79 protein-coding genes, 1 pseudogene and 1 riboswitch are annotated in these 83,806 nt (G+C 71.1%); of the genes and pseudogenes, 40 read left to right on the forward strand and 40 right to left on the reverse strand.

From position 1 onward, the window contains the following. Positions 1 to 15: 15 nt before the first annotated feature. Positions 16 to 1,254, reverse strand: coding sequence for a vanadium-dependent haloperoxidase (locus AB0367_RS17145; protein WP_366227268.1), 1,239 nt, complete (start codon positions 1,252 to 1,254; stop codon positions 16 to 18). Positions 1,255 to 1,442: 188 nt separating this feature from the next. Here AB0367_RS17145 and AB0367_RS17150 point away from each other — a divergent pair, with 188 nt between their 5' ends. Then, positions 1,443 to 2,027: an HD domain-containing protein gene (locus AB0367_RS17150; RefSeq protein WP_366227269.1), complete on the forward strand. Its 585-nt coding sequence runs from the start codon at positions 1,443 to 1,445 to the stop codon at positions 2,025 to 2,027. A 21-nt stretch (positions 2,028 to 2,048) separates the two neighbouring features. Here the strand turns inward: AB0367_RS17150 and AB0367_RS17155 are convergent, their stop codons facing one another. Then, positions 2,049 to 2,429: a nuclear transport factor 2 family protein gene (locus AB0367_RS17155; RefSeq protein ID WP_366227270.1), complete on the reverse strand. Its 381-nt coding sequence runs from the start codon at positions 2,427 to 2,429 to the stop codon at positions 2,049 to 2,051. A gap of 59 nt (positions 2,430 to 2,488) precedes the next feature. On the opposite strand from AB0367_RS17155, the gene AB0367_RS17160 reads away from it, so the two are divergent. The 3 genes from AB0367_RS17160 to AB0367_RS17170 are packed head-to-tail and all read left to right on the forward strand — an operon-like array spanning position 2,489 to position 6,319. Next, positions 2,489 to 3,052: a helix-turn-helix domain-containing protein gene (locus tag AB0367_RS17160; RefSeq protein ID WP_366227271.1), complete on the forward strand. Its 564-nt coding sequence runs from the start codon at positions 2,489 to 2,491 to the stop codon at positions 3,050 to 3,052. Positions 3,053 to 3,102: 50 nt separating this feature from the next. Next, complete coding sequence (locus tag AB0367_RS17165) at positions 3,103 to 3,708, forward strand: DNA starvation/stationary phase protection protein (RefSeq protein WP_366227272.1); 606 nt, start codon at positions 3,103 to 3,105, stop codon at positions 3,706 to 3,708. Between the two features lie 22 nt (positions 3,709 to 3,730). Beyond that, positions 3,731 to 6,319 (forward strand): Hsp70 family protein, encoded by a 2,589-nt coding sequence (locus tag AB0367_RS17170; protein WP_366227273.1) that lies wholly within the window; start codon positions 3,731 to 3,733, stop codon positions 6,317 to 6,319. Between the two features lie 33 nt (positions 6,320 to 6,352). Here the strand turns inward: AB0367_RS17170 and AB0367_RS17175 are convergent, their stop codons facing one another. From AB0367_RS17175 to hisN, 3 genes are all read right to left on the reverse strand, one after another. Beyond that, entirely contained in the window at positions 6,353 to 7,513 is a 1,161-nt protein-coding gene (locus tag AB0367_RS17175; RefSeq protein ID WP_366227274.1) for a thiolase family protein, read from the reverse strand. 703 nt (positions 7,514 to 8,216) lie between these two features. Continuing rightward, positions 8,217 to 9,098 carry a hypothetical protein gene (locus tag AB0367_RS17180; RefSeq protein WP_366227348.1) on the reverse strand — a complete coding sequence of 294 codons (882 nt, stop codon included), beginning with the start codon at positions 9,096 to 9,098 and terminating at the stop codon, positions 8,217 to 8,219. Between the two features lie 84 nt (positions 9,099 to 9,182). Further along, positions 9,183 to 10,010, reverse strand: coding sequence for a histidinol-phosphatase (gene hisN / locus AB0367_RS17185; protein ID WP_366227275.1), 828 nt, complete (start codon positions 10,008 to 10,010; stop codon positions 9,183 to 9,185). Positions 10,011 to 10,062: 52 nt separating this feature from the next. On the opposite strand from hisN, the gene AB0367_RS17190 reads away from it, so the two are divergent. Beyond that, the gene (locus AB0367_RS17190) at positions 10,063 to 10,599 is read left to right on the forward strand and encodes a DUF2087 domain-containing protein (RefSeq protein ID WP_366227276.1); all 537 of its coding nucleotides are present in this window, start codon (positions 10,063 to 10,065) and stop codon (positions 10,597 to 10,599) included. Here the strand turns inward: AB0367_RS17190 and rsgA are convergent. Both rsgA and aroA read right to left on the reverse strand, forming a co-directional pair. Then, the gene (gene rsgA, locus AB0367_RS17195) at positions 10,576 to 11,577 is read right to left on the reverse strand and encodes a ribosome small subunit-dependent GTPase A (protein WP_366227349.1); all 1,002 of its coding nucleotides are present in this window, start codon (positions 11,575 to 11,577) and stop codon (positions 10,576 to 10,578) included. The genes AB0367_RS17190 and rsgA overlap by 24 nt on opposite strands. Before the next feature lie 7 nt (positions 11,578 to 11,584). Continuing rightward, positions 11,585 to 12,910: a 3-phosphoshikimate 1-carboxyvinyltransferase gene (gene aroA, locus AB0367_RS17200; protein ID WP_366227350.1), complete on the reverse strand. Its 1,326-nt coding sequence runs from the start codon at positions 12,908 to 12,910 to the stop codon at positions 11,585 to 11,587. Positions 12,911 to 12,990: 80 nt separating this feature from the next. Between aroA and AB0367_RS17205 the strand changes: the two genes are divergently transcribed. The 7 genes and pseudogenes from AB0367_RS17205 to AB0367_RS17235 all read left to right on the forward strand — a co-directional run bounded on the left by AB0367_RS17205 (position 12,991) and on the right by AB0367_RS17235 (position 17,655). After that, positions 12,991 to 13,719 (forward strand): SOS response-associated peptidase, encoded by a 729-nt coding sequence (locus tag AB0367_RS17205; RefSeq protein ID WP_366227277.1) that lies wholly within the window; start codon positions 12,991 to 12,993, stop codon positions 13,717 to 13,719. A 168-nt stretch (positions 13,720 to 13,887) separates the two neighbouring features. After that, positions 13,888 to 14,196: pseudogene (locus AB0367_RS17210) on the forward strand (WhiB family transcriptional regulator); the annotation flags it as partial. A gap of 719 nt (positions 14,197 to 14,915) precedes the next feature. Further along, positions 14,916 to 15,554, forward strand: coding sequence for an alpha/beta family hydrolase (locus tag AB0367_RS17215; protein ID WP_366227351.1), 639 nt, complete (start codon positions 14,916 to 14,918; stop codon positions 15,552 to 15,554). Positions 15,555 to 15,651: 97 nt separating this feature from the next. After that, entirely contained in the window at positions 15,652 to 16,527 is an 876-nt protein-coding gene (locus AB0367_RS17220) for a sigma-70 family RNA polymerase sigma factor (RefSeq protein WP_366227278.1), read from the forward strand. 6 nt (positions 16,528 to 16,533) lie between these two features. Further along, a complete protein-coding gene (gene rsrA / locus AB0367_RS17225) occupies positions 16,534 to 16,818 on the forward strand; it encodes a mycothiol system anti-sigma-R factor (RefSeq protein ID WP_366227279.1) in 285 nt (94 codons plus the stop codon). A 106-nt stretch (positions 16,819 to 16,924) separates the two neighbouring features. Then, complete coding sequence (locus AB0367_RS17230) at positions 16,925 to 17,146, forward strand: biotin/lipoyl-binding carrier protein (RefSeq protein ID WP_366227352.1); 222 nt, start codon at positions 16,925 to 16,927, stop codon at positions 17,144 to 17,146. Continuing rightward, on the forward strand, positions 17,143 to 17,655 hold the full coding sequence (locus AB0367_RS17235; protein WP_366227280.1) for a GNAT family N-acetyltransferase: 513 nt from the start codon (positions 17,143 to 17,145) through the stop codon (positions 17,653 to 17,655). The genes AB0367_RS17230 and AB0367_RS17235 overlap by 4 nt, the downstream gene beginning before the upstream one ends. Here AB0367_RS17235 and AB0367_RS17240 read toward each other — a convergent pair. Beyond that, positions 17,593 to 18,486 carry a helix-turn-helix domain-containing protein gene (locus AB0367_RS17240; protein ID WP_366227281.1) on the reverse strand — a complete coding sequence of 298 codons (894 nt, stop codon included), beginning with the start codon at positions 18,484 to 18,486 and terminating at the stop codon, positions 17,593 to 17,595. The genes AB0367_RS17235 and AB0367_RS17240 overlap by 63 nt on opposite strands. A gap of 96 nt (positions 18,487 to 18,582) precedes the next feature. On the opposite strand from AB0367_RS17240, the gene AB0367_RS17245 reads away from it, so the two are divergent. Both AB0367_RS17245 and AB0367_RS17250 read left to right on the forward strand, forming a co-directional pair. Then, positions 18,583 to 20,145, forward strand: coding sequence for an MDR family MFS transporter (locus tag AB0367_RS17245; RefSeq protein ID WP_366227282.1), 1,563 nt, complete (start codon positions 18,583 to 18,585; stop codon positions 20,143 to 20,145). A gap of 142 nt (positions 20,146 to 20,287) precedes the next feature. Further along, positions 20,288 to 21,316: an SIS domain-containing protein gene (locus tag AB0367_RS17250; protein WP_366227353.1), complete on the forward strand. Its 1,029-nt coding sequence runs from the start codon at positions 20,288 to 20,290 to the stop codon at positions 21,314 to 21,316. On the opposite strand, the gene AB0367_RS17255 is transcribed toward AB0367_RS17250, so the two are convergent. Then, positions 21,291 to 21,752 carry a hypothetical protein gene (locus AB0367_RS17255; protein ID WP_366227283.1) on the reverse strand — a complete coding sequence of 154 codons (462 nt, stop codon included), beginning with the start codon at positions 21,750 to 21,752 and terminating at the stop codon, positions 21,291 to 21,293. The genes AB0367_RS17250 and AB0367_RS17255 overlap by 26 nt on opposite strands. 23 nt (positions 21,753 to 21,775) lie before the next feature. On the opposite strand from AB0367_RS17255, the gene AB0367_RS17260 reads away from it, so the two are divergent. From AB0367_RS17260 to AB0367_RS17280, 5 genes are all read left to right on the forward strand, one after another. Then, complete coding sequence (locus tag AB0367_RS17260) at positions 21,776 to 23,272, forward strand: histidine kinase N-terminal domain-containing protein (RefSeq protein ID WP_366227284.1); 1,497 nt, start codon at positions 21,776 to 21,778, stop codon at positions 23,270 to 23,272. Positions 23,273 to 23,664: 392 nt separating this feature from the next. Continuing rightward, positions 23,665 to 25,353 (forward strand): nitrite/sulfite reductase, encoded by a 1,689-nt coding sequence (locus AB0367_RS17265; protein ID WP_366227285.1) that lies wholly within the window; start codon positions 23,665 to 23,667, stop codon positions 25,351 to 25,353. A gap of 67 nt (positions 25,354 to 25,420) precedes the next feature. Next, complete coding sequence (locus tag AB0367_RS17270; protein ID WP_366227286.1) at positions 25,421 to 25,582, forward strand: hypothetical protein; 162 nt, start codon at positions 25,421 to 25,423, stop codon at positions 25,580 to 25,582. Beyond that, on the forward strand, positions 25,579 to 26,304 hold the full coding sequence (locus AB0367_RS17275) for a phosphoadenylyl-sulfate reductase (protein ID WP_366227287.1): 726 nt from the start codon (positions 25,579 to 25,581) through the stop codon (positions 26,302 to 26,304). Before AB0367_RS17270 ends, AB0367_RS17275 begins: the two co-directional genes overlap by 4 nt. Next, positions 26,301 to 27,023 carry a CbiX/SirB N-terminal domain-containing protein gene (locus AB0367_RS17280; RefSeq protein WP_366227288.1) on the forward strand — a complete coding sequence of 241 codons (723 nt, stop codon included), beginning with the start codon at positions 26,301 to 26,303 and terminating at the stop codon, positions 27,021 to 27,023. Before AB0367_RS17275 ends, AB0367_RS17280 begins: the two co-directional genes overlap by 4 nt. A gap of 166 nt (positions 27,024 to 27,189) precedes the next feature. Here the strand turns inward: AB0367_RS17280 and AB0367_RS17285 are convergent, their stop codons facing one another. Together AB0367_RS17285 and AB0367_RS17290 are read right to left on the reverse strand one after the other, a co-directional pair. Next, entirely contained in the window at positions 27,190 to 27,447 is a 258-nt protein-coding gene (locus AB0367_RS17285; protein ID WP_190257048.1) for a WhiB family transcriptional regulator, read from the reverse strand. A gap of 385 nt (positions 27,448 to 27,832) precedes the next feature. After that, the gene (locus AB0367_RS17290) at positions 27,833 to 28,771 is read right to left on the reverse strand and encodes a diacylglycerol kinase family protein (RefSeq protein ID WP_366227289.1); all 939 of its coding nucleotides are present in this window, start codon (positions 28,769 to 28,771) and stop codon (positions 27,833 to 27,835) included. Between the two features lie 86 nt (positions 28,772 to 28,857). Between AB0367_RS17290 and AB0367_RS17295 the strand changes: the two genes are divergently transcribed. Together AB0367_RS17295 and AB0367_RS17300 are read left to right on the forward strand one after the other, a co-directional pair. After that, positions 28,858 to 29,265, forward strand: a complete 408-nt coding sequence (locus AB0367_RS17295; RefSeq protein ID WP_366227290.1) for a hypothetical protein — start codon at positions 28,858 to 28,860, stop codon at positions 29,263 to 29,265. 53 nt (positions 29,266 to 29,318) lie between these two features. After that, the gene (locus AB0367_RS17300) at positions 29,319 to 30,014 is read left to right on the forward strand and encodes an FCD domain-containing protein (protein ID WP_366227291.1); all 696 of its coding nucleotides are present in this window, start codon (positions 29,319 to 29,321) and stop codon (positions 30,012 to 30,014) included. Between the two features lie 13 nt (positions 30,015 to 30,027). Here the strand turns inward: AB0367_RS17300 and AB0367_RS17305 are convergent, their stop codons facing one another. The 3 genes from AB0367_RS17305 to sodN form a co-directional block, all read right to left on the reverse strand. Then, positions 30,028 to 30,456 carry an ATP-binding protein gene (locus AB0367_RS17305; protein ID WP_366227292.1) on the reverse strand — a complete coding sequence of 143 codons (429 nt, stop codon included), beginning with the start codon at positions 30,454 to 30,456 and terminating at the stop codon, positions 30,028 to 30,030. A gap of 24 nt (positions 30,457 to 30,480) precedes the next feature. Beyond that, positions 30,481 to 30,921, reverse strand: a complete 441-nt coding sequence (locus tag AB0367_RS17310; RefSeq protein ID WP_366227354.1) for a GNAT family N-acetyltransferase — start codon at positions 30,919 to 30,921, stop codon at positions 30,481 to 30,483. Positions 30,922 to 31,040: 119 nt separating this feature from the next. After that, the gene (gene sodN, locus AB0367_RS17315) at positions 31,041 to 31,445 is read right to left on the reverse strand and encodes a superoxide dismutase, Ni (RefSeq protein ID WP_366227293.1); all 405 of its coding nucleotides are present in this window, start codon (positions 31,443 to 31,445) and stop codon (positions 31,041 to 31,043) included. A 68-nt stretch (positions 31,446 to 31,513) separates the two neighbouring features. Here sodN and AB0367_RS17320 point away from each other — a divergent pair, with 68 nt between their 5' ends. The 3 genes from AB0367_RS17320 (at position 31,514) to AB0367_RS17330 (ending at position 34,082) form a co-directional block, all read left to right on the forward strand. Further along, positions 31,514 to 31,828, forward strand: a complete 315-nt coding sequence (locus AB0367_RS17320; protein ID WP_366227294.1) for a S24 family peptidase — start codon at positions 31,514 to 31,516, stop codon at positions 31,826 to 31,828. Positions 31,829 to 31,935: 107 nt separating this feature from the next. Then, positions 31,936 to 33,117, forward strand: coding sequence for an NADP-dependent malic enzyme (locus AB0367_RS17325; RefSeq protein ID WP_366227295.1), 1,182 nt, complete (start codon positions 31,936 to 31,938; stop codon positions 33,115 to 33,117). A gap of 20 nt (positions 33,118 to 33,137) precedes the next feature. Then, positions 33,138 to 34,082: a zinc-binding dehydrogenase gene (locus AB0367_RS17330; RefSeq protein WP_366227296.1), complete on the forward strand. Its 945-nt coding sequence runs from the start codon at positions 33,138 to 33,140 to the stop codon at positions 34,080 to 34,082. A gap of 62 nt (positions 34,083 to 34,144) precedes the next feature. Here the strand turns inward: AB0367_RS17330 and AB0367_RS17335 are convergent, their stop codons facing one another. The 7 genes from AB0367_RS17335 to AB0367_RS17365 all read right to left on the reverse strand — a co-directional run bounded on the left by AB0367_RS17335 (position 34,145) and on the right by AB0367_RS17365 (position 43,082). Further along, entirely contained in the window at positions 34,145 to 35,044 is a 900-nt protein-coding gene (locus tag AB0367_RS17335; protein WP_366227297.1) for a chlorophyllase, read from the reverse strand. Positions 35,045 to 35,267: 223 nt separating this feature from the next. After that, positions 35,268 to 36,320 (reverse strand): hypothetical protein, encoded by a 1,053-nt coding sequence (locus tag AB0367_RS17340; protein ID WP_366227298.1) that lies wholly within the window; start codon positions 36,318 to 36,320, stop codon positions 35,268 to 35,270. Positions 36,321 to 36,575: 255 nt separating this feature from the next. Then, entirely contained in the window at positions 36,576 to 36,755 is a 180-nt protein-coding gene (locus AB0367_RS17345) for a DUF6104 family protein (RefSeq protein ID WP_350555176.1), read from the reverse strand. 82 nt (positions 36,756 to 36,837) lie between these two features. Then, positions 36,838 to 40,536, reverse strand: coding sequence for a multifunctional oxoglutarate decarboxylase/oxoglutarate dehydrogenase thiamine pyrophosphate-binding subunit/dihydrolipoyllysine-residue succinyltransferase subunit (locus AB0367_RS17350; protein ID WP_366227299.1), 3,699 nt, complete (start codon positions 40,534 to 40,536; stop codon positions 36,838 to 36,840). 216 nt (positions 40,537 to 40,752) lie between these two features. Continuing rightward, on the reverse strand, positions 40,753 to 41,661 hold the full coding sequence (locus AB0367_RS17355; protein WP_366227300.1) for an ABC transporter permease subunit: 909 nt from the start codon (positions 41,659 to 41,661) through the stop codon (positions 40,753 to 40,755). Then, positions 41,658 to 42,593 (reverse strand): ATP-binding cassette domain-containing protein, encoded by a 936-nt coding sequence (locus AB0367_RS17360; RefSeq protein WP_366227301.1) that lies wholly within the window; start codon positions 42,591 to 42,593, stop codon positions 41,658 to 41,660. The genes AB0367_RS17355 and AB0367_RS17360 overlap by 4 nt, the downstream gene beginning before the upstream one ends. Positions 42,594 to 42,671: 78 nt before the next feature. Next, positions 42,672 to 43,082 carry a DUF3052 domain-containing protein gene (locus AB0367_RS17365; RefSeq protein ID WP_366227302.1) on the reverse strand — a complete coding sequence of 137 codons (411 nt, stop codon included), beginning with the start codon at positions 43,080 to 43,082 and terminating at the stop codon, positions 42,672 to 42,674. Positions 43,083 to 43,174: 92 nt separating this feature from the next. On the opposite strand from AB0367_RS17365, the gene AB0367_RS17370 reads away from it, so the two are divergent. From AB0367_RS17370 to AB0367_RS17395, 6 genes are all read left to right on the forward strand, one after another. Continuing rightward, a complete protein-coding gene (locus AB0367_RS17370; protein ID WP_366227303.1) occupies positions 43,175 to 43,948 on the forward strand; it encodes a GNAT family N-acyltransferase in 774 nt (257 codons plus the stop codon). A gap of 5 nt (positions 43,949 to 43,953) precedes the next feature. Then, entirely contained in the window at positions 43,954 to 44,760 is an 807-nt protein-coding gene (locus AB0367_RS17375) for a lysophospholipid acyltransferase family protein (RefSeq protein ID WP_366227304.1), read from the forward strand. Positions 44,761 to 44,964: 204 nt separating this feature from the next. Next, positions 44,965 to 45,600 (forward strand): PadR family transcriptional regulator, encoded by a 636-nt coding sequence (locus tag AB0367_RS17380; protein ID WP_366227305.1) that lies wholly within the window; start codon positions 44,965 to 44,967, stop codon positions 45,598 to 45,600. A gap of 124 nt (positions 45,601 to 45,724) precedes the next feature. Continuing rightward, positions 45,725 to 46,414, forward strand: a complete 690-nt coding sequence (locus AB0367_RS17385; protein WP_366227306.1) for a response regulator transcription factor — start codon at positions 45,725 to 45,727, stop codon at positions 46,412 to 46,414. Between the two features lie 14 nt (positions 46,415 to 46,428). Continuing rightward, positions 46,429 to 47,886: a HAMP domain-containing sensor histidine kinase gene (locus AB0367_RS17390; protein ID WP_366227307.1), complete on the forward strand. Its 1,458-nt coding sequence runs from the start codon at positions 46,429 to 46,431 to the stop codon at positions 47,884 to 47,886. Further along, positions 47,883 to 48,824 carry a trypsin-like peptidase domain-containing protein gene (locus AB0367_RS17395; RefSeq protein WP_366227308.1) on the forward strand — a complete coding sequence of 314 codons (942 nt, stop codon included), beginning with the start codon at positions 47,883 to 47,885 and terminating at the stop codon, positions 48,822 to 48,824. The genes AB0367_RS17390 and AB0367_RS17395 overlap by 4 nt, the downstream gene beginning before the upstream one ends. Positions 48,825 to 48,950: 126 nt before the next feature. Here AB0367_RS17395 and glpK read toward each other — a convergent pair whose 3' ends face one another. Further along, complete coding sequence (glpK, locus tag AB0367_RS17400; RefSeq protein WP_366227309.1) at positions 48,951 to 50,426, reverse strand: glycerol kinase GlpK; 1,476 nt, start codon at positions 50,424 to 50,426, stop codon at positions 48,951 to 48,953. A 106-nt stretch (positions 50,427 to 50,532) separates the two neighbouring features. Here glpK and AB0367_RS17405 point away from each other — a divergent pair, with 106 nt between their 5' ends. The 3 genes from AB0367_RS17405 to AB0367_RS17415 all read left to right on the forward strand — a co-directional run bounded on the left by AB0367_RS17405 (position 50,533) and on the right by AB0367_RS17415 (position 55,800). Further along, positions 50,533 to 53,901 (forward strand): cyclic nucleotide-binding protein, encoded by a 3,369-nt coding sequence (locus tag AB0367_RS17405; RefSeq protein WP_366227310.1) that lies wholly within the window; start codon positions 50,533 to 50,535, stop codon positions 53,899 to 53,901. 254 nt (positions 53,902 to 54,155) lie between these two features. Beyond that, positions 54,156 to 55,343, forward strand: coding sequence for a hypothetical protein (locus tag AB0367_RS17410; RefSeq protein ID WP_366227311.1), 1,188 nt, complete (start codon positions 54,156 to 54,158; stop codon positions 55,341 to 55,343). 106 nt (positions 55,344 to 55,449) lie between these two features. Then, a complete protein-coding gene (locus tag AB0367_RS17415) occupies positions 55,450 to 55,800 on the forward strand; it encodes a hypothetical protein (RefSeq protein ID WP_366227312.1) in 351 nt (116 codons plus the stop codon). A gap of 64 nt (positions 55,801 to 55,864) precedes the next feature. Here the strand turns inward: AB0367_RS17415 and AB0367_RS17420 are convergent, their stop codons facing one another. The 3 genes from AB0367_RS17420 to AB0367_RS17430 all read right to left on the reverse strand — a co-directional run bounded on the left by AB0367_RS17420 (position 55,865) and on the right by AB0367_RS17430 (position 60,745). After that, positions 55,865 to 57,976 (reverse strand): EAL domain-containing protein, encoded by a 2,112-nt coding sequence (locus tag AB0367_RS17420; RefSeq protein ID WP_366227313.1) that lies wholly within the window; start codon positions 57,974 to 57,976, stop codon positions 55,865 to 55,867. A 12-nt stretch (positions 57,977 to 57,988) separates the two neighbouring features. Continuing rightward, entirely contained in the window at positions 57,989 to 58,798 is an 810-nt protein-coding gene (locus AB0367_RS17425; protein WP_366227314.1) for an SAM-dependent methyltransferase, read from the reverse strand. Positions 58,799 to 58,897: 99 nt separating this feature from the next. Next, positions 58,898 to 60,745, reverse strand: a complete 1,848-nt coding sequence (locus AB0367_RS17430; RefSeq protein ID WP_366227315.1) for a bifunctional metallophosphatase/5'-nucleotidase — start codon at positions 60,743 to 60,745, stop codon at positions 58,898 to 58,900. A 301-nt stretch (positions 60,746 to 61,046) separates the two neighbouring features. On the opposite strand from AB0367_RS17430, the gene AB0367_RS17435 reads away from it, so the two are divergent. Both AB0367_RS17435 and AB0367_RS17440 read left to right on the forward strand, forming a co-directional pair. Then, complete coding sequence (locus AB0367_RS17435; protein ID WP_366227316.1) at positions 61,047 to 62,039, forward strand: NAD-dependent epimerase/dehydratase family protein; 993 nt, start codon at positions 61,047 to 61,049, stop codon at positions 62,037 to 62,039. 377 nt (positions 62,040 to 62,416) lie between these two features. Next, positions 62,417 to 63,340, forward strand: a complete 924-nt coding sequence (locus tag AB0367_RS17440; RefSeq protein WP_366227355.1) for a sigma-70 family RNA polymerase sigma factor — start codon at positions 62,417 to 62,419, stop codon at positions 63,338 to 63,340. Between the two features lie 67 nt (positions 63,341 to 63,407). Here AB0367_RS17440 and AB0367_RS17445 read toward each other — a convergent pair whose 3' ends face one another. From AB0367_RS17445 to AB0367_RS17455, 3 genes are read right to left on the reverse strand one after another with little or no spacing between them, the layout of a single operon-like run. Then, positions 63,408 to 63,821 (reverse strand): hypothetical protein, encoded by a 414-nt coding sequence (locus tag AB0367_RS17445; protein ID WP_366227317.1) that lies wholly within the window; start codon positions 63,819 to 63,821, stop codon positions 63,408 to 63,410. Positions 63,822 to 63,875: 54 nt separating this feature from the next. Then, positions 63,876 to 64,658 carry a methyltransferase domain-containing protein gene (locus AB0367_RS17450; RefSeq protein WP_366227318.1) on the reverse strand — a complete coding sequence of 261 codons (783 nt, stop codon included), beginning with the start codon at positions 64,656 to 64,658 and terminating at the stop codon, positions 63,876 to 63,878. A 56-nt stretch (positions 64,659 to 64,714) separates the two neighbouring features. Then, entirely contained in the window at positions 64,715 to 65,674 is a 960-nt protein-coding gene (locus AB0367_RS17455) for an NlpC/P60 family protein (RefSeq protein WP_366227319.1), read from the reverse strand. A gap of 38 nt (positions 65,675 to 65,712) precedes the next feature. Further along, positions 65,713 to 65,881: riboswitch (cyclic di-AMP (ydaO/yuaA leader) on the reverse strand. Between the two features lie 324 nt (positions 65,882 to 66,205). On the opposite strand from AB0367_RS17455, the gene AB0367_RS17460 reads away from it, so the two are divergent. Beyond that, on the forward strand, positions 66,206 to 66,379 hold the full coding sequence (locus tag AB0367_RS17460) for a hypothetical protein (RefSeq protein WP_366227320.1): 174 nt from the start codon (positions 66,206 to 66,208) through the stop codon (positions 66,377 to 66,379). A gap of 16 nt (positions 66,380 to 66,395) precedes the next feature. On the opposite strand, the gene AB0367_RS17465 is transcribed toward AB0367_RS17460, so the two are convergent. From AB0367_RS17465 to AB0367_RS17475, 3 genes are all read right to left on the reverse strand, one after another. Further along, a complete protein-coding gene (locus AB0367_RS17465) occupies positions 66,396 to 67,223 on the reverse strand; it encodes a DUF5753 domain-containing protein (protein WP_366227321.1) in 828 nt (275 codons plus the stop codon). A gap of 270 nt (positions 67,224 to 67,493) precedes the next feature. Continuing rightward, on the reverse strand, positions 67,494 to 68,000 hold the full coding sequence (locus tag AB0367_RS17470; protein WP_366227322.1) for a hypothetical protein: 507 nt from the start codon (positions 67,998 to 68,000) through the stop codon (positions 67,494 to 67,496). A 740-nt stretch (positions 68,001 to 68,740) separates the two neighbouring features. Further along, entirely contained in the window at positions 68,741 to 69,382 is a 642-nt protein-coding gene (locus AB0367_RS17475; protein WP_366227323.1) for a hypothetical protein, read from the reverse strand. 101 nt (positions 69,383 to 69,483) lie between these two features. Between AB0367_RS17475 and AB0367_RS17480 the strand changes: the two genes are divergently transcribed. Then, positions 69,484 to 70,542: an LLM class flavin-dependent oxidoreductase gene (locus tag AB0367_RS17480; protein WP_366227324.1), complete on the forward strand. Its 1,059-nt coding sequence runs from the start codon at positions 69,484 to 69,486 to the stop codon at positions 70,540 to 70,542. On the opposite strand, the gene AB0367_RS17485 is transcribed toward AB0367_RS17480, so the two are convergent. Further along, a complete protein-coding gene (locus AB0367_RS17485) occupies positions 70,508 to 71,242 on the reverse strand; it encodes a M50 family metallopeptidase (RefSeq protein WP_366227325.1) in 735 nt (244 codons plus the stop codon). The two genes, AB0367_RS17480 and AB0367_RS17485, sit on opposite strands and share 35 nt — an antisense overlap. A 186-nt stretch (positions 71,243 to 71,428) precedes the next feature. On the opposite strand from AB0367_RS17485, the gene AB0367_RS17490 reads away from it, so the two are divergent. Next, a complete protein-coding gene (locus AB0367_RS17490) occupies positions 71,429 to 73,015 on the forward strand; it encodes a serine/threonine-protein kinase (protein ID WP_366227326.1) in 1,587 nt (528 codons plus the stop codon). 30 nt (positions 73,016 to 73,045) lie between these two features. On the opposite strand, the gene AB0367_RS17495 is transcribed toward AB0367_RS17490, so the two are convergent. The 7 genes from AB0367_RS17495 to AB0367_RS17525 all read right to left on the reverse strand — a co-directional run bounded on the left by AB0367_RS17495 (position 73,046) and on the right by AB0367_RS17525 (position 80,476). Next, entirely contained in the window at positions 73,046 to 73,780 is a 735-nt protein-coding gene (locus AB0367_RS17495) for an FAD:protein FMN transferase (RefSeq protein ID WP_366227356.1), read from the reverse strand. A 126-nt stretch (positions 73,781 to 73,906) separates the two neighbouring features. Further along, positions 73,907 to 74,518, reverse strand: a complete 612-nt coding sequence (locus AB0367_RS17500; RefSeq protein WP_366227327.1) for an FMN-binding protein — start codon at positions 74,516 to 74,518, stop codon at positions 73,907 to 73,909. 28 nt (positions 74,519 to 74,546) lie between these two features. Beyond that, positions 74,547 to 75,926, reverse strand: a complete 1,380-nt coding sequence (locus tag AB0367_RS17505; protein WP_366227328.1) for a ferric reductase-like transmembrane domain-containing protein — start codon at positions 75,924 to 75,926, stop codon at positions 74,547 to 74,549. A gap of 350 nt (positions 75,927 to 76,276) precedes the next feature. Further along, positions 76,277 to 76,753, reverse strand: a complete 477-nt coding sequence (locus tag AB0367_RS17510) for a GNAT family N-acetyltransferase (RefSeq protein ID WP_366227329.1) — start codon at positions 76,751 to 76,753, stop codon at positions 76,277 to 76,279. A 142-nt stretch (positions 76,754 to 76,895) separates the two neighbouring features. Next, on the reverse strand, positions 76,896 to 77,594 hold the full coding sequence (locus tag AB0367_RS17515) for a DsbA family oxidoreductase (RefSeq protein WP_366227330.1): 699 nt from the start codon (positions 77,592 to 77,594) through the stop codon (positions 76,896 to 76,898). Positions 77,595 to 77,720: 126 nt separating this feature from the next. Continuing rightward, positions 77,721 to 78,935 (reverse strand): hypothetical protein, encoded by a 1,215-nt coding sequence (locus AB0367_RS17520; protein WP_366227331.1) that lies wholly within the window; start codon positions 78,933 to 78,935, stop codon positions 77,721 to 77,723. An 11-nt stretch (positions 78,936 to 78,946) separates the two neighbouring features. Continuing rightward, entirely contained in the window at positions 78,947 to 80,476 is a 1,530-nt protein-coding gene (locus AB0367_RS17525) for an alkaline phosphatase D family protein (RefSeq protein WP_366227332.1), read from the reverse strand. Between the two features lie 100 nt (positions 80,477 to 80,576). Here AB0367_RS17525 and AB0367_RS17530 point away from each other — a divergent pair, with 100 nt between their 5' ends. Next, positions 80,577 to 81,866: a hypothetical protein gene (locus AB0367_RS17530; protein ID WP_366227333.1), complete on the forward strand. Its 1,290-nt coding sequence runs from the start codon at positions 80,577 to 80,579 to the stop codon at positions 81,864 to 81,866. Between the two features lie 273 nt (positions 81,867 to 82,139). On the opposite strand, the gene AB0367_RS17535 is transcribed toward AB0367_RS17530, so the two are convergent. Next, entirely contained in the window at positions 82,140 to 82,565 is a 426-nt protein-coding gene (locus tag AB0367_RS17535) for a helix-turn-helix transcriptional regulator (protein WP_366227334.1), read from the reverse strand. A gap of 428 nt (positions 82,566 to 82,993) precedes the next feature. Between AB0367_RS17535 and AB0367_RS17540 the strand changes: the two genes are divergently transcribed. After that, a complete protein-coding gene (locus AB0367_RS17540) occupies positions 82,994 to 83,137 on the forward strand; it encodes a hypothetical protein (protein WP_366227335.1) in 144 nt (47 codons plus the stop codon). Positions 83,138 to 83,806: the final 669 nt, after the last annotated feature.

The raw sequence follows: 83,806 nt of genomic DNA on the forward strand, positions 1-83,806 counted from the left end.
TGACCTCTGGGCTGCCTAGACGGGACGGCCGTGCCAGCGGCCCAGGGCCGCGAGTGCCGCACGGCGGCCGACGGCGGCGCCGATCTCGTCGGTGTGGCGGAAGTGCACGCCCTCCCAGACCCGCGCGTTGATGTTGTCGCGGGTGAGCTCCGACCACGCCGAGTATCGCAGCGTCACGTCGGCGGCGGCCGCGCTCGTCAGCGTGAACGGCGCCCGCGGCGCGCCGGCCAGCGTGTCCAGCACGGCCTGCGCCGCGCCCGCGTAGGTGGTGTGGCCGCTGGGGTACTCCGGATGCGCCGGCGTCGTGATGAGCGGCGTCCAAGCCGGGTCGGGCGCGACCGCGCCGGTGCGGATCGCGGTCACCGGGCGCCAGAACAGGTAACGGTACTTCGCGCGGTACGTCGTGATCTGCGCGTCGATCGTCGCGGCGTGGAACAGCGCGACGAGCCCGATGCGCCGCTCCAGCGGGCGCCGGTCCGCGGCGTGCGACCCGTGCGGCGCGAGCGTCGTGCGCAACGCCCCGGTGAAGCCGTTGAGCGACGTCTGCGACCAGAACCGCGCGACCGCGGTCTGCGCCGGTGTGCGGATGCTACTGCCGGCCGCGCCGACGGCCCGCGACTCGGCCAGGTCTCGCAGGAACACCGCGCTGTTCAGGGCCGGCGGCGGGCCCGGCAGCAGCGGCTCCACGTCGTGCACCAGGAACGGCCGGCCGTCACCCTGGCCGGACTGCACCGGCGCCGCGAACGCGGGCGGCGTCGGCTGCCACACCCCGGGCGCGGCGGGCGGCGGGGTGAACGGCCGGTTCACCGAGGCGAGGTCGAGCCCGTCGCCGGTCCGTTCGGCCAGCACCGCCCGGGCGGCCTCGACGCCTGCGGCGACCGCCCGGCCGGCGTGGCGGCCGCCGGTGCGCGCGACGGCCGCGGCGAGCGCGGCGTCCAGGGTCGGCGCGGCGGCCGGGTACAGGGTCACCAGCGCCTCGTGCACGGCGCCGGCGAGGGCCAGCTCCGAGCGGGTCGCGGTGACCGCCCGCCACGCGGCGATCCAGGCCACCGCCCAGGCCCGGCTGCTGGTGACCTGCTGCGGGCCGGTGATGACGCCGATGGTCGACGCCGTCAGGTCGTACCACTCGAGAACCGGATCAACGCGGGTCGCGGCGGCGCCGGCGACGCCGGACGGGGCGGCGAGGGCCGCGATGGTGCCCGCGCCGCCGGCGGCGAGCACGGTACGGCGAGATATGAGCTTCGATGGCTGCACGCCGCGAACGCTAGTAGATATTCCCGACTGGTTCAATAGGAAAGCCTGGCAGGTCGGCGAAAGCATCGACGTGGCCCGAGCTCCTCGTGAGACGTTCGGCTGCATACGCTGGTGCGGTGACCACGAAGGTGCGGCATCGGTGACGCCTGACGAAGCCACGCACTTCGACCCGCAGGGAGGATTCGCCAATGCCGCGCACGTTTGACGGTTCGGTGGGCTGGGCGGCGCTGCGCGAGCGGTTCGCCGACCGGCTCGACACCGGCACGCTCGCCGCGCTCGACGACGCTGTCGCGTTCGCCGCCGAGCGCCACGGCGACCAGCGGCGTCCGGCCGGGGAGCCATATCTTGAGCACCTGCTCGAGGCCCTGGAGGTGCTCGTCGACGCGACCGGCGAGCGCGACCCCGACACGCTGCGCGCCGCGGTGCTGCACGACGTGGTCGAGGACACCCCGACCACTGTCGGCGAGGTGCGGGAGCGCTTCGGCGACCGGGTCGCGGAGCTGGTCGGCTGGGTCACCAAGTCCGGCGACCGGGACGCCTACCTCGCGCGCCTGCGGGACGCTCCGGACGCCGCGATCGCCGTGAAGCTCGCCGACCGGATCAGCAACGTCCAGCGGCTGCGCACCCACCCGCGCCCGGCCAAGCGCGCGTCGTACTACCACGAGACCGTCGCCACCATCGTGCCGCTGGCCGCCGGACGGCCGTGGTTCGAGGAGTGGTACCGCTCCTGGCAGGCCGAGCACGCCGACCTGGACCTGGACAGGCTGGCATGAGCGGAGTGGCCGCTCGTCGGATCAGCGGCTGACGATGCGGTGCGTGATGCGCCAGCCCGCCGGTAGGCGGCGCACGGTGTCCTCGTACGTCACGCTGCCCACCGAGCCGTCCCGCAGTACACCGAAGCCCTTGGACAGGGCGCGGACCGAGCCGTCCGGAGACTCCGTCAGCACGATGTTCGTGACGTGGTGGGCGACCGGGTTGGCGTTGCCCAGCGCCTCGGCGGCGGCCCGGACACCGGCGAGGCCGTCGAGCACGCCGCCGCCGAGGGCGGTCACGTCGTACGGCACGTCCTCGGTGAACACCGCGTGCAGGCCGTCGAAGTCGCCGCGGTCGGTGAGGTGGCCGTGCAGGTTGATCAGGTCGGTGATGGCGATGCGGTCCTCGATGCTCAGCGTCATGGCTCCCCCTCGCGAGCGAAAACGGGGACATCCCCGTTTTCGCCCACTAGCGTAACGGGATGCCCCCGGTTCACCAGCGCTCCGACGCCTCACGCAACGCTGCCCTGCTGCTGGCCGCAGCCCGCGAGCTGATCGCCGAGGTGGGCAACGACGTCGCACTCGACGAGGTCGCCCGGCGGGCCGGCGTGGGCAATGCGACGCTGTACCGGCACTTCCCGACCCGCGGCGACCTGCTCGTGGCCGTCTACGCCGACGAGGTCGCGGCACTGTGCGAGCGTGGCGAGCGGCTGCGCGGCGACCCCGACCCGATCGGCGCGCTCTTCGCCTGGCTCGCCGAGTTCGTCGAGCACGTGGCGACGAAGCGGCCGCTGGCGCTCGCCGCGACCGAGGGGCCGGCGGGGCGGCGCACGCGCCTGTTCGAGGAGTGGCACGCGACGGTCAACGCCACCGCGGCCGAACTGGTCCGCCGGGCCGCGCCCGCGCTGCGGTCCGGGGTCACTGCCGTCGACCTGCTGAGCCTCGCGGCTGGCGCGGCGATCACCGCCGGCGGGACCGCGCACGCGCGCCACCTGGTGGCGCTGCTGAGGGACGGGGTCACCGCGGCGGCCGGGAGAGCGGTGTAGTCACCGCGCTGGGTGAGGGTCGAGCGGCGCTCGACGGGCAATGGCCGCGCATGCCAGCGAAGAAGAAGGGCAGCCAGCCATGGCTGCATCAGCAGGGCCGGGAGATCCAGCACTTCGGCGCGATCCGGCAGTTTCCCGTCGCGCTGTCGGCCGACGCCCGCATGTACTCCTGCGAGCGGCTCAACCAGGTGCTCGCCGACACTCAGATTCTCTATGCGCTGTACAAGAAGCACCACTGGCTGATGCGCGGCCCGACCTTCTACCAGCTGCACCTGCTGCTCGACAAGCACGCCGGAGAGCAGCTGGAGATCATCGACGCGGTGGCCGAGCGGGTGCAGACGCTGGGCGGCATCGCGGTGGGGGACCCGCGCCACGTCGCCGAGCTGACCCGCGTGCCGCGGCCGCCGGACGGGGCCGAGGAGGTGCCGGCCATGCTCTCCCGCCTGCTGGAGGCCCACGAGATGATCCTGCAGGAATGCCACGACGCCGCCGCCAGGGTGCAGGACAACGGCGACGACGGCACCAACGACCTGCTGGTTTCCGAGGTGATCCGCACCGGCGAACTGGAGGCGTGGTTCCTCGCCGAGCACCTCGTGGACACCCCACTGGTGCGCACCGAGGAGGAGGTGAGGGCAGCCAGCAACGGACGCCGTTGATTGGAGGCGCTACCGTGTCGGCGTGACGAGGCATATCGAGTCGCAGCTGGGCGTGGACCTTGGCACCACCCACACGGTCGCCGCGCTGACCGCCGCCGACGGTCGTAGCCAGCCGCTGCTGTTCGACGCCAGCTTCCTGCTGCCGTCGTCGGTCTACGCCGAGATCGACGGGCACCTGCTCGTCGGCAGGGACGCCGAGCGCAGTGCGCGACTCGATCCGTCCCGCTACGAACCCAACCCGAAGCGCCGCGTCGACGACGGCACGGTGCTGCTGGGCCAGCGCGAGTATGCCGTGTCCGACCTGCTCGCGGCCCTGCTGCGGCGCACCGCCGACGAGGCGTCCCGGGTGCTGGGGATCATGCCGGTGCGCACCGTGCTGACATACCCGGCGAACTGGGCGACCCATCGCCGCTCGGTGCTGGCCGACGCGGCGGCCCGGGCGGGCATGCCGGCGCCGATCCTGGTGCCCGAGCCGATCGCGGCGGCCGCGTACTTCACCACGGTCCTCGGGCGCAACATCGCCCCCGGTGGCGTCCTGGTGGTGTACGACTTCGGTGGGGGCACGTTCGACACGACGATCCTGCGCCGCCGCCCCGACGGCGGCTGGGACGTGCTGGCCAGCGACGGCCTGCCCGATGTCGGCGGCGTCGACCTCGACGCGGCGATCATCGACCACCTCGGGCAGCCGATGTCGGCGAGCGACCCGGAGCGCTGGCGGCAGCTCGTCGAGCCCGCCGACGACGCCGGCCGCCGCCGCAGCAACCTGCTGCGCGAGGACGTGCGCACCGCGAAGGAGCAGCTCTCGCGCAGCTCCAGCGCGAGCGTGCACCTGCCGCTGTTCGAGACCGACGTGCACGTCACCCGCTCGGAGTTCGAGCAGCTGTCCCGCTCCTACCTGGAGCGCACCGTCGACCTGACCGCGACCACGCTGCAGCGCGCGGGCGTGCGGGTCGACCAGATCGGCGGGCTGTTCCTGGTCGGCGGCTCCAGCCGCATCCCGCTCGTGAGCACGCTGCTGCACCAGCGGCTCGGGATCGCGCCGACGCTCATCGAGCAGCCGGAGCTCGTCGTCGCGCTCGGCAGCGTGCTGGCCGCGATGCCGTCCCGCCCGGCGCCGTTCCCGTCCACGCCGCCACCCGCCCCGCCCCGCCCGCCGATGAACGCCGCACGCGGTGGCTTCCCGGCCCCGCCCCTCATGGGCGGCGCGCCGTCGAACGCGCCCATCTCGGCGCCGGTCTCGGGCATGCCGGTCACCGGCGCGGGCATGCCGCCGACCGTGCCCATCCCGGCGCCCGCGCCAGGCTCCACCTCGCCGACCGGGTTCCACTCCGCGGCCACGCCGCAGTCGCCGCCCGGGCACGGTTTCGGGTCGCCGACCGCGTTCCAGTCCGCGGCCACGCCGCAGTCGCCGCCTGCGCCCGGTTTCGGGTCGCCGGCCGGGTTCCGCTCCGCGGCCACGCCGCAGTCGCCGCCCGGGTTCGGCGGCAACGCCCCGAACAGCGCGCCGCCGAGCTCCGGCCCGCCGGACGCCACGGCCGCGTTCGGTGCCGTGCCGCCGGCGCCGATCACGCCGCAGGCCCCGTCGCCCTACGGGCCGCCGGTGCCGCCGCCGCGCCCGGGCGGCTCCGGTGGCAAGCTCGCCGTGCTCGTCGGCGTCGTGGCGGTGCTCGTCCTGCTGCTCGGCGTCGGCGGTGTCGCCGCCTGGAGGGCGGTCAGCGACAAGAAGCCGGGCGACACGCGCACCAACAGCGGCTCCCGCGGCAGCGGGAGCACCCGCGGTTCGGGCGGCGACGCCAGCTCGGGCGCGCTGCCGGCCGACACGAAGAACGCGAAAGCGGGCGCGGACCAGCAGACGGTGCAGGTGGACAAGTCGGTCTGGTACACTCAGTTCAAGATCACCGTGGGCAAGGTGACCTACGACCCGGCGGCCACCTCGAAGAAGCTCAGCGCCGAGCTGGTGATCGAGAACCTCGGCGGCCGCAACGACACGCCGAACATCCCCGCGATCTTCTCGGTCGGCGGCCAGCAGTACAGCGGCTCGTTCCGCGAGAACACGACGGTCGCGGCCGGCCAGAAGAGCAACTACAACCTGGACTTCTCGGTGTACAACCCGCTCAAGGCGGACGTCGGCACCGGCGAGTTCATCTTCGGCGCCGGAGACCGGGAGCAGCCGAAGATCCCGCTCGGCGGCGGCGACGTGGTCGCCTACGAGCCGGTGAACCTCATCAAGGACCAGAAGGTCACCGTCCGCGACATCACGGCCACCTTCACCACGTGCGACCTGCGCGGCGGCTTCTTCGACTACAACGGCCAGGCGAAGAAGGGCTACCGCGCGATCACGTGCAAGGTCGACATCCAGTACACCGGCAGGAGCAGCGCGTACATCGGCAAGGATAACTTCCGGCTCCTCGTCGTCGACGGCAGCGAGCTAGGCCCGCTCACCGGGCCGAACGAGGTGCTGTCCGGCGGGCAGGTCGCCGTCGGCACCGACCTGGCGTTCCAGGTGAAGGCCGACGCGCCGGGCACCTACAAGCTGCGCCTGGTCAACCTCGGCGATCACAAGGAGCGCCAGGCGGGCGACGTCGCCGAGGTCGACCTGGTCCTGAAGTAGCGGTCAGTTCCGGCTGTACGAACCGCATGCTCGTCACCTTTCCACCAGTACCGCTGAACCCTGACCCACTCCCACGCACATGGTCGCGAGGCCGCGCGTGTCCCCGGTGCGCCGCATTCGGTGCAGCAACGTGGTGAGGATCCGCGCGCCCGAGCAGCCCAGCGGGTGCCCGATCGCGATGGCCCCGCCATCCGGGTTGATCATCTCCGGGTCGAGCCCGAGCTGGTCGGCGCAGGCGAGCACCTGCGCGGCGAACGCCTCGTTGAGCTCGGCCTGCCGCACGTCGCCGAGCTTCCACCCGGCGCGATCGAGCGCCTTGCGGGTCGCCGGCACCGGCCCGATGCCCATCACGTCCGGGTGGACGCCCGCCGAGGCGCCGGCGACATACCGTCCGAGCGGCTCCAGGCCGAACTCGCGCAGCGCGCTCTCGCTGACCAGCAGCAGCCCGGCGGCGCCGTCGTTGAGCGGCGAGGAGTTGCCGGCGGTCACCGTGCCGCCCTCGCGGAACACCGGCTTGAGCTTGGCGAGCTTTTCGAGGCTTGTGTCGGCCCGGATGCCCTCGTCCGCGTTCATCCCGTCGACCGGCAGTATCTCGCTGGCGAAGTGCCCGTTCTTCGTCGCCGCGTCGGCGTTGCGGTGGCTGCGCAGCGCGAACGCGTCCTGGCGCTCGCGGGTGATCCCGTGGCGCGCGGCGACCTCCTCGGCCGTCTCGCCCATGCTCAGCAGGCCGTGCAGCTCGCGCATGCGCGGGTTGACCAGCCGCCAGCCGAGCCGAGTGTCGGCGATCGACATCGCGTTGGGCAGCGCGTCGTCGGGGCGGGGCAGCACGAACGGCGCCCGGCTCATCGACTCCGACCCACCCGCGACGACCACGTCGGCCTCGCCCGCGGCGATCGTGCGGGCGGCGACGGTCACCGCCTCCATCCCGGACGCGCACAGCCGGTTGACGGTCGCCCCGGGCACGCTCTGTGGCAGCCCGGCGAGCAGCACCGCCATCCGGGCGACATTTCGGTTGTCCTCGCCGGCCTGGTTGGCCGTGCCCCAGTAGACCTCGTCGACGCGGGCCGGGTCGATTCCGGTGACCAGCTCCCTGACCACGGCCGCCGCGAGGTCGTCGGGCCGCGTGTGGGAGAGCGCGCCGCGCAGCCTCCCGATCGGCGTGCGCCGGGCGGCGGCGAAGTACACGGTTCGCATGGCCTAAAACTAACACTGTAAGTCAGTCACGGAATCGTCCGGTCAGCCACGGGTTTCATGGCGCCGGCCCGGAGCCCTGAACGGCGCGCCAGAGTCAGGCGCCGGACGAGCGACTCGAGAGCGTGCCGGTGATGCGGTACGGGAACGGCTCGACCGCCCCGCGCGGTGTGCTCGGTGCCCGGCAGGGTGTGGACCGTCGCCGAGGTGGCCTGCCAGGTGTACGCCGAGGGCCGCGCGAACAGCCCCGACAGGCGCCCACGAACCATCGGGGCTATCCGAGGCTTCCGGGCTTGCTGGTGAGCAACTCTGTCCGCCTCCCCTCCGCTCGCGATCGGCTCGCGAACCCGGGTTTTCGCACTTGGCACTACGGGCCTGGCAGGAAGGCGCGTCAGCGCCGACCGGTGTCTCGTGGGAAGAACGGCGCGCAAGTTGCACGGACCCGAGCAAAGAGCGACGGTCAATTGGGCGCTTGGCATCGCGAGCCGAGTTCGGGCGGTGCTGGCCGTGCCTGCGATTCGCGTCGGCCAGCCATCATGTTCGCCGTGATCACGGAGTGAACATGCACCGGAAGCGGCGCGTTCACTCCGTGATCACGGCGAACCCCGCGCGCGTTGTGGACGGCAGGCGCATGATCACGGAAACGTTGCTCGCGGGCGGCCGCTACCAGCTAATTGGCAGTTGTGCTGGCCCGGCGGTTGGTGGCCTAGCGGCCGGCGCGCCGTGTGGTGGTGGGACCGCTGAACGCCAGGCCGTGCGGCAGTCGCTCGGCCTCTGGCGCGATCTTGTGGTGGTGTTGCGGCTCGGCGTAGAGGCTCAGCCCGATCACGCCGGCCAGCGTGATCACGAACCCGACCGCCACCAGCCACTCGCGGTTCGGCCACACGCCGTCGCCGAGGAGCAGCAGGCCCACCAGTGCGGCCGGCACGGCGCCGGCGGCGTCCATGGCGGCCACCGCGGCCGTCGTCGAGCCGCGCTGCATCGCCAGGCCCAGCAGGAGCTGGCCGACGAGCGAGTGGGCGATCAGGAGGTACGACAGCGGATCCATGACGAATTGCCCGATCGACTCCGCGGAGGCGAGCGGCCGCGAGGCGACGGCGGCGGCGCCGAACGCGACGCCGGAGAGCGATCCGAGCACGACGGAGCCGGGTGCGCCATGCAGGCGGCTCGCGAAGAAGCCGACCACCGCCAGTGCGATGAGCACGCAGATCAGGCCGACGACGCCGCCGGTGCCGAGCTGGCGTGACGGTGCGGGCTTGGCCGCGACCACGAGCGCGGCGATGCCCACGATCAGGGCCAGCAGGAGCGCGATCTCGGTGCGTGGCAGCTTCCACTTGAGGATCAGCACGCCCAGGATCGTCGTCACGCCGAGGCCGGCGGCCATGGCCGACTGCACGAGGAAGAGCGGAAGGTCACGCCGGGCGAAAAAGGCGAGCATGAACCCCGCGCACTGGCAGGCCACACCCACGAGGTAGGACTTGTGGCGGCCCAGGCGCAGCAGCAGCATCGGCTGGAAGCCATGGTGCAGATCGGTGCGTGCGGCGGCCATGGATTGCAGCAGGTTGGCGACGCCGTAGGCGGCGATCATCGCGCCGAGGAACAGCCAACTCCAAGATGCCACCCGGGCAGGATAGACCGCGCGGGGCCGTCCGCGTCATACGGACGTTAGTATTTATCCCGGCAATCCGGACAATCCGAACAGTCGGGTATTGCTCAAACGGGTGAGTACGTCCTCGTGCAGGTGTCCGTTCGTGGCCACGGCGCTGCCGCCGCCGGGGCCGGGCTGGCCCTGCAGGTCGGTGAACGTGCCGCCGGCCTCCGTGACGATCGGCACCAGCGCCGCCAGGTCCCACAGCGACAGCTCCGGCTCGACCATGATGTCCACGGCGCCCTCGGCCAGCAGCATGTACCCGTAGAAGTCGCCGTACGCCCGCTGTCGCCACGTGCGGCGGCTGATGTCCAGGATCGCGCCCAGCCGCCCGGCCTCCTCCCAGCCGCCCAGCGACGAGTAGCAGAACGACGCGTCGGCGAGCCGCGTCACGCCGGACACGCGGATCGGGGTCGCGGCGGCCGTGTGACGTCCGGCATACGCCCCATGGCCGAGCGCTCCCCACCAGCGCCGCCCGAGCGCGGGCGCCGACACCAGGCCGACGACCGGCTGGTCGCCCTCCATCAGCGCGATGAGCGTGGCCCAGATCGGCACTCCGCGCACGAAGTTCTTCGTCCCGTCGATCGGGTCGATGACCCACTGCCGGCTGCCCGGCCCGGCGGCGGCCTCGGTCGCGCCGTACTCCTCGCCCAGCACGCCGTCGCGCGGCCGCGCGCGCCCGAGCGTGGCCCGCAGCGCCTTCTCCACCGCCGTATCGGCGTCGGTGACCGGCGTCAGGTCGGGCTTCTCGGTGACGCTGAGATCCTGCGCCCGGAACCGCGGCACGGCGATGGCGTCCGCGGTGTCGGCGAGAAGATGAGCGAGGGCCAGGTCGTCCGCGTAGCGAGCCATGCGCGGAAACTTAGCCCACGATCGCCAACTTCTGGCAGTACTGTCGCCGTTTGTGACTCCCACAGCCCTGTGCGGCCTGCTCGCCGAGTCCGACCGCCTCCGCGTCTTCGCCGCCGTGGTGCTCGGCGCGCGGACGCCCAGCGCCGTCGAGGCCACCACCGGACTGCCCGCGCGGCTGGTCGAGCCGGCCATCCGGAGGCTGCAGCAGGGCGGCCTGCTCGCCGTCGCCGACGGCGCCCTGGTCGCCGCGCAGGAGGCGTTCAAGGATGCCGTACGCGCGAGCGCCGCCCCGGCCGCGCTGGCGCCGCAGATGGACCCGGACCGCCAGCGCGACCTCGTCCTGCGCACGTTCATCGCCGACGGGCGGCTGACGCAGATCCCGGCCGCCCATGGCAAGCGCGTCGTCGTGCTGGAGCACATCGCCTCGTCGTTCGAGCCCGGCATCCGATACCCCGAGCGCGAGGTCGACGCGATCCTGCGCGCCTGGCACGACGACCATGCGGCCCTTCGGCGGCACCTCGTGGACGCCGGCCTGCTGGCGCGGGACCGCAACGTCTACTGGCGCTCAGGCGGGCCCGTCGTCGTCTGAGGTGGCGCCCTCCTTCGACGCCAGCAGCCGGCGGAACGACGCGAGCCGGCGCGGGTCGGCGCCGCCCTCGGCGACGAGCTTGTCCAGCCCGCAGTCGCCGCCCGCCCCCGTGTGATCGCAGTTGGGTGGGCAGCGCGTCGAGGCCTCCACGAGGTCGGGGAAGCCGTGCAGCACGCTGTCGGCCGACACGTGCGCCAGCCCGAACGAGCGGATCCCCGGCGTGTCGATGATCCAGCCCGGCTCGTCGCCGGGCAGCCGCAGGGCCAGGGCACTGGTCGACGTGTGCCGGCCCTTGCCGACCGCGCTGACCGCGCCCACCGCCCGGTCGGTGCCCGGCACCAGCCGGTTGACCAGCGTGGACTTGCCCACTCCGGAGTGGCCGATCATGACCGACACCCGGCCGCGCAACTCCGCGACGAGGTCGTCCAGCGGCCGGTCCGGGCGGCACAGCACATACGGCAGGTCGAGCTCCGCGTAGTAGTCCAGGACCGCGTCCGGCGTGGCGAGATCGCCCTTGGTCAGGCACAGCAGCGGGTCGATCTCGGCGTCGTACGCCGCCACCAGGCACCGGTCGATGAACCCGGTCCGCGGCGGCGGGTCCTGCAGCGAGTTGACGATCACCAGCTGCTCGGCGTTGGCCACCACGACCCGCTCGAACCGGCCCTCAGTGCCGCCTTCCTCGTCGTCGGCGGTGCGCATGAGGACCGAGTTGCGCTCGTCGATGCGCACGATCCGGGCCAGGGTGTCCGGGCGGCCGCTGACGTCGCCGACGATCTGGACGTGGTCGCCCACCACCACGCCGTGCCGCCCGAGCTCGCGGGCGCGCATCGCGGTGACCGTGACGCCGGTGTTCTGGCCGGGGACATTGACGTGGCACGTGTATCGCCCGCGGTCGACGGCGACCACGAAGCCCTCGACGGCGTCGCTGTGCTTCGGGCGCTGGCGCGTGCGCGGTCGCGAGGACCGGCCCGGGCGCACCCGCACGTCATCCTCGTCGTATTCGCGCTTCCGCCTCAGCCGAGTCTCCTTCGTAGCCGTACACCATGCTCGACCATAGCCGGGGGAATTCGGGCAGTGTCTTCGCGGTGCATGTCACGTCGTCCAGGCGGACTCCCTCGACCGCCAGCCCGAGCAAGGCGCCGGCGTGCGCGAGGTGGCGGTCGCCGTGGGTGCGCAGCGTGCCGCCGCGCAGCGGGCGCGGCCGGATGCGCAGGCCGTCCGGCTCCAGCGTGACGCCGGCGCCCAGGCCGGTCAGCGCCGCGGCGAGGCGGCCGAGTTCGTCGGCGCCCTCGTGGCCGCGCAGTTGTCCCATCCCGAACAGGTGCGACGGCGAGTCGGCCACCGTGGCCAGCGCCGCGAGGATCGCCGCGTACTCCGAGATGCCGGTGAGGTCGGCGCTCAGCCCGTGTACCGCGCCCGTGCCCCGCATCACCAGCCCCCGCGGGGTCATCGCCGGCCGGCCGCCCATGCGCCCCAGCAGGTCCAGCAGCCGGTGCGCGGGCTGGCTGGTCGTCGGCGGCCAGCCCTGGACGGTCACCGTCCCGCCGGTGACGAGCGCCGCGGCGAGGAAGGGCGCCGCGCTGGACAGGTCGGGCTCGATGCTCCAGGCACGTCCATTGAGCCGGCCGGGCTCCACCGACCACACGTCCGGGCGGCTGTCGTCCACGCCGGCGCCCGCGGCGCGCAGCATGTGCACGGTCAGGTCGAGGTGCGGCCGTGGTACGGGCGGGCCGACGTGCCGCACCACCACCCCCCGATCGAAGCCGGAGGCGGACAGCAGCAGCCCGGTGACGAGCTGGCTGGACGCGGAGGCGTCGAGGGTCACCTCCCCACCGGTGATCCGCCCGGCGCCGTGCACGGTGAACGGGAGCCCGTTCTCGGTGTCGATCCGCGCGCCGAGCGAGCGCAGCGCGCCGATCAGCGGCGCCATCGGGCGGCGCCGGGACCGCGGGTGGCCGTCGAACGACACCACTCCGGTCGCCAGGCTGGCCACCGGGGGCAGGAAGCGCATCACGCTGCCGGCCAGGCCGACGTCGACCCGCGCCGGGCCCTGCAGCGGCCGGGACCGCAGCAGCCACAGGTTGTCGTCGACGGTCGACACGTGGCAGCCCATCGCGCGCAGCCCGGCGGCCATGAGCTCGGTGTCGCGGGCCCGCAGCGGCCCGCGCAGCGTGCTGGAGCCCAGCGAGTTGGCGGCGAGGACGAGGGCCCGCGCGGTCATGGACTTGGAACCGGGCAGCCGTAGCGAGGCGTCGAGGGGGCCGGGGGCGGTCGGCGCGGGCCACGGTAAGTGTGCTTCCACGCCGCACAGTGTGGGGTCAGTTTCGATGCGTAGTGCTGGCCGGGTCGTTCTCCGGGTTTTTTGTCATACCCCGTCGGTACGGTGGCGACATGTGTGGCAGGTACGCGACCTCGCGCAGCAACGCCGACCTGAGCGCCCTGTTCGAGGCGGCGGACGAGAGCGGCGGGCTCGAGCCCGACTACAACGTGGCCCCGACGGACCCGGTGCCGATCGTGCGGGTCTCGCGCTCGGCGGGCGGCCGGGTGCTCTCCACCGCCCGCTGGGGCCTCGTCCCGGCGTGGGCGAAGGACCCGAAGGTCGGCGCGCGAATGATCAACGCGCGGGCGGAGACCGTCACGACGTCGAATGCGTTCGCCCAGTCCTTCGCGAAGCGCCGTTGCCTGGTTCCGGCGGACGGGTGGTTCGAGTGGGTAAGGGGCGCGGAGAAGACCAAACCGACGAAGCAGCCTTACTTCATGACGCTCGGCGACGCCGAGCCGTGCGTATTCGCCGGGCTGTGGACAGTGTGGGGTAAGGACGAGGGTCGGCTCCTTACATGCAGCATCATCACCATGCCGGCCGTCGATGACTTGGCGCTCATCCACGACCGCATGCCGTTACTATTGCCGGTCGAGCGGTGGGACGCCTGGCTCGGCGGCGAGCCGGATCCCGCCCTGCTCGCCCCGACGCCGTCGTCGCACGTCGCACGCCTGGAACTACGCCCCGTAGGCCATCGCGTCGGCGATGTCCGCAACGACGGTCCCGATCTGGTCGCGCAAGTTCCGGCCCCGCCGCTGCGATCGAGCGACGTCAAGCCGATCGATCTGACCCTTTTTTAGGCTGTAAGTCCAGATAAATATCGGCCGGTTTTGCGAATCAGCCGGAAAACTCTTGTATTTGCCGTCGTTTGTGCGATACAACACAGCGCCGGTGGGTTTATGTCGGATGGGGGCATCCCGACGTTCATCCACTCTGCGTTCGTTTGACCCACGGGGGAGGTGGGTGTATTGACCCGGGCGAGGATGCCACGCCCTCACGAAGTTGCAGCCGCGCGGCGAGATCCGCGACTGCTGCGGGCCGTCAAGGAGCAGCAAGGCGACGGGGCCTGGCGCATCCGCGGCGCGTGCCAGACGGTGGACCCAGAGACGTTCTTCCCGGCTCCCAGTGAGCCGGCCGACGCCGCGGTGGCGCTGTGCCGCACGTGCGACGTCCAGGGCGCCTGCCTCGCGTGGGCGCTGGACGTGGGCGATTGTCACGGTGTGTGGGGAGCGACCACTCCACGCGAGCGCCGTGCGATGCTCGTGGCATGGCGCAGCGAGATGCCTGGCCAGGTGATGCCCACCACGGCCGGCGCGACCGAACCGAGGCGCGGCGCGGTGGCGTGCCTGCCGACCCTGCCGCTACAGCGGGTGGGTCGCGCTCAGGACCGCCAGGAGAGCCCAGACCCGGTGGGCGCGGCCGCGACATAGCCCCGGAGCCGGCACCGTGGCCGGCACCCTGGCTGGCGCGAGGACCGCAAACACCGCCCGCGGCGGGCCAACCCGCCGCGGGCCGGTCGGGGGCGTCGTCGGCCAAGTCGGCGCCCGGGAAGGCCGTGGCTGGAGAGGCGAAGGCGGCCTCGGCGGAGGCGGCACCGGCTGGCGCTGCCGGCGAGAAGGTCGCGCCGAGGAAGGCGGCGGCCGGGCCGAGGAAGGCGGCGGCCACGGCGGGGAAGGCGGTGGCCGCGCCCGGGGAGGTAACGGCCGCCCCCGGGGATGCCGCGCCGGTCAAGGCTGCCGCCCGCAAGACTGCGCGGGCGAAAGCTGCCGCGGGGAAGTCCGATTCGGCTGTCGGGTCCGCGAAGCCTGCGGCGACGAGGGCTGCGGGGAAGACCGCACCGGCGAAGGCCGCTGCAAGGAAGGCCGTTCCAGTGGAGGCGGCTGGGTCCGCGAAGGGCGCGGCGGCGAAAGCCGCTGGGGCGAAGACCACGCCGGCGAAGGTCGCGCCCGCGAAAGCTGCCGTGAGGAAGGCCGCCCCGGTGAAGGCGGCCGGGTCCGTGAAGGCCGCTGCGGGGGAGACCGCACCGGCCAAGGTCGCTGCCGCCGGGCGGGAGGTGGCGACGCCGCACGGGGTCGCGCGGTACCAGCTCGACGTTCCCGCCGACCACGGTGGCACGCTGCTCGTCCTCGGCCACGGTGCCGGGGGTGACGTCGAGGCCCCCGACCTGGTCGCCGTGCACGACGCGGCCTTGGCGCGGGGCGTGGCCGTGGCGCTGGTGACGCAGCCGTATCGGGTGGCGGGCCGCCGCGCACCCGCACCGGCGGCGCAGCTGGACGCGGCCTGGCTCGCTGTCATCGCCGAGCTCCGTGGCGCCCTGGACTTCGCCACCCTCGTCGTGGGCGGGCGCTCCAGCGGCGCCCGGGTCGCCTGCCGCACGGCCCGGGAAGCGGGTGCCGCCCGCATCCTGGCGCTGGCGTTCCCGCTCCACCCGCCGGGCAAACCGGAGAAGTCGCGCGCGGAGGAACTGGAGACGGGCGTGCCGACCCTGGTGCTCAACGGTGACCGTGACGCGTTCGGCGTGCCGGGGGAGCGGCCGCACGTCCGCGTCCACGTGCTCCCGGGCGAGACGCACGCCCTGTCCAAGCGCACGGCGACGCTGGCCGCGGCGGCGGTGGACTTCGTCGCGGGTGGCTGAGGGGCACTTCACGACTCCCAGGCCGTTCCTGTTCCGGGGCGGGCCGGGTGGTTTCCCGGATGATCTTGTCAACCAGGCGTAACGCCCGTCACGTGGAATGGGTGCGCGCGGTCGGTTGTTACACCGGGGGTGCGGCGCTGCCGACGGCGCCGTCTGCGGAGGGAAACCCAGCGTGGCAACACTTGAGCGTGACGATCTGCGGATCCGCGAGCTGCTGTTCAGCCCGGCCTGGCCGGCGACGACCGACGCGGAGCCCGATTCGTCCTGGCAGCCGATCGCTCGGGAGCGCTTGACCGGCGCCACAAACTCAGAACTCGCACAGAAACTCGGCGTATCCTCGGCGGGACGGTCGAGGGTGGGAGTCGCACGAGTGGTCAGCAGCGAGAGCGCGGAGCAGCAGCGCATCCGGTTTGAGCATGATGCGTTGCCCTTCATCGATCAGTTGTACGCGGCCGCCTTGCGGATGACGCGCAACCCGTCGGATGCCGAAGACCTGGTGCAGGAGACGTTCCTGAAGGCGTTCGCCGCCTTCCACCAGTTCGAGACGGGCACCAACCTCAAGGCCTGGCTGTATCGCATCCTGACCAACACCTACATCAACTCCTACCGGCGCCGGCAGCGCCAGCCTGTCCAGGCGCCGACGGAGGAGATCACCGACTGGCAGCTCGCCGAGGCGGAGTCGCACACCTCCAGCGGCCTGCGTTCGGCCGAGACCGAGGCCCTGGACCGGCTCCCCGACTCCGACGTCAAGGAGGCGCTGCAGTCGCTTCCCGAGGAGTTCCGCCTGGCCGTCTATCTGGCCGACGTCGAGGGCTTCTCGTACAAGGAGATCGCCGACATCATGAACACGCCGATCGGCACCGTGATGTCACGCCTGCACCGCGGACGGCGCAACCTGCGTCGACAGCTCGAGGCTTATGCTGCCGAGCGAGGGTTCACCCGCACCCAGTCCGCTGAGCCGAGCGAGGTCTGAGATCCGATGAGCTGTGGAGACCCGCACGAGACCGACTGCAGTGACGTCCTTGCCGAGGTCTATCTCTACCTCGACCTGGAGTGCGCAGACGACCGGCGCGAGCTGATCCGGGAGCACCTCGACGAGTGCTCGCCGTGCCTGCGGGAGTTCGGCATCGAGCAGGAGGTCAAGGCCCTCGTGGCCCGTTGCTGCGGCTCCGAGCTGGCACCGGTCGAGCTCAAGGCCCGCCTCCGTGCGAAGCTTTCCGAGTTCGTCGTCAACGCCGACTCGCGAGAGCTGCGCCCGGACTAGTCTGGCCCGTCGCGAGCACCGGGCCCGGACGGAGATCCCGGTCGCTCCCCGCGCGAATGCGTTTCGCACCGATATGCTGCGAGCGCAGGCAGCAGTCGCGAAGGAGATCGGGATGGCCGACGAGGTCCGCGCCGAGATGGTGGCCAACGTCTGGAAGATCATCACCGAGGTCGGCGCCGAGGTCACCGAGGGTGACACTCTCGTGATCCTCGAATCGATGAAGATGGAGATCCCGGTCCTGGCTGAGTCCGACGGCACGATCAGCCAGATCGCCGTCAACGAGGGCGACGTGGTGCAGGAGGGCGACCTCATCGCCGTGATCGGGTGACGGCATCAGGCATCATCGTCCGGCCGATCCAGCCGGGCGACCATGACGACGTCTCGCGGCTGACCATCGAGGCCTACCGCGCCGACGGCCAGCTGGAGACGGCCCCCGAATACGCCACCGTCCTTGCCGACGTGGCTGGCCGGGCCGCGGCGGCCGACGTGCTGGTGGCCAGCGCGGGTGGGGCGGTGCTCGGCGCGGTCGCGTTCGTCCTGCCCGGCGGGGTCTTTGCCCAGATCTCCCGGCCCGGCGAGGCCGAGTTTCGCACGCTGGCGGTCGACCCGGCCGCCCAGCGCCGCGGCGTGGCCCAGGCGCTGGTGCGGGCATGCATCGACCGGGCGGCCGCGCTCGGGTGCCGCGCCCTCGTGATCTGCGCGCGCCGCGACAACGACGCCGCGCTCGCGCTCTACGGCCGGTTCGGCTTTCAGCGCGACCCGGATCTCGACTGGTCACCGGTGCCGGGCGTCGAGCTCCTCGGCCTGCGCCTGATGCTTCCCGTCCTCGCGAAGTAGCGCCTCGCTCAGCTCGTCGACCAGGGCGTCCTCGAGACCGCCAGCCTCGTCCCCGCCGCGGCCGTCCGCCTCGTCCCCGCCGCGCGTCGCATCGCGGTCGTCGACTGCGTCTTCGCCGCGGCGGCCCGTGGTCTCGTCGCGTCGCGTCGCGCCGGGGCTGTCCGCCGTGGTCCCCGGGGCCGCCGGTGAGCCGGCCGGCGCGGAGTCGATCCGGTCCGTGGAGCCCATCAGCTCGACCGCCACCTCCAGCGCCGCCGCCCGCTGCTGTTCCAACGTGCCCGGCCGCTCCCGCAACAGGAACCAGCTCGCGTGGATGGAGAAGATCGCCATCGCGCGCCGCAGCTGCTGGGCCAGCGATTCCTCCGGGTCGGTGAGCAGCTCGAAGACCCGCATCATCTGCTCGCGCAGCCGTTTGCCCGCCGGCAGCGTGTTGATCAGTGTCTGGTTGCGCTCGAAGAACTGGATCACCTTTTCGTGCACGAACTGGTCGTGCAGGGTCGCGTAGCGCCGGATGAACTCCAGCCGCATGCGGGCGTCGCGCGGCTGCGCGGCCGCCCACTCCAGCAACCCGTCGACGGCGTCGATGCGCTCCCCGATGAGGCTGGCGACGATGTCGTCCTTGGTGGGGAAGTGGTAATACAGTGCCGCCTTCGTCACGCCCAGTTTCTCAGCGATCTCGCGCAGCGACGTCTTGTCATACCCATCCTCGATGAACAGGTCGAGCGCCACCCGCTGGATGTGCGCACGCACGTCCTCGCCATCCGATTCGCCCGTGCGGATCCGGTTGCGGCCGCGGACGATCCGGGCGGCGGTTTGATCGGTCTGCTCCATCGCATTGATCCTACTTGACGCTCGGCTAGTCGCCAGCTTACCGTGCGGCTAGTAAGTTCACTAGCCGGTCGACAGGTAAGTTCGGGGGCGGAGAGAATGTCCGAAACAACAGCGCAAAATGCCGACGAGGCGACGCGACGCACGATCAAGGCGGTCCTACCGGGCCTGCTCATGGCCATCCTGCTGGCGATGCTCGACAACGTCATCGTCGGCACCGCGATGCCGCGCATCGTCGGCGACCTCGGCGGTGTCGACCACCTGTCCTGGGTGGTCACCGCGTACGTGCTCGGCACGACCGTCTCGACCCCGCTGTGGGGCAAGCTCGGCGACCTCTACGGCCGCAAGACGGTCTTCATCACCTCGATCGTGCTGTTCCTGATCGGCTCGATGCTGTGCGGCCTCGCCCAGAGCATGCCCGAGCTCATCGGCTTCCGCGCGTTCCAGGGCCTCGGCGCCGGCGGGCTCATCGTCGGCGCGATGTCGGTCATCGGCGACCTGGTCCCGCCGCGCGACCGCGGGAAGTACCAGGGCCAGTTCGCCGCCGTGATGGCGGTCGCGATGGTCGGCGGCCCGCTCATCGGCGGCTTCATCACCGACCACGCGAATTGGCGCTGGTCCTTCTTCGTCAACGTGCCCCTGGGTGGCGCGGCGCTGATCCTGCTCGCGCTGCGGCTGCACCTGCCGAAGCGGCGCACCGAGCACCGCATCGACTGGCTGGGCGCGTCACTGCTGTCCGTCGGCGTGACCGCGCTGGTGCTCATCACGACCTGGGGCGGCAATCAGTACGCCTGGGGCTCGGCGCAGATCCGCGGCCTCGCTGTGCTGGCGGTGCTCACGCTGGTCTCGTTCGTGCTGGTCGAGCGCCGGCACCCGGAGCCGATCGTGCCGCTGAGCATCTTCGCCAACCGCAACTTCACGCTGGTGGCGCTCGTCGGCTTCCTGCTCGGCTTCGCGCTCTTCGGCGCCTTGACCTTCCTGCCGCTGTACCAGCAGATCGTCCAGGGCGCCTCGGCGACCAACTCCGGGCTGCTCCTGCTGCCCATGATGGGCGGCATGCTGGTGACGTCGCTGGCGGTCGGGCGGATGATCAGCCAGACCGGGCGCTACCGCATATTCCCGATCATCGGCGGCGTGGTGCTGGTCGGCGCGATGCTCCTGCTGGCGCAGCTCGACGTGCACACCTCGAAGCTCGTGTCCGGCGTGTTCATGGCCGTGCTCGGCCTGGGCCTGGGCTTCCTGATGCAGACGTCGATGCTCATCGCGCAGAACAGCGTCGAGCTCAAGGACCTCGGCGTGGCCAGCAGCACCGCCACGTTCGCCCGCTCGATCGGCGGCGCGTTCGGTGTTGCCGTGTTCGGCGCGATCTTCAACAGCCGGCTGCACACGCTGCTCGGCGAGCGGCTCGGCACCGCGGCCGCGGACCGCATGGCCAGCGGCGGCGGGGGCGCCCGGATCGACCCGAGGTCGATGTCGCAGCTGCCCGCCCCGGTGCGCACGGCGGTGCTCGACGCGATCGCCGGCGCCACGGCGAACGTGTTCCTGTGGTCCACCGTGGCCGCCGCGCTCATTCCGGTGCTGGCGTTCTTCATCCGCGAGGTCGCACTGCGCGGCGGGTCGGCCGAGCAGCCCGAGCGCACACTGGTTGCGCAGGAGGGCTAGTTTCGCGCAGTACCTGCGCGAAGTTGCCCCTCAATCTGGCGTTCGATGCGCGAAACTGCCAAACTGCGAGCAGTATCGAGCATCGAACGCCAGATTCGCATGAACTGAGGGGTATCCAGTGACCGATCAGCCCGGCGCCGGGATGAAGGCCGACATCGCCGAACAGCCGGAGGTGTTCGCTCGCCTGCTCGACGAGCGCGCCGGCCAGATCGCCGAGGTCGCGGCGAAGATCGCGCAATGGCGCCCGCGCAGCGTCGTCTTCACCGCGCGCGGCACCTCCGACCACGCGGCCCTCTACGCCGCCTATCTCACCGAGATCCGGCTCGGCATCCCCGCCGGTCTGGCCAGCCCGTCCGCGACGACGGTGTACGGCGCCCGCCCCGACCTGCGCGACACGCTCGTCGTGGGGGTCAGCCAGAGCGGCGGCTCGCACGACCTGCACGAGGTGCTGCGGGTCGCGCGCGATCAGGGCGCGCACACCCTGGCCGTCACGAACAACCCGGAATCGCCGCTCGCGCAGGTGGCCGAGCTGCACGTCGATGTCGCCGCCGGGCACGAGGTGGCGGTCGCCGCGACGAAGACGTACACCGCCGAGCTGCTCGCCCTGCTCATGCTCGTGGAGAGCGTGCGCGGCGGGGGAGCCCTGCCCGCCGATGAGCTCGCCGAGCTGCGCAAGCTGCCCGGGCTCGCGCAGCAGCTGCTGGCCGACGACGCCGCCGTCGACCTCGCCGCGCGGTATCGCTTCGCCGCACGCCTGGTCACCACCGGCCGCGGCTACGCCTACCCGACCGCCCGCGAGGCCGCGCTCAAGCTCATGGAGACCTGCTACCTCGCCGGCCTCGCGTTCTCCGGCGCCGACCTGCTGCACGGCCCGCTCGCGATGGCCGACCCGGACGTGCCGGTGCTCGCCGTGGTCGGCAGCGGCCCGGCCGGTGCGTCGATGCGTGACGTGGTGGCCCGCCTCGGCGAGCGCCGCGCCGACACGGTCGTGTTCGGCCCGAGCGCGGTCGAAGGGGCCAAGGGCTGGGTTCGCACTCCCGATGTCGACGAGCGCTACGCCCCGCTGCTGGACATCCTGCCGCTGCAGCGTCTGGCGCTCTCGCTGGCGCTGCTGCGCGGCGAGGACCCGGACGCGCCGCGCGGGCTCAAGAAGGTGACGACGACGCTGTGACCGGCGACACCGGGATCACCGCCGGGCTGCCCTCGCGCAGCTGTTTGGTCTGAAACGTCGCGGCCGGGCGGTCGCCGACCATGACCACGTAGGCCGCCCGGCTGCCGGAGAGGTCGCGCAGCTCGAAGGCGAAGTTGCACCGATACCCGTCAGCCTGTTGCGCCAGCACACCGCCGGCCATCGTGGTGGCCGCGATCAGGTGGCCCTCGGTGTCCGCGACGCGGACCGCGCCGCCCTGCACGATGTCCGGGACCGAGGACGGTGCCCCGCAGGGGGTGCCGGGCACGCCCGCGGCGGCGGGTTCCTTCTGTACGGCCACGCTGACGTAGCCGTGTAGCAGGAACCCGTCGGGCTTGCTCATCTCGTCATGGCGGCCCAGCCAGCCGCAACCGCCGAGCGAGAGCACCAACAGCAGGGGAAGCACCAATCGCCGCACGGGGCAACCTTAGTCTTGTCAGCGTGTCAACCCTGCGAGATCTTGTCGAGGAACACACCAGCCTCGAGCCCGATGACATCGAACACCTGCACCGGCTGGCCGGCGACTGGCAGATCGTCTCCGACCTCAGCTTCGCCGACCTGCTGATGTGGGTCCCCATCGAGGCGCGGGGCGAGTACATCTGCGTCGCCCAGGTGCGCCCGACCACGGCGCCGACGGCCTACCAGGACGACCAGGTCGGGCGGATCGCCGGCGGTCCCGAGGTCGCGCACCTGGCGATCGTGCGCCAGCAGGGCCGGATCTGGCGGGAGGGGGACCCCGTCTGGTACGGCGACATGCCCGCCCGCCACGAGGCGATCCCGGTGCGCCGGCGGGGGCACGACAAGGTCATCGCCGTGCTCGGCCGCGACACCAACCTGAGCACGGCCCGCACCCCGGCACAGCTGGAGCTCAACTACCTGACCACGGCCGACGACCTGGCCCAGATGATCGCCGACGGCAGCTGGCCGCCGCCGCGCCACCCGGGCGAGACCACCAGCGCCCCGCGAATCGGCGACGGGCTGGTGCGCCTGGACGCCACGGGCAAGGTCACCTACGCCAGCCCGAACGCACAGTCGGCGTATCGCAGGCTGGGACTCGCCGCCCACCTCGTGGGCGAGAGCCTGGCGGAGATCACCGGCCGGCTCGTCGACGACCCGCTCGAGGGCGCCGACGCGACGGAACGGATCCAGTCCGCCCTGCACGGCGAGGCGCCGGCCCGCAAGGAGCTGGAGGCCCGTGGCGCCAGCGTGCTCATGCGCGCCCTGCCACTCATCCCGGCCGGCGTGCCGATCGGCGCGCTCGTGCTGGTGCGGGACATCACCGAGGTGCGCCGGCGGGACCGGCAGCTGATGACCAAGGATGCGACGATCCGCGAGATCCACCACCGGGTCAAGAACAACCTGCAGACGGTTGCCGCGCTGCTGCGGCTGCAGGCCCGCCGGGTCGGGGTGCCGGCCGCGCGGCACGCCCTGGAGGAGTCGGTACGCCGCGTGGCGTCCATCGCCCTGGTGCACGAGACGCTGTCCATGTCGTCGGAGTCCTCCGACGAGGCCGTGGAGTTCGACGGCATCGTCGATCGGGTCGCCGCGGCGGCCGTCGAGGTCGCAGCGACCGGCTTCGCCGTCGCGGTGCGCCGCGAGGGCGACTTCGGGGTGCTGCCGGCCGAGATCGCCACGCCGCTGGTCATGGTGCTCAACGAGCTGTTGCAGAACGCCGTCGAGCACGCGTTCGAGCCATCCGCGCCGCGTTCGCCCGAGGTGGTCGTGTCCGTGCACCGGTTCCGCAAGCAGCTGCACGTGACCGTCGCCGACAACGGCCGCGGGCTGCCCGAGGGTTTCGACCTCGACGCGAGCGAGCGGCTGGGCCTGCAGATCGTGCGCACGCTGGCGACGGGGGAGCTGCGCGGCACGATCGAGCTGCTGGCGCGGCCGGACGGCGGCACCGAGGCGGTCATGGTGGTCCCGCTGGCCAAACGATGAAACCGACCGGAGTGTGGGACGGCGGCGCAGACGCGCCCGCCAGCCCGGGCAATTGCGGTCTGTAATCCCTATCGGCTGGATCTTATTTCCGTTACCGCTTGGTGAAATCGCCTTGAGAGAACCCTCACGCTGCCGTGGCGTAAGGACCGCTCTCCGTGGAAGACTGCACACCATGCACGCTGCTTCTCTGCGGCTCGTCAGCCGCCGACACGTCGACTACGGTCGCGTGCGCAGCGCTATCTGTCCGGTCTGCTGAACGCCGCCCGCCGAAATTTTTCCCGGGTGCGCGACTTCGCGCCGGAGCTTTTATGACATCGACGTCATCCGTTATCGGGCTCTCCGACGACGGCCGGCGCTTGGTCGCGTGCTCGCAATCCTGAGAGGACGCCGACATGTCGGTGAACACCGTCCGCGGACGTGGTGCGGCCGGTGGGCGCCCTCGTGGTGAAGGCCAGTGGGCCCTCGGCCACCGCGAGCCGCTCAACCCGAACGAGCGCAGCAAGAAGGACGACAACCCGCTCAACGTCCGTGCCCGCATCGAGAACATCTACGCGCACGGGGGCTTCGACTCCATCGACCCGGCCGACCTGCGCGGGCGGTTCCGGTGGTTCGGGCTGTACACGCAGCGCCGCCCCGGCATCGACGGTGGGCGCACCGCCGTGCTCGAGCCGGAGGAGCTCGACGACCGTTACTTCATGCTGCGCATCCGCAGCGACGGCGGGCAGCTCTCGCTGGCCCAGCTGCGCACGATCGCCTCGATCTCGCAGCGCTTCGGCCGCGACACCGCCGACGTCACCGACCGGCAGAACATCCAGCTGCACTGGATCGAGATCGAGAACGTGCCGACCATCTGGTCGGAGCTCGAGGCGGTCGGCCTGTCCACCACCGAGGCCTGCGGCGACACCCCGCGCGTGATCCTCGGCAGCCCGATCGCCGGCGTCGCGGAGAGCGAGATGCTCGACCCGACCGAGGCGATCACCGAGATCAACCGGCGCTTCGTCGGCGATCCCGAGCTGTCGAACCTGCCGCGCAAGTTCAAGACGTCGATCTCGTGGCTCGCCGACACCCCGTATGAGGCGAACGACGTCTCGTTCGTCGGCGTCATCCACCCGGAGCACGGCCCCGGCTTCGACCTGTGGGTCGGCGGCGGCCTGTCCACCAACCCGATGCTCGCCCAGCGGCTCGGCGCCTGGGTGCCGCTGCACGAGGTGCCGGACGTCTGGCACGGCGTCGTGAAGGTCTTCCGCGACTACGGCTACCGCCGGCTGCGCAGCCGCGCGCGGCTGAAGTTCCTGGTCGCCGACTGGGGCGCGCAGCAGTTCCGGCAGATCCTGGAGAACGAGTACCTCGGCCGCCGCCTCATCGACGGCCCGGCGCCGGAGCTGCCGGAGAAGCCGATCGACCACGTCGGCGTGCACAAGCAGTGGGACGGCAAGTACTTCGTCGGGGCCGCCCCGATCGCCGGGCGCAGCTCGGGCACGCAGCTGACGGGGGTCGCGGACCTGGCCGAGCGCTACGGGTCGGACCGGGTGCGGCTCACGCCGTACCAGAAGATCCTGATCCTCGACATCGACGAGTCGCACACCGAGTCGCTCGTGCGGGACCTGCAGGAGATCGGCCTGGAGCCGCGCCCGTCGACCTGGCGGCGCAGCACGATGGCCTGCACCGGCATCGAGTTCTGCAAGCTCGCGATCGTGGAGACCAAGGCGCGCGCCGCCGAGCTCGTCGAGCACCTTGAGAAGAAGGTCGCCGAGCTCGACGCCGACATCTCGATCCACCTCAACGGCTGCCCGAACGCCTGTGCCCGCACGCAGGTCGCCGACATCGGCCTCAAGGGCATGCTGGTGCGCGACGACACCGGAGAGATGGTCGAGGGCTTCCAGATCCACCTCGGCGGCGGCCTGGGCATGGCCCAGGGGCAGAGCGCCGGCTTCGGCCGGAAGCTGCGTGGCCTCAAGACCACCGCCGCCGACCTGCCCGCCTACGTCGAGCGGGTCGCGAACCACTACCTGGCCGGGCGCGAGTCCGGCGAGTCCTTCGCCCGCTGGGTCCTGCGTGCTCCTGAGGAGCAGTTGCGATGAGCGAGCGAATCATGACTCAGCGCGACTTGGAGCCTCATGCCGCCGGGGAGCGAAGCGAGTCGGCGGCATGAGCGAGCGAATGGCGCCGTTGTACTGCCCGTACTGCGGCGAGGAGGACCTCAGACCACACGAGGACTCGCACGGCGCATGGGAGTGCCGCGGCTGCGCACGGGTCTTCTCACTGAAATTCCTGGGACTGGCGGCGAAGGCGTTGGAGGCCAAGCGATGAGCACAGCCACGGTCGGGAGTGCTGCCCGAAGTACGCAAGAGTCGATCGAACTGGCGAAGGCCGCATCGGCCCGCCTGGAGAACCAGCCGGCCGAGAAGATCGTCGAGTGGGCCGCCGCCCAGTTCGGCGATCGGTTCTGTGTGACGAGCTCGTTCGCCGACGCCGTGCTCGCGCACGTGGTGTCGCGGGTCGTGCCCGGGGTGCCGGTCATCTTTCTCGACACCGGCCTGCACTTCGCCGAGACGCTGCGGGTGCGTGAGATCGTCCAGCGCACGCTGCCCGTGACTGTCCGCTCGATCCGTCCCCGCCAGACGGTCGCGGAGCAGGACGCCGAGCACGGCCGGCGGCTGTACGCGCGGGACCCCGACGAGTGCTGCTTCCTGCGCAAGATCGAGCCGCTGGAGCGGGCGCTGGAGGACTACGACGCGTGGGCCGCCGGCCTGCGCCGCGACGAGTCGCCGAGCCGCGCGAACACGCCGATCGTGAGCTTCGAGCAGGCCCGTGGCAAGTTCAAGGTCTCCCCGCTGGTGCAGTGGACGCAGGCCGACGTCGACGCGTACATCTCGCGCCACAACGTGCCGGTGAACGCGCTCATGCGCCAGGGGTACGCCTCGGTCGGCTGCTGGCCGTGCACCCGGCGCACGCCCCCGGGCAGTGACCCGCGCGGCGGTCGCTGGCCGATGTTCGACAAGACCGAGTGCGGCCTGCACACGTCCGGATGACCGCGGTACTCCTCGTGGCCCACGGGTCCTCGGACCCCAGGGCGGCCGCGGCCACCCGCGCTCTGACGCGGGCGGTCGCGGCCCAGCGGCCCGGCCTGGACGTGCGCTGCGCGTTCCTTGACCACGCCGGCCCGCGCCCCGGCGAGCAGCTCTTCGCCTTCTCGGCACTCGGCCACGCGCGGGCCGTCGTGGTGCCGCTGCTGCTGACCTCCGCCTACCACGGCCGCGTCGACCTGCCGGCCGTGCTCGACCGCGCCCGCGCCGACGGCCTGCGCATGGACGTGACGACCACCGCCGTGCTCGGCGACGGCACGCCGCCGTTGCTGCTGGCCGCGCTGCGTCGGCTGCTGCCCCCGATCGCGTACGACGGGGTCGTGCTCGTCGCCGCCGGCACCCGCGACGACCTGGCTCGCCACTCCGTGGACGTGGCAGCGGGGGCCCTAGGGGCGTCGCTGGGCGTTGCGTGCCACGCGGCCTATGCCTCGGGGTCCGCCGTGACCGGCGCGGTCGCCGTGGAGGCGCTGCGGGCCCGCGGGTGCTCGCGGATCGCGGTCTCGTCGTACTTCCTCGCCCCGGGCCGGCTGTATGACACCGTCGTGGACTCGGCGCTGGCGGCCGGTGCGCTGTCACCGGTCGCGCCCCCGCTGGGCGGCAATCTGGATGTCGCCCGCCTGGTGATGTCCAGGATCGGCTCGTTCGGGCTCGTACGGGCCGCCTGAGGCCGTTTCCGGGACGGTTTCTTGCCCGCGACCGGCAACCATCACGTGGAACGTGGTAGTTGCCGTTGACGGGTGCTACGCCGTTGTCGCTGGATGGAGACACAGCAACGCCCCGGCCGGTTCGGCCGGGGCGTTCGTCGTCTTCGTTCGGGAAGGTTCTTTGGGCTCAGGCAGAGTGAGCGCGGACCCGGAGGCCGCCGCGCCGCTTCATCAGGCGACGCTCGTCTTCGCTCATTCCGCCCCAGACGCCTGCGTCCTGACCGGAGTCGAGCGCCCACTGCAGACACTCGCTGGTCACGGAGCAGCGCTGGCAGACTGCCTTCGCCTGCTCAACCTGCAGCAACGCCGGTCCGGATGTCCCAATGGGGAAGAACAGTTCCGGGTCCTCGTCGCGGCAGAGGGCATGGTGGCGCCAGTCCGACATGGCGGCAACACTCCTTGTTTTTTTCGCGGATTGTGGTTGGTGATTCCGATTCCCTATATGCATCTCATGCACGGTTCGGCTAGGCGGAGCCTGAAGATCCGTAACATGTGTGCGGGCAACACTCAGTGTTCGTTTCGCTTGTGAATGCTTTCACGAACTCCCGCGATGTCAAGGGGTCCCAACCAAAAAAATCCAAGCCGGTGAGCAAGCTCACGAGTCTTTTGTCCGGTTTTGTGGTGGTTAGGGACCCTGGATCGCAACAGTCAGTGACCAATGTAGTACGGCTTGGTCAACGACCGAGAGGCTTTCGGGGATACGGCTGCGGTGTCCCTCTCGCGACTCTCTGCAACTTTCCCCCCTTCGGTGGTTGATCGCCGGGGGTGACTCAACACACTACGCGTAACGCCCCCGGTACGGACGCGAAATCCAACTTGTCGACCTCTCCGAGGTACTCCCCGTCGACCTGGAAAGCGATCGGTTTGGCGGCGGTCAGAGTGAACCCTGGCAGGTCGTGCAACGCGACGACGTGTTTCCCCTTCGCCTCGTGGCGGTTCGACAGGATCTGCGCGACGGTGCGGGTGGTGCCGGCGACCTGCAGCACCCGCAGACCGAGCACATCAAGACCCGTGTCGAACGAGGCGCGCGGATTCGGATTCACGGGCCGCTCGCCGATATAGGTCCACGGCGCCGTGTTCTGAACCAACATCCACGTTAGCCCGGACTGGACCGATTCGCCCGGTAGCTCGAGCGTGAGCAGCGGCACGTGCCGGTTCGTCGCGGCGAACTGGCCCATCGTGGAGCGGAAGTACAGCCACGGCGTGGAGGTCGAGCCCTTGTGCCGCGCCTGGTCGACGCGGCGCACGACCTCGGCGTCGAGGCCGAGGCCCGCGCAGAACGTGAAGTATCGATCGTCGGCCCGGCCGAGCCCGATGATCCGTTCGCGCCGGTCCCGCAGCGCCTCGAGGATCGCGCCGGTGCCCTCGGCCCAGTCGCTCGGCAGCCCCAGCGCCCGGGCGAAGACGTTGGTCGAGCCGCCAGGCACCACGGCGAGGGCGGGCCGATCCTGGGCGCGGTTCGCGGCCGGCCCGGAGTCGAAGGTCATCAGGCCATTGACGGCCTCGTTCACGGTGCCGTCGCCGCCGAGGGTGACCAGGAGGTCCAAGCCGTCGCGGGCGGCACCCCGGGCGAGGTCGGCGGCGTGGCCCCGACGCTGCGTGTAAGCGACGTCCAGGTCGACCTGGCTGCGCAGGGCACGCACCAGGATGTCCCGGCCGCGTTCGGTGGTGGTCGTGGCGTTGGGGTTGACCACCAAGAGCGCTCGCATGGGCGGCACTGTACCCGCTTCCCCGCGCGATAAGGTTGTAGCCGAAAAAGCCGGTGAAGTGTACCTCGACCAGGAAGGACGCACAGGTGAGCGGGACGGCGGCAGCCGACACGGCGCCCGAACGGAGCCCGGCGACCCTACGCTGGGCGGTCCGGCTGCTACTTCTGGAGGGGGCCGGCCTCGCCGCGCTCACGCTCCTGCTCGTGTATCTCGACCTGACGTCGACCTGGACCGCCGCCAAGATGGCGCTCTCCTTCACGGCCTACCTGGGGTTGATGGCCGTGCTGTTCATCGGCATCGGCGTCGCCCTGCACCGCCGTCAGCGCTGGGCCCGAGGCCCGGGAATCGTCACGCAGATGCTGCAGATGCCGATCGGCTGGACCATGCTGACCAACGGCCAGCCGTGGATCGGGGCCCCGCTCTTTCTGCTCGGCCTGACCGGCGCGGTGCTCCTCTTCGCCCCATCGACCCGCATCGCGCTCGGGGTGCGCTGACCCCGGGGGCGGTCGGTCACAGAACGCTCTCGTTTGCTCTACGCTCAGGTGTCGTGACGGTCGCTCCTGCCTACCAGGTCCTCGCCGAGCGCATCCGCGACGACATCATGTCCGGCCAACTGCGCCCCGGCGAGCGCCTACCGACCGAGCCGCGACTGTGCGAACAGTCGGGCCTGAGCCGCTCGACAGTCCGCGAGGCGCTGCGCCTGCTCAGCAGCCAGCACCTGATCGTCACCATGCGCGGCGTCAATGGCGGCAGCTTCGTCGCCGAGCCCGACGCCCACGTGCTCGGCGATACCCTCTCCGACGGCGTCGGCCTGCTGCTCGCCAGCGGCGCGGTGACCAGCGAAAACTTCCTGGAGATACGCCGGATGCTCGAGGTGCCGGCCGCCGGCCTCGCCGCGTCCAGGCGCAAGCCGCACCACCTGGCCGACCTTGAGCGCGCGATGTTCGACCCCGACCGCGACGACCTCGAGCGTCGCGTCGAGGCGCACTCGGCGTTCCACCTCGCGGTGGCCGCGGCGACGGGCAACCCGCTGCTGAGCCTGGTGGTGCGCCCGCTCTACAACATGCCGGACCGGCACGCGGTGGAGGCGGCGGCGCCGCCCCCGTTCTGGTGGGCGCTGGATCGCGACCACCGTGCCCTGCTGGCCGCGATCCGCGACGGCGACGTGGCGCGGGCGATGGGGCTGGCCCGCGCGCACATCGACAACGTGCGCCCGGCCGAGCGCGTCACGATCCCGTTGTGACGAGGTGCGCCGGTCAGGAGGGGCGGCGCTTCGTCAGGCGGATGCCGGCCTGATGCCCGTCGACCGTCGCCGAGACCTCGTCGGCCAGTGCGCTCAGCACCTGCCACGCGAAGGACTCGCCGGCCGGCAGGCGTTCGTCCGGTGAGCCCAGCGGCACGGTCGTGTAGACGGTCAGCGCGTCGTTCGTGACGGTGAAGCGGCACGAGAGCTCCACCGTGTCGCCCAGCTGGGGCGTGTCCGCGGCGACCGCCAGCAGCATCGCGCACGCCTCGTCGACCGCGATCCGCAGGTCTTCGATCTCGTCCAGCGTGAAGTGCAGGCGCGCGGCCAGGCCGGCCGTGGCCGTGCGCAGCACGCCCAGGTAGGCGGGCGACGCCGGCACCGCGAGCAGCACCACGTCGTCGCCGTCGGAGCCGGACCTCTTCGATACGACCTGAGTCACGCGAGAACCCCCTCGGAGGCGACTCTACGACGTCAGCGCAGCCGATGAGGCGGCGAGTTCGGCCAAGGGTGCTCCGCAGAGGCGGTACGGCACCCACTCCGACTTCGGCGCGGCACCCAGGGCCCCGTAGAACTGCCGGGCCGGGTTCCAGTCCAGCACCGCCCATTCGAGCCGCTGGTACCCGCGCTCGACGCACACCGCGGCGAGCGCCGCCACCAGCGCCTTGCCGGTCCCGGTGCCGCGGGCGGACGGGCGCACGTAGAGGTCCTCGAGGTAGATGCCGTGCACGCCCTCCCAGGTGGAGTACGTCAGGAACCACAGCGCCATGCCCACCGGTGTCCCGGTGTCCTCGGCGACGTGGCAGAACACCGCCGGCGACGGGCCGAAGAGTGCCGCGGTCAGCTGGTCGGGCGTGAGGTGGCACTCGTCGCGGGCGCGCTCGAACTCGGCGAGCTCGTACACCATGTCGACGAGGTGGGGTACGTCGGATGTGCGGGCGGGGCGGATGGTCAAGGAGCGCTCCCACAGAAAGCGTTGCCCCCACCCCGCGGCTGCGGGATGGGGGCCAGACGGGCGAACCAGGCTCAGGCCTGCTTGGTCTCCCAGAAGATCTTTGCGATCTCGTCGATCTTCGCCAGGAGCTGCTCGGCGACCGCCGGGTCGGCCGAGCCCTTCGAGCCGGAAGCGCCGGCGAGCTTGGTGGCCTCGTTGAAGAGGCCGTGCAGCTGCGGGTACTTCTCGAAGTGCGGGGGCTTGAAGTAGTCGGTCCACAACACCCACAGGTGGTGCTTGACCAGCTCGGAGCGCTGCTCCTTGATGATCAGGGCGCGGGTGCGGAATTCCGGGTTGTCGTTCGCCTGATACTTTTCAGAGATTGCCTTGACGGACTCGGCCTCGATTCGGGCCTGCGCCGGGTCGTAGACACCACACGGCAGGTCGCAGTGGGCGCTCACCACAGTGCGCGGAGTGAAAAGCCGCGACAGTCGCATCGAACCCTCCAGGTGATTTGCGATGATCCTCAGTGCTGACCCTACTCCTATCCACGTTCGGGGATTTCATGCGCCTGCCGTGGTTTACCGCACTCGTGTCGGGACCTTCCATGGTGCCGACACTGCGCTCGGGGGACCGGATTCTGGTGCGGCGCACCGGAAACGCCCGTGCGGGTGACCTCGTGGTCGCGGTCTTCCGCAGCCGGCCCGACCTGCTCGTGGTCAAACGGGTGGAACGGGTGGACGGCGACGGGTGGTGGGTCGTGGGGGACAACCCCTTCGGCAGTGATGATTCTGCGCGGTACGGCCGAGCGGACCTTGTCGGTCGTGTGACATTTCGATGGTGGCCACAACCGATGCGCTTCCGGCGGGTACCAGGCTAAGGTGATGCGGGATACGGGAGACCCCCGCCGCATTCGCAGTCTCTCTCGCGCTTTCACCCCGCGCCGCGCGTACTTCCTGTATCACAAGCCGTGGCAAAGGAGCCCTCGTGCTTACATCCGTGTCCGATCCCGTGTCTGACCCGGTCTTCGATCTGCACAGCGGCGGCAAGCTGTCGGTGCAGTCGACCGTTCCGCTGTCCACTCGCGAAGACCTCTCGATGGCCTACACGCCGGGCGTGGCCCGGGTGTGCGAGGCGATCGCCGCTGACGAATCGCTCGTCCACCAGCTCACCTGGGTCGGCAAGGCCGTCGCCGTCGTGACCGACGGGTCGGCCGTGCTCGGCCTGGGCAACATCGGCCCGCGCGCCGCGATGCCGGTGATGGAAGGCAAGGCGGTCCTTTTCAAGCAGTTCGGCGGCGTCGACGCGGTGCCGATCTGCCTTGACACCCAGGACCCCGACGAGATCGTGCGAATCGTGACCGCACTGGCGCCGTCGTTCGGCGGCATCAACCTGGAGGACATCTCCGCTCCGCGCTGCTTCGACATCGAGCGGCGGCTCGAGGAGACGCTGCCGATTCCCGTGTTCCACGACGACCAGCACGGCACCGCGATCGTGGTGCTCGCGGCGCTGCGCAACGCCGCCGCGGTGCTCGGCCGGAGCATCGGCGACATGCGCATCGTGGTGAGCGGCGCGGGCGCGGCCGGCGTCGCCGTGACCCGGATGCTCATCAACGGCGGCGCGGACGCCGGCGAGGTCATCGTGCTCGACTCGCGCGGCTGCCTGCACGCCGGGCGCACCGACCTCAACCCGGTCAAGGCCGCGCTCGCCGCCGAGACCAACGCCTGCGGTGTGACCGGCGACATCGCCTCCGCGCTGCGCGGTGCCGACGTGCTCATCGGTGTCTCGGGCGGCACGATCGGCGAGGCCGCGCTGGCCGGCATGGCACCCGACGGGGCGATCTTCGCGCTGGCCAACCCGACGCCCGAGGTGCACCCGGAGATCGCGGCGCGTTACGCCAGCGTCGTCGCGACGGGCCGCAGCGATTTTCCCAACCAGATCAACAACGTGCTGGCGTTTCCGGGCATCTTCCGCGGCGCGCTGGAATCCGGCGCGACCCGGATCAGCGACGGCATGAAGGTCGCCGCGGCGACGGCGATCGCCGAGGTGCTCGGCGCGGGTGAGCTCGCGCCGGACGCGATCGTGCCGAGCGCGCTCGACCCGCGGGTGGCCCCGGCCGTAGCGGCCGCGGTCGCGGAGGCGGCCCGGCGCGACGGCGTTACGCGTTAACGAGAGTTAAGGTCACGGATATGCGTGCCGCATTCGCAACCGCGTTCAATGATGCCGACCCGCTTTCCGTGCTCGAGATCGGCGACGCCCCGGAGCCGGCGCCCCTCGACGACTGGGCCGTGGTGGAGGTGCGCGCCAGCGCGCTCAACCACCACGACCTGTGGTCGTTGCGGGGCGTCGGCCTCCACGAGGCGCAGCTGCCGATGATCCTCGGCTGCGACGCCGCCGGGATCGGCCCGGACGGCGCCGAGGTGGTGGTATACCCGGTCATCCACACCGAGAAGGGCGACTCGTCGATCCTTTCCGAGCTGCACCCGGGCACGGTGGCCGAGCGAGTCGCCGTCCCGGCGTACAACCTCGTGCCCAAGCCCCCGGAGCTCTCCTTCGCCGAGGCGGCCTGCCTGCCCACGGCGTGGCTGACCGCCTTCCGGATGCTCACCACCAAGGGACGGCTGGCCGACGGCGGCTCCGTGCTGGTGCAGGGGGCCGGCGGCGGGGTCGCCACGGCGGCCGTGCTGCTCGGCACGGCGCTGGGCGCCCGGGTGTATGCCACGAGCCGTGACCCCGCCAAGCGCGAGCGGATCGCGGCGCTCGGGGCGCTCGCGGTCGAGCCCGGCGCCCGGCTGCCGGAGCGGGTCGACGTGGTCGTCGAGACGGTCGGCGAGGCCACGTTCGAGCACTCGATGAAGTGCGCGAAGGTGGGCGGCCGGATCGTCGTGTCGGGCGCGACCAGCGGGTATCTGCCGCGGGTGAACCTGCGCCGGATGTTCGCGCTGCAGCTGGAGATCCTGGGCACCAGCATGGGCACGCCGGAGGAGCTCGCCGACCTCATGGCGCTGCTGGCCCGCACCGGCATCCGCCCGGTGATCGACACGATCGTGCCATTCTCGGAGGTCCGCAAGGCGTTCGAGCTGCTGCACTCCGGCGACGTATTCGGAAAGGTCGTCATCGACCATTCCCGCTGAGGATTTGTTGAATACCGGAATGTCCGAAAGTCCGGCACCCTGAGGTGCCGGACTTTCGTCGGTTAGAGGTGCGAGTCCAAGTCCGCCGTGGGCGTGAACGCGGACCGGGCGGCCTGGTCGCCGTACAACTCCAGGCGCAGGAACTGCAGGGTGCTGTCGGCGACCGTCTTGAACGCCGGTGACTCCGGTTGCAGATACGGGTCGTTGTGGTTCCCGCCGGGGATGGTGAGCATCGCCTTCGCCCACGGTACGTCGTCGTACGTCGCCTTGCCGCTGGCGTAGGAGACGAGCGGATCGGCGTCTCCGTGCACAAACAACAACGCCGCGGGTGTACCGCTGAAGTCCGTGCCCACCCCGAGCCCGCTGCCGGCCAGGATGATCCCGGCCCGCAGCCGCGGATCGCGCCCGGCGGTGAAGAGCCCGACGGTCGTGATGGCCCCCGCGGAGTGTCCGGCCGCGGCCAGCCGCTTGGCGTCGATGCGCTGGCCGATCGGCCCGGCGAGCACCCGGCCGAGCACGAAGCTCGCGTCCGCCGGCTGGTTGAGCACGTCGTACACGTCCAAGCTCGGTGCGCCGCGGGTGGTGTTCGGGTAGGCCGGGGCGATCACCACGAACCCGGCCTGTGCCCAGCCCTTGAGCAGCGGCGCGAACTCTTCGGGCGTGCCGTTCAACCCGTGGCTGAACAGCACGGCGGGGTAGTGGCCGGGCCGATCCGGCGCCCAGATGAGCGTCCGCAGCGTCCTTCCCTCCCGGGTGTACGTCACCTGCTGCGACGACACCGAGAGCGGGCTGGTGGGCAGCGCCAGCGGCGGGGGAAGCTCGACCGCGGCGAGCCGGGGCATCGCCGTGCCGGTGGGGGTGGGGGCCGGGGTGACCTGGTGCGCGGGGGCCGGGCCGCCCGAGCAACCGGCCGTCAGCGCGGCGGACAGGGCGACGATGGCGATCGCGATGCGCGGGCGCATGCCACCAACGGTACGGGCGGCACGGCGGATCGCCGCTTCCCCGGAGGGCGAAATCCGATTGGGTTCCGCGCATGCCCCCACGCGGGGGAGAGTGCCACGATTTGAGACTGTTCGGTCACCGTCGGAAGTCTCGACTCGGTATTCTGTCGGCCATGCCCGATGAGCGCATCGACCCGAGTCAGAACACTCAGGCGTTTCAGGCGTGGGTGGACAAGAGCCGGAGTCAGCCGGCAGAACCGGCCAGGTCCAGGGTATTGCTCTGGGTCGGCATCGGCGCCGGTGTCGTGGTCGTCGTGCTCGCGCTGGTGCTGTCCGTGACGCTGGGGTAGATCCCCGACGACTCGAAGCGCGTGATTCCGGTGAGCGTCGCGTCGTTCGTCAGCCGCACCCGGGCCTCCTCGTCGCCATTGAGCGCCCAGTCGAGAAAGTCCAGCAGTGTGGCCACCGCCTGCGCGTGACCGCGCTCGGGGTTGTTGGTGCCGGCGCCGTGCTCGCCGCCCACGATCGTCAGGAACGCCTTGGGCCAGGGGTCCTTGCCGTACGACTCCCGCCCCTGGCTGTAGGCCACCACCGGGTCCTTGTCGCCGTGGATGAACAGCAACGGGACCGGGGTGCCCTGGTACGCCGTGGTCGGCCGCCCGGCGAAGATGACGCCCACTTTGAGCCGGTGGTCGCGGCGGCCGGTGAACAGCCAGTCGGTGGTCGTGCCGCCGCCGGAGTGCCCGATCGCGCCGAGCCGATCGGGGTCGATGCTCGCCGCGAGCGGGTTGGCCGTCCTGAGCAGCTGCGTAATGACGTACGACGCGTCGATGGCCTGGTTGGGCACGTCCGTCTTGTCGAACCTGGGCGCGTCCTTCTTCGTGAACGGGTACGCGGGTGCCGCCACGATGTATCCGGCCTCGGCCAGCAGCTTCGTCATGCCCTCCTGCGACTGCGGGTTGCTGTAGAAGCCGTGGCTCCACAGCAGCAGGGGAAACACGCCGGGCAGCGGCGTCGCGTCGGGCTGGGGGCGGCCGCGGTTCTGACGGGCGGAGCCGTGCACCGGGTACCACACGGTCGTGGGCAGCGGCCGTTCCTTACCACGCGCGAACGTGAAGTGCCGGACGCCGACCGCGTGCGGAACCGGCGGCGCGGACTCGATAGCGGTGGCGCCGGCGGGGGTGCTGGACGGGGTGCCGTTGTTGTCGGAGCCGGACGCCGCAAGGACGCCGCCCGTGATGAAGAGGGCGGCGATCAACAGCGACGCGGTTGCGGTCCGCGTGCGGCGCGCAGGCACGTCAAGAATGTAAGGGCGCGCCGTGGTAGACCGTTATCGCCCGAGCGGTGACAAACGATTGGCTTGCCGGACTACACCGGGTTGCCGGCGGATGACCCATTTGGAGGACACGGCTACCCTCGCAAGGATCGCCCGTTCGCACTACGCCGCCATCGGTTCACCGACATATCCGATTTTTCCGAATATAGAACGGTGAGACGGCCTCACCCGGATGCCGTGGGCCGCCAACGGATGGGCGGGCCGGTGCGGCACGCGTCAGTCGTCGTCCTCGTCGTCGAGGCGGGCCAGGTAGACGGCCAGGCGCTCGATCGGGGTCTCGAACTCCGGGTTGAGGTCGACGAAGTCGCGCAGGCGCTCGGCCAGCCACTCGATCGTGACCTCCTCCTCACCGCGGCGCTCGGCCAGCTCCTCGATGCCGCGATCGGTGAAGTACATGTGCGCAGGCCTCCACGGAAGAAGACGGAAGAAGCGAAGGGGGCACGGCGTCGCCGCCGTGCCCCCGGGAAAGCGGTCGCCGTCAGCGCTTCGGCAGCGCGGCCTCGATCAGGGCCTGCTGCTCGGCGTCGTGCAGCTTGGTCGAGCCGACCGCCGGGGCGGCCGCGGCGGGGCGGGAGATGCGGCGCAGGCCGACGCCGTGCAGGTGCTCGAGCAGGTTGAGCGCGATGAACGACCAGGCGCCCTGGTTCGCCGGCTCCTCCTGGACCCAGGCGAAGTCCACCGCGTTCGGGTATCGCTCCAGCGCCGCCCGCAGCTCGTCGATCGGCATCGGGTAGAGCTGCTCGACGCGGATGATCGCGGTGTCGGTGAGGCCGCGGTCGGTGCGCGCCTGGAGCAGGTCGTAGAAGAGCTTGCCCGAGCACAGCAGGACCCGCTTCACGGCGGCGGGGTCGAGCGCGGTGCCCTTGATCCCCGGGTCGCCGAGCACGGTCTGGAAAGTGCCGGTGGTGAAGTCCTCCACGCCCGACACGCACAGCCGGTGCCGCAGCAGCGACTTCGGCGTGAAGACCACCAGCGGCTTCTTCTTCGGCGACAGCGCCTGGCGGCGCAGCAGGTGGAAGTGGTTGGCCGGGGTGGTCGGCACGGCGACGCGCATGTTGTCCTCGGCGCACAGCTGCAGGTAACGCTCCAGGCGGCCCGAGGTGTGGTCCGGGCCCTGGCCCTCGTGCGAGTGCGGCAGCAGCAGGGTGACGGAGGCCAGCTGGCCCCACTTCACTTCGCCGGAGGAGATGAACTCGTCCACGATCGACTGCGCGCCGTTGACGAAGTCGCCGAACTGCGCCTCCCACATGACCAGCGCGTCCGGGTTCTCGACCGAGTACCCGTACTCGAAGCCCATCGCCGCGAACTCCGACAGCAGGGAGTCGTAGACGAAAAGCTTGGCGTTGTCGCGCACCAGGGCGGACATCGGCATGTAGTCGGCTCCGGTCTCGGCGTCGACGATCCCGGCGTGGCGCTGGACGAACGTGCCGCGGCGCGAGTCCTGGCCGGACAGCCGGACCGTGACCCCGTCGTTGACGAGCGAGCCGAAGGCGATGATCTCGCTGAAGCCCCAGTCGATGTCACCCTCGATGGCCATCTTGGCCCGCCGGTCGAGCAGCTGCTGCACGCGCTTGTGCGGCGTGAAGCCCTCGGGGAGCTTCACGTGGGCCTCGCCGATCGCCCGGAGTACCGACTCGTCGATCTTCGTTTCGACCACCGGCTCGGGCTCCGGCTTGCGCAGCCGGGTGAGCCGCGCGGCCGGCGAGGACGACGCGTCGCGGGTGGCCTTGAACACCGTCTCCAGCTGCTCGTGGTAGTCCTTGAGCAGGGCCTCGGCCTCGGTGATCGGGATGTCGCCGCGGCCGATGAGCTCCTCGGTGTAGATCTTGCGGACCGAGCGCTTCTGGTCGATGATCGCGTACATCAACGGGTTGGTCATCGACGGGTCGTCGCCCTCGTTGTGGCCGCGCCGGCGGTAGCAGACGAGGTCGATGACGACGTCCTTGTTGAACGCCTGGCGATACTCGAACGCGAGCCGCGCCACGCGCACGACGGCCTCGGGGTCGTCGCCGTTGACGTGGAAGATCGGCGCCTGGATCATCCGGGCGACGTCGGTCGAGTACAGCGAGGAGCGGGAGTACTCCGGCGCGGTGGTGAACCCGACCTGGTTGTTGACGACGACGTGGACCGTGCCGCCGGTGCGGTAGCCGCGCAGCTGCGACAGGTTCAGCGTCTCGGCGACCACGCCCTGGCCGGCGAACGCGGCGTCGCCGTGCACCAGCAGCGGCAGGACCGTGTAGCCCTCGAGCTTGAGGTCGATCCTGTCCTGCTTGGCCCGCACGATGCCTTCCAGCACCGGGTTGACCGCCTCCAGGTGCGACGGGTTGGCGACGACCGACACCGTGGTGGCGTGCTCGCCGTCCGGGTGGGTGTACTTGCCCGTCATGCCCAGGTGGTACTTCACGTCGCCGGAGCCGTGCGCCGACTTGAGGTCGAGGTGCCCCTCGAACTCGGAGAAGATCTTCTCGTAGGGCTTGCCGACGATGTTGGCCAGCACGTTGAGCCGGCCGCGGTGGGCCATGCCGATGACGACCTCGTCCAGCCCGCTCTCGGCGGAGTTCTGCAGGATCTCGTCCAGCAGCGGGATCAGCGATTCGCCGCCCTCCAGCGAGAAGCGGCGCTGGCCGACGTACTTGGTCTGCAGGAACGTCTCGAACGCCTCGGCCGCGTTGAGCCGGTTGAGGATGTGCTTCTGCTCCTCGGGGCTCGGCTTCTCATACGGCTTCTCGACCCGCTCTGCGATCCAGCGCCGCTCCTCCGGGTCCATGATGTGCATGTACTCCACGCCGACGCGGCGGCAGTAGGAGTCGCGCAGGACGCCGAGGACGGCCCGCAGCGCCATCTTCTGCTTGCCCGCGAACCCGCCGACCGGGAACACGCGGTCGAGGTCCCACAGCGTGAGCCCGTGCTCGAGCACGTCCAGGTCGGGGTGGCGGCGGATGAGGAACTCGAGCGGGTCGGTGTCCGCCATCAGGTGGCCGCGCACACGGTACGCGTGGATGAGCTCCACGACGCGGGCGGCCTTGTCGATCTGGCCCTCGGAGGTGCGGGCGACGTCGCGCACCCAGCGCACCGGCTCGTATGGGATGCGCAGCGCGGTGAAGATCTGGTCGTAGAACTCGTGCTCGCCGAGCAGCAGTTCGTGCATGACCTTGAGGAACTCGCCGGACTGAGCGCCCTGGATGATGCGGTGGTCGTAGGTGCTGGTCAGCGTGATGATCTTGCTGATGCCGAGGTCGGCGAGGGTCTCGTTGGACATGCCGGCGTAGGGCGCCGGGTATTCCATCGCACCGACGCCGATGATCGCGCCCTGGCCGGTCATGAGCCGCGGCATCGAGTGCACGGTGCCGATGCCGCCCGGGTTGGTCAGCGAGACGGTGGTGCCGGCGTAGTCGTCCATGGTGAGCTCGTTGCGCCGGGCGCGGCGCACCGTGTCCTCGTAGGCCGACCAGAACTGACGGAAGTCCATGGTGTCGGCGGCCTTGATGCTCGGCACGACCAGCGCGCGCGACCCGTCCGGCTTGGCCAGGTCGATCGCGATGCCGAGGTTGACGCGCTCGGGCTGCACCAGGGTGGGCTTGCCGTCGACCTCGGCGAAGCTGTTGTTCATCTCCGGGTGCGCGGCCAGGGCCCGGACCAGCGCGTATCCGATCAGGTGCGTGAAGCTCACCTTGCCACCCCGACCGCGGGTGAGGTGATTGTTGATCACGATCCGGTTGTCGGACAGCAGCTTGGCCGGCACGGCGCGCACGCTCGTGGCGGTCGGCACCTCCAGCGAGGCGTCCATGTTCTGCACGATGCGAGCGGCCACGCCACGCAGGGGTACGTGCTTCGCGCCGCCGGCGGGGGCGGGCGTCTCCTTGGTCGGCGCGGGCTTGGTGGCGGGGACGGCCTTCTTCTCGACCTTTTCAACCGGTCTCTCGACCGGCTTCTCAACCGGTTTCACGACCGCGGGCTTCGCGGGCGCGGGCGCGGGAGCGGGGGCCGGCTCAGCCGCGACGGCGGACGCCTGGACGACGTCCGGGGTGGGCTTGTAGTCGGCGAAGAAGTCGTGCCACGCGGAGTCCACGCTGGCCGGGTCGGCGAGGTACCGCTGGTACATGTCTTCGACGATCCACTCGTTCGGGCCAAATCCGGCCAGCGGATTCTCCTGCGAGTTGGTCGCTTGGGTCGACACGGCTCTTGATCGCCTCTTCCAAACGCGAGTTGCTAGGGGTCACGGATGTCCGGGTCCAGGCTACGCGCTGCCTAACGCGCGTTCGTCGCCGACGCCGCCGGGAGTGACCATGTAGACGACGCCGGTTTGCCCGTCCTTATAGTTGTGGCCGCCGTTCGGCGGCCACAACTGTCCTAGATCTTGCACCCCAGATCGTGGAAGTTCGATCGCCGCCGATCAGGCGACGTCGCGCTTGCGCGTGACCAATGTGCCGATCGTGCCCAGGACGACCGCGTAGCCGATGAGGATCAACGCGCCGACCCAGCGCGCCGGCAGGTGGGTGTCGCCGAGCTGGTCCGACAGCCCCCCGACCACGTGCAGGGAGGCCAACGGCGGGATGTACACCGCGGCCTGCATGACCCAGTCCTTCTTGATCAGGTACTCGTGGATCAGGGCCAGCATGGCCAGGGCCGCATAGGTGCCGACGGTGTACAGCACCGCGGCGGTGATCGTGGCCCCGATCTGGCTGCGCAGCAGCACCCCGACGCCGATGCCGAAGATCGCCCACAGCACGTACACCAGCAGGTTGAGCAGGATCGCCTGTTGCGCGGTCCAGTGGCCCAGGCTGTTGGAGTAGCCCAGGTCGGCGAAGAAGATCGCGCCGGTGACCAGGTCGATCACGGTGGCGATCAGCCAGAAGGCGACCGCCATCGCGGCCCCGGTGATCAGCTTGGCCACGATGACCTTGGTCCGCTTCGGCGTCGCCAGGAACGTCGCCGTCGCGGTCTGGTGGTAGTACTCGTTGGTGATCAGCAGGATGGCCAGCAGCATCACCAGCAGCAGCCCGAAGAACTGCCCCGACGTGTAGATGCTGGCGGCGTGCTTGGCCAGCCCGGCCGCGGTGCGGGCGGCCTGGACCCGCTCCTGCTCGGCCTGATAATTGGCCAGATACTGCGCCTTCTCCTCATCGGAGAACCCCGCCGGTGGCTCCTCGCTGAGCCAGCTGGGCATCTGCAGGTCCTGGTGCGCCTGCGCGGTGTTGATCAGCAGCGCGAGGCCGGTGAATGCCAGGGAGCAGATCAGGAAGATCCACCACATGTTGGTGGTGCGCAGCTTGATCAGCTCGCTGCGGATGAGCCGGATCATCGGATGGCCGCCCTTCCCTGGGTCAGTTCGAGGAACACGTGCTCCAGGTCGGCGCGCTCGGCGACCAGCTCGTGCAGCTCCACGCCGGCCTGCAGGGCCAGCTTGCCGACGGTGGCGGCGTCCAGGCCGGTGACCACGTGCGCGCCGTTGCCGTTGGGGCTGATCGCGCCGCCCACCCCGCGCACGGCCGTGACCAGCTCCTCGATGTTCGGCGTGCGGACCCGCACGCTGACCTGGGCCGAACCCTGCCCGATGATCTGGTCGACCGGGCCCTGGGTGACCAGCTTGCCGGCCGCGATGATGACGACGTCGTCGGCGAGGATCTCCATCTCCGACAGCAGGTGGCTGGAGACCAGCACCGTGCGCCCCTGGTGGGCCAGGCCCTGCAACAGCCCGCGCATCCAGCGGATGCCCTCGGGGTCGAGGCCGTTGGCCGGCTCGTCGAGGATCAGCACCTGCGGGTCGCCCAGCAGCGCCTGGGCGATGCCGAGGCGCTGCTTCATGCCCAGGGAGTAGCCCCGGAACTTGCGCTTGGCGGCCGGGGTGAGCCCGACCAGCTCCAGGACCTCGTCGACGCGGGCGGCCGGGAAGCCACCGGCGGCCGCGACGCAGCGCAGGTGGTTGCGCGCGGAGCGGCCCTTGTGCGCGGCGGAGGCCTCCAGGATCGCCCCGACCAGCCGCAACGGCTCGGCCACGTCGGCATACCGCTGACCGCCGATGGTCGCCGTGCCGGCGGTCGGGGTGACCAGGTTGAGCACCATGCGCAGGGTGGTGGTCTTGCCGGCGCCGTTCGGCCCGAGGAACCCGGTCACGCGGCCCGGCTCGACCGCGAACGACAAATTATCGACGGCTCTGACGTTGCGATACTGCTTCGTCAGGCCGGAGACGACGATCTGCCCGTTGGACAACGCGCCGCTCCCTCCGTTAGACAAGTTGAGCCGTCAATATGGCACGTCAGGCCGAATCCGTCGGCCCCGGCCTGCGTGTTTCAGGGGAAGATCCGGGTTTCGCTACGCCGGCGGACGGTCCGCTACCCGGATGACGTGCTTGAGGCCCGACCAGGTCTCGTCGATGGCGCACACCTTGACGTCGACCCGGCCGTTGGCCAGCGCGTATTCGCGCACGGCGGACTCGTCCAGGTCGGTGGCCAGGCCCGAGGCGCGCTTCGGCCACGCCACCCACAGCGCGCCGGCGGGCGGGGTGAGGCGGTGCAGCACCTGCCAGCGCCGGCGCAGGCGGGCCTGATCCGGGCAGAAGAGCACGATGACGTCGTACAGTCCCTGCGCGGGGCGGCGGTGCACCACCACATCCGCCGGCAGCTCACGCAGCTCGAACCCGGGCGGCGCGCCGTCGAGCAACACGCGACGCCCCGCGGTGACACCCAGCTTCTTGGGCAACGGTGTGCCTGAATATCCCGCCATGGTTGACCACGGTAACCACAGTTCACCAGCACGCCATCAGGGAAACCAGTCAGCGTCAGCCATCCGCAGGGGTCGACGCCTACACCGAAGACATGACGATTCTCGCCGTCGCCGCCGGCCCGCAAGAGCTGGGCGACTTGCAGCGCTACACCCTGCTGGTGGCCACCGACGGCGCCCAGGTCAGGGCCGCACAACGGCTTCGCCACGACGTCTTCGCCGGTGAGCTGGGCGCCACCCTGCACAGCAGCGAGCCGGGTCTGGACGCCGACCCGTTCGACGAGTACTGCGACCACCTGATCATCCGTGAGGAGCTCACCGGCGACGTCGTCGGCACCTACCGGATGCTCCCGCCGGACCGCGCCATCGCGGCCGGTGGCCTCTACGCGGACACCGAGTTCGACCTGGCCGGCCTCGCGCAGTTGCGCGGCGGGCTGGTGGAGACGGGCCGCTCCTGCGTGCACCCCGACCACCGCAGCGGCGCCGTCATCAACCTGATGTGGGCGGGCATCGCGCGGTACATGCACCTGCACGGCCACCGCTGGCTCGGCGGGTGCGCGTCGGTGCCGCTGGCCGACGGCGGCGCGACCGCCGCGGGCGTGTGGGACCTGGCGCGACGCAAGCACCTGGTGCCGTCGGCCTGGCGGGTGCGGCCGCGTAATCCCTGGACCAGCCCTCAGCACGCCGACGTCGAGCCGCCCGCCAAGGTCGACGTGCCGCCGCTGCTCAGGGGCTACCTGCGCCTGGGTGCCTGGGTGGGCGGTGCGCCGGCCCACGACCCCGACTTCGACTGCGCCGACTTTTATGTCCTGCTGTCGCTGGATCGGGTGAACCCGCGGTACATGCGCCACTTCCTCGGGCAGGGGTGAGCTCCATGGCTGTCATGGACAGCCTCTGGCTGCCCCGCTCGACGTGCGGCACCGACTGCCTGCCCGAGTCCTCGGCCCGCGTCGTGCCGCGGCTGATCATGGCGAAGCGCATCCTCTTCACCGGTGCCGTGCTCCTCTTCGCCGCCCTCTCGGTGCCGGTCCTGGCGCTGCTGCCACAGCGCCACCTGATCCGAGCCCAGCGTGGCCTGGCCCGGGCCGTGCTGGCGGCCCTCGGCGTCAGGCACTCCGCCAGTGGGCGGATCCCGCAGGCCGGAGCCCTGCTCGTGGCAAACCACGTGTCGTGGCTCGACGTCATCGTGATCCTCGCCCACGCGCCGGCCCGCCTGCTGGCCAAGCGCGAGGTACGGTCGTGGCCGCTCATCGGCCGTCTGGCCGCCACGCTGGGCACGGTCTTCGTCGACCGGTCCCGCCCGAAGAGCCTGCCGGCCACTGTCGCCGAGGTGAGCCGCAACATCGGCGCGGGCGGCGTCGTGGCGGTCTTCCCGGAGGGCACCACGTGGTGCGGCCGGATGGGCGGCGCGTTCCGCCCGGCGATGTTCCAGGCCGCTGTGGACGCGGGTGTGCCGGTGGTGTCGGTCCGCCTGACCTTCGCCCAGTCCGGCGTGGTGTCGACGGTGGCCGCGTTCATCGGCGACGAGACCCTGCTGGCCTCGATCAAGCGGGTGGTGGCGGCCCGCGACCTGTCGGTCAACCTGCGCGCCCATCCGAAGCTGCACCCGGCCCCGTGCGACCCGCACACCCACTCCCGCCGCGTCCTGGCCCGCGCCGCGACGGCCATGATCGCTGCCTGACACCCCACTCTCATCCAGCAGCCACGCCCGTGGCGCACTCGAAGTCCGGCGCAAGACGCGACTGTGCGTCGTGATGGGCAGTCGCGATGTATCGCGTCTTGCGCTACGCTCGTGAGCACGAGCGAGCGAGGAGTGCGCGATGACCGCGTCTGGCGCGATCTCGTTGTTGCGGTGGCCCGTTGACGATGAGGAAGCAGTGGAAGCATGAGCGCGGTGTTCAGCCATGGCAGGCTCCGGCTGTACCTGCTGAAGCTCCTCAACGAGGGCCCGCGCCACGGCTACGAGCTCATCCGGCTGCTGGAGAACCGGTTCCACGGCCTCTACGCGCCCTCGGCCGGCACGATCTACCCGCGCCTGCAGCGGATGGAGGCCGACGGCCTCATCACGCACACGGCGCAGGGCGGGCGCAAGGTCTACGAGATCACCGCGGCCGGCGTCGATGAGCTGCAGCGCCGGGCGCGGGAGCTCGAGTCGCTCGAGGCCGACATCAACGCCTCGCTCGCCGACCTCTCGACGCTGGCCGACGAGGTCGAGCAGGGGGTGCGCGGCTCGGTGCGCGACCTCAAGCGGGAGCTCAAGGAGGCCAGCCGCCAGGTGCGCAGCGCGCCGCCGGGGCCGGCCTCGTTCGGCTGGGGATATCCGCCCCGGCCGGGCTCGGCGAGCACCCGCCCGCCGCAGCCGCCCTCCGACGTGGTCGGCGAGTTGGAGGACAAGGCCGCGCTGCTGCTCGCCGAGGTGCGCCGGCTGGCCCGCGCCGGTCGGGCGAGCCAGGAGACGATGCGGGCCACCCTCGTGGTGTTGGACGGCGCGATCGACCAGGTGAGACGCTTGCTGCGGTAGGTGACAACGGCTGCCCAGGAATTTCCCAGGCAACCACCAGCCCTACTCCAGCGGAGGGCGGAAAGATATGCGCATGGGGGTACGAGGCGGCGTAGCACAATCCGGGGGTGCATCGTCGCCAGGCGTGGCGCAGGCTGAGGCGAGGCTGCTCGTGGTCGAGGACGACCCGAATATCCGCGAGCTCCTCTCCGCCAGCCTGCGCTTTGCCGGTTTTGCGGTTGACGTGGTGACCACCGGCAGCGAGGCGGTCACAGCGGCCCGCGAAAGCAAGCCCGACCTCGTCGTGCTCGACGTGATGTTGCCCGACCTCGACGGGTTCGAGGTCATCCGGCGACTCCGCGAGGGCGGCGTGCGGCTCCCGGTGGTCTTCCTGACCGCGCGCGACGGCACCGAGGACAAGGTCCGCGGCCTCACGCTCGGCGGCGACGACTACGTGACGAAGCCGTTCAGCCTCGAGGAGCTCACCGCCCGCATCCGCGCCGTGCTGCGCCGCACCGCGGGCGACCCGGGGCCCAACCGGCTCGTCTTCCACGACCTGGAGCTGGACGAGGAGACCCACGAGGTCAGCCGCGCCGGGCAGACGATCGCGCTGTCCCCGACGGAGTTCAAGCTCCTGCGGTATCTCATGCTCAACGCCGGCCGCGTCCTGTCCAAGGCTCAGATCCTCGACTTCGTGTGGAACTACGACTTCCGCGGCGACGACAGCATCGTCGAGTCCTACATCTCGTATCTGCGCCGTAAGGTCGACATCGCCGAGCCACGGCTGATCCACACGCTGCGCGGCGTGGGCTACGTCCTGCGCCTGCCTGTCTGACCCCGGGGCCGTCGGTGCGGTTCATCTCCGACGTACCGCTGCGCGTCAGGCTGGTCGCGGCGGTGCTCACGCTCGTCACCATGGCGCTGCTGGTCATCGGCGTCGCCAGCGCGCTCGTCATGCGCAGCTCGATGATCGACAAGGTCGACAACCAGCTGCGCACGCTCGCGGGCACAGTCGACATCAACCGGTTGCGCCAGCAGACCGAGTCGGTGGTACCGAGCAACTACTTCTTCTTCTGGCTGGCCGACAGTAACGGCACCCCGGTCCTGGCATCGGTTGGCGTCCCGGACGACGGCGCCCGCCCGCCCCTGCCCACCACCACGCAGGAGCTGCTGGACCGCCTCGGCGAGCCGTACACGGTCCGGGCGCCGGGCACCCGCGAGCGCTGGCGGGTCTTCATCACCCAGCGCGACCGCACCGTGCTCGGCGTCGCCGAAAACCTCTCGATGATCGACAACGCGGTGGACGAACTCGTCGCCGCGGAGCTGTTCATCGGCGCGGGCGTGCTGGTCGTCATCGCCGCCGTCGGCGTGACCATCGTGCGGACCAGCCTGCAGCCGCTGCGCGAGATCGAGCGCACCGCCGCGGCCATCGCCGCCGGCGATCTGACCAAGCGCGTGCCCGAGAGCCCACCCGAGACCGAGATGGGCCACCTGGCCGCCGCGCTCAATACGATGCTCGGCCAGATCGAGGGGGCGTTCCGCATCCGCGAGGCATCCGAGGACCGGATGCGCCAGTTCATCGCGGATGCCTCCCACGAGCTGCGCACGCCCCTCACCACGATCCGGGGATTCGCCGAGCTGTACCGCCAGGGCGCCGCCCGCCAGCCCGAGGAGACCGCCGCGCTGCTGCGCCGCATCGAGGACGAGGCCTCCCGGATGGGGCTGCTCGTCGAGGACCTGCTGCTGCTCGCCCGGCTGGACCAGGAGCGCCCGCTCAGCCTGGCCGACATGGACCTGCGCGTGATCGCCAGCGACGCCGTCGCCGCGGCCCGCGCGGTCGCGCCCGACCGGGAGGTCGCCCTCGACCTCGAGCGCGACGAGCCGATCGAGGTCAACGGCGACGAGGCCCGACTGCGGCAGGTGGTCGGCAACCTGATGACCAACGCGCTCACCCACACCCCGGCCGGGACGCCGGTCGAGCTGCGGCTGCGTCGTGACGGCAGCGATGCCCTGATCGAGGTCTGCGACCACGGGCCGGGCCTGACCGACGACCAGGCGGCCCGGGTCTTCGAGCGGTTCTACCGCGTCGACAAGGCGCGCACCCGGCGCCAGGCCGGCGGCGCCCACAGCGGCAGCGGGCTGGGCCTGGCGATCGTCGCCGCGCTGGTCGCCGTGCACAGTGGCACCGTTTCGGTCTTCGTCACGCCCGGTGGTGGGGCCACCTTCCAGGTTCGCCTTCCCCTCACAGCCCCTTCCCAGGCCGCTCCCGGTAGCCCGCAAGCTGCCGTCGGCAAGCTCAAATCATGAGCGAACAGCAGGGATGGGCGCCGAGGCCGGCCGAGGAACCGCACCAGCACACGTCGTCGAACCAGGTGCCCCCGTATGTGCCGCACATGCAACACCCGCCGCAGTGGTACCCGCCGTCCTCGCCCTACGTGACGCCCGTCACCGCGGTTCCGGCGCCGCTCGGCGGCCGCCGCCGGCTCGGCAAGGGCATCGCCGCCGCGGTGGCCGCCGTCGCACTCTGCGTCGCCTCGGCCGTCGGTGGCGGGGTCGCGGCTCTGCAACTGCGCCCGGCCGCGGGCAGCAACACGGTCATCAGCGCGCAGAACTCCAGCTCGCAGTCGTCCGGCTCGGCCAACCTCGCCAACGTCGCCGCCCAGGTCCTGCCGAGCGTCGTGTCGATCAACACCGGCTCGGCCGTCGGCTCCGGGGTGATCATCACCCAGAGTGGCGCGATCCTGACGAACAACCACGTCGTCGCGACCGCCCGCGGCGACACGGTGCAGGTCAGCTTCTCCGACGGCAAGTCCGCGACGGCGCAGATCGTCGGCACCGATGAGGCCACGGACCTCGCCGTCATCAAGATCACCGGCGGCGGTAGCTACCCGCCGCTGGCCTTCGCCGACAGCTCCACCGTCCACGTCGGCGACACCGTCCTCGCCGTCGGCAGCCCGCTGGGCCTGAACAGCTCGGTGACGTCGGGCATCGTCAGCGCCCTCAACCGCACGATCGACGAGGGCGAGGACAGCCGCGCCGCCGCCACGAAGATCCCGGGCGCCATCCAGACCGACGCCGCGATCAACCCGGGCAACTCGGGCGGTGCGCTGGTCAACACCGCCGGTCAGCTGATCGGCATCAACACCGCGATCGCCACGTCGGGCGCGACGGCCGGCAGCATCGGCGTGGGCTTCGCGATCTCGAGCAACACCGCGAAGGCCACGGCGGAGCAACTGCTGGGCTGACCCTCGGCGTTCGCGAGGGTGGTCCCCTTCCCGAGGGAGGCGGCGCGCCTGGCGGGGTGCGCCGCCTTTCCTTGCCCGCGACGGGTCTGCTGACGCGTTCGAGGGAGCACCGCACCGCGCGGCGTTTCAGTCGGCCCAGCCGAAGGAGCGCTCCACGGCCCGCAGCCACAGGGCGTGGCCCCGATCGCGGGCCTCGGTGGTCATCGCAGGCTCCCAGCGGCGGTCCACGTGCCACTTCCCGCGCAGCGCTTCCGTGTCCGGCCAGAAACCGACCGCCAGGCCGGCGGCGTACGCCGCGCCCAGCGCCGTCGTCTCGGCGACCGTCGGGCGGACCACCGGCACGTCGAGCACGTCGGCCTGGAAGCCCATGAGGAGATCGCTCGCGGTCATGCCGCCGTCGACCTTGAGGGTCTCCAGCGGTACCGCCGATTCGGCCATCATGGCGTCGACCACGTCCTTGACCTGCCACGCGGTCGCCTCCAGCGCCGCGCGGGCGATGTGGCCCTTGGTGACGTACCCGGTCAGGCCGGTGATGACGCCGCGGGCGTCCGGGCGCCAGTGCGGCGCGAACAGGCCCGCGAACGCCGGGACGATGTAGCAGCCGCCGTTGTCCTCGACGGTCGCGGCGAGGTCGTTGATCTCCGGGGCGGAGCCGATGAGGCCGAGGTTGTCGCGCAGCCACTGCACGAGCGAGCCGGTGATCGCGATGGAGCCCTCCAGGGCGTACACCGGATCCGCCGCGCCGATGCGGTAACCGACCGTGGTGAGCAGCCCGCGCTCGCTGGACACGGGGCGGGCGCCGGTGTTGAGCAGGAGGAAGGATCCGGTGCCGTACGTGCACTTGGCCTCGCCGGGTGCGAAGCACGCCTGACCGAAGAGGGCCGCCTGCTGGTCGCCGAGGGCGCTGGCCACGGGCACGCCGTGCAGCATGGTCCTCGCCTCGCCGTAGACGTAGGACGAGGAGCCGATCTCGGGCAGCATCACCCGCGGGATGCCGAACGCGGCGAGCAACTCGTCGTCCCAGTCCAGCGTGGTCAGGTTCATGAGCATCGTGCGGCTGGCGTTGGTGACGTCGGTGACGTGGCGGCCGGTCAGCTTCTCGATGAGCCAGGTGTCCACGGTGCCGAAGCGGATCTCGCCGGCCTCGGCACGCTCGCGCAGGCCGGGGACGTTGTCCAGCAGCCAGACGATCTTCGGGGCGGCGAAGTACGTCGCGAGCGGCAGGCCGCAGCGGTCGCGGAAGCGGTCTGGGCCGGCGTCACCGGCCAGGGCCCGGATGAGCGCGTCGGTCCGCGTGTCCTGCCAGACGATGGCGGGGTGCACCGGCTCGCCGGTGCGGGCATCCCACAGGATCGTGGTCTCGCGCTGATTGGTGATGCCGATCGCGGCGACGTCGGCGCGGGACAGGCCGGCCTGGTCCAGCGCGCGGGTCGACACCGCCTGGACGTTGTGCCAGATCTCGATCGGGTCGTGCTCGACCCAGCCTGGGCGGGGGAAGCTCTGACGGTGTTCGCGCTGGTCAAGCGCCACGATGGCGCCGTCGGCGTCGAACACGATCGCGCGGGTGGAGGTCGTGCCCTGGTCGATGGCGAGGATGTACACGCTGCCATCTTCGCCGAAGCACTGTCACGTTCGGGACGCAATCTTTCGGCACGGCGGAAACGCGCTTAGAGTCCGTGGCCGAAACAGTGCCCGAACAGGAGCGACCGTGGCCGTCATTGAGACGCGCATCAGTGTCTGGGAGGCCCTTGCCGGGCGTGCCCCGGGTGTACCGCTCGGCCCCGCCGACACCGGGTTGTGGCATGCGGTGTCGGACCGGCTCAACCCGGCCCGCGCGCGACCCGTCCTGCGGGAGGGCGTCGAGGCGGTCACGCTGACGTCGGCCCGCGGCGTCGAATACGTGATGCTCCGCTCGCCGGACCGCGGCGAGTCGAGCTACCTGCGGCTCACGCCGGAGGAGTTCAAGCTCGCGCAGTCCATGGACGGCAGCCGCACCGTGGCGCGGCTCGTCGCCGAGTTCGCCCGCATCTCCGGCCGGCTCGCCCCTGACCAGGTGACCCGGATCGTCGCCGACCTGGCCGGCAACCGCATGCTCGACGAGCTGCCCGTCGACGCCTTCCACCGCCTGCGGCGGGTGCACCGCCGGCCGTGGCCGATCCGGCTGGGCAAGGGGCTGCTCGCGACCGCGCAGGGGCGCCGGGTGGTGCTCGCGAAGGTCGACCCCGTCGTCACGTTCCTCTACAAGGCGGGCGGCCGGCTGTTCTTCACCCGGGTGTTCGCGGTGCTCGCCGGCCTCGTCGCGCTGGCCGGGCTGGGCGTGTTCGTGTGGAACTGGTTCCGCGCCGACCAGTCCGTGTTCCTCACCAACGACTCGTACTTCACCGGCGCCCTGGTCCTGCTCGGACTCAACGTCTTCGCGCTGGCCTGCCACGAGCTCGGGCACGCGCTGGGCGCCAAACATGCCGGGCGGCGCGTGCCCGTGGCGGGCTTCCTGGTGTACTTCGGGATCCCCTCGGTCTTCGTCGACACCACCGACGTGTGGATGGCCGGCCGCCGAGCCCGCATCGTCACCACCGTCGCCGGCCCGGCCACCGGCCTGATCCTCGCCGGCACCTGCCAGATCGTGGGCGTGTTCTTTCCCGAGCTGGAGCCGTGGACGTTCAAGCTGGCCTTCGCGTGGTACCTCAACGCGCTGTTCAACCTGAACCCGTTCATGGCACTCGACGGGTACTACCTGCTGATGGACTGGCTCGAGGTGCCCAACCTGCGGGCCCGCGGGCTCGCCTGGGTGATCGCCCGGCTGCGCCGCCGCCCGCCGCGCTTCAGCGAGCTCGACCGTGAGGGGCGGCTCGTCGCGCTGTACGGCATGCTCGCCGTCATCTGGATCGCCGTCTCGATCAACATCGTCTACCGCGTGTACACCGACCGCGTCGCCGGCGTCGTCACCGGCCTCTGGAACGCCGGGTGGCTCGCCCGGGCGCTGCTGTTCGTGATCTGCGCGGCGCTGCTCGCGCCCGTGGTGTACCTCTTCCTCGGCTGGCTGCGCCGGCGCGGACGGCGCCTGCGCGACCGCCTCGGCGAGCGCAAGCTCGTGCGCGACCAGCCGCGCCGGTTCGCCGCGCTGACCGCGTCCGCGCTGTCCAGCCTGCCGCCCGAGGCCCTCGCGAAGCTCGCCGAGCAGGCCCGCTGGGTGCACCCGCGCACGGGCGAGCAGGTCGTGTTCGCCGGTGCCGCGCAGCCGTCGGTGTTCGTCGTCGTCGACGGCGCGCTGGAGGCCCGCCGGCCCGGCGACCCGACCGGAAGCGTCCGCGAGCGCGTCGGCCGCGGCGGCGTCGTCGGCCTGGCCAACGCGCTGACCGGCGCCCCGGCCGCGCTCGGCTGGATGACGGCCGGCACGACCCTGCTGTCCATCCCGTCCTCGGCGGTCGCCTCCGCCGTCGGCCCGCTGCCCGGCCCGCCGCCGGTCGAGTGGGCCGAACTGGAGCAGCTCATCGGGGAGACGCCCGCGCTGAGCAGCCTCGGCCCCGACGACCGGCTGGGCCTGCTCACCCGCGCCCGCCCCATGCACCTCGGCCCCGGTCAGCCGGTCGTGCTGCGCACCGGCGACGACGCGCTCGTCGTCGAGTCGGGCAGCCTACAACTGCCCGAGGGCGTCGAGCTGCACCGCGGGGCGATGATCGGCCCCTTCGGCGAGGGCTCGCCCGGCCAGGTCGCCACCGCCCGCACGCCGGCCCGCGCCTGGCTGCTGCCCGCGGTCGCCGGCCTGCCGCTCCTGCTCGGCCGCCAGGCCAGCACGACCCCCGGCGGCGGCCGCCGCCCGATGTCGGGCGCGCACCCGGCGTCGAACTACCCGCCGCTCGCCGCGCCGCCCGGCCCGCCGCCCCCCGCCGACGACGGCATGGACCGCGGCTTCGAGCGCAAGCTGTGGTGGCTGCTGGTCCTGCTGCTGCTGTTCGCGCTGTTCCTGACCGGCGCCAACCTGTTCGCCGGCCCGGTGTGGGCCGAGATGCCGACCGACAGCGCCCTGGTCACCGTCACGCGCGGCGGCGCGACCGTCCGGGTCAACGGCGTCGAGCGCGCCATGACACGCGATGCCAAGGTGTACGTCCAGCACGGCGACTCCGTCCGCGTCGACGCCCGGTCGACCGCGACCCTGACCTTCCGCGGCGGCAGCGCGACGGTCCTCTGCGCCGGCGCCGACGTGCGGGTCGGTGACCTGTTCAGCGGCCAGCAGACGCCGATCGAGCCGGCCGCCGCCCTGACCCTCGACGGGGGCCGCCTGCTGGTCGACACGACGAGCACGACGACCGCCTTCAAGCCGCTGCGTCTCACGATCGGCACCGTCACGAACGAGGGCGCGGCGCGCTTCGCCCTGTCGGCCGGTAACGACCCGGAGGTCGGCCGCGGCGTGGTCAAGCTGGACGGCACGGTCGTCGCGCCGTCCAACCAGACCGACCTGAGCTGCGGCGACGGCGTGGCCCTGCCGAAGCCCGCCGGCACCCCGACGGTGACCCCGTCCCCGGCCGACACCCCGTCGGAGTCCCCGAGCCCGAGCGACTCCCCGTCCGAGTCGGCCTCCGCCTCGCCGTCGGCCTCGGACTCCGAGACGCCCGAGGCCACCCCGACGAAGACGACGAAGGCTCCGACCCCGACGAAGACCACCGTGGGCCCGACGCAGACCACGGGCGCCCCGCCGACCACGACCCCTGTGACCACCGCGCCGCCGAAGGACACCACCGTCCCCGTGGTCCGCTTCCCGACCCCGAACCCGAACACCATTTATCCGACGGGCTGCAAATACGGTGCTCCCGGCCCCACCTCAACGACCATCACGGTTACCGCCGTGGACTCGTTCGACGCGTCGTCGTCGCTCACCGTGACGGTGACCAGCAACGTCAAGGGTTCGGTGTCGATCAAGTTTGCGAAGGGGAACACGTTCTCCGGTTCCTTCGGCAACGTGGCGCTGGGCGGTAACCAAGACATCACGTTGACCGCACAGGCAGTCGATCCCGCTGGCAACCGTTCCAGACCCGTCTCCACCACCCTTCATTACAACTCACTTTGCAATATCGGCTAAGGAGTCAGAAGTTGCTTTGTTGGTTCTGTGCCAAGGCGGCGCGGGGGTCGTGCCGGTTCTGCGGCCGTGGGCTGTGTGAGGACCACGCGAAGTTCGGCCCCTACCTGCTGGAGGTGCACCGTTCGCAGAGCCGCGACAGGGCCGAGGGGCTCGTCGTGGAGGATGCGGTGCAGTGCGGGACCTGCCGGCCGCGGCCGCAGCCGATTCCGATGCCTGAGCTCGACTGACCGGTCACTCAACAAGGGGGAAGTAGGATGTCAGACTTTGACGAGGTGCTGGAGCGCCTGCTCAGCGACCAGGCCTTCAAGGCGCGGCTGGCGGCGGACCCCGCGGGGGCTCTGGCCGAATACCGGCTGACCCCCGACGAACTGGACGTCCTGCGGTCCCAGGTCGGCGACGCGGGCGGGCAGACCCACGTCGAGCAGCGCACCAGCAAGGCCAGCATGTTCGGGGTGTTCTCCTCGATCGGCTCGGGCCTGGGCGACGTGCTGCACGGCCATGGCGTGAGCGCGCACGGGCTCGCCGGCCACGCGCCGGGTGGTGGGGGCGCCGCGGTGGGGCATCACATGCACGATCTCGTCGAGCAGCAGCACGCGGCGGTCGAGCCGGCCGATCACGGCTCGGGGTCGATCGGGGGGCAGCTGCAGGACATCGCACATGGCGGCCGGCACGCGTCGGCGGGCTTCGAAGAGGTGCACACGGAGAGCCGCGTCGAGTCGCACACCGAGTATCACAGCGAGGTGCGCTCGTCGGGCACGGTGTACCAGTCGAGCACGTACGCGGCCGGCACCGGAGGCACCCCGCACGAGCCGTCGGGCGGTAAGGGCGTGGCCGCTGGGCTCGCCGGACTGGGGGCCGAGGGCGGTCCGGCTGGCCCGGGTGGCGGCGTGGCGGGAGGTCTGGCCGGGCTGGGGGCCGAGGGCGGTCAGGCTGGTCCGGGGGGCGGCGTGGCGGGAGGTCTGGCCGGGGGGCTGGCCGGGCTCGGGGAGCACGCGGCGCCGGGCGGCCACGGCGGCATCGGCGCGGGGCTGGGTGCCATCGGGCAGCACGACGGCGGGCAGGCCGGGCTGGGTCAGGCCGGGTTGGGGCAGGCCGGAGCGGCGGGTCACGACGCCGGGATCGGCGCGGGCCTCGCGGGGTTCGCGCAGCACGCCGGACACGCACAGGTGCCCGGCGCGGCGCCGACCGACGGCTACCACACGCGCGTGGACTGGGACGGCGACGGGCGCTGGGACCAGCACACATACGTCAACCGCGCCGACGGCGGCGTCGACATCGTGGTGGACACGGACGGCGACGGACGCCCCGAGTTCGTCGGTCACGACACCGACCGGGACGGCTTGATCAACTCCTCCGAGATCGACACCAACCACGACGGGGTCATGGACGCCCGCTATGAGGATGTCAACGGCGACGGCTGGCTCGACCGGCGGACGCGATAGCCGTTTCGAGGTGAGTGGCACGTATCGGGGATCAGGGCGCTCGGATCGGCACCTACCGTTCTAGACGTACCTCATGAGAGGGACCTGAAGGAACCGGGAGCAGGTTATGAGCGACTTTGACCTCGACTGGGGCATGGAGCACGATCTCCACGTCGACCACGACGGCGGAGTCGAGCATGTCCTTGCCGACGACCACCACTACGACCAGCACGATTTCTCGGACGGCGGCCACGACGCCACGCACGCGCACGACCTTGGCGACGTAGCGGAGGCCGACCAGCACGAGGAGCCCCTGCGGCTCGACGAGCAGGAGCTGGACGTCCCGGAGTGGCAGCTCGACACGGAGTTCCTGGACGGCCACTACGACCTGGTCGGCGCCGACCCGGGCGAGAGCGACATGTGGTCGCAGTTCATGTCGGACATGCACGAGGAAGTCAACCCATACGCGGCGCACTAGCCGCCTCGCATGAAGCCCGCTGGCAGGTGCGCTCCGGAGCGCATCTGTCAGCGGGGTGGCGTGGTCAGAGCTTGATGGCGGAGGCCGGGCCGGGACTCGCGTAGTACCAGCCCTGAGCCGTGTCGCAGCCCAGCTCCTGCAGCCGCGTCGCCTGCTCCGCGGTCTCCACGCCCTCCGCCGTCACGCTGAGCTTCAGCGTGTGCGCCAGGCCGATGACCGCCGCCACGATCTCCTGGTCGACCGGGTCCGGGCGCTCCGGGGGGCGCAGACCCGCCACGAACGAGCCGGCCAGCTTCAGGCTGTGGACAGGCAGATTGCGCAGGTACGCGAAGTTCGAGTACCCGGTGCCGAAGTCGTCGATGGCGATGCGCGGGCCCAGCGCGGCCAGGGCGTTCAGCGCCTCGATCGGATCGCCGCCCGTGCCCATGACGGCGCTCTCCGTGAGCTCCAGCTGCAGGCCCGACGGCGGCAGGCCGGTCTGTTCGAGGATCGCGCGCACATCGCGGACGATGGTGCGGTCCCGCATCTGCCGTACCGCCAGATTCACGCTCATGATGGGCGCCCGATCCTGGACCGCGCGCCGCCACTCGGCCGCCTGCCGGCACGCCTCGTGCAGCACCCAGCGGCCCAGCGGCACGATGAGCCCGGTCTCCTCCGCCATGCCGATGAACGAGTCCGGGCGGAGCACGCCGAAGCGCGGGTGCCGCCACCGGACCAGGGCCTCGACGCCGGTGGTGACTCCGTCGCTGAGGCGGACCAGCGGCTGGTAGTCGACGAAGAACTCCCCCCGCTCGAGCGCGGCCGGCATGCTCGCCGACAGCTCGTAGCGGGTCACCTCGCGCGCGTGCCGGTCGGCGTCGAAGAGGGCCAGGCGGTTGCGGCCGTCGGCCTTGGCCCAGTAGAGCGTGGTGTCCGCGGCCTTCATGAGCTCGGCGGTGCTGGTGCCGAGCACCGGCTGCTCGACCACCCCGATGCTGGCCGAGATGCTGATCTCGTGCCCGTCGACGTGGACCGGCGCCCGGACGGTGCTGAGCGCCTTCTCGGCGACCGCGACCACGTCCTCGATGCCACCGCACTGCTCGACGAGCACCACGAACTCGTCGCCGCCCATGCGCGCGACCAGCTGCCGGTCGCCGCTGATCGAGCGGTCCAGGCGGCGGGCCACGGTCCGCAGGAGCTGGTCGCCGACGTCGTGGCCGAGCGTGTCGTTGATGACCTTGAAGCCGTCGACGTCGAGGTAGCACACGCCGACCCGGGCGGCGTCGCCCTCGGCGGCGGTGTCGAGTAGCTCGTTGAGCCGATCGAAGAACAGCGTGCGGTTGGGCAGCTCGGTCAGCGGATCATGCAGCGCCTGGTGGCGCAGGCGCTCCTGTAGCAGGTGCCGCTCGGTGATGTCCTCGACCATGGAGACCAGCCAGCGCGGGCGGCCGTCCTCGTCCCGGATGATCGAGGCGACCAGGTCGGTCCAGACCCGGTGGCCGTCCTTGCGGGCGTAGGGCTTCTCGATGCGGAACTGGTCGCGCCCGCCCTCTATCAGCTCCGCGAACATCGCGCTGGCGCTGGGCGGGTCCTCCGGCAGCACGAAGTCCTCGAAGGCCATGGAGCGCAGCTCGTCGGCGGTGTACCCGAGCATGTCGCACAGCGCCTGGTTGACCTCGACGACCTGGCCGTCGACGGTGCTCACGCTCATCCCGATCGCGGCACCGGCGAAGATCGCCTGAAACCGCGCCTCGCTGACCCGGCGCCCCTCCTCGGCGCGGGCGCGGGCCCACAGCGCCGCGGTGCGGATCTCCTCCTGCTCTTCGAGCACCCGATCGCGCAGCGCGAGCGCGTAGCCCGAGGCCAGCGCCCCCTGGACCCGCGCGACCCGCTTGACGGGGGCGTTGCCGAACTGCTCGGCGAGCACCGCGAGGGTGCGCTCCAGCGTGGTGGGCTCGGTGAAGTGCGCGGCGACCAGCGTCGAGCCGATCTCGCGCACGTCGGCGGGGTCGAAGACCTCGGCGGTCAGCGCGTGGATGAGCCGGGTGGCGAGGCTGGTCAGGAAGTCCTGGACCTCAAGGCCGTTCATCGACACGTAACTGGTCCCGGCGATGGCCAGTGACCAGGCGCGCGCCAGGCGTTCGGCGGCGCGATGAGGGCGGTCCCACGACGTCGGCGTGGGGCTGGTGGCGGTCATGATCGGTGGGCGCTAATCCTTGCGCGCGACGACCGCGCTGCCGATCGCGTTGCCGTCGGCCGGTGGCTCCTCGTCGCCGTCCGGGCGCCACGCGTGCGGGGCCACGACGCCGGGCTCGAGCAGGGTCAGGTCGCCCAGCAGCGCCGCGACCTGCTCCTTCGAGCGCAGGATCAGCGGGGTGGGGGACTTGCGGTACATCTGGTAGGCGTCTTCCTCGGCCGGGGTGAGCGGCCGGTCGAGGCCGGTGTGCGACAGCACGATGTGGCTGCCCGGCGCCCCGGCGGCGGCGTATCCGGCGACGATGTCGGCGGGGCGCAGCTCGTCGGGCACGAAGTGCAGCACGGCGACGAGCAGGAAGGCGACCGGCCGGGAGAAGTCGATCAGGTCCTGCACCTGCGGCTTCGCCAGCACGCCGGCCGGGTCGCGCAGGTCGCCGGAGACGACGGCGGTGCCGGGCGTGTCGGCGAGGATGGCCCGGCTGTGCGCGACGGCGACCGGGTCGTGATCGACGTAGGCGACGCAGGCGTCGCCGATCCCGGCGTCGGCGATCACCTCGTGCACGTTGCCGACGGTCGGGATGCCGGAGCCGAGATCGATGAACTGCCGGATGCCCTGGCGGGAAAGCTCACGGACCGCGCGGCGCAGGAACGCGCGGTTGCTGCGGGCGAGCGCGGCGACGGCCGGCATCACGCTGAGCACCTGCTCGCCGAACACGCGATCGGCGGCGAAGTTGTGTGAGCCGCCGAGGTAGTAGTCATAGACGCGGGCCACGCTCGGCCGGTCGAGGTCGACTTCTGCCGGGGCCCAGCTGGGACGGTCCACAGATCAACACTCCTCGACCTAGTCGGCTACCGGCGCTGCCGAGCATACGTGTGGGCGGGCGGTGAGAAAACCCAGGCCGCCCGCCCACGCCGCATGAGCTCAGGCGACCTTCGTGTAGCGGTCCGCGGTGCCCGGCGCGATGGGGCCGGTCCCGAGGTGGGCGGTCAGGGCGTCGACGTCGAAGCCCGGCGCTGTGACCCGGCCGGTCCCCTTCGCGAGGTTCAGGAAGCCGTCACCGCCGTTGGCGAGGAAGTCGTTCGTGGTCACCAGGTAGGTGGCCGCCGGGTCGAGGGCGACGCCGTTGAGCTTGATGTCGCTGACCTTGGACCCGACCGGCGCCGAGGCGCTGTAGGTGTACGTGAAGCCGGCCGAGACCTGCAGCATGCGCTGCACGGTCTGGCCCTGGAAGCCCACGAACTGCTGCTCCAGGACGTCCTTGAGCTGCGCGCCGGTGAACGACTGCGTGACGATCAGGTTGTTGAACGGCTGGACGGTGAACGCCTCGCCGTACGTGACCTGGCCCGGCGCCTCGCCGCCAGGAGAGTTGGCGTACGTCAGCGACGCCCGGATGCCGCCCGGGTTCATGAACGCGATCTGCGCGCCGGTCGACTTGGTGTACGCGAGCTGCGCGTCGGCGATCACGTCGCCCAGCGGGGACTCGCCGGCGGCCGACGCGGTGGTGGTGATGTCGGCCGTGATGCTGCCGATGACCTTGTTGGCCAGCGGGGCGACCGCGACGCGGTACTTGTCGGCGATCTTCTTGACCTTCGGGTCGACCAGGGCGGGGTTGCGCACCGGGTTGCCGGTGGCGTCCTTCTGGTAGGTCCCGTCGGGGTTCTTCACGCCGTTGGCGACGATCACGTTGGTGGCCGACGCGTCGACGAACTTGCGCGTCTTCTTGTCCAGCGTGACGCGGATGTCGGTCACCAGGGTGCCGGCCGAGCCCGCGCTGGTCACGAGCGAGCTGGCGCCCGAGGAGTTGGGCAGCTCGCAGGTGTAGAAGCGGTGCGTGTGACCGGAGACCACGACGCCGTACGCGGGGTCGAGGCCCTTGACGATGTCGGTGATCGGCCCGGCGAAGTTGGCGCAGCCCGACGGGTCCAGCGGCGCGGGCGGGCTGCTCTGCAAGCCGCCCTCGTGGATCACCAGCACCATGGACTTGATGCCGAGCCAGTTGAGGATCTTCGCGTACTTGTTGGCCGTCTCGACCTCGTCGTGGAACTCGACGTTCTTGATGCCGGCCGGGTTGACGATGCCCGGAGTGGCCTCGAGCGTCATGCCGACGTAGGCGACCGGCACGTTCTCGTAGAAGCGGATCGTGAACGGCAGCAGGATCGGCAGGCCGTTCGACTTGTTCGTCACGTTGGCGGCGAGGTAGGGGAACTTCGCCCCGGAGAACCCGTCGCCGTCCTGACAGCCGTCGATCGGGTGGCAGCCGCCGTTCTGCATGCGGTAGAGCTCGGTCACGCCCTCGTCGAACTCGTGGTTGCCGACCGCGGCGAGGCCGACGCCCATCGCGTTGAGGACCTCGATCGCCGGCTCGTCGTGGAACGCGGCGCTCACCAGCGGCGAGGCGCCGATGTTGTCGCCGGCGACGACCGTGTCGCTGCCGTGCACGCCCGAATTCTTCGCGGCGGTGCGCAACTGGGTGAGATACGTGCTGAGGTACTCGGAGCCGCCCGCGGGCACGCCGTTGACGAGACCGCCACTGCCGGTCGGCGGGTCGATGTTGCCGTGGAAATCGTTGAAGCCGAGCAGTTGTGCGGTGGTGGTCGGCCCGGTCTTCTGGGTGAATGCCACCTTGGCCGGGCTGAGCGGCGTCCACCGGTCGGTCCCGGGGGCGGAGCCACCCTTGGCCAACGGCAGCAGTGCGACAACGGCAACGGCGAGCGCGGGCACCGCGAGATGCTGCGCGATACGCCAGCCGCGGGCGCGGGGCTGAGCCATGATCTCTCCTTTTGGGGGGGACACATGCGTCGGTCGTCATCCTTCCGAAGGCATCGATCGCGCGCGAGCAGGACTTGGGGTCGGGTTGGTGTCCTACGGGTTAAGGAGAGGGTTCATCGCAACGGCCCTTCGCGAACTGGCGGCGCACGCCGGGAGGTCCGTAAGTGTCGGCCAGGCCGCGCAGCTGTCCACTGTGGACGCAGCGGCCGGGGCGCCTGAGCCCGTGCGAATTTCGTCCTGGGCGGATCCGCTGCGCGCGAAACAGGCTGTGCCGGCTCCCGGCGAGCGCGAACATCGGGCGATGAAGATGCTCGTACTCGGTGGAACCGTGTTCCTGGGGCGCGCGGTGGCGCGCCAAGCACTCGCCCGTGGCCACGACGTCGTCTGCGCCGCCCGGGGCGAGTCGGGTGAACCGGTTGAAGGCGCTCGTTTCGTCCGGGTGGATCGGGACGATCCCGGCGGACTGGCCGCCGTGGCCGGCGAGTTCGACGCGGTCGTCGACGTCGCCCGGCACCCGCACCACGTCCGGCACGCGGTCGACGCGCTCGCCGGCCGCGCCGGGCACTACACGTTCGTGTCCAGCGGATCGGCGTACGCCGACACCGCCACCCCGCACCAGGTCGCCCCGTCCGCGCCGCTGCTGCCGCCCGACTACGACGCCGACCCGCGTGCCAGCGCCGAGTCGTACGGGCGGTGCAAGGTCGCCTGCGAGCGGCTCGCCGTCGGTGGCTTCGGCGCCGGCCGGACGTTCGTCCTGCGCGCCGGGATGATCGTCGGGCCGGAGGACCCGAGCGGCCGGTTCGAGTACTGGGTGCGCCGGGCGGCCAGGGGCGGCGAGGTGCTCGCGCCGGGCGGCCCGGACGATGCGGTCCAGCTCGTCGACGTGCGCGACCTGGCCGACTGGATCCTGGCCGCCGCCGGCTCCGGGCTGGCCGGCGCGTTCGACGGCATCGGCGCGCCCATGACCAGGCGGGAGTTCCACCGGGGGCTCGCCGAGGGCGCCGGGGCCCCGCAGGCGCCCACCTGGGTCACCCAGGAGTTCCTGCTCGAGCACGGGGTGGAGCCGTGGGGCGGGCCGCGGTCGCTGCCCTTCTGGCTGCCTCTTCCGCAGTACGCCGGGTTCATGGACCGCGACGTGACCGCCTCGATCGCCGCCGGCCTGCGCACCCGGCCCCTGGCGGAGACCGTCCGGGACACCCTTGGCGCAATTCGTGACAGATCACACATCGATACGCGCAACGGGCTGGGTATTGACGAAGAGGCCGAGTTGTTGCAGGAATGGATCGCCGGGTAGTGGATGGTGGTGCGCTTGCGCGAAAGGCTGTCGCAGGGCCGACAGCTGCCGATGAAGAACCGTGCCCGAGCTGCGCCGGGCGCTCCCAGCACGGGCGTTCCCAGGGAACTCACAGCGAATTCAGGCGTCTGACGGGCAGGAACACCACGTATCACTTGTTGCAACCGAAGCGAACCGGAGCAGCCTCCCGAGCGTCTAGGTAAGTGGTGCAACTCTCAGGGGTCGTCACCGATTCGCCCCTGAGGGCGGAATTCGGAAGGCGCTTCGACTGTTGTGTAGGGGGCATACCCGGGGGGGCACCCGTTTTAGCAGGGTGAAACGGGGAAGGCGAAGGATGGAGCGGGGAGGGGCCCGAAGTGGAGAACGTGAAAGTGGAGATGCGATCCGACTCAGGTGCCGAGGAGCGCGACCTGGTCGGTGTGTACCTGCATGAGATCTCCCGCACGCCGCTGCTCGACGCCGCTTCTGAGGTCGAGCTGTCGAAGGCGGTCGAGGCTGGGCTCTACGCGGAGCACCTGCTGGACACCGACCAGGTCCCCGACGGCGTGACCGCCGCGGAGCTGCACCGCCTGGTGGCCGAGGGCGAGCGGGCGAAGGACCGGTTCATCCGGGCCAACCTGCGGCTCGTGGTGTCGATCGCCCGCCGCTACGTGCGGTCCGGCATGCCGATGCTCGACCTGATCCAGGAGGGCAACACCGGCCTGGTGCGGGCCGTCGAGAAGTTCGACTACGTCCGTGGCTACAAGTTCTCGACATATGCGACGTGGTGGATCCGCCAGGCGATCAGCCGGGCGATCGCGCAGCAGGAGCGCACGGTCCGGCTCCCGGTGCACCTCGTCGAGGACGTCAACCGGATGCGTAACGTCGCGCGTCAGCTCACCCGCGAGCTGGGCAACGAGCCGGAGCCGGAGCAGCTGGCCACCGCGCTCGGGGTCCCCGTCGAGCGGGTGCACGAGCTCATGCGCTGGTCGCAGGACACCGTCTCGCTCGACACTCCCGTGGGTGACGACGGCGACACCAACCTGGGTGACCTCGTCGCCGACTCCGACGCCCCGTCGCCGGAGGACGTGGTGCTGGCCGCCCTCGAGCGGCAGCGGATCGAGGGCCTGCTCAACCACCTCGACGACCGTTCGGCCGGCATCATGCGGGCCCGCTACGGCCTCGAAGACGGGCGGGAGCACTCGCTGACCGAGGTCGCGACGCGGTTCTCGCTGTCCCGCGAGCGGATCCGCCAGCTGGAGATCCAGGCGCTCGGCCGGCTGCGCGAGCTGGCCCGCGCCGAGGGCCTGCAGGCGGCGTAACCCCTGAACTGCCGAAAAGCCCCGGGTCGAGGCGACCCGGGGCTTTTCGTCGTGCCGGTGCCGTTCGTCAGTACGGATCGCCGCACACCTTCCAGGCGCCGTTCTCCTTGCGCATCGCGAACGTGTGGCCGTCCTTGCCGCCGCTCTTGTACGTGATGGTCGCCGTGACCGAGGCGGTCTCGACGCCGCTCTCGTTGCTGTACGAGCCGCCCCAGTTGAAGTCGTGCGAGGCGGGCACGTTCTTCTTGACGATCTTGGCGAACTCCTCGGGGCCGTAGTTCGTCTGTGCGGTGCGGCACAGCAGCGCGTACGCCCCCTCGTCGTTGCCGGCCTCCAGCGCGATCAGGAAGTTCCCGGCCGCAGCCTTAGGCTCCTTGGTGGCCGAGTTGATGATGAAGAAGAGCCCGGCCCCGCCACCGCCGCAACACAGGACGACGACGCCGATCAGGCTGAAAATTATGATCTTCGCGGTTTTACTCACGCGCGCCAGCGTAAGGATGCCGGTCAACGCGCGATGTAAACCACCCGACGCGGGTCAGGCCCGATGTCCGACGATGAACAGCCGCGGGAAGGGCAGGATCGTGCCGAACGGCTCCCGGGGGTACCGCACCCGCAGCTCCTCCCGGACCTCCGCGGCGAACGCCTCGGCGTCGTCCGGCGACAGCGCGTCGAGGTAGGGCCGCAGGCCGGTGCCCTTGAACCACTCGAACACCGGGTCGTCGCCCGGTAGCACGTGGTAGTAGGTCGTCTCCCAGGCGTCGACCGTGAGGCCCGCCGCGCTGAGCAGTCGCACGTACTCCGCAGCATCGAGCACGGGCGTGGCCGAGCGTGGCCCGGTGGCCTCCAGCGCGCCGGCGAGCAGCGGTGCCCAGCGCGGCCGGCTCGCGACCCGCCCGAAGCCGGGGTCGTGCGAGGCGATCGGCACCTGGAAGGCGAGCGTCCCGCCGTCGTCCAGCCCGGCGGCCCAGGCCGGCAGCAGCGCCTCGTGGTCGTCGACCCACTGCAACGAGGCGTTGGCCACGATCACGTCGACGGAGCCGCGCTGAGGGCGCCACTGCCCGGCGTCGCCGAGCTGGAAGCGCAGCTGCGGGGTCTGCAGCTCGGCGGCCGCGGCGATCATTCGCGGCGAGGAGTCGATGCCGAGGATCGCGGCGTCGGGCCAGCGCTCGGCGAGCGAGGCGGTCATCGTCCCGGGCCCGCAGCCGAGGTCCACGACCGCGACCGCGCCGGTGGTCGGGATCCGGGCCACGAGTTCCCGGAACGGCCGGGCCCGCTGCTCGGCGAAGCTGTTGTACTGCTGCGGGTCCCACGAGGCCATGCCCCAATGATGAAGGGGCCGCGGATCGATGCGATCCGCGGCCCCTCGTCGCCGGGTCAGGCCCTGACGCGGCCGAACCCGACGATGCTGTCGATGTCGACCTTCGCGTATCTGACGACGTCGCCCGTGTGTGGTGCATGGATGATCGTGTTGTTGCCGACGTAGATCCCGACGTGCCCGAGTCCGTTGTAGAACACCAGGTCGCCCGGGGCCAGTGAGGACCGCGGGATGTGCGCCACGGTGTTCCACTGGCTGGCGGCGTTGTGCGGCAGGGACACGCCCGCGGCCTTCCACGCCCCCATCGTCAGGCCGGAGCAGTCCCAGCTGTTCGGGCCCGCCGCTCCCCACACATAGGGCTCGCCCAGCTGGGCCTGTGCGAAGCTCACGGCGACGCCGGCCTTGCCGGAGACCGCGGGCAGGTTGCCCGGGTCCATCTTCGGCGGATTGACCTTCGTGCTGCCGGCGGCGGTCGCCTTCCTCTGCAGGACCTCGAGCTTCTTGACGTCGCCCTCGATCTTCTTGCGCTGGTTCTCGAGGTCGGTCTTCTGCGTGTTCTGCGCCGCGATGGTCTGGTCGAGCAGCTTCTTCTCGTCGTCGACCTTTGACTTGGCGGTCTTGTAGTCGTCGATCTCCTTCTGCTGCTGCCGCGTGATCTGCTGCAGCATCGACAACTGGTCCATCAGCGAGTCCGACGACGTCGCGTTGAGCATGATGGACAGGCTGCGAAGGTTGCCCGACGTCTTGAACGCGGCGATCGCCACGCCCTCGACGCTGGCGTTGGCGGCGGCCATGCTGTCTTCGAGCGGCTTGAGTTTCGTCTGCAGCTCGGTGGCCTTGGCCTGGGAGGCCGCGAGATCGATATTGATCTTGTTCCACGCCTCGATGGTCGCCTCGAGGTCCTTGTTCGACTTGTCGAGCTGGGCCTCGATCTCTGCGAGCGTGGGATCGGCGTGCGCGACCGTGGCTGGTGCCAGCACGGTGAGTGACACGAGCCCGATGAACAGGGTTCGCAGCACTGACCGCCCGGCACGGTGTCCAGTGGACAAGGAAAGACCCTTCTTCACCGACCGCCTACCGGGTTAGCTGACGGGTTCGGGCTTAGAAGGACGCCCTACCGCGACGTTGCGGATTCACCCCACACGAATGTTTCTGGGTCCCCGGTTCGATGCGCGCGCCCAAGCCGATCGGGCGGCGCGCCGAGTTCGATTCGGCGGCGCTTGCCCGGCGCCGTCCGGGGTGGACGGCGGACTGCCGAGCAGGCCAGGGCCTAACTTAACGTGATCATTCGCTGTGCGAAAGGCGTGCGTCCCCCTCGATATCTAATAAACCTAAAAGTCCGGATTACCGCCGGTTGGTCTTCCACATCGGACAGTGACATTGCCGGGGGTTTGATTCAGGTGTGCCGGTGTGGATCAATATCGATCGCGTTCAGCGATGCCGAGCGGTGAACGTCGGCGCATGAGGCTGGACAACGGGTGGACGCCGCGCGGCTTCCGGGCGGGGGCCGTCCTCGGCTTCTCTTCGGCGCTCGCGCATTCTCGCCCGGTATGGGCCGCCTGCGCGTAGCCCCGGCGGGCCAGACTGGGCGCAGGAACTGGCTCGGCCTGCCCGCCGGCACCGTGCGGCCCGCGCTCGTGGCCGATGCCCTTCGGCGGGCGGTCGCGGCCGGCTGGCGGCCCGAGCAGGCCGGCGCCGCGTTCGCGCTGCCCGAGGCCGCGTAGCAGCCGGCCGGCCGGCTCACTTCAGGTCGTGGGCGACCTGCCGCAGGAGGTCGAGCGTGGTTTCCTGCGACAGGGCGCGCTGGCCGAGCCGTTCGAGGATGCCGCGGTACGTCGTGATGAGCTCCGGCTCCTCCCAGAGCAACTGCTGGCGGTAGAGCACCCCGTCATCCGCGCCGAACTCCAGCAGCGTGAAGTCGCCCTCCCAGCCGGCGTGATACCCGGCGTTGAGGGGGACGACGCGGACTTCGGTGTACGGGCGCTGGGCGACCTCGATCGTGTGCTCGATCTGGTCGACCAGCAGCGCCTCGTCGCCGGGGACGGGGCTTCGGCGCAGCACCGACTCGTCCAGGATCACCTGGATGTGGGGCGGCTCCTCGCGGCTGAACAACTCCTCCTGGCGGCGCATGTGGAACTCGATGCGGCGCTCGGCGAGCGGGGACTCCGCGTCGCTGGTGGCATGGGCGTACCGCCGCGTCTGCAGCAGTGTCGGGAACATGATCGGCGAGAACTCGCCGATGCGGGTCGCCTCCGCCTCGAACCCGACGTAGGTGATCAGCTGACCGAGCAGCATCGGGCGGTACTCGTCCCACCACATCCGCCGTTTCGCCGCGCGGGCCAGCTCGAGCAGCTCGTCGACCGTCCGCGGGTCGTGGACCCGGTAGTAGGCCAGCAGGCTGCGCAGATCGCTCACCGAGATGGCGACGGTGCCGTTCTCGATACGGATGAGCTTGGACAGCGACCACTCCATCTCGGCGGCCACGAGGTCCTGGGTCAGTTCCCGCTCGCGCCGCAGCCGTCGCAGCTCGGCACGGAGGCGGCGCTTGCCCACGATAGGCCCGCTCATGGACCATCACCCCAATCGCGTACAAATGGCATCGCCCAGGTCGAGGGCTCCGCGTTTCTACCCGGATTGCGGCAGATGCACCTAGCGCGTTCCGATTTCTCGGTAACTGGCTGCTGCGGGGCGCGCGCGTCCAGGAGGATTCCCGCCACCACGGCGGTGAGATCGCCCAGGTGGTTGGAGACGCGCCTCATGGTTCCCGGCCACCCGTCGCGTGGCCTCCCGTCGCTGACGTCGCACCGGGGTTCAGGCCTTGCCGCCCCGGCGTGTGCCCTACGTCGTGACCGGCTCGCAGCCGCCGGACGGGCCGGCTCCGATGCCGGCGGCTACCCGCTCGGCCGTGATGCGCAGCGCTGCGTGCCCGCCGCCGGTAGCCCCGGCCGCGCCGCTGGGCCCGTGCCCGGCGCGCGCGGCCAGCCGCAGGCCGACCAGCACGCCGGCGGCGACGGCCAGCCCGACGATGATGACGCCGATCGCGATCCACCATGCGGTCGCCCGGGAGCGCTCGCCGGCATCATGCGTCGGCGGTATCGCGGAAGTCCCGAGCGACTCCACCCACCGGTGCGACGGGATCTCAACACGCCGGTCCTCCGGCGGCGGCAGCTCCTGCGGGTAGAGCGGCGGCAGCCACTGGTCGCGGCCTCGCTGGACCTTATGCGCCGAGGGGAGGTCCGCCATCGCCGCATACGGGTCTTCCTCGTCGTCCTCCGCGGGGTGGTCGCCGAAGTGCTCGTCGTCGGCCGCCGCCCAGGCGGCGGAGCGCCCGGCCCACTCCGACAATCGCGTGTGGTCCGTCGGGGGCTGCGCGGGACGCCGATCCGGCGCGTCCGGCGGCCGTGCCGGAGGTGCACTGCCTGGCGCCGCGGCCGCCCACGGGGGTGGGTCAGCGGAGAACGGGTCGGTGGAGGATGGCGCGGCGGAGAATGGGTCGGCGGAGGACTGTGTGGGCGGTGGCCAATCGGTCGGCTCGGTGCGAGGGTGAGGCACCTCGCGCGGTGGCGGGACATAGATCCCGTCGACCGTGTGGTCGCCGTCGCGACGCCGATGATGCCGGCCCTCCGTCATGGCATCCCTTTCGCTCTCTGCTGCGAGCCCGCTGCGTCGCGCGAAGGTGAGGAAGCGCGATGCGGTCAACCTAGCACCGCAACACGTCGATGTGTGACCGCTTGGCTACGTACTGATCATGACGGCGCCGTGCAGTATCTGACGACTACGGCAAATCGCCCACGCCAATCGGGTCCGCGGGGCGAGCGCCGCCGCGGACCCGATCTCGTGCATGCCCGGCATCAGGAGCGTCGTCGCGTCCTGAGTGGTCCCGCCGCTCCCGCGCGGCAGTGCCGGGGTTGCGCGGAAGCGGGCGCGCCGACCGGGGGCTGGCAGGCCGCGCCCGCTTCCGCGTTGGGGGGAGGAGTAAAGCTCACAGTTGGGGCGAAGCCGAGCTCGGAAGACCGCGAACCGGGAGCAAGCAGCCGACGGCCAGCACGGAAGTCGTGCCGAAGCGAGAGCTTGCTACCTGGAGATCAAGCCACCGATCCCCACATGGCCGCGAACGCCGCCGCTTCTCCGGCCAGCCACCGCTCCACCTCGCCCGCCTTCACCGTCGGGTCCGGCCGCAGCACGTCACCGCGCCGCAGGTCGACCAGCACCGGCGTGGCATTGGGGAGCACCGCGTCCATGTGCCGCCCCATCAGGTGCAGCGTCGCCACCGAGGCCTCGTCCAGCGGCGGGTCCTCGTCGAAGTGCAGCCGCACGGCCTCCCCGCGCCCGTCCGCGTATCGCAGCCCGAAGTGCGGGTTGATCTTCACCGGCAGCGAGCCGAGCATGCACAGCGCGTCGCGAGTCGGCGTGACCTCGACCGGCGTCGGCAGCGACTCCAGATAGCGCAGCGCGCCCGGCACCACCGATTCGTAAAGGGGCTTCCACCGGGCGTTGACCTGGTCGACGACGGCGTTGAGGTAGGTGCCGCCGGTGCGGAACTGGATGTCCGCCTTCAGGGCCTTCACCAGCTGGCCGTGTGGGTTGAAGCCGTGCCCGGACTCGCGCTGGCGGCGCAGGCCGCCGACGAAGCTCGCCTTGCGCGGGCCGGTGCGGCCGACATAGCGGGTGAAGCTGAGCAGGGTCGCGTAGGGGACGGTTCCGGTGGTGCTGACGGGTGTGCTCACTGGCGCTCTCCTCCCAGGTCAAGAGCGTCTTTCGTACACACATTCTAATAGATTCGAGCCAGGATTCCCACCCAGTCACCTAGTAGGTAAAGTTGGTTTCCATGACCAAGTTCCACTGGTTCCTGCCCACCACCGGCGACAGTGATCAGGTCGGGGCCGCGACCGTCACGGCCGGGGCCGCGCGGCACGATCGGGCCCCGACCGTGGGGTATCTGTCGGAGGTCGCCCGCGCCGCGGAGCGCGCCGGGTTCTCCTCGGCGCTGACGCCCGTCGGGGCCGGCTGCCTCGACCCGCTGGTCATGTGCACGGCGATCGCGCAGCGCACGAGCACGCTCAAGCTGCTGGTCGCGTTCCGCGCGGGGTTCACGCTGCCGACGCTGCTGGCGCAGCAGGCCGAGGCGTTCCAGTGGATCTCGGACGGGCGGCTCGCGCTCAACGTCGTGACCGGCGGCGACCAGGCCGAGCAGGCGGCATATGGCGACTTCGTGACCAAGGACGCCCGTTACGCCCGGACAGCCGAGTTCATCGAGGTCATGCGTCGCACCTGGTGCGGCGAGCCGTTCGACTTCCATGGCGAGCATTACCGCGTCGAGGGCGGCGGCCTGGCCCGCCCGCTCGAGCGGGTGCCGGAGATCTACTTCGGGGGTGCGTCCCCGGCCGCCGTGCGGGTCGCGGCGCGGCACGCCGACGTGTACCTGCTGTGGGGCGAGCCGCTTCCTGCGGTACGGAATCGGATAAACGCTATAAAGGCGCTAAATCCGGATCTGCGGATCGGGCTGCGGGTCCACGTGATCGTCCGTGACGACGCCGACGCGGCCTGGGCGGAGGCCGACCGGCTGCTGCGGGGCATGGACCCCGAGCGCATCCGCGCGGCGCAGGAGCGGTTCGGGCGGATGGACTCGGTCGGCCAGGCGCGCATGACCGCGCTCAATCAGGGCGCTGACCTGGTCGTCGGGCCCAACCTCTGGGCCGGCATCGGCCTGGTCCGCGAGGGCGCCGGCACGGCGCTCGTCGGCAGCCCGGCTGAGATCAACGCCCGCCTGGCCGAGTATGAGGACGCGGGCGTCGACGAGTTCGTCCTCTCCGGATGGCCGCACCTGGAGGAGGCCGAGCGCGTCGGCGACGCTATCCGAGCAGCTCGCCGACCGGTCCCAGCATGAGTCGCACCCCGAACGCGAGGCATCCCAGCACGACGGCCACGAAGAACCCGACGTAGACGATCGCGGGCACCCGGGTCAGGCGCGCGATCTGGTCGGCGTCGGAGTGGGGTGCCTGGTGCCGGAAGCGGGACTGCTGCAGCTCGAAGACCGCCCGCACGCCGCCGAGCAGCATGAACCACGCGAAGGCATACGCGAACGCGCCCTGGATCTTCGGGTCGGTGAACCAGGAGACGGCGAAGATGATCGCACCCGCCACGACGACGGAGATCACGCCGTAGAAGTTGCGGATCATGATGAGCATCAGGATCAGGAGCAGGAGCAGCAACCACAGCAGGATCGTGATCCGGCCGGCGCCGAGGATCCCCGCGGCGGCCAGGCCCAGCAGTGAGGGCGTGACGTAGCCGGCCAGCCCGGTGACCACCATGCCCGGCCCGTTCGGGCGGCCCTTCGACAGCGTCAGCCCGGACGTGTCCGAGTGCAGGCGGATGCCCGACAGCCGGCGACCGCTCAGCACCGCCGCGAGCGCGTGCCCGCCCTCGTGCGCGATCGTCACGAAGTTGCGCATGACCTTCCACAGCGGGCGGAGCAGCACGGCGAGCAGCGCGGCGGCGGCGGTCGCGATGACTACCGTGCGGTCCGGAGCCGGCTGGCGGCCGAGAGCGTCGTGCAACACGTCGAACACGAATGCAGAGCCTGCCATCTCGTGTGTTGAATGGGAACAGCACGCAGATCGGGACCGTCTTCAGGCTGCCCGGCACGGGTTAGTGGACTTCCATACCACGCATCGCCACCTGCGCGGCTTCCGGACGCTCCGAAGATCCCCCGCAGGGGGCGGAGTTCCTGCTACGGCTTGTGACCGCCCCGTGCGTTCTGTACCAATACCCCGATGCGTACTCCGTCCGAAGCGCGTTACGACACGGACGGTCACTGGACGAGCGGTGACCTGACCGGCTATCGCATCGGCGACGAGTACGAGCTGATCGAGCCCATCGGCGGCGGCGCGACCGGCACCGTGTGGCGCGCCCGGGCCCTCGACCGCGACGAGCACGTCGCGGTGAAGCTGCTGCGCGAGGACCTGATGGCCGAGCCGAAGGCCGTCGACCGGTTCGTGCAGGAGCGCGCGATCCTGTTGATGCTGCGCCACCCGCACATCGTGGGGGTGCGCGACCTCGTGACCGTCGGCGCGTCGCTCGGCCTGGTCATGGACCTCGTCGAGGGCGGCAGCCTGCGCGACCACCTGCACAGGCAGGGCACGCTGCCGCCAGCCGAGGCCGCTATGCTGCTGGCCCAGGTCGCCGAGGCGCTCTCGGCCGCGCACCGCCGCGGCGTCGTGCACCGCGACCTCAAGCCCGACAACATCCTCCTCGACCGGGTCGGCGGCGAGCTGCACTGCCGCCTCACCGACTTCGGCATCGCGCGCGTGCTCGACACCCCGAGCATGACGACGCCGGGCGCCCTCGTCGGTACGGCGAACTACGTCGCCCCCGAGACGGTCTACGGCGGCCGCCCCGGGCCCGCCGCCGACATCTACGCGCTCGGCGTCGTGCTCTTCGAACTCACCACCGGCCGGCCCACGTACGCCGACGGCTCCGCCGGGGCGATCCTGCGCCGCCACGTCGACGAGTCGCCGCGCCGGGTCGACGGCATGCCGGACGCGATCTGGCAGGTCGTGCAGCAGTGCATGGACAGGCGCCCGGGCCGCCGCCCCACGGCGAGGGAACTGGCCGTGGCCCTGCGCGTGGTCGCCCGCCGCACCCGCGACGAGCTCGCGCTGCCACCCCAGTCGGTGGACGCACGGCCGACCACCCCGCAACCCCCGGTGCCGGGTCCCCGCACGTCGCCGCCGCTCTCCCGGGCGATCCTCGCGACGGTGCTGCTCCTCCTGGCACTGCTGGCTGTCCCGGCCTGGCGCTACGCGCACCGCGAACACGGCGCCGACACCGCCGAGGGCGCGCGCACCACGCCCGCCCCCGCGGCGCCACCACCGTCGCAACCCGCCAGCGCCGGCACCCCGACCGGCGCCTCCAGCCGCGGCCCCGGCTCCCTGCGGGCGGGCGACAAGAGCGGCGCACCGCCCCTCCAGCCCGGCGCCCGCGTCGGGGGCTCGGCGGTGTTCGGCCCCTGGATCTGCGGCGACCAGTACACCGGGGATCTCGGTCGCCTCGTCCTGGCCCAGCCCTGCCACGCCCTGGCGCCCGACGAGATCCGGATGATCGGCCACATGCGCAGCATCCCCGGCGCGCGGGCCGACGTGAGCCTGTCCGTCCTCGACGTGGAGACCGGCCGGCTCGCCGACGGCCCGCACATGTGCGACGGCCTCGTGTTCACCGGCATCGCAGCCAAGCGCGACTGCGGCCCGTTCGAGGCTCGTCTTCCGCGCGGGCATCGTTACGTCGTGGTGCAGAAGTGGTCGTACACCGGACGTGCCCTCCTTCCCGGCGGCGAGGTCCGCGGCCAGGAGTTCGACCGGTAGTTCCGGCAGGCGCGGCGTGCGGGCCGGCGGTCACGAGTCGAGGGGCGGGGCCACCGGGAGGCCGTCGGAGCGCAGGGCGCGCCCGTCTTCGGTCACGACCGCGCACTCGTGGCCGGGCAGGGTGGCCAGCCAGTCGATGCCCTTGAGGCCCATGGCGAGGGCAGCGGTGGCGTACGCATCGGCGGTGCCCAGGTCCGGGCCGACCACGGTCACCGAGCGCAGGTCCCGCGCGGGGGCGCCGGTGAAGGGGTTGAGGACGTGGAGGCCGCGCTCGTACGTGCCGGAGGTCGCCACCGCCGTGTCCGAGACCTCCAGGACCCACGCTACCGACAACGCCTCCCAAGGGTGACGGATGCCGACGCGCCAGCGGGGGCGGCCGCGCGGGGCGCCGCGGACGTAGATGTCGCCGCCGGCGTTGAGGCAGTGGTTGGCGCAGCCCTCGGCGCGCAGGCGGTCGCAGGCGCGCTGGACGGCCCAGCCCTTCACGTAGCCCGACGGGTCCAGGGTGCCGCCCGCGTTGACGTCGAAGTAGCCGCCGGTCTCCGCCCACAGCTCCGCGCACCGGTCGAGCACCTCGCCCACGATCGGCGAACAGTCCTCGCGCCGCAGCTCCCCGCGGGCCAGCCGGCTGATCTCGCTCTCCGGCTTGTACGTGCTGAAGACCCCGTCCACCAGCCGCAACCAGTCGAACACCCCGTCGGCGAGGCTCTCCAGCCGGTCGATCGGCAGATCGTCGTCGAGGTCGAGGCTGACCGCCATGCCCATCACGTGCTCGACCCGCACGAGGCTGTGCACCGTCACGCACCCCCGTCCCGGTATGGCTGCCCGTTGTCGCTGCGTGGATCGGTGCGGCGCCGGCGCGATGCGGTGGACGTCATGGGCCGGCGCGGGTCAGGCCTGGAAGGCACGGTCGATGGCGGACTGGAGGGAGAACTTGTAGCCGCTGCTGGTGTACGTCGCGCCGGAGACCGTGTCGATGTCGGCGCTCTGGGCGGCCAGGGCCTCGGCGCGCAGCTTCGGCAGGGCGCTGTTGTTGATCTGGACCGAGCGGGACTGGTCTTTCGGGGAGTCGAGGACCTTGATATCGGTGATCTTGCCGCCGGAGACGACGATCGACAGCTCGATGCTGCCGTACTCGATGTGGATCGGGTTGCCGTTGAACGTCCCGTCCTTCATCGCCGGGGGGCGCGGGGCGGTGGTCGTCGGCCGGGCCGCGGGCGCGGTCGTCTTGTTGGCCGCCGGCTGGGCCGCGGTCTTGGTCGCGCCCGCGGCCGGCTGGCTCGCGCCCGGCGGGGCCGCGGACGGGCCGGCACTGGGCGGCAGCGCACCGCCGGGCGCGGGGGAGGCGCCGGGCGGTGTGGGGGAGGCGCCGGGAGCCGGGCTGTTGGCCGACTGCGGCTGCATCGCCTGGTCGACCTGCGGGCTGCTGAAGCCCGCCTTGGCGCCGACCAGCAGGACGGTGCCGGCCGCCGTGCCCATCAGGGCCATCAGAGCGCGTCGCACGCGGTACCAACTCCTCTTGGCGGATCTTCTAGAGCTCGAACGGGTCCAGATGGATCTGCCGGCGCGGGACGCGCAGCCGGCGCAGCACGTGCAGCGACTGCTCGACCAGGCCGTCGGGGCCGCAGAGGTACACGTCGCGGTCGGCGATGTCGGGGACCAGTTCGCGCATGCCGTCCGGGGTGAACAGCCGCCGCGGGCCGGGGTCGCGCCGGTCGCCGATGACGAACCACAACTGGGCGTGCCGCAGCTCGGACAGCTGCTCCAGCTCGTGGCGCAGGTGCAGGTCGTGCAGCTTGCTGGCCCGGTAGATCACAACCGCGTCGGGCGGCAGCTCCTCGAGCAGCGCGCGGATCGGCGCGATGCCGCTGCCCGCCGCGATCAGCAGCGCGCGCTGCTTGACCCGGCGGCTGGCGGTGAAGTCGCCCCACGGCCCCTCGACGAAGATCCGGGTGCCGGGGCGCATCGAGCGCATCCGGTGCGTGTGGTCGCCGACGGTCTTCACGGTCAGCCGCAGCCAGCGGCCGTTGGGCGCGGCGGAGAGCGAGAACGGGTGCGCCTGCCACCACAGCCCGCGGCCCAGGAACCGCCAGCGGAAGAACTGCCCGGCGCGCGCGTCGAGGTCGTCCAGCCGGTTGCCGGTGATGTAGACGGAGACCATGCCCGGCCCCTCGTCCACCACGTCGGCGACCCGCAGCCGGTGCCGCAGGTTGAGCGCGAGCGGCCCGACGACCCGCCCCACCACGACCACGGCGATCGCCACGACGTAGAAGCCGATCCAGACGCTGCGCCCGAACCCGGGCTTGAACAGCTCCTGCCCGTCGGAGAACTGGTGCGCGAAGCCGAGCAACAGCGCCAGGTAGGCGCTCAGGTGCAGGAAGTACCACAGCTCATACGGCAGCACCTGGCGTAGTGTGCGGATGCTCAGCAGGCCGATGCACACCAGCATGCCGGCCGCGATGAACGCGGTGACCATGTCCTCGTACTCGGTCAGCAGCGTGCGCAGCTCGCTGACGAACCCGATGCTGTCGGCGTACGAGTAGCCGACGGTGATCAGCGCCGCGTGCGCGAGGATCATGACGAGCACCGCGCCGCCGAGCTCACGGTGCCACAGTGCCAGGTGCCGGGCGCCGATCCAGCGCTCCAGGAGGGCCAGCCGGCTCATCAGCATGACCTGCACCAGCAGCAGATAGCCGGCGATCAGCCCGGTCACCCGCCCCGCGGACTGCAGGAGATCCGCGATCGTGTCGATCGCACCGGTCTTCGTCCCCAGCCACCAGGGCAGCACCGCGAGCGCGAGGCCGCCCCAGAAGAGGGTGCGAATGAGGAACCGTCCGGCGTTGTTGTGTTCGACGGGCCGTGCCGCCGGCGCCGCCAGTCGGCTCGCCACGCGCTCTCTCGGGATGGTCATGATCGTCTCTGCATACGGTGCATGTGGTTCCACTGCCATCGGTGATACCAGTGCCCGCGGTCCACGGGCCACGGGCTTAATCGGGACTTCAGGTTGCGCACAGTTCGGCGTGGTCGAGCAGGCCCCTAAACGGCAGCGATGCAGCGGTTCTGGCGAATTGTCCTGATCTCGGCGGCCGTGGTCGCGGTGATGGCCCTCGGCGCCCGGCTGTACGCCTGAATCCGGCCGGACTTCTTTAGCTCCGGCCGCATGAACTCACAAATCGGTCGCGGCGCTTCGAAGGCAACGCAACCACCCCTGAGCTGCCCAGGTCGCTCAGGGCCGCTCAGGGGTGCGGAAAGGGATGTGTCTCAGGGCAGCTGGCGCAGGAACCGCCCGGCGGCGTCGGTCCGGTCCTGGTACCCCAGCGCCCGGTAGAACGCGTGCGCGCCCTCCCGCGTCCGCAGGCTCGTCGCCTCGACGCTGGAGCAGCCGCGCATCAGGCCGAACGTCTCCGCCGCCGCGACCAGGCTCGTGCCGATGCCCCGGCCGCGGGCCGACTCGGCCACGGCCAGGGCCACGATGCGCAGCCAGGCGCCGTCGGTCTGGAACGACGGGATGACGTGAGCGGCGATGACGCCCAGCAGGTTGCCCCGCTCGTCCCACACGAACGCGGCGCCGTCTGGGTGCTCGCACCAGCGCTGCAGGCGCTCCGCGATGTTGCTCTCGGACTGCGGATGACCGTCGCGCTCCAGCAGCCTCGCCACCTGCTCGGTGTCGTCCGCAGCCAGTCGGCGCACCCCGCGGGCGACCTGCATCCGGTAGCTGTGCAACACATCAGCGGTCATGAGTGCAGCGTAGAACCGGAGGCCGGATCCGTGCGTGCCGGAAATGGTCACTCACGTTCACGCCGGATCCGGTGCCACTTGACTGTGCGTCCGCACGGCATAAGATTGCGCCCCGCAAATGCACGTGCGCAGTCCCGGCGCGTCAGATGGCGCAGGAGTCGTCGGTGCACTCCCCGGAGGATGCTTCCGCCGACCCGGCCGGCGCGCGCAGCACGGTCAGCGAGGACTGGCGCAGGGCCTGTTCGAAGACCTCCACCGGCTGCGCACCCGACACGCCGATGCGTTGGTTGAAGACGAAGAACGGCACGCCGCTGACGCCATACGCCCGGGCCTGCGCGATGTCGGCCTCGACGTCGGCGGCGTAGGTGCCGTCGGTCAGCGCCTGCTTCGCCGCCACCTCGTCCAGGCCCGTGGCCCCGGCCAGCGCGGCGAGCGTCGCGTGGTCGCTGACGTCGGCGCCCTCCGTGAAGTACGCGTGCAGCAGCCGCTCCTTCAGCTCGGCCTGCCGGCCGTGCGCCTTGGCGAAGTGCAGCAGGCGGTGCGCGTCAAGCGTGTTGGCGGTGCGGGCCCGGCCGAAGTCGAACGCGAGCCCCTCCTGCGCCGCGACGCCCGTCACGTGGGCGAACATGCCGTGCACCTGGTCCGGGGACAGTCCCTTGCGGACGGCGAGCGACTCGTCGAGCGGGCGCGAGTCACCGACGGGGGTGGAGGGGTCGAGCTGGAAGCTGCGCCACTGGATGGAGACGGCGCCCTCGAAGCCCGCGAGCGCCCGTTCAAGGCGCCGCTTGCCGATGTAGCACCACGGGCAGACGATGTCGGACCAGACCTCGATCTCGATCATGCGCGCTCCTTATCACTTATCTGCGGCGACAGTGTTCTTCCCAGCCGACGATTGACGGTTCAACAATACCCCGGCGGCGTCGTGCGGGGATGATCCATCCCCGCACGACGGGCCGCGCCCGGGCGCTCACCAGCCGGAGTTGGTCGCCCCGGTGCCCAGGATCACCTGGTCGAAGGAGTTGCCGTCGCTGTCGTCGGTGTACGCCACGCAGACCTCGCCCCAGTTGGACACGGCCACGCCGATCTGCTCCTGGCGGCCCGTGGCCGTCTGGCTCAGCACCTGGGCCGGCAACCGGCCCGTGCCGGTGCCGTCGGCGTTGAACCCGCGCACCCACACGTCGGGGTCGGCGCCGCCGACCGACCAGCCCACGACGGTGTTCGTCTGGCCGTCGATGCCGATCGCCGGCGACGTGCCGCCGTCGGTGACGAGCACCTCAGCGCCGCGGGCGACCGCGTCCGGGCCGAAGGAGCGGGTCCACACCCCGGCGGTACCGGTGTGGTCGGACTCCCACGCGATCGCGAAGTCGCCGTTGAAGTCCGCGGCGATCGCGGCGTGGCGCTGCTGGCCACCGCCCTGGCTGTTCGCCGTGCGCCGGGAGAGGTTGACCGCCCCGTTCGCCTTGGCCAGGCCGACCAGCCCGATGTTGTAGTAGCCGTTGGCGTCGGCGTCCTCGTCCCACACGACCAGCGCGTCGCCGGAGGCCGAGACCGCCACGTCCGGGCGGTGGTGCTGGCCGGCCTGCTGCGACGCGAAGACCTCATAGGCCTTGGTGGCCGGCGCGGTGTACCCGGCCGCCTTCACGGTGGAGACGCTGCCCTGCACGTCCTCCCAGACCACGGTGAACGCGACCGCGCCACCGTTCGGGGCGCCGTCCGGGTCGACGGCGACCTTCGGCAGGATCTGGTCGCCGGCGGTGTCGGCGTTGGCCCGCCCGGAGGCGGTCACCGATCCAGCCGGCGAGATCACCCGGTAGGAGATGTTGAAGAAGCCGTTGCCGTCCGCGTCGTCGGCCCAGACCACGACGGCGTTGCCCTTGTCGTCGAGGCCGACGTCCGGGGAGAGGTGTTTCCAGTTGGTACCGCTGGTGCCGCCGGCCGACAGCTTCAGCTCGTACGTCGAGGTCCCGTTGGTGAACAGGCGCACCCACACGTCCGAGTGGTTGTTGTCGGCGGGGTTGGTGCTGTCCCGGTCGTCCTCCCACACGACGGCGACCTGGCCGTTGCGATTGGCGGCGATCGCGGGAGTGTCCTGGTCCCCGGTCGCCACGCTGTTCGCGGTCGTCCAGGTCACGGAAGTGGCGGCGAGGGCCGCGGCGAGCGCGGCGGAGGCGATGGCTGGCACTCGGTTCTCCCCTACAGGGCCTGAAGGCCGGGCCGGCCGTCGAGGATGGCGAAGGACTTGAGGGTGGTGGCGGCGGCGCCGTGCTCGCTGACCGCGCTCACGCCGCGAAAGTCGGCGGTGACCTGGGCCTGGGTGATGCGCGTGCGTACATAGCCGCGGCGGTTCGAGTAGAACTTGATGTGCGGGTTGGTCGCGCCGTTGGGGATCGCGGTGGCCGCCGAGCCGTTGCCGCCCGACGTGATCGACGTGCAGACCAGCTCGGTGCCGATGACCGCCGAGCCCGTGCTGGCGTAGTCGGCCTTGAGCTCGTTCGCCCACGACGAGTGCACGTCGCCGGTGAGCACCAGCGGGTTGCGCACGCCGCGATCCACCCAGCCCTGCTGGATGCGCGAGCGGGAGGCGCGGTAGCCGTCCCAGGCGTCCATGTTGCCGGCGCCGCTCGCGTCGAACTGGCGGGCGAAGAACACCTGCTGGCCGATGATGTCCCAGTTGGCCAGGTGCTGGCCCAGACCGTCGAGCAGCCACGCCTCCTGGGCCGTGCCCGGCAGGCTGCGGGTGGCCAGGTCGGCGTCCGCACAGACCTTCCAGCCGTCGCCGCAGGCCTGGTCGTTGCGGAACTGGCGCGTGTCGAGCATGTGGAACGTGGCGAGCTGGCCCCAGCGGACCCGGCGGTAGAGCGGGATGCTGTTGCCGCTGGGCGCGTTGGCCGGGCGCAGCGGCATGTTCTCGTAGTACGCCTGGTAGGCCGCGGTGCGCCGGGCCGTCCACTGCGCGGTGGTCAGCGCCGGGCTGTTGTCGGCCCGCACCATGTTCGCGTAGTTGTTCTCGACCTCGTGGTCGTCCGGCACGACCAGCCACGGCGCGATCTGGTGCGCCGCCTGCAGGTCCGGGTCGGTCTTGTACTGCGCGTAGCGGCGCCGGTAGTCCGCGAGCGTCACGATCTCGGTCGAGCCGGCGTGCTGGCGCACGGCTCCGGCGTTCGCGCCGTTCTCGTAGATGTAGTCGCCCAGGTGCAGGATGAGGTCGGGGCGGTCGTCGGCCATGCTGCGGTAGGCGTTGTAGTAGCCGGACTCGTAGTGCGAGCAGGAGGCGAACGCCATCGTGAAGTCGCGGCCGAGGGTGCCCGTCGCGGGCGCGGTGCGGGTGCGCCCGACCGGCGAGATGTGGCCCTGCGCGCGGAAGCGGTAGTAGTACTCCGAGTCCGGCTGCAGGCCACCGGCCACGACGTGCACCGAGTGAGCCTCGGCGTAGCGGGCCGTCACGGTGCCCGACGCGACGAGGGTGCCGAACGTGCTGCTGGTGGAGACCTGCCAGTCGACGGCGACGTCGGCGTTGGCCATGCCGCCCTGCCCGTCGGCGTTGAGCGGGGACGGGGCGAGGCGGGTCCATAGCACGACGCTGTTCGCATCGGGCTCGCCGGAGGCGACGCCGAGCTGGAACGGGAACGGTACGGCGGCCTGCGCGAGCGGCAGGGGCGCCAGCGCGACCCCGGCGGTCGCGACCCCGCCGAGGACGAAGGTGCGGCGGCTGAGCCTAGTCATGGGGCATACCTTCGGCGTCACGCGTGAACGCTCGATGGCCGCACTCTGTATAGAGATCTACGAATGTGTTGGGTGTGAACCTTTCATGGATGCTGGACGGGTGCTCGATTGGCGCGCCGCCTTCGGCGTTTCGGATCGGTCGTTGAGCGACGCCGGCCGCACCGCGTCCCGGCGGGCCGCCGACGACCTCGCCGCGTTCCTCGGGCCGACCTGGCTGTGGCGTGCCGCGCAGCGCCCCGCCGCCGAGCGCCCCGAGCTGGCGGTGCTGTCGTCCGGTTCGCCGGCCGGTTCTTCGGCTTCTTCGGCTTCTTCGGCTTCTTTGGCCGAGCCCGACGGTGCGGCGGTGTTTCTGGACGCCATCTCGCTGTGGGCCAGCCTGCGGCTACTGGTCGAACACAGGGTGCAGGGCATCGCGAAGCTGCGCGGCAACCTGGCCCGCAACCCCGGCCGCGACGAGTTCCGCCACGGCGCCACCCAGGCCCGGCTGGCCGCTCAGGCGCTGCTCGCGGGCGCGCGCCCGGTCCTGGAGCCGCCGGTCGGCGACGTGCTCGTCCACGACGACCCGATGCGGCTTCGCGCTGATCGACCCGGACCCGATCTCCTGCTGGAGCTGCGTGGCCTGAACCGGGCCGGCCCCGGCACCGCGCGCCGCCTGGTCCGGGCCGTCGAGCTCAAGGCCAAGCAGACTCGGTCCGTCCCGGCGGCGTGGGTGTGGATCGAGGACGGCGGCGCCCTGTGGTCGCTGCCCGGCTTCGGCGACCGCCCCGCCCGCGAACGGATCGACCTCGTCGCCGAGGCCCTCGATCGCGTCTTCGCCACCTGGCCCCACCTGTGCGGCGTCGTCCTCGCCGAGACACCCTCGCCGCCGCTCCCCGCCGCGTCGTCTGCGTCGCCGGTCGTGTCGTCTGCGTCGGCGGCCGCGTTGCCCGTCGCGTCTGCGTCGCTCGTTGCGCCCGCTTCGCCAGCCATATCGCTTTCCGGGTCTGCGTCGTCAGCCGCATCGCTTGCTGCGTCTACGTCGCCCGTCGTGTCGATTTCGCAGTCTCGGTCGCCGGCCGCGTCGCTTTCGCCGTCCGCCGCGTCGTCCTCGTCGCTCGTTGCCGCTGGGTTGTCCTCGTCGCCTGCCGCGGCGCTCTCGCGGCCCGTCGCGGTTGCGGCGACCGAGCGGCACGACCGCGGTGCGGCGTTTCTGCGGGTCCTGCCGGGCGACCGTGTGCGCGAGACCGTGGTCGTGCACCGCCCGGCCCTCGCCGCCGTCCAGTTCGCGCTCGTACACCGCCTGTGCGCCGAGGAGCCAGCCTGGCTCGACGCCGCCCTGGCGCACCTCGGCCTGCCCGGCGGCGTCGCGGCCCTGCTGGATCAGAACAGCGGCGTGAACACGGCCTGGTAGCCGTCGCCGTCGGGCTTGGTGCACTCCAGCACCCAGTACTCACCGGGCCGCACGACGGCGCCGATGTGGCTGTCGACCCGCCCGCCGGAGTTGGCCTCGCCGACTGGATTACGAGGCGGCCGAGCGCGAGAAACCGCTGCTGGTCGTGATCAGCGGACTGGACAAGCCGTTTCGGACCACGCTGTCCGACGCGGACTATGCGGGTGTGCGCGACCTCGGTGTCGAGTAACGGGCGAGGAGTTCGCGGTCACTGGCGTGACAAGCGTCGCCAGCTCAGACGGGCACTGAGGTCTTGGAGCGGTTGGCCCGCAGGTTGTGCAGGCACGACGCCGTCGCCTGTACGTCCGTGGCTCCACCTGCGAGCAGCGGGTCGGTCACATACTCCCGGACCGCCTGGGGCAGCGGTTCGAGAGTGACTCGCATACCGAGCACCGCGGCGACCGCGGCCAGGGTCCCCAGCGTCGGGTTGCCATGGTGCTCGGTGAAGAGCCGGCGCACTACAGAAGGCTGCGCGGCGATGGCTCGCGCCACCTCGGCCTTGCTCAGTCCGGCGACCATCCGGGCATCGTCGAGGGCGTTGACCACCTGGTCGATAGTCGTGATCCGCATCGTCTCAACGATGTACTGGCGCAGGAATTCGGGGTCGGTGAGATCGGCGGCGAGGTCATCCCAGAAGACGCTGCGCTCGGTGGTGTCCATGCCTGCTCCTTTGATTACCTGTGCAGGAAGCGTGGCATAACAGTCACGCCTCGTCCGCAGGGCTACCTGATCGACCTCGACGACCGAGGTGACCCTGCGACCCGCCAGTGCTGTCGGGACATGGCACAGGACGGGACGCCCGACCCGTGGCTCGTTCGTTCGGGGCCTGCGCGCGGGCGGGGGCCACCGTCGAGTGCCTCCCCACCTCGGGGAGGAAAGAGGTGGCGCTGCTCGCCAACTGGCATGTGGCGGTCCGAGGTGGTGCGTCTCCTTGACGGGTGTTCAACGATGGCCACCACCGGCGTGGCGGTCATCGTTTTATAGACGGACCATGCTTCGCCGCGTTGTTCGATGCTCGCCAGGTGGCGTCTGCGGAGGCGTTGGGGAGGGGTGGGCAAGGCCCTGCTGCGGGGAACGGGAGGCTGAGGATGGGGCTTGAGCCGAGGTTCGCCAAGGGCCCGCAAGAGGTGCTGCGGGCGATCGCCATGGGCAGCGAGGACGACGTCTCGGAAGCCCGCGCGTTCCAGCGCGAGGCGTTCCGCGCGGCGATGGGCTGCTATCCCGAGGAGTGAGGTTTGTCCAGGTCGACGATCTGACGACCGACGAGGTGCGTGCGTTGGGCGGCCATCCCGGCTGGCCCGACGGTTTGTGAGTACGCCCTAGACGGCGAAGTACGCCCTGACGTACACCCTTGATCTTGGGCCGTACTGAGTTTTGGCTGGTGCGCCCGGTAGGACTCGAACCTACGACCTTGGGATTAGAAGAAGATCGCCGATGCCCGCTCCGACGCCTTCGCTGCAGGCGGGACTGTCGGACAACGTCGGCTGATGTAGGCGGCAACCGGTGGCCTTGGCTGTACGGCTGGCTGTACAGCCAAGGCCATCGGCCACAGCAACCACGGGGGGATCGGTGGCAAGCCGGCGAAGCCGGCGCGGCAGCCGATCGCCCCGACCTCGACGGCGCCCAGCCCCGCCGGCGATCGTCCCACCGCACGATGCCTGCACTTATCCGCCGGTATGACGGCTTCTCACGTCCCGGCTGCGCTCTCACTCGTTGACATGGTGTGACCGATCGTTGGAGTAGGGCTCGGGAGATCGTCATACACGAGGCTGGGCATGCGGTCTTCGCATATTTGATCTCCCGGCCTGCCAGCGGACACGGCATGATCCGGGTTGGCGGACAGTTTGCTCCGGGCTGGCGGACATGAGAAGTCCGTGCCTGCGGTCACATGATCATCCGGA

Origin of the sequence: Dactylosporangium sp. NPDC051484 (genome assembly GCF_040689395.1) — a bacterium.
Taxonomy (GTDB): domain Bacteria; phylum Actinomycetota; class Actinomycetes; order Mycobacteriales; family Micromonosporaceae; genus Dactylosporangium.

Bases quoted from the DNA above. Each gene is read 5' to 3' on its own strand.
- AB0367_RS17535 (WP_366227334.1), bottom strand. From the start codon at position 82,565: ATGGACACCACCGAGCGCAGCGTCTTCTGGGATGACCTCGCCGCCGAT.
- AB0367_RS17410 (WP_366227311.1), top strand. From the start codon at position 54,156: ATGTCAGACTTTGACGAGGTGCTGGAGCGCCTGCTCAGCGACCAGGCC.
- AB0367_RS17285 (WP_190257048.1), bottom strand. From the start codon at position 27,447: ATGTCGGACTGGCGCCACCATGCCCTCTGCCGCGACGAGGACCCGGAA.
- AB0367_RS17540 (WP_366227335.1), top strand. From the start codon at position 82,994: ATGGGGCTTGAGCCGAGGTTCGCCAAGGGCCCGCAAGAGGTGCTGCGG.
- AB0367_RS17250 (WP_366227353.1), top strand. From the start codon at position 20,288: ATGAAGGCCGACATCGCCGAACAGCCGGAGGTGTTCGCTCGCCTGCTC.
- AB0367_RS17220 (WP_366227278.1), top strand. From the start codon at position 15,652: ATGGGTGCGCGCGGTCGGTTGTTACACCGGGGGTGCGGCGCTGCCGAC.
- AB0367_RS17430 (WP_366227315.1), bottom strand. From the start codon at position 60,745: ATGGCTCAGCCCCGCGCCCGCGGCTGGCGTATCGCGCAGCATCTCGCG.
- AB0367_RS17450 (WP_366227318.1), bottom strand. From the start codon at position 64,658: ATGGCCTCGTGGGACCCGCAGCAGTACAACAGCTTCGCCGAGCAGCGG.
- AB0367_RS17345 (WP_350555176.1), bottom strand. From the start codon at position 36,755: ATGTACTTCACCGATCGCGGCATCGAGGAGCTGGCCGAGCGCCGCGGT.
- AB0367_RS17375 (WP_366227304.1), top strand. From the start codon at position 43,954: ATGGCTGTCATGGACAGCCTCTGGCTGCCCCGCTCGACGTGCGGCACC.
- AB0367_RS17510 (WP_366227329.1), bottom strand. From the start codon at position 76,753: ATGACCGCTGATGTGTTGCACAGCTACCGGATGCAGGTCGCCCGCGGG.
- AB0367_RS17370 (WP_366227303.1), top strand. From the start codon at position 43,175: ATGACGATTCTCGCCGTCGCCGCCGGCCCGCAAGAGCTGGGCGACTTG.
- AB0367_RS17525 (WP_366227332.1), bottom strand. From the start codon at position 80,476: ATGACTAGGCTCAGCCGCCGCACCTTCGTCCTCGGCGGGGTCGCGACC.
- AB0367_RS17435 (WP_366227316.1), top strand. From the start codon at position 61,047: ATGAAGATGCTCGTACTCGGTGGAACCGTGTTCCTGGGGCGCGCGGTG.
- AB0367_RS17485 (WP_366227325.1), bottom strand. From the start codon at position 71,242: ATGGCAGGCTCTGCATTCGTGTTCGACGTGTTGCACGACGCTCTCGGC.
- AB0367_RS17150 (WP_366227269.1), top strand. From the start codon at position 1,443: ATGCCGCGCACGTTTGACGGTTCGGTGGGCTGGGCGGCGCTGCGCGAG.
- AB0367_RS17490 (WP_366227326.1), top strand. From the start codon at position 71,429: ATGCGTACTCCGTCCGAAGCGCGTTACGACACGGACGGTCACTGGACG.
- AB0367_RS17420 (WP_366227313.1), bottom strand. From the start codon at position 57,976: ATGACCGCCACCAGCCCCACGCCGACGTCGTGGGACCGCCCTCATCGC.
- AB0367_RS17395 (WP_366227308.1), top strand. From the start codon at position 47,883: ATGAGCGAACAGCAGGGATGGGCGCCGAGGCCGGCCGAGGAACCGCAC.
- AB0367_RS17460 (WP_366227320.1), top strand. From the start codon at position 66,206: ATGGGCCGCCTGCGCGTAGCCCCGGCGGGCCAGACTGGGCGCAGGAAC.
- AB0367_RS17365 (WP_366227302.1), bottom strand. From the start codon at position 43,082: ATGGCGGGATATTCAGGCACACCGTTGCCCAAGAAGCTGGGTGTCACC.
- AB0367_RS17280 (WP_366227288.1), top strand. From the start codon at position 26,301: ATGACCGCGGTACTCCTCGTGGCCCACGGGTCCTCGGACCCCAGGGCG.
- AB0367_RS17160 (WP_366227271.1), top strand. From the start codon at position 2,489: ATGCCCCCGGTTCACCAGCGCTCCGACGCCTCACGCAACGCTGCCCTG.
- AB0367_RS17175 (WP_366227274.1), bottom strand. From the start codon at position 7,513: ATGCGAACCGTGTACTTCGCCGCCGCCCGGCGCACGCCGATCGGGAGG.
- AB0367_RS17155 (WP_366227270.1), bottom strand. From the start codon at position 2,429: ATGACGCTGAGCATCGAGGACCGCATCGCCATCACCGACCTGATCAAC.
- AB0367_RS17330 (WP_366227296.1), top strand. From the start codon at position 33,138: ATGCGTGCCGCATTCGCAACCGCGTTCAATGATGCCGACCCGCTTTCC.
- AB0367_RS17270 (WP_366227286.1), top strand. From the start codon at position 25,421: ATGAGCGAGCGAATGGCGCCGTTGTACTGCCCGTACTGCGGCGAGGAG.
- AB0367_RS17240 (WP_366227281.1), bottom strand. From the start codon at position 18,486: ATGGAGCAGACCGATCAAACCGCCGCCCGGATCGTCCGCGGCCGCAAC.
- AB0367_RS17245 (WP_366227282.1), top strand. From the start codon at position 18,583: ATGTCCGAAACAACAGCGCAAAATGCCGACGAGGCGACGCGACGCACG.
- AB0367_RS17415 (WP_366227312.1), top strand. From the start codon at position 55,450: ATGAGCGACTTTGACCTCGACTGGGGCATGGAGCACGATCTCCACGTC.
- AB0367_RS17480 (WP_366227324.1), top strand. From the start codon at position 69,484: ATGACCAAGTTCCACTGGTTCCTGCCCACCACCGGCGACAGTGATCAG.
- AB0367_RS17275 (WP_366227287.1), top strand. From the start codon at position 25,579: ATGAGCACAGCCACGGTCGGGAGTGCTGCCCGAAGTACGCAAGAGTCG.
- AB0367_RS17380 (WP_366227305.1), top strand. From the start codon at position 44,965: ATGAGCGCGGTGTTCAGCCATGGCAGGCTCCGGCTGTACCTGCTGAAG.
- AB0367_RS17440 (WP_366227355.1), top strand. From the start codon at position 62,417: ATGCGATCCGACTCAGGTGCCGAGGAGCGCGACCTGGTCGGTGTGTAC.
- AB0367_RS17505 (WP_366227328.1), bottom strand. From the start codon at position 75,926: ATGACCATCCCGAGAGAGCGCGTGGCGAGCCGACTGGCGGCGCCGGCG.
- hisN (WP_366227275.1), bottom strand. From the start codon at position 10,010: ATGGCTCGCTACGCGGACGACCTGGCCCTCGCTCATCTTCTCGCCGAC.
- rsrA (WP_366227279.1), top strand. From the start codon at position 16,534: ATGAGCTGTGGAGACCCGCACGAGACCGACTGCAGTGACGTCCTTGCC.
- AB0367_RS17165 (WP_366227272.1), top strand. From the start codon at position 3,103: ATGCCAGCGAAGAAGAAGGGCAGCCAGCCATGGCTGCATCAGCAGGGC.
- AB0367_RS17290 (WP_366227289.1), bottom strand. From the start codon at position 28,771: ATGCGAGCGCTCTTGGTGGTCAACCCCAACGCCACGACCACCACCGAA.
- AB0367_RS17265 (WP_366227285.1), top strand. From the start codon at position 23,665: ATGTCGGTGAACACCGTCCGCGGACGTGGTGCGGCCGGTGGGCGCCCT.
- AB0367_RS17355 (WP_366227300.1), bottom strand. From the start codon at position 41,661: ATGATCCGGCTCATCCGCAGCGAGCTGATCAAGCTGCGCACCACCAAC.
- AB0367_RS17495 (WP_366227356.1), bottom strand. From the start codon at position 73,780: ATGGGCATGGCGGTCAGCCTCGACCTCGACGACGATCTGCCGATCGAC.
- AB0367_RS17205 (WP_366227277.1), top strand. From the start codon at position 12,991: ATGTGTGGCAGGTACGCGACCTCGCGCAGCAACGCCGACCTGAGCGCC.
- AB0367_RS17515 (WP_366227330.1), bottom strand. From the start codon at position 77,594: ATGATCGAGATCGAGGTCTGGTCCGACATCGTCTGCCCGTGGTGCTAC.
- AB0367_RS17180 (WP_366227348.1), bottom strand. From the start codon at position 9,098: ATGATCGCCGCCTACGGCGTCGCCAACCTGCTGCAATCCATGGCCGCC.
- AB0367_RS17310 (WP_366227354.1), bottom strand. From the start codon at position 30,921: ATGGTGTACGAGCTCGCCGAGTTCGAGCGCGCCCGCGACGAGTGCCAC.
- AB0367_RS17320 (WP_366227294.1), top strand. From the start codon at position 31,514: ATGCGCCTGCCGTGGTTTACCGCACTCGTGTCGGGACCTTCCATGGTG.
- AB0367_RS17465 (WP_366227321.1), bottom strand. From the start codon at position 67,223: ATGAGCGGGCCTATCGTGGGCAAGCGCCGCCTCCGTGCCGAGCTGCGA.
- sodN (WP_366227293.1), bottom strand. From the start codon at position 31,445: ATGCGACTGTCGCGGCTTTTCACTCCGCGCACTGTGGTGAGCGCCCAC.
- AB0367_RS17335 (WP_366227297.1), bottom strand. From the start codon at position 35,044: ATGCGCCCGCGCATCGCGATCGCCATCGTCGCCCTGTCCGCCGCGCTG.